Origin of the sequence: Clostridium sp. OS1-26 (assembly GCF_030915445.1) — a bacterium.
Taxonomy (GTDB): domain Bacteria; phylum Bacillota; class Clostridia; order Clostridiales; family Clostridiaceae; genus Clostridium_AM.
The window spans coordinates 1441089-1556431 of the sequence record NZ_CP133264.1; the positions used below are offsets into that span (position 1 = coordinate 1441089).

87 protein-coding genes, 13 tRNA genes, 12 rRNA genes, 1 other RNA gene, 4 pseudogenes and 5 other annotated features (1 of these 122 only partly in view) are annotated in these 115343 nt (G+C 33.5%); of the genes and pseudogenes, 95 read left to right on the plus strand and 22 right to left on the minus strand.

Translation table 11 applies throughout. The annotated features are described in order from the left end of the window. Positions 1 to 472 precede the first annotated feature (472 nt). From RCG18_RS07225 to RCG18_RS07310, 18 genes and pseudogenes are all read left to right on the plus strand, one after another. A 16S ribosomal RNA gene (locus tag RCG18_RS07225) occupies positions 473 to 1981 on the plus strand. A gap of 257 nt (positions 1982 to 2238) precedes the next feature. Further along, positions 2239 to 5133, plus strand: a 23S ribosomal RNA gene (locus RCG18_RS07230). A 202-nt stretch (positions 5134 to 5335) separates the two neighbouring features. Continuing rightward, positions 5336 to 5452, plus strand: a 5S ribosomal RNA gene (rrf, locus tag RCG18_RS07235). The 16S, 23S and 5S rRNA genes sit together here with 2 tRNA genes alongside, the layout of an rRNA operon. A 7-nt stretch (positions 5453 to 5459) precedes the next feature. Then, positions 5460 to 5536, plus strand: a tRNA-Ile gene (locus RCG18_RS07240). 5 nt (positions 5537 to 5541) lie between these two features. Continuing rightward, positions 5542 to 5617 (plus strand) — tRNA-Ala (locus RCG18_RS07245). A 101-nt stretch (positions 5618 to 5718) separates the two neighbouring features. Further along, the gene (locus tag RCG18_RS07250) at positions 5719 to 6213 is read left to right on the plus strand and encodes an HDIG domain-containing metalloprotein (RefSeq protein ID WP_308040665.1); all 495 of its coding nucleotides are present in this window, start codon (positions 5719 to 5721) and stop codon (positions 6211 to 6213) included. Positions 6214 to 6335: 122 nt separating this feature from the next. Beyond that, positions 6336 to 6851 carry a transcription repressor NadR gene (locus RCG18_RS07255; protein WP_308040666.1) on the plus strand — a complete coding sequence of 172 codons (516 nt, stop codon included), beginning with the start codon at positions 6336 to 6338 and terminating at the stop codon, positions 6849 to 6851. A gap of 33 nt (positions 6852 to 6884) precedes the next feature. Beyond that, positions 6885 to 8047 (plus strand): annotated as a pseudogene (locus RCG18_RS07260) (DUF362 domain-containing protein). Between the two features lie 5 nt (positions 8048 to 8052). Beyond that, entirely contained in the window at positions 8053 to 10767 is a 2715-nt protein-coding gene (locus tag RCG18_RS07265; RefSeq protein ID WP_308040667.1) for a UPF0182 family protein, read from the plus strand. A 118-nt stretch (positions 10768 to 10885) separates the two neighbouring features. Further along, positions 10886 to 11674, plus strand: coding sequence for a L,D-transpeptidase (locus RCG18_RS07270; protein ID WP_308040668.1), 789 nt, complete (start codon positions 10886 to 10888; stop codon positions 11672 to 11674). A 33-nt stretch (positions 11675 to 11707) separates the two neighbouring features. Next, the gene (locus RCG18_RS07275; protein ID WP_308040669.1) at positions 11708 to 13099 is read left to right on the plus strand and encodes an FAD-dependent oxidoreductase; all 1392 of its coding nucleotides are present in this window, start codon (positions 11708 to 11710) and stop codon (positions 13097 to 13099) included. Positions 13100 to 13119: 20 nt separating this feature from the next. Continuing rightward, entirely contained in the window at positions 13120 to 13485 is a 366-nt protein-coding gene (locus RCG18_RS07280; protein ID WP_308040670.1) for a DUF1667 domain-containing protein, read from the plus strand. Between the two features lie 84 nt (positions 13486 to 13569). Continuing rightward, positions 13570 to 13761, plus strand: a binding site (T-box leader). A gap of 50 nt (positions 13762 to 13811) precedes the next feature. Continuing rightward, a complete protein-coding gene (gene serS, locus RCG18_RS07285) occupies positions 13812 to 15092 on the plus strand; it encodes a serine--tRNA ligase (protein WP_308040671.1) in 1281 nt (426 codons plus the stop codon). Between the two features lie 71 nt (positions 15093 to 15163). After that, positions 15164 to 15254 (plus strand) — tRNA-Ser (locus tag RCG18_RS07290). Between the two features lie 27 nt (positions 15255 to 15281). Beyond that, positions 15282 to 15372 (plus strand) — tRNA-Ser (locus RCG18_RS07295). A 114-nt stretch (positions 15373 to 15486) separates the two neighbouring features. After that, positions 15487 to 15577 (plus strand) — tRNA-Ser (locus tag RCG18_RS07300). A gap of 27 nt (positions 15578 to 15604) precedes the next feature. Beyond that, positions 15605 to 15695, plus strand: a tRNA-Ser gene (locus tag RCG18_RS07305). Positions 15696 to 15843: 148 nt separating this feature from the next. After that, positions 15844 to 15920 (plus strand) — tRNA-Arg (locus RCG18_RS07310). A 15-nt stretch (positions 15921 to 15935) separates the two neighbouring features. Here the strand turns inward: RCG18_RS07310 and RCG18_RS07315 are convergent. After that, positions 15936 to 16838 carry a phosphatidylserine decarboxylase gene (locus tag RCG18_RS07315; RefSeq protein ID WP_308040672.1) on the minus strand — a complete coding sequence of 301 codons (903 nt, stop codon included), beginning with the start codon at positions 16836 to 16838 and terminating at the stop codon, positions 15936 to 15938. A gap of 210 nt (positions 16839 to 17048) precedes the next feature. Here RCG18_RS07315 and RCG18_RS07320 point away from each other — a divergent pair, with 210 nt between their 5' ends. Next, the gene (locus RCG18_RS07320; RefSeq protein ID WP_308040673.1) at positions 17049 to 17615 is read left to right on the plus strand and encodes a TetR/AcrR family transcriptional regulator; all 567 of its coding nucleotides are present in this window, start codon (positions 17049 to 17051) and stop codon (positions 17613 to 17615) included. Positions 17616 to 17651: 36 nt separating this feature from the next. Here RCG18_RS07320 and RCG18_RS07325 read toward each other — a convergent pair whose 3' ends face one another. Beyond that, positions 17652 to 19250, minus strand: a complete 1599-nt coding sequence (locus tag RCG18_RS07325) for an AarF/ABC1/UbiB kinase family protein (RefSeq protein ID WP_308040674.1) — start codon at positions 19248 to 19250, stop codon at positions 17652 to 17654. A gap of 44 nt (positions 19251 to 19294) precedes the next feature. Next, positions 19295 to 19597: a phasin family protein gene (locus RCG18_RS07330; RefSeq protein WP_308040675.1), complete on the minus strand. Its 303-nt coding sequence runs from the start codon at positions 19595 to 19597 to the stop codon at positions 19295 to 19297. 150 nt (positions 19598 to 19747) lie between these two features. Between RCG18_RS07330 and RCG18_RS07335 the strand changes: the two genes are divergently transcribed. The 10 genes and pseudogenes from RCG18_RS07335 to RCG18_RS07380 all read left to right on the plus strand — a co-directional run bounded on the left by RCG18_RS07335 (position 19748) and on the right by RCG18_RS07380 (position 24558). Next, positions 19748 to 19824, plus strand: a tRNA-Arg gene (locus RCG18_RS07335). Between the two features lie 92 nt (positions 19825 to 19916). Then, complete coding sequence (locus tag RCG18_RS07340; RefSeq protein WP_308040676.1) at positions 19917 to 20357, plus strand: nucleoside deaminase; 441 nt, start codon at positions 19917 to 19919, stop codon at positions 20355 to 20357. Positions 20358 to 20397: 40 nt separating this feature from the next. Continuing rightward, positions 20398 to 20489 (plus strand) — tRNA-Ser (locus RCG18_RS07345). Between the two features lie 136 nt (positions 20490 to 20625). Next, positions 20626 to 20715, plus strand: a tRNA-Ser gene (locus RCG18_RS07350). A gap of 11 nt (positions 20716 to 20726) precedes the next feature. Further along, an RNA gene (ffs, locus tag RCG18_RS07355) (signal recognition particle sRNA large type) lies at positions 20727 to 20992 on the plus strand. Positions 20993 to 21141: 149 nt separating this feature from the next. Continuing rightward, positions 21142 to 22773 (plus strand): DNA polymerase III subunit gamma/tau, encoded by a 1632-nt coding sequence (gene dnaX / locus RCG18_RS07360; RefSeq protein ID WP_308040677.1) that lies wholly within the window; start codon positions 21142 to 21144, stop codon positions 22771 to 22773. 79 nt (positions 22774 to 22852) lie between these two features. After that, positions 22853 to 23194 carry a YbaB/EbfC family nucleoid-associated protein gene (locus RCG18_RS07365; RefSeq protein WP_211145074.1) on the plus strand — a complete coding sequence of 114 codons (342 nt, stop codon included), beginning with the start codon at positions 22853 to 22855 and terminating at the stop codon, positions 23192 to 23194. Between the two features lie 59 nt (positions 23195 to 23253). Beyond that, complete coding sequence (gene recR / locus RCG18_RS07370) at positions 23254 to 23850, plus strand: recombination mediator RecR (protein ID WP_308040678.1); 597 nt, start codon at positions 23254 to 23256, stop codon at positions 23848 to 23850. Between the two features lie 61 nt (positions 23851 to 23911). Continuing rightward, the gene (locus RCG18_RS07375; RefSeq protein ID WP_308040679.1) at positions 23912 to 24184 is read left to right on the plus strand and encodes a YaaL family protein; all 273 of its coding nucleotides are present in this window, start codon (positions 23912 to 23914) and stop codon (positions 24182 to 24184) included. A 114-nt stretch (positions 24185 to 24298) separates the two neighbouring features. After that, positions 24299 to 24558, plus strand: a pseudogene (locus tag RCG18_RS07380) (pro-sigmaK processing inhibitor BofA family protein). 43 nt (positions 24559 to 24601) lie between these two features. Here RCG18_RS07380 and ytaF read toward each other — a convergent pair. After that, on the minus strand, positions 24602 to 25234 hold the full coding sequence (gene ytaF / locus RCG18_RS07385) for a sporulation membrane protein YtaF (protein ID WP_308040680.1): 633 nt from the start codon (positions 25232 to 25234) through the stop codon (positions 24602 to 24604). 253 nt (positions 25235 to 25487) lie between these two features. Between ytaF and sfsA the strand changes: the two genes are divergently transcribed. The 8 genes from sfsA (at position 25488) to RCG18_RS07425 (ending at position 33343) form a co-directional block, all read left to right on the plus strand. Beyond that, the gene (sfsA, locus tag RCG18_RS07390) at positions 25488 to 26180 is read left to right on the plus strand and encodes a DNA/RNA nuclease SfsA (protein ID WP_308041974.1); all 693 of its coding nucleotides are present in this window, start codon (positions 25488 to 25490) and stop codon (positions 26178 to 26180) included. A gap of 104 nt (positions 26181 to 26284) precedes the next feature. Next, the gene (locus RCG18_RS07395; protein ID WP_308040681.1) at positions 26285 to 26848 is read left to right on the plus strand and encodes an NUDIX domain-containing protein; all 564 of its coding nucleotides are present in this window, start codon (positions 26285 to 26287) and stop codon (positions 26846 to 26848) included. 112 nt (positions 26849 to 26960) lie between these two features. Then, positions 26961 to 27647, plus strand: a complete 687-nt coding sequence (locus RCG18_RS07400; RefSeq protein WP_308040682.1) for a hydrolase — start codon at positions 26961 to 26963, stop codon at positions 27645 to 27647. A gap of 308 nt (positions 27648 to 27955) precedes the next feature. Beyond that, positions 27956 to 28738, plus strand: coding sequence for an EFR1 family ferrodoxin (locus RCG18_RS07405; protein WP_308041975.1), 783 nt, complete (start codon positions 27956 to 27958; stop codon positions 28736 to 28738). 328 nt (positions 28739 to 29066) lie between these two features. Further along, entirely contained in the window at positions 29067 to 29252 is a 186-nt protein-coding gene (locus tag RCG18_RS07410) for a hypothetical protein (RefSeq protein WP_308040683.1), read from the plus strand. A 117-nt stretch (positions 29253 to 29369) separates the two neighbouring features. Further along, positions 29370 to 29578, plus strand: a binding site (T-box leader). A gap of 64 nt (positions 29579 to 29642) precedes the next feature. Next, positions 29643 to 29850: a binding site (T-box leader), on the plus strand. Between the two features lie 115 nt (positions 29851 to 29965). Next, the gene (locus RCG18_RS07415) at positions 29966 to 31036 is read left to right on the plus strand and encodes an alanine--glyoxylate aminotransferase family protein (protein WP_308040684.1); all 1071 of its coding nucleotides are present in this window, start codon (positions 29966 to 29968) and stop codon (positions 31034 to 31036) included. Between the two features lie 106 nt (positions 31037 to 31142). Beyond that, positions 31143 to 32078, plus strand: coding sequence for a D-2-hydroxyacid dehydrogenase (locus RCG18_RS07420; RefSeq protein ID WP_308040686.1), 936 nt, complete (start codon positions 31143 to 31145; stop codon positions 32076 to 32078). 17 nt (positions 32079 to 32095) lie between these two features. Next, a complete protein-coding gene (locus tag RCG18_RS07425) occupies positions 32096 to 33343 on the plus strand; it encodes a DUF1015 family protein (protein ID WP_308040688.1) in 1248 nt (415 codons plus the stop codon). 49 nt (positions 33344 to 33392) lie between these two features. Here RCG18_RS07425 and RCG18_RS07430 read toward each other — a convergent pair whose 3' ends face one another. Continuing rightward, positions 33393 to 34562 (minus strand): SAM-dependent methyltransferase, encoded by a 1170-nt coding sequence (locus RCG18_RS07430; RefSeq protein WP_308040689.1) that lies wholly within the window; start codon positions 34560 to 34562, stop codon positions 33393 to 33395. A 146-nt stretch (positions 34563 to 34708) separates the two neighbouring features. On the opposite strand from RCG18_RS07430, the gene RCG18_RS07435 reads away from it, so the two are divergent. From RCG18_RS07435 to RCG18_RS07460, 6 genes are all read left to right on the plus strand, one after another. After that, positions 34709 to 35644: a GNAT family protein gene (locus RCG18_RS07435; protein WP_308040690.1), complete on the plus strand. Its 936-nt coding sequence runs from the start codon at positions 34709 to 34711 to the stop codon at positions 35642 to 35644. Positions 35645 to 36116: 472 nt separating this feature from the next. Further along, positions 36117 to 37625, plus strand: a 16S ribosomal RNA gene (locus RCG18_RS07440). 257 nt (positions 37626 to 37882) lie between these two features. Next, positions 37883 to 40777, plus strand: a 23S ribosomal RNA gene (locus RCG18_RS07445). A gap of 36 nt (positions 40778 to 40813) precedes the next feature. After that, positions 40814 to 40930: ribosomal RNA gene (gene rrf, locus RCG18_RS07450) — 5S ribosomal RNA — on the plus strand. Between the two features lie 6 nt (positions 40931 to 40936). After that, a tRNA-Lys gene (locus RCG18_RS07455) sits at positions 40937 to 41012 on the plus strand. A gap of 286 nt (positions 41013 to 41298) precedes the next feature. Beyond that, positions 41299 to 41736 (plus strand): VanZ family protein, encoded by a 438-nt coding sequence (locus tag RCG18_RS07460; protein WP_308040691.1) that lies wholly within the window; start codon positions 41299 to 41301, stop codon positions 41734 to 41736. 1 nt (position 41737) lies between these two features. On the opposite strand, the gene RCG18_RS07465 is transcribed toward RCG18_RS07460, so the two are convergent. Further along, positions 41738 to 42334: a uracil-DNA glycosylase gene (locus tag RCG18_RS07465; RefSeq protein WP_308040692.1), complete on the minus strand. Its 597-nt coding sequence runs from the start codon at positions 42332 to 42334 to the stop codon at positions 41738 to 41740. Between the two features lie 261 nt (positions 42335 to 42595). Between RCG18_RS07465 and RCG18_RS07470 the strand changes: the two genes are divergently transcribed. After that, positions 42596 to 43729 carry an alanine--glyoxylate aminotransferase family protein gene (locus tag RCG18_RS07470; protein WP_308040694.1) on the plus strand — a complete coding sequence of 378 codons (1134 nt, stop codon included), beginning with the start codon at positions 42596 to 42598 and terminating at the stop codon, positions 43727 to 43729. Between the two features lie 58 nt (positions 43730 to 43787). Here RCG18_RS07470 and RCG18_RS07475 read toward each other — a convergent pair whose 3' ends face one another. Beyond that, positions 43788 to 44114, minus strand: coding sequence for a DUF1904 domain-containing protein (locus tag RCG18_RS07475; protein ID WP_308040696.1), 327 nt, complete (start codon positions 44112 to 44114; stop codon positions 43788 to 43790). A 429-nt stretch (positions 44115 to 44543) separates the two neighbouring features. On the opposite strand from RCG18_RS07475, the gene RCG18_RS07480 reads away from it, so the two are divergent. The 8 genes from RCG18_RS07480 to rrf (RCG18_RS07515) all read left to right on the plus strand — a co-directional run bounded on the left by RCG18_RS07480 (position 44544) and on the right by rrf (RCG18_RS07515) (position 55672). After that, a 16S ribosomal RNA gene (locus tag RCG18_RS07480) occupies positions 44544 to 46052 on the plus strand. 257 nt (positions 46053 to 46309) lie between these two features. Then, a 23S ribosomal RNA gene (locus RCG18_RS07485) occupies positions 46310 to 49204 on the plus strand. A gap of 36 nt (positions 49205 to 49240) precedes the next feature. Beyond that, positions 49241 to 49357: ribosomal RNA gene (gene rrf, locus RCG18_RS07490) — 5S ribosomal RNA — on the plus strand. An 8-nt stretch (positions 49358 to 49365) separates the two neighbouring features. Beyond that, positions 49366 to 49441: transfer RNA gene (locus RCG18_RS07495), tRNA-Phe, on the plus strand. A gap of 205 nt (positions 49442 to 49646) precedes the next feature. Next, positions 49647 to 50396, plus strand: a complete 750-nt coding sequence (locus tag RCG18_RS07500) for a peptidylprolyl isomerase (RefSeq protein WP_308040697.1) — start codon at positions 49647 to 49649, stop codon at positions 50394 to 50396. Positions 50397 to 50859: 463 nt separating this feature from the next. Then, positions 50860 to 52368, plus strand: a 16S ribosomal RNA gene (locus RCG18_RS07505). A gap of 256 nt (positions 52369 to 52624) precedes the next feature. Further along, positions 52625 to 55519: ribosomal RNA gene (locus RCG18_RS07510) — 23S ribosomal RNA — on the plus strand. Positions 55520 to 55555: 36 nt separating this feature from the next. Beyond that, a 5S ribosomal RNA gene (gene rrf / locus RCG18_RS07515) occupies positions 55556 to 55672 on the plus strand. 163 nt (positions 55673 to 55835) lie between these two features. Here rrf (RCG18_RS07515) and RCG18_RS07520 read toward each other — a convergent pair. Beyond that, positions 55836 to 56564 (minus strand): NAD-dependent protein deacylase, encoded by a 729-nt coding sequence (locus tag RCG18_RS07520; protein ID WP_308040698.1) that lies wholly within the window; start codon positions 56562 to 56564, stop codon positions 55836 to 55838. A 151-nt stretch (positions 56565 to 56715) separates the two neighbouring features. Between RCG18_RS07520 and RCG18_RS07525 the strand changes: the two genes are divergently transcribed. Next, positions 56716 to 56790: transfer RNA gene (locus tag RCG18_RS07525), tRNA-Cys, on the plus strand. A 49-nt stretch (positions 56791 to 56839) separates the two neighbouring features. Here RCG18_RS07525 and RCG18_RS07530 read toward each other — a convergent pair. The 3 genes from RCG18_RS07530 to RCG18_RS07540 all read right to left on the minus strand — a co-directional run bounded on the left by RCG18_RS07530 (position 56840) and on the right by RCG18_RS07540 (position 60022). Next, positions 56840 to 57760: an LD-carboxypeptidase gene (locus tag RCG18_RS07530; protein ID WP_308040699.1), complete on the minus strand. Its 921-nt coding sequence runs from the start codon at positions 57758 to 57760 to the stop codon at positions 56840 to 56842. Between the two features lie 18 nt (positions 57761 to 57778). Beyond that, positions 57779 to 58720, minus strand: a complete 942-nt coding sequence (locus tag RCG18_RS07535) for a magnesium transporter CorA family protein (protein WP_308040700.1) — start codon at positions 58718 to 58720, stop codon at positions 57779 to 57781. 114 nt (positions 58721 to 58834) lie between these two features. Further along, positions 58835 to 60022, minus strand: coding sequence for a M20 family peptidase (locus RCG18_RS07540; protein WP_308040701.1), 1188 nt, complete (start codon positions 60020 to 60022; stop codon positions 58835 to 58837). Between the two features lie 220 nt (positions 60023 to 60242). Between RCG18_RS07540 and RCG18_RS07545 the strand changes: the two genes are divergently transcribed. The 14 genes from RCG18_RS07545 (at position 60243) to RCG18_RS07610 (ending at position 72346) form a co-directional block, all read left to right on the plus strand. Beyond that, positions 60243 to 61808 (plus strand): cell wall-binding repeat-containing protein, encoded by a 1566-nt coding sequence (locus RCG18_RS07545; RefSeq protein WP_374119122.1) that lies wholly within the window; start codon positions 60243 to 60245, stop codon positions 61806 to 61808. A 148-nt stretch (positions 61809 to 61956) separates the two neighbouring features. Beyond that, entirely contained in the window at positions 61957 to 62169 is a 213-nt protein-coding gene (locus RCG18_RS07550) for a sigma factor G inhibitor Gin (protein ID WP_308040702.1), read from the plus strand. Then, a complete protein-coding gene (locus RCG18_RS07555; RefSeq protein WP_308040703.1) occupies positions 62148 to 63614 on the plus strand; it encodes an aminotransferase class V-fold PLP-dependent enzyme in 1467 nt (488 codons plus the stop codon). The genes RCG18_RS07550 and RCG18_RS07555 overlap by 22 nt, the downstream gene beginning before the upstream one ends. Before the next feature lie 127 nt (positions 63615 to 63741). Beyond that, on the plus strand, positions 63742 to 64434 hold the full coding sequence (locus RCG18_RS07560; protein ID WP_308040704.1) for a thymidylate kinase: 693 nt from the start codon (positions 63742 to 63744) through the stop codon (positions 64432 to 64434). Between the two features lie 139 nt (positions 64435 to 64573). Continuing rightward, the gene (locus RCG18_RS07565; protein WP_308040705.1) at positions 64574 to 64903 is read left to right on the plus strand and encodes a cyclic-di-AMP receptor; all 330 of its coding nucleotides are present in this window, start codon (positions 64574 to 64576) and stop codon (positions 64901 to 64903) included. 16 nt (positions 64904 to 64919) lie between these two features. Then, complete coding sequence (locus RCG18_RS07570) at positions 64920 to 65864, plus strand: DNA polymerase III subunit delta' (protein WP_308040706.1); 945 nt, start codon at positions 64920 to 64922, stop codon at positions 65862 to 65864. Between the two features lies 1 nt (position 65865). Continuing rightward, positions 65866 to 66780 (plus strand): stage 0 sporulation family protein, encoded by a 915-nt coding sequence (locus RCG18_RS07575; protein ID WP_308040707.1) that lies wholly within the window; start codon positions 65866 to 65868, stop codon positions 66778 to 66780. Positions 66781 to 66791: 11 nt separating this feature from the next. After that, positions 66792 to 66995, plus strand: coding sequence for a heavy-metal-associated domain-containing protein (locus tag RCG18_RS07580; RefSeq protein ID WP_178908079.1), 204 nt, complete (start codon positions 66792 to 66794; stop codon positions 66993 to 66995). Positions 66996 to 67080: 85 nt separating this feature from the next. Then, on the plus strand, positions 67081 to 67251 hold the full coding sequence (locus tag RCG18_RS07585) for a DUF362 domain-containing protein (RefSeq protein WP_178908080.1): 171 nt from the start codon (positions 67081 to 67083) through the stop codon (positions 67249 to 67251). 243 nt (positions 67252 to 67494) lie between these two features. Next, positions 67495 to 68289: a flagellar motor protein gene (locus RCG18_RS07590; protein WP_308040709.1), complete on the plus strand. Its 795-nt coding sequence runs from the start codon at positions 67495 to 67497 to the stop codon at positions 68287 to 68289. Further along, a complete protein-coding gene (locus tag RCG18_RS07595) occupies positions 68286 to 69029 on the plus strand; it encodes a flagellar motor protein MotB (RefSeq protein ID WP_308040710.1) in 744 nt (247 codons plus the stop codon). The genes RCG18_RS07590 and RCG18_RS07595 overlap by 4 nt, the downstream gene beginning before the upstream one ends. A 201-nt stretch (positions 69030 to 69230) precedes the next feature. Then, entirely contained in the window at positions 69231 to 69971 is a 741-nt protein-coding gene (locus tag RCG18_RS07600; RefSeq protein ID WP_308040711.1) for a tRNA1(Val) (adenine(37)-N6)-methyltransferase, read from the plus strand. Between the two features lie 172 nt (positions 69972 to 70143). Next, positions 70144 to 70989, plus strand: coding sequence for a 16S rRNA (cytidine(1402)-2'-O)-methyltransferase (rsmI, locus tag RCG18_RS07605; protein ID WP_308040712.1), 846 nt, complete (start codon positions 70144 to 70146; stop codon positions 70987 to 70989). Between the two features lie 289 nt (positions 70990 to 71278). Continuing rightward, positions 71279 to 72346: an NlpC/P60 family protein gene (locus tag RCG18_RS07610; RefSeq protein ID WP_308040713.1), complete on the plus strand. Its 1068-nt coding sequence runs from the start codon at positions 71279 to 71281 to the stop codon at positions 72344 to 72346. Between the two features lie 431 nt (positions 72347 to 72777). Here RCG18_RS07610 and RCG18_RS07615 read toward each other — a convergent pair whose 3' ends face one another. Beyond that, positions 72778 to 73023: an AbrB/MazE/SpoVT family DNA-binding domain-containing protein gene (locus tag RCG18_RS07615; RefSeq protein WP_211142626.1), complete on the minus strand. Its 246-nt coding sequence runs from the start codon at positions 73021 to 73023 to the stop codon at positions 72778 to 72780. A gap of 438 nt (positions 73024 to 73461) precedes the next feature. On the opposite strand from RCG18_RS07615, the gene RCG18_RS07620 reads away from it, so the two are divergent. The 3 genes from RCG18_RS07620 to fsa all read left to right on the plus strand — a co-directional run bounded on the left by RCG18_RS07620 (position 73462) and on the right by fsa (position 75554). Next, positions 73462 to 74598 (plus strand): HD domain-containing protein, encoded by a 1137-nt coding sequence (locus RCG18_RS07620; protein WP_308040714.1) that lies wholly within the window; start codon positions 73462 to 73464, stop codon positions 74596 to 74598. Beyond that, positions 74595 to 74837 carry a hypothetical protein gene (locus RCG18_RS07625; RefSeq protein WP_308040715.1) on the plus strand — a complete coding sequence of 81 codons (243 nt, stop codon included), beginning with the start codon at positions 74595 to 74597 and terminating at the stop codon, positions 74835 to 74837. The genes RCG18_RS07620 and RCG18_RS07625 overlap by 4 nt, the downstream gene beginning before the upstream one ends. Positions 74838 to 74909: 72 nt before the next feature. Then, positions 74910 to 75554, plus strand: a complete 645-nt coding sequence (gene fsa / locus RCG18_RS07630; protein WP_308040716.1) for a fructose-6-phosphate aldolase — start codon at positions 74910 to 74912, stop codon at positions 75552 to 75554. A 431-nt stretch (positions 75555 to 75985) separates the two neighbouring features. Here the strand turns inward: fsa and RCG18_RS07635 are convergent, their stop codons facing one another. The 3 genes from RCG18_RS07635 to RCG18_RS07645 are packed head-to-tail and all read right to left on the minus strand — an operon-like array spanning position 75986 to position 77877. Next, on the minus strand, positions 75986 to 76639 hold the full coding sequence (locus RCG18_RS07635; protein ID WP_308040717.1) for a DUF1292 domain-containing protein: 654 nt from the start codon (positions 76637 to 76639) through the stop codon (positions 75986 to 75988). An 11-nt stretch (positions 76640 to 76650) separates the two neighbouring features. Next, positions 76651 to 77301 (minus strand): PspA/IM30 family protein, encoded by a 651-nt coding sequence (locus tag RCG18_RS07640; RefSeq protein ID WP_308040718.1) that lies wholly within the window; start codon positions 77299 to 77301, stop codon positions 76651 to 76653. Between the two features lie 18 nt (positions 77302 to 77319). Further along, positions 77320 to 77877, minus strand: a complete 558-nt coding sequence (locus tag RCG18_RS07645; RefSeq protein ID WP_308040719.1) for a hypothetical protein — start codon at positions 77875 to 77877, stop codon at positions 77320 to 77322. Between the two features lie 411 nt (positions 77878 to 78288). On the opposite strand from RCG18_RS07645, the gene RCG18_RS07650 reads away from it, so the two are divergent. The 3 genes from RCG18_RS07650 to RCG18_RS07660 all read left to right on the plus strand — a co-directional run bounded on the left by RCG18_RS07650 (position 78289) and on the right by RCG18_RS07660 (position 81272). Further along, the gene (locus tag RCG18_RS07650) at positions 78289 to 78900 is read left to right on the plus strand and encodes a DUF1836 domain-containing protein (protein WP_374119046.1); all 612 of its coding nucleotides are present in this window, start codon (positions 78289 to 78291) and stop codon (positions 78898 to 78900) included. A 157-nt stretch (positions 78901 to 79057) separates the two neighbouring features. Next, positions 79058 to 80056: an ornithine carbamoyltransferase gene (gene argF / locus RCG18_RS07655; RefSeq protein ID WP_308040720.1), complete on the plus strand. Its 999-nt coding sequence runs from the start codon at positions 79058 to 79060 to the stop codon at positions 80054 to 80056. Between the two features lie 199 nt (positions 80057 to 80255). Next, a complete protein-coding gene (locus RCG18_RS07660; protein ID WP_308040721.1) occupies positions 80256 to 81272 on the plus strand; it encodes an AI-2E family transporter in 1017 nt (338 codons plus the stop codon). A 35-nt stretch (positions 81273 to 81307) separates the two neighbouring features. On the opposite strand, the gene ispF is transcribed toward RCG18_RS07660, so the two are convergent. Next, on the minus strand, positions 81308 to 81781 hold the full coding sequence (gene ispF, locus RCG18_RS07665) for a 2-C-methyl-D-erythritol 2,4-cyclodiphosphate synthase (RefSeq protein ID WP_308040722.1): 474 nt from the start codon (positions 81779 to 81781) through the stop codon (positions 81308 to 81310). A 72-nt stretch (positions 81782 to 81853) separates the two neighbouring features. After that, positions 81854 to 82027: a hypothetical protein gene (locus RCG18_RS07670; protein ID WP_308040723.1), complete on the minus strand. Its 174-nt coding sequence runs from the start codon at positions 82025 to 82027 to the stop codon at positions 81854 to 81856. A 914-nt stretch (positions 82028 to 82941) separates the two neighbouring features. On the opposite strand from RCG18_RS07670, the gene RCG18_RS07675 reads away from it, so the two are divergent. Further along, a complete protein-coding gene (locus RCG18_RS07675; RefSeq protein ID WP_308040724.1) occupies positions 82942 to 83889 on the plus strand; it encodes a polysaccharide deacetylase family protein in 948 nt (315 codons plus the stop codon). Positions 83890 to 83913: 24 nt separating this feature from the next. Here RCG18_RS07675 and rluF read toward each other — a convergent pair whose 3' ends face one another. Further along, positions 83914 to 84633: a 23S rRNA pseudouridine(2604) synthase RluF gene (gene rluF, locus RCG18_RS07680; protein ID WP_308041978.1), complete on the minus strand. Its 720-nt coding sequence runs from the start codon at positions 84631 to 84633 to the stop codon at positions 83914 to 83916. A gap of 309 nt (positions 84634 to 84942) precedes the next feature. On the opposite strand from rluF, the gene RCG18_RS07685 reads away from it, so the two are divergent. Next, on the plus strand, positions 84943 to 86448 hold the full coding sequence (locus tag RCG18_RS07685; RefSeq protein ID WP_308040725.1) for a glucosaminidase domain-containing protein: 1506 nt from the start codon (positions 84943 to 84945) through the stop codon (positions 86446 to 86448). Positions 86449 to 86505: 57 nt separating this feature from the next. Here RCG18_RS07685 and RCG18_RS07690 read toward each other — a convergent pair whose 3' ends face one another. Together RCG18_RS07690 and RCG18_RS07695 are read right to left on the minus strand one after the other, a co-directional pair. Then, positions 86506 to 86694 carry a hypothetical protein gene (locus RCG18_RS07690; RefSeq protein ID WP_178908097.1) on the minus strand — a complete coding sequence of 63 codons (189 nt, stop codon included), beginning with the start codon at positions 86692 to 86694 and terminating at the stop codon, positions 86506 to 86508. A gap of 12 nt (positions 86695 to 86706) precedes the next feature. After that, on the minus strand, positions 86707 to 86949 hold the full coding sequence (locus tag RCG18_RS07695; protein WP_178908098.1) for a metal-binding protein: 243 nt from the start codon (positions 86947 to 86949) through the stop codon (positions 86707 to 86709). Between the two features lie 173 nt (positions 86950 to 87122). Between RCG18_RS07695 and RCG18_RS07700 the strand changes: the two genes are divergently transcribed. From RCG18_RS07700 to RCG18_RS07755, 12 genes and pseudogenes are all read left to right on the plus strand, one after another. Next, positions 87123 to 87698: a nucleoside recognition domain-containing protein gene (locus RCG18_RS07700; RefSeq protein ID WP_308040726.1), complete on the plus strand. Its 576-nt coding sequence runs from the start codon at positions 87123 to 87125 to the stop codon at positions 87696 to 87698. 67 nt (positions 87699 to 87765) lie between these two features. Further along, positions 87766 to 88284 carry a spore maturation protein gene (locus RCG18_RS07705; RefSeq protein ID WP_308040727.1) on the plus strand — a complete coding sequence of 173 codons (519 nt, stop codon included), beginning with the start codon at positions 87766 to 87768 and terminating at the stop codon, positions 88282 to 88284. A gap of 144 nt (positions 88285 to 88428) precedes the next feature. After that, positions 88429 to 88689 (plus strand) — a binding site (T-box leader). Between the two features lie 61 nt (positions 88690 to 88750). Further along, entirely contained in the window at positions 88751 to 90688 is a 1938-nt protein-coding gene (gene metG / locus RCG18_RS07710) for a methionine--tRNA ligase (protein ID WP_308040728.1), read from the plus strand. Positions 90689 to 91050: 362 nt separating this feature from the next. Then, positions 91051 to 91851: a TatD family hydrolase gene (locus RCG18_RS07715; RefSeq protein ID WP_308040729.1), complete on the plus strand. Its 801-nt coding sequence runs from the start codon at positions 91051 to 91053 to the stop codon at positions 91849 to 91851. Positions 91852 to 92150: 299 nt separating this feature from the next. Further along, positions 92151 to 93191, plus strand: coding sequence for a 3D domain-containing protein (locus RCG18_RS07720; protein ID WP_308040730.1), 1041 nt, complete (start codon positions 92151 to 92153; stop codon positions 93189 to 93191). 289 nt (positions 93192 to 93480) lie between these two features. Further along, on the plus strand, positions 93481 to 94023 hold the full coding sequence (gene rnmV / locus RCG18_RS07725) for a ribonuclease M5 (protein ID WP_308040731.1): 543 nt from the start codon (positions 93481 to 93483) through the stop codon (positions 94021 to 94023). Position 94024: 1 nt separating this feature from the next. After that, on the plus strand, positions 94025 to 94861 hold the full coding sequence (gene rsmA, locus RCG18_RS07730) for a 16S rRNA (adenine(1518)-N(6)/adenine(1519)-N(6))-dimethyltransferase RsmA (RefSeq protein WP_308040733.1): 837 nt from the start codon (positions 94025 to 94027) through the stop codon (positions 94859 to 94861). 59 nt (positions 94862 to 94920) lie between these two features. Continuing rightward, entirely contained in the window at positions 94921 to 96255 is a 1335-nt protein-coding gene (locus tag RCG18_RS07735) for a hypothetical protein (protein ID WP_308040734.1), read from the plus strand. Positions 96256 to 96555: 300 nt separating this feature from the next. Continuing rightward, the gene (locus RCG18_RS07740) at positions 96556 to 97143 is read left to right on the plus strand and encodes a hypothetical protein (RefSeq protein WP_308040735.1); all 588 of its coding nucleotides are present in this window, start codon (positions 96556 to 96558) and stop codon (positions 97141 to 97143) included. A 175-nt stretch (positions 97144 to 97318) separates the two neighbouring features. Beyond that, complete coding sequence (locus RCG18_RS07745; RefSeq protein WP_374119047.1) at positions 97319 to 98167, plus strand: hypothetical protein; 849 nt, start codon at positions 97319 to 97321, stop codon at positions 98165 to 98167. A gap of 151 nt (positions 98168 to 98318) precedes the next feature. Then, positions 98319 to 99163 (plus strand): annotated as a pseudogene (locus RCG18_RS07750) (Mrp/NBP35 family ATP-binding protein). A 102-nt stretch (positions 99164 to 99265) separates the two neighbouring features. Then, entirely contained in the window at positions 99266 to 99454 is a 189-nt protein-coding gene (locus RCG18_RS07755; RefSeq protein WP_308040736.1) for a ferredoxin, read from the plus strand. Between the two features lie 115 nt (positions 99455 to 99569). Here RCG18_RS07755 and RCG18_RS07760 read toward each other — a convergent pair whose 3' ends face one another. Further along, a complete protein-coding gene (locus tag RCG18_RS07760) occupies positions 99570 to 99746 on the minus strand; it encodes a hypothetical protein (protein ID WP_308040737.1) in 177 nt (58 codons plus the stop codon). 225 nt (positions 99747 to 99971) lie between these two features. Between RCG18_RS07760 and nrdD the strand changes: the two genes are divergently transcribed. Further along, entirely contained in the window at positions 99972 to 102080 is a 2109-nt protein-coding gene (gene nrdD / locus RCG18_RS07765; RefSeq protein ID WP_308040738.1) for an anaerobic ribonucleoside-triphosphate reductase, read from the plus strand. Between the two features lie 252 nt (positions 102081 to 102332). Further along, the gene (nrdG, locus tag RCG18_RS07770) at positions 102333 to 102851 is read left to right on the plus strand and encodes an anaerobic ribonucleoside-triphosphate reductase activating protein (protein ID WP_308040739.1); all 519 of its coding nucleotides are present in this window, start codon (positions 102333 to 102335) and stop codon (positions 102849 to 102851) included. A gap of 32 nt (positions 102852 to 102883) precedes the next feature. Here nrdG and RCG18_RS07775 read toward each other — a convergent pair whose 3' ends face one another. Continuing rightward, positions 102884 to 103516, minus strand: a complete 633-nt coding sequence (locus RCG18_RS07775) for an MBL fold metallo-hydrolase (protein WP_308041980.1) — start codon at positions 103514 to 103516, stop codon at positions 102884 to 102886. Positions 103517 to 103643: 127 nt separating this feature from the next. On the opposite strand from RCG18_RS07775, the gene RCG18_RS07780 reads away from it, so the two are divergent. The 6 genes and pseudogenes from RCG18_RS07780 to RCG18_RS07805 form a co-directional block, all read left to right on the plus strand. Continuing rightward, positions 103644 to 104969, plus strand: a complete 1326-nt coding sequence (locus RCG18_RS07780; RefSeq protein WP_308040740.1) for a Na+/H+ antiporter NhaC family protein — start codon at positions 103644 to 103646, stop codon at positions 104967 to 104969. 239 nt (positions 104970 to 105208) lie between these two features. Next, on the plus strand, positions 105209 to 106969 hold the full coding sequence (locus RCG18_RS07785) for an N-acetylmuramoyl-L-alanine amidase (protein WP_308040741.1): 1761 nt from the start codon (positions 105209 to 105211) through the stop codon (positions 106967 to 106969). A gap of 91 nt (positions 106970 to 107060) precedes the next feature. Beyond that, positions 107061 to 107290: a binding site (T-box leader), on the plus strand. Between the two features lie 95 nt (positions 107291 to 107385). Continuing rightward, positions 107386 to 110497, plus strand: a pseudogene (gene ileS, locus RCG18_RS07790) (isoleucine--tRNA ligase). Between the two features lie 200 nt (positions 110498 to 110697). Then, positions 110698 to 111696, plus strand: coding sequence for a LacI family DNA-binding transcriptional regulator (locus tag RCG18_RS07795; protein WP_308040742.1), 999 nt, complete (start codon positions 110698 to 110700; stop codon positions 111694 to 111696). A 208-nt stretch (positions 111697 to 111904) separates the two neighbouring features. Then, the gene (locus RCG18_RS07800) at positions 111905 to 112510 is read left to right on the plus strand and encodes a DedA family protein (RefSeq protein WP_308040743.1); all 606 of its coding nucleotides are present in this window, start codon (positions 111905 to 111907) and stop codon (positions 112508 to 112510) included. 178 nt (positions 112511 to 112688) lie between these two features. Beyond that, positions 112689 to 115343, plus strand: the 5' portion of a protein-coding gene (locus RCG18_RS07805; RefSeq protein WP_308040744.1) for an AAA domain-containing protein. 291 nt of this gene lie beyond the right edge of the window; 2655 of the gene's 2946 nt are visible here — the first part of the coding sequence; it begins with the start codon at positions 112689 to 112691; its stop codon lies off the right edge, out of view.

A 115343-nucleotide genomic window follows, 5' to 3' on the forward strand; every position in this document is an offset into this window, starting at 1 on the left:
TAACCTCTTTTTTAAATAATGTTAACAAACTGTACCACGTGTATCAGTATAAAAAATAATGAGAAAAACCTATTTATCATGAAGGGAATTGAAGGTAAATTATATTATATGGTTAGTAGTTGCGTACAACATAATATAATTTTGATAAAATACTTCTTGTCGTCAATTGATGCGACAAAAATTTAGCTTTGATGATTAAAAAATAATATTGACAAAGCTGAATTGCAATGATAAACTATAAAAGTTCAATAAATTTGTCACAAAAGTTTAATGAAAAATAACTTAAAAAAATTGTTGACAAAGTTAAGAAGATGTGATAAACTACAATAGTCGCTGAGAGAGAGCGACATGATCCTTGAAAATTAAACAGAGGTTAAAAATCAAGATGATTTTTATTAAGTAAACTAAACCAGCAATTCTTTTGAACTACTTGTTAGTAGTCAAAAACAACAGTAATGAGCATTCAAACTTTTAAATTGAGAGTTTGATCCTGGCTCAGGACGAACGCTGGCGGCGTGCCTAACACATGCAAGTCGAGCGATGAAACCCTTCGGGGTGGATTAGCGGCGGACGGGTGAGTAACACGTGGGTAACCTGCCTCAAAGAGGGGGATAGCCTCCCGAAAGGGAGATTAATACCGCATAACATTAGTTTTTCGCATGGAGAACTAATTAAAGGAGTAATCCGCTTTGAGATGGACCCGCGGCGCATTAGCTAGTTGGTGAGGTAAAGGCTCACCAAGGCGACGATGCGTAGCCGACCTGAGAGGGTGATCGGCCACATTGGAACTGAGACACGGTCCAGACTCCTACGGGAGGCAGCAGTGGGGAATATTGCACAATGGGCGAAAGCCTGATGCAGCAACGCCGCGTGAGTGATGAAGGCCTTCGGGTTGTAAAGCTCTGTCTTTTGGGACGATAATGACGGTACCAAAGGAGGAAGCCACGGCTAACTACGTGCCAGCAGCCGCGGTAATACGTAGGTGGCGAGCGTTGTCCGGATTTACTGGGCGTAAAGGATGCGTAGGCGGATTTTTAAGTGAGATGTGAAATACCCGGGCTTAACTTGGGTGCTGCATTTCAAACTGGAAGTCTAGAGTGCGGGAGAGGAGAGTGGAATTCCTAGTGTAGCGGTGAAATGCGTAGAGATTAGGAAGAACACCAGTGGCGAAGGCGACTCTCTGGACCGTAACTGACGCTGAGGCATGAAAGCGTGGGTAGCAAACAGGATTAGATACCCTGGTAGTCCACGCCGTAAACGATGAGTACTAGGTGTAGGAGGTATCGACCCCTTCTGTGCCGCAGTTAACACAATAAGTACTCCGCCTGGGAAGTACGATCGCAAGATTAAAACTCAAAGGAATTGACGGGGGCCCGCACAAGCAGCGGAGCATGTGGTTTAATTCGAAGCAACGCGAAGAACCTTACCTAGACTTGACATCTCCTGAATTACTCGTAATGGAGGAAGCCCTTCGGGGCAGGAAGACAGGTGGTGCATGGTTGTCGTCAGCTCGTGTCGTGAGATGTTAGGTTAAGTCCTGCAACGAGCGCAACCCTTATCATTAGTTGCTACCATTAAGTTGAGCACTCTAGTGAGACTGCCCGGGTTAACCGGGAGGAAGGTGGGGATGACGTCAAATCATCATGCCCCTTATGTCTAGGGCTACACACGTGCTACAATGGGTAATACAAAGAGAAGCAATACAGTGATGTGGAGCAAAACTATAAAATTACCCTCAGTTCGGATTGTAGGCTGAAACTCGCCTACATGAAGCTGGAGTTGCTAGTAATCGCGAATCAGCATGTCGCGGTGAATACGTTCCCGGGCCTTGTACACACCGCCCGTCACACCATGAGAGCTGGCAACACCCGAAGTCCGTAGTCTAACCGTAAGGAAGACGCGGCCGAAGGTGGGGTTAGTGATTGGGGTGAAGTCGTAACAAGGTAGCCGTAGGAGAACCTGCGGCTGGATCACCTCCTTTCTAAGGAGTCGACAAGATAGGTAATTCTATCTTGAAGGTTTGAGTTTACACTCTGTTTAATCTTGAGGGATTATTTACCGGTTGATTTCAAATAATCAACATGATAAAATAAATCTTCAATTGTTCTTTGAAAATTGCACAGTGATATATAAATAAAAGTAAAGCTGAAGGTAAAACTACTTATTATATAAGTAAGTAACCTTTGTAGATTTATAACTAAGCAAAGAAAATTGATAGAAACCAATTTTCGGATGAATGGTCAAGCTACAAAGGGCGCATGGTGAATGCCTTGGCACCAGTAGTCGAAGAAGGACGTGATAAGCTGCGATAAGCTTCGGGTAGGCGCAAATAGCCTGTGATCCGAAGATTTCCGAATGGGGCAACCCACACTACTAACGTAGTGTACTATAAACTGAATTCATAGGTTTATAGGGATATACCCGGGGAACTGAAACATCTAAGTACCCGGAGGAAGAGAAAGAAAAATCGATTTCCTAAGTAGCGGCGAGCGAAAGGGAAAGAGCCCAAACCAGGAACTTGTTCCTGGGGTTGCGGACAGATCATAAAAGTTGTGATTTCTTAATTGAAGAGAGCTGGAAGGCTCCGCCGTAGAAGGTAACAGCCCTGTAAGTGAAAAGAATAGCAACGAGATCTGCTCCAGAGTACCACGAGACACGTGAAACCTTGTGGGAAGCAGGGAGGACCACCTCCCAAGGCTAAATACTAACTGGTGACCGATAGTGAAGCAGTACCGTGAGGGAAAGGTGAAAAGAACCCCGGGAGGGGAGTGAAATAGAACCTGAAACCGTGTGTCCACAACCGGTCAAAGCACTTTTACGTGCGATGACGTGCTTTTTGTAGAACGAGCCAGCGAGTTACGATATGTAGCAAGGTTAAGCACTTAAGGTGCGCAGCCGAAGGGAAACCGAGTCTGAATAGGGCAATAAGTTGCATGTCGTAGACCCGAAACCGGGTGACCTATCCATGGACAGGTTGAAGCGGAAGTAAAATTCCGTGGAGGACCGAACCACGTTGGTGTTGAAAAACCATGGGATGAGCTGTGGATAGCGGAGAAATTCCAATCGAACTCGGAGATAGCTGGTTCTCCTCGAAATAGCTTTAGGGCTAGCGTTGAGAATGAGTAATGGAGGTAGAGCACTGAATGGGCTAGGGGCTGACAACAGTTACTGAACCCTATCAAACTCCGAATGCCATATACTTGAATCTCAGCAGTCAGACTACGAATGATAAGATCCGTGGTCAAAAGGGAAACAGCCCAGATCATCAGCTAAGGTCCCAAAGTGTAAGTTAAGTGGAAAAGGATGTGGGATTTCTAAGACAACTAGGATGTTGGCTTAGAAGCAGCCACTCATTCAAAGAGTGCGTAATAGCTCACTAGTCGAGAGATCCTGCGCCGAAGATGTCCGGGGCTAAAACTTACCACCGAAGCTATGGGCTCGAAAGAGCGGTAGAGGAGCTTCCTGTATGGATTGAAGTCGTACCGAAAGGAGCGGTGGACTGTACAGGAGTGAGTATGCTGGCATAAGTAGCGAGAAATAAGTGAGAATCTTATTGGTCGAAAACCTAAGGTTTCCTGAGGAAGGCTCGTCCGCTCAGGGTTAGTCGGGACCTAAGCCGAGGCCGAAAGGCGTAGGTGATGGACAATCGGTTGATATTCCGATACCGCCAACTGACGTTATTACAAATGGGATGACGCAGGAGGATAAGATGTGCACACTATTGGATGTGTGTCTAAGCACTTAGACAGACTAGACAGGCAAATCCGTTTAGTCAATGTTGAGGTGTGATGGGGAGCCATTTCGGGCGAAGTATCTGATTCCACGCTGCCAAGAAAAGTCTCTATGGAGGAAGTTGGTGCCCGTACCGCAAACCGACACAGGTAGGTGAGGAGAGAATCCTAAGACCAGCGGAAGAATTGTTGTCAAGGAACTCGGCAAATTGACCCCGTAAGTTAGCGATAAGGGGTGCCTACGCAAGTAGGTCGCAGAGAATAGGCCCAAGCAACTGTTTAGCAAAAACACAGGTCTCTGCTAAAGCGAAAGCTGATGTATAGGGGCTGACGCCTGCCCGGTGCTGGAAGGTTAAGGGGAACACTTAGCGCAAGCGAAGGTGTGAACTTAAGCCCCAGTAAACGGCGGCCGTAACTATAACGGTCCTAAGGTAGCGAAATTCCTTGTCGGGTAAGTTCCGACCCGCACGAATGGCGTAATGACTTGGGCACTGTCTCGACAACAAATCCGGCGAAATTGTAGTGCAAGTGAAGATGCTTGCTACCCGCGATTGGACGGAAAGACCCCGTAGAGCTTTACTGTAGCTTAGCATTGAGTTTCGGTATTGTCTGTACAGGATAGGTGGGAGACTGAGAAGTAAGGGCGTCAGCTCTTATGGAGTCATCCTTGGGATACCACCCTGACAGTACTGGGATTCTAACCGGCGGCCATGAATCTGGTCACGGGACATTGTTAGGTGGGCAGTTTGACTGGGGCGGTCGCCTCCTAAAAAGTAACGGAGGCGCCCAAAGGTTCCCTCAGAACGGTTGGAAATCGTTCGTAGAGTGCAAAGGCAGAAGGGAGCCTGACTGCGACACATACAAGTGGAGCAGGGACGAAAGTCGGGCTTAGTGATCCGGTGGTTCCTCGTGGGAGGGCCATCGCTCAACGGATAAAAGCTACCTCGGGGATAACAGGCTGATCTCCCCCAAGAGTCCACATCGACGGGGAGGTTTGGCACCTCGATGTCGGCTCGTCGCATCCTGGGGCTGAAGTAGGTCCCAAGGGTTGGGCTGTTCGCCCATTAAAGCGGCACGCGAGCTGGGTTCAGAACGTCGTGAGACAGTTCGGTCCCTATCCGTCGCGGGCGTAGGAAATTTGAGAGGAGCTGTCCTTAGTACGAGAGGACCGGGATGGACTGACCTCTGGTGCACCAGTTGTTCCGCCAGGAGCACAGCTGGGTAGCTATGTCGGGACGGGATAAACGCTGAAAGCATCTAAGCGTGAAGCCCACCTCAAGATTAGATTTCCCATAGCGTAAGCTAGTAAGACCCCTTGAAGAACACAAGGTTGATAGGTCAGAGGTGTAAGCATGGTAACATGTTCAGCTGACTGATACTAATAGGTCGAGGGCTTGACCAAATATAATTCACTGTGCAATTTTCAGAGAACAAATGTGCAAATTACTCAATGTTCCTGAAAAAGTTTGATAAACATAAAAAAAATGTTGACAAACTTAAGCGAATCCAGTATAATATAAAACTGTAGTAGATATGAGACTCACTCGGCAGAGCTGAGGAGTACTGATTCTTTAGCTAAATCAAAGATTTAGAAGAAATCAACATCTGGTGATTATGACGTGAAGGTAACACCCGTTCCCATTCCGAACACGAAGGTTAAGCTTCATAGTGCCGATGGTACTGCAGGGGAGACCCTGTGGAAGAGTAGGTCGTCGCCAGGTCTAATATGGATCTTTAGCTCAGTTGGTTAGAGCAACCGGCTCATAACCGGTTGGTCCGGGGTTCGAGTCCCTGAAGGTCCACCATTTATGGGGGTATAGCTCAGTTGGGAGAGCATCTGCCTTGCACGCAGAGGGTCAAGAGTTCGAATCTCTTTATCTCCACCATAAAAATACCTGTAACAGAAGTTACAGGTATTTTTTTATTTTGCAAAATAAAAAAATATTCTATAATAAGAGTAGGAGTTCAGATTGAGAGGTGTATATCAATGGATTTCTATAGAGTAAAGCAATTTTATTGGTCCATAAGTTCTAAAGTTGAAGAGAAGGATAGAGAATTTATAAACCAATATTTAAATCCAAGTGAATTAAAATTGTTTTATAAATTGTCTAAATCGGAGCAAAAGCACTCTGTTAAAGTTGCATATGATGTAGAATATACTTGTAAACAACAAAATATAGATTCAAATTTACTTATAAAGGCAGCGTTATTGCATGATATAGGAAAAACCATAAAAAAGCTAAGTGTCATAGACAAGTCGATAATAGTTATGGCAGATAATATAACAAAAGGAAGTATAAAAAGGTTATCTAAAATAGAAAAGTTAAATGTTTATTACAATCATGGTAAGTTAGGTTGCGATATATTAGAGAAATATAGTTATGATAAGAACTTACTATACTTGATTGAAAATCATCATAATTTTGAAATAAAAGGTAACAAAGAATTGGATATATTGAGAGAATGTGATGATAAAAATTAAGTAAAATTATATAAAGTTAAATATAATTTTATTTTTATCTGATATAATGGTAATATATAGATATGGTTATATTTAGCAGTTTTTAAATTAAGATAATTTTATATGTTCTAATGGAGGTAAATATGAATTCAAAAGAAAGAAGAAACTATATAGAGGAATTATTAAGAAAAGGTGATAATCCTCAAAAAGGACATATACTAGCAGAAGAGTTAGGGGTGACAAGGCAGGTTATAGTAAAAGACATTGCCATTTTAAGAGCCGAAGGTAAAAAAATTATAGCGACTCCAGAAGGATATTTAATACATAAAGAAGAAAAGAGTGTAGTAAAGAAAGTAATTGCAGTATCACATATAACCGCCAATATTGAAGAGGAATTAAAAATAATAGTTAAATTTGGAGGTATTGTAGAGGATGTTATAGTTGAACATCCTTTATACGGTGAAATAAGAGGGATGATTATGGCTAAAACATTCTATGACATAGAAAATTTCGTGAAAAGAATTAATGAATATAAAGCAGAACCGCTCCTTATTCTAACTGGTGGGGTGCATCTTCATACTATTGCAGCAGAAAATAATGATATAATACAAAATATAATTCAAGAATTAAAAGCTAAAAACTACTTAGTATCTGATTAAATAATTATAATAGTCATAGAATGGAGAAGTGCTATGGAAAAGGTTGTACTATTAAGATGTGAAGAATATAATACTAAACTTATAGAAGAAAAGTTAAGAGAAGGATTTGATTTATTAGGTGGAGATAAATTTTTGAGAGAACTTATACCATACAACAGCAAAGTTTTATTAAAGCCTAATATGTTAGCAATAGAGGAAGCTGGTTCACCAGTAATTACAAATTTTAATGTATTTGAAGCTGTTATCAAAATTATAAAGGACTATTCAAGTAACATATCATTTGGAGATTCGCCTGGATTCGGAGAAGCAAAAAAGCAGCAGAAAAATCAGGACTCTTAAAAGTAGCAGAAAAATACAATGTAAAATTTGAAGATTTTAAGAAATCTACTCATGTAAAGTTTGATGAATCAATATTATGCAAATCATGGACCGTAGCAAAAGCACCTTATGAAGCAGATGTTCTCATAACTCTCCCTAAGCTTAAAACTCATGCTATGGCTTATTTTACGGGAGCTGTAAAAAATCAGTTTGGGTGTATTCCTGGAACATTAAAGGCAACTTGGCATACAAGAATGCCTGAAGCAAATAATTTTTGTAAAATGCTATTAGATCTTAACTCTTTAGTTAACACAAATTTTGCCATACTTGATGGTATTGTAGCTATGGAGGGAAATGGACCCAAGAGTGGAAAACCTAAAAAAATGAATACGATGATCATGGGTAAAAGTGTAACGGCAGTAGACTCAACGGCAGTAAGACTTATAGGTTATGATAATCCATTAGATATACCAGTGCTGAAAGAAGCGTATGATCATAATTGGGGAACAGTACTGCCTAAAGATATACAAGTTTTAGGTGAAGATATTGAAAGTATGAAATCAAAAGATTTTGAACTTTGTAGAAAAGGAGGAAATTTTTACTTTATAAGTCCTGGAGTAACTAATTTTTTAAGGGATCTAATAGCACCAGATCCATCGCTTGTAGCAGAAAAGTGCATAAGTTGTAAAAGGTGCCAAGAGGTTTGTCCTGAAAAACCAAGAGTTATAAAGATGATAAATAGTCAAGGGAAAGTTCAACCCACATGGAATATGAAGGAATGTATTAGATGTTTTTGTTGTCAAGAATTATGTCCTTGTGGAGCAATAGAAACCAAATATTCTATATTAGGAAAAATACTAAAAATGAATAAGAGGTGATTTATATGAGGAAAAGAATAGCCCTAGGTACTACAGTGTTTATTATAATACTATGCTTAATATTTTTAGACAGGATAGTTAATTTTGTAGTAAATTTAGAGTGGTACAAAGAAGTAGGTTACTTATCTGTTTATTTTACTAAACTTATAGCAGTTACAAAATTAATGATTCCTATTTTTGCTATAAGCTTTATTGGAATATGGCTTTATTATAAAAGCTTAAGATTGAGTATTATTAAATATAAGAAAGTTGTTGAAGTAAACAGCCATAAAAATAATATTGAAAAAAAATTATTTATTTCGATTAATTTAATATTTTCTTTGTTTATTTCTTACGCATTTTCAGTAACATACTGGTACAGAATACTTCAATTTAGTAATTCCATTAATTTTAATTTTAAGGATCCTATTTTTAATTTAGATGTATCATTTTATGTTTTTAAACTTCCACTAATACAATCTTTATATAACGCTATTGTATCTTTATTAATTTTTCTAATTTTAATTACGATAGCAACTTATTTCGTTTTAAGTGCAAAGGATAGAATATATTCAGCAAGAGGTATAAGAAGAGGTTTTCCTAAAGTAACTGTTCTAAATAGTGGACTTACAAAATTTGCTGGAAGACAATTAGCTATTGTATCTTCCCTGCTAATGATATTTGTCTCAATAGGGTATCTACTAAAGGCTTTAGGGCTTGTATATAGTACTAGAGGGGTTGCCTATGGAGCAAGTTACACAGATGTTCATATAAGTTTGCTATTTTATAAGATAATCATAGTAGTGTCACTTATTGCAGCTATAATTATGTTTTATAGTATACTTACATCTAAGGCAAAACCAATTATTATATCTATAGCAACAATAATAACCTTAGCAGTGGCTGAACAAGCAATATCAGTAGGAGTACAAAACTTTATTGTTAAATCAAATGAAAAAACATTAGAACAGCCTTATATAAAATATAATATAGATTATACAAGAAAAGCTTTTAATATTGATAAAATAGATTCAAGACCATTTGAAGTAAAGAACACATTAACTAAAGATGATATAATAAATCATAAAGATACAATAGACAATATAAGAATAAATTCGTTTAAACCAGCATTAGAGTTTTATAATGGAGTTCAAATAGTAAGGTATTATTATGGATTCAATGGTATAGATATAGACAGATACAATATCAATGGTAACTTTAGTCAAGTTTTTATAGCACCAAGAGAAGTTAACACTCAATCTATAGAACCAAATACATGGCAAAACAAACACTTAGTATATACTCACGGCTATGGTGTAGTAATGAGTAAAGTAAACTCGGTAACACCAGAAGGACAACCAGACTTTGTTATTAAGGATATACCTCCAGAAAATAAAACAGATATAAAGCTTGATAATCCAAGGATATATTTTGGAGAAAAGACAAATGATTATGCAATTGTTGATACTAAACTAAGCGAATTTGATTATCCAAAAGGTGGAGAAAATCAAACAAACAAATATGAAGGCGCAGCGGGTATAAAGATGAATTTTGTAAATAAAATGCTCTTTGCTGCAAATAAAAAAGATTTAAACTTTCTTTTATCAAGGGATATAACAAGTGAAAGTAAAATACTGATAAATAGAAATATTGTAGATAGAGTTAAGAAAATAGCTCCATTTTTAACTTATGATTCAGACCCTTATATAGTAATAAGTGGTGGCAAGTTATACTGGATAATAGATGCATATACTACTTCTGATAGATATCCTTTTTCACAACCGTATAATGATGTAAATTATATAAGAAACTCTGTTAAGGTTGTAATAAGTGCAGTAGATGGAAGTGTAGATTTTTATCTAGTGGACAAAAATGATCCGATTGCTATGAGCTATTCGAAAATATTTCCTGGGCTATTTAAAGATACATCAAAGTTATCACAAGACTTAAAGCAGCATTTTAAGTACCCAGAAGATTTATTTAAGATTCAATGCAATGTTCTTGGCAAATATCATATGACAGATCCTGGGGTATTCTACAATGGAGAAGATTTATGGGAAGTTTCAAGAAATCAGAAACAGGTAGATGGGGAAAAGGACAGTATGGAAGCTCCATATGTAGTAATGAAATTACCAGGAGAAAAGGAAGAAGAAATGATACTTCTCCAATATTTTAATATGAGAAATAAAGATAATATGGTTGCCTTATTTGGAGCAAGGATGGACAAGGATAACTATGGTAAGATGATACTGTATAAGTTTCCTCCTCAAAAAACTATTTACAGTCCATATTTATTTAAGCAAATGCTAAACCAAGATACTACTATATCAAAAGAGCTGTCACTGTGGAATAAAGCTGGATCTCAAGTACAATTTGGAGATACAATAATAGTTCCTATAAACAATTCACTATTATATGTAGAGCCTATATATTTAAGAGCTAGTGGCAAAAATAGTATTCCTGAGATGAAGAGAGTTGTAGTTTCTTATGGAGATAAAATCATTTTGGCTGAAAATATAGAAAGTGCCCTTCAACAGTTATTTAACTATAAAGATAATAGTCAAACAAATGGTGCCACTGGTCAGACTCAGTATCCTGACAATGGTCTAAAGCTAGATAAAATAAAAAAGGCTAAAGAAATGTATGAAAAGGCTGTAGAGGCGCAAAAGAATGGTGATTGGGCAAAATATGGTGAATACATTAAAATGCTTGGAGAAACAATTAATGAACTGAATAAATAGATGAAAAAGAGAATGGGAATGTTCCTATTCTCTTTTTTAAATATAATTTTGTATATATGTTTAAAGCTTACTTATTTGTAGATAATACCAATATAGCACTATATTGGAGGAAACTACAGTGAAAAAGACAGTGATTTATAGTATTATACTTACTTGTATATTTATATTTGCACCAGCTTTTATGGTACAACTTGATGAAAATACGCAGCAAACAATTAATAATGAGGATGTAAGTAAAGATAACAATGATAAAAAGGTGGATATAAAAGATACCACAAATGATATAAGTATATTTTCTTCAAAAACCTGCTTTAAAAAAACATATTATGTAAACGCAAATAAAATAAATGTATATGAAGATAGCTCAGGCAACGATAAAATAATATTTACATTGCCAAAGGATGATGTAGTAGTAGCTTATAAAGAAAATAACGGATATTTATACTGTGAAGAAAATAATGAAGGTAAAAAGGGATGGATTAAAAAAAATAGCGAAAATTTAAAAGGTGCAATATATAAAAAAACAGAATATACTTTAGATGTAAACTTAACTAATCAAAATATAAATGTTATAAAAAAAGATAAAGTATTAAAAAGAATACAATGCTCTACAGGAATACTGGGAGATCAAGAAACGGAAACACCCCTTGGCATATTTAATATACAATGTAAGGGTGAGTATTTTTATAGTAACAAATATAAAGAAGGAGCAAGATATTATATTAAATTTTTTTCGAATTATTTAATACATTCTATACCAGTCGATAAAAAAGGTAATATAATAGAAGATGAAAAGAAAAAAATAGGATTTCCAGCCTCGCATGGGTGTATAAGAATATCTATACAAGATGCCGAATGGATCTATAATAATATTCCAGAAGGTTCATCGGTAGTTATACACTATTAAATTACTGCAGCTCTTTGAAAGGAAGGTTAATTTATGGATTACGATGTACTTATATTAGGGGGAGGCATTATAGGGTGTGCAGTTGCCTATGAGCTTTCAAAATACAGTTTAAATATAGCACTTATCGAAAAAGATTATGATATAGCAGATGATGTAGCTCTTATAAACTCTGCTGTAGTTTATGATGGATTAGAATGTGAAGATACATTGATGTCTAAGCTAGAACTTATGGGAAATGAACTCGTAGAAGATATAGCTTCGAAGTTTAATGTAACCTTTAAAAAGAGAGGGTCTCTAATTATTGCAGAAGATAAAAAAGGTGAAGCTAAATTAATTAATATGTATGATAGAGCCATAAGTAGGGGAATAAAAAATATACGTTTATTAGATAGTAAGGAAGTATATGAGATGGAACCAAACTTAAATGCTAATGTTAGGAGGGCAATACATTCCGAAAATACAGGAATAATATCTCCTTATGATTTAGCGATTGCCTATGGAGAAATTGCTTTTGATAATGGGGTAAAGTTTAAGTTAGAAGAAGAGGTTCTAGATATACAGAAAATGTCGAAAGGATTTAGGATAGTTACAAATAAAAATAAGTTTACCTGTAATATGGTTCTAAATACCACACCTGTAGAATACTATGGTATAGAAAGTGAAAATAAACTTAATAAAGATAGAAGTTGCTCAAAATATTTATTATTAGAAAAAGATTTTAAAGGTAACTTCAAAAATATAGTTGTAACTTTAAATGAAAGTGAAGATAAAATTTATACATTTCCTACTGTACAAGGAGGAACCATAGTTGCATTAAAGACAAATGAAGCTATTAGTTATAGTGATAGTTTAAAAAGAATATCATCGTTTATGGGAAATATAAATGATGAATATATAAATATATCCTATGAATCTCCATTTTATAATGATACACTAATAATTGATGACAGCCTTATTGATAATGGATATGTTAAAGTCGTGGGTAAACATTATAGCCAAGTTACAATTACTCCTGCTATTGCAAAAATTGTATGTGAAACTATAGTTAATAACTTAAATTGTGTGCTAAAAAAAGATTTTGTAGACAAGAGAAGAGAATTTTATAGATTCAGAGATTTGTCAAATGAAGAAAGAGAAAGCATTATTAAACAAGATAAAAGATATGGTAAAATAGTATGTGTGTGTCAAAAGGTTACAGAAGGTGAGATAGTAGACTCCATAAGAAGACCACTTGGAGCACGTACCGTAGAGGGAATAAAAAGACGAACTGGAGCTGCTTTTGGAACCTGTAAAGGTGCGCAATGCTTGAATAAGGTCGTATCTATCTTGGCTAGAGAAATGGATAAAAGGTTAACTGATATAGTTAAGGATTCTAAAAATTCAAAAATAGTTATAAGTCGAATAAAAGAGTTTGATGAAATGTAGCTAATTGGAGGAATTCTAAATTGATTAAGGAAATTATTTGCAATAAATGTGATAAAAGTTGTATATTGAGCATAAACAAATATGACGAAAGCATAGAAATTTGCGGCAACTTATGTAATGAAGGAATAAAATATGCTAACATGGAAATGAGTAGTAATAAAGATATTTTAACTACTTTAGTAAGAATAAAAGGATCAAAGCTAAATGTTGTTTCAGTGAAAAGTAATAAACCCATAAATAAAAATCTATGGATAGAGTGTTCAAAAGCCTTGAGTAGGCTTTATGTAGGAGCTCCTGTAAAAATTGGAGACATTGTATGTAAAAATATTTTAAATACTGGAGTAGACATAGTGTGTACTAAAAATGTAGAAAGAATAAATGAATAATAGAATATATTTTACACTATTCAGAATAGAGCCAAGATTAAATTGACACAGGATTATATTATATATAATCTAGATAAAAATTAAAATTAACCTATGAAGAGGCTAGTAGCATTACAAAGGGCAAAGAGAGTCAGTAGTTGGTGTGAACTGATACCAGAGTTTTGTGAATCCACCTCGGAGGTACTGCTAGTAACAGTTCGGTGATACCGTTATAATCCTTGAGAGAATCAATTTTTGGTTAACTAGGGTGGCAACGCGGAGTCCTTCGTCCCTTTATGGGATAAGGGGCTTTTTTATTTACAAAAAATATTTAGGAGGAAATTGTAATGCTAGATTTAAAAAGAATAAGAAATAATGTACAAGATATAAAAATGGCTTTAACAAATAGAGGAGAAGATTTTGATGTATCTGTTATTGATGAAGTAGTAAAATTAGATGAAAAAAGGAGACAAATCTTAATTGAAGTAGAAGTTTTAAAAAATAAAAGAAACAAAGACTCTTTAGAAATATCTAAATTAAAGAAATCAGGCCAAAATGCTGACGTTCTTGTAGCTGAAATGAAAGGGCTTTCAGAGAAGATAAAGCAGTATGACGTTAATCTAGCGGAATTAGATCAAAAAATAGAATACATAATGCTTAGAATACCTAACATACCCAATCCTCAAGTTCCAGATGGAGAAACAGATGCAGATAACATAGAGATAAGAAAATGGTCAGATCCTACAAAATTCGATTTTGAACCTAAGGCTCATTGGGATTTAGGAACAAATCTTAATATATTAGAATTTGAAAGAGGAGGAAAGGTTGCAGGTTCAAGATTTACTTTTTATAGAGGGTTAGGGGCTAGACTTGAAAGAGCACTTATATCATATTTTTTAGACTTTCATACTGAAAAACATGGCTATGAAGAGTTATTACCGCCATACATGGTTAATAGAACTAGTATGATTGGAACAGGGCAGCTGCCGAAGTTTGAAGAAGATGCATTTAGAGTTTCGAACAATGATTTTTATTTAATACCAACGGCAGAAGTGCCTGTAACTAATTTCTATAGAGATGAAGTCTTAAAAGGCGAAGATTTGCCAATAAAACATGTAGCTTATAGCGGATGTTTTAGAGCTGAAGCTGGTTCAGCAGGAAGAGATACAAGAGGTCTTATAAGACAGCACCAATTTAATAAGGTTGAGCTTGTTAAATTTGCAAAGCCAGAGAAATCTTATGAGGAGCTTGAAAAATTAACTAATGATGCAGAAGAAGTTCTTCAGGAGTTAAGGATTCCTTATAGAGTAGTTAGAATATGTAAAGGAGATTTAGGGTTTACAGCAGCACTTAAATATGATATAGAAGTTTGGATGCCAAGTTATAATAGATATGTAGAGATATCAAGTTGTAGTAACTTTGAAGATTTCCAAGCAAGGCGTGCTAATATAAAATATAAAGAAACTGAGAAAGGTAAGCTACAATATTTACATACGTTAAATGGTTCAGGAGTTGCTGTTGGAAGAGCTTTATCTGCAATTCTTGAAAATTATCAGCAAGCTGATGGAAGTGTTGTAATTCCAGAAGTTTTAAGACCATATATGGGTGGAAGAGAAGTAATAAAATAACAAAAAAAATTTTAAAAGAACTGTTGACATATACACTTATGGTTGATATAATAATACATGTCAACAGGCGAGGAAAGATGGTCGAGTTGGTTTAAGGCACCGGTCTTGAAAACCGGCGTACGGGTGACCGTACCCAGGGTTCGAATCCCTGTCTTTCCGCCAATTTTTTTTTAACTAAAATTAGGGCATGGAGAAATACTCAAGTGGCCGAAGAGGCGCCCCTGCTAAGGGCGTAGGCTGGGAAACCGGCGCGAGGGTTCAAATCCCTCTTTCTCCGCCATGTAAGCACCTATTATGGTGCTTATCTAATTTAAATAATATAAAATTATATTAGAGTAAAAATATTGTTGACTATTTTAATTAAATATGTTATTATGTTTAATGTTGGATGTATGGAAAGATGGTCGAGTTGGTTTAAGGCACCGGTCTTGAAAACCGGCGTACGGGTGACCGTACCCAGGGTTCGAATCCCTGTCTTTCCGCCAATTTTTTTTTAACTAAAATTAGGGCATGGAGAAATACTCAAGTGGCCGAAGAGGCGCCCCTGCTAAGGGCGTAGGCTGGGAAACCGGTGCGAGGGTTCAAATCCCTCTTTCTCCGCCATGTAAGCACCTGAATCAAGGTGTTTTTTAATTTCTGACATAATGTTTTTTAAACTAAATATACTAATAAATTTTGATTTATCGTATATAATAATTAATATTAATTTGATTTTTTTGAACATTTATGTTAATATAATTATGTTAAATATGCGTCGGTAGCTCAGTTGGATAGAGTAGCTGGCTACGAACCAGTTGGTCGGGGGTTCGAATCCTCTCCGACGCACCATAAAAAAGCTTGTGATTATTCATCACAAGCTTTTATTTTTTCACCTATCTTTTCACCCATTAATACTCTACTTTCATATCCTTTAGAAGATTGCTCAATTATGTCTCTATCAATATTTACTTTATCTTTTTCTAAGAATAGTATTGTTGTTGAACCACCAAACTTAAAATAACCCTTTTCATCACCTTTTCTTATATCTGCTCCAGGTGTATATGTTTGTATAATGGAACCTACACAAGTAGCTCCTACCTCCATATGAAGTATATCTCCAAAGTTTTTAGAATGGAAAATACTCCATTCCCTTTTGTTTCTGCAGAAAAGCTCAGGAATTTGTTCTAAAGCAGTTGGGTTTACAGAATAGTAATCTCCAGTAATTCTTATAGTTTCCTCGCATACACCATCATCTATAAAATGAAATCTATGATAATCAGTAGGACAAAGTCTTAATATTAAAAAAACACCCTCTGAGAACTTTTTAGATATATCAGGATTATTTATAAGTTTATCTAAACTATATGTGAAGCCTTTTACCTGAACCAACTTATTTAAATCAATATTCTCATAAGCTAAAAGTCTTCCATCACCAGGAGAAATTAAAGAGTTAATATCAGCATCTATAGGTCTTGCCCCTTTTTTTAACTTTCTTGTAAAGAAGTCATTAAATGATTCAAACTCATCTGCACTTTTTTCGCTATGAGTCATATTAATATCAAAATCTTTAATAAAAGAATGAACTTTTTTAATACTTCTCTTACTATCACAAAAAGAGCCATATATTTTAGAGAAAAACTTTTTTTTAATTAATAACTCTAAAAATTTCATTCCAATAGGAGATGAATATGTCCATTGAAGATATTTATCTCCTGCCACTTGTTCTATTTCATATTGTTTTGTTTTTCTATTATAATATTTAATCATATACAGACCTCTCTTGTGTTAATATTTATTTTGAGTATAGCATAGAATGCTTATTACAATTATCAGTTATTATTTATCTATTGTCAATTTATAATGAATCAATGCTTAAAAATTCTAAGAACTATTGAGTTATTTCAACAACATAGTATAATGTAAATTGGAATAATTATACTGACCGGTCAATTAATATATAAATCTGGAGTGGTATTGATGAATAAAACAAAAAGAACAATATTTGAATCTGCTATAAAAATATTTTCACAAAACGGTTATAGTGGTGCAACAATGGATTCGATTGCGTCTGATGCAGGAGTAGCAAAGGGAACATTATATTATCATTTTAAAAGCAAGGAAGAAATATTTAACTACATAATAAAAGAAGGAATGAATATAGTAAAGGAAAGAATAGAAAGTACTGCATGCAAGCAGCAGGATGCTCTATCAAAATTAAAAGTTCTATGCAGGATTCAGTTAGAGTTAGTTCATGAGCAGAGAGATTTTTTTATAGTATTAATGAGTCAATTGTGGGGGCAAGAATCTAGACAACTTGAACTAAGAGAGTCTATAAAGAAATATATTGACTATATACAGTCATATATTGTTGAGGCAATAGAAAATAAGATATTAAAATGTTGCGATTCTTCCTATGCGGCATATACACTATTTGGAACTCTTTGTTCTGTAGCAATATATGAACTTATAAATGAAGAAAAAAAGAATTTTGATGATTTGGCTAGTAATATATTAAATAATATACTGAATGGAATACAAGCATAAAATAAAGCATGGGACTAAATTACTTAGTTTCATGCTTTATAATTTTCGAGATTTTATCATAGAGATAATGAGAAGTAGAGTCATAAATGCAGATAGTATGAGTCCTACTACTCCTATTATAGATATATCATATATTTTAGGTCCTGCATTAATCGTTAATATTAAACTAGAACCTATTATCATAGAAGATAGTATAAGTGCAAAAACCAGCCTATTTACCATATTATTTAAAGCACTAACGGTTTTGTTTAAGCTAGTTATCTGTAGTTGAACTTTAAGCCTTCCATTTAGCATAGTATTTATAAGTTCAATAAATCTAGTAGGCATTCGAGACAAATCTTTCGTAAAGTTATATGAATATATTAGTAAATCATCTATATCTATGTTCTCTAATAATGATAATTTACTATTATTTTTTACAAAAGGCACAGCAACATCAAGTATTTGAGTATCAGGGGCTATTTTAGCAACAACACCTTCAATAATTACAAGACTTCTCACAAGGACTATTAAGTCTTTTGGGAGTTTTATATTATTGTTTTTGGCGCAGTTAAATAACTCTTGAAGCAATATAGATACATGAATATTTTTTAAAGATGTATATAGATATCTAGAAAATAAATAGTCTATATCTTCATATAATTTATTTTTATTTACAAATCCTTTCTTTATGCCTATAGACATAATTATAGATATTAGCTTATCTAAATCTTTAAAAACTACAGCAACTATAGCATCATTCAATGAGGCTCTTAATGATTCAGAAAGGTTTCCCATTATTCCAAAGTCAATAAAACAAATCTTACCTTCATTTATTAATAGGTTTCCAGGGTGTGGATCACCATGAAAAAAACCATCGGTAAAAACTTGTTTAAAAAATGATAGTGCTAATTTTTTCCCTAAATCGTTAAGATCATATCCTCCCTCTTTAAGCTTTTCTAAATCATTTATTTTAAAACCATATATTTTTTCCATAGTTAAAACCTTATCACTGGACAACTCATCTATAATATATGGAGTATAACAAAAGGCTATATTGTTATTTAGATTTCTAAATCTTTTTATATTTAAAGCCTCAATTTTAAAATTTAGCTCCTCTTCTGTAGATGATATTAATTCATTTAAAGCCTCTTCTGGATCAATTAAAGCATCAGAAAACTTTGTTTTAGTAAGCTTTATTATTCTATGTAAAATAGATAAATCCATTTTAATTTTTTCCATTATTTCAGGTCTTTGAATTTTTACAATGACTTCTTTTCCGTTCTTAAGTATGGCATTATGAACTTGGGCTATAGATGCAGAAGCCAATGGTTCTTTTTCAAAAGATGAAAAGCAATTCTCAATGTTTTTATTAAAAACACTAAAGAAAACATTATTAATATCTTCGTATTTTTCAGGAGAAGCGTTATCTTGAAGCTTTGAAAGTTCTTGTATATATTCAGGAGGAAGTATATCAGGTCTTGTACTTAATACCTGACCTATTTTTATAAAGGTAGGCCCTAACTCTTCAAAAGCTTTTCTTAAATTTTCGGGAAAATATTGTTTTTTTATTTTACTATCTACTATATGGCCAAAGCCATAGCGAGCTAGTACACTTATTATTTCTCTAAACCTTTGTATTGAGTTATTATGCATAATATGCCTCCATAAATATTAAAGCCCTAACAGCTGTCGGGGCTTTAGCTTTTGGTATTTACTTTTTCCTCTAGCATATCCAATCTTTGTTTTATGTTTTGTAAATCATCTTTAGTTACAAAGTTCATTTGATTTAAAGTAGATACCAAGTCATCCTTAGTTAAAGGCTTTACATCTTCAACTTTATTTTTTATATTTCTCTTTAGCTCTTCTGAAAGTTCTTTCCCCTCATCCATAGTTAGCTTACCTTTTTGAACCATATCGTCAATTAACTTTGATGCCTTTTCATAAGTATATGCTGCAGATCCTAAACCTGCTAAAAATAAATTTTTTAATTCATTCATCATAATAACACCTCTTAATTAGTATATTTTTATTTACAATATAATATACCTATTATTTAAATTAATTAGTTGCTAGTATGCTAATAGATTATAATATAAAAATTTGACATTTATTATAGATTATTATAAAATATTATGGAAACAAGTTAATATGCGCTCGTAGCTCAGTAGGATAGAGCAGCGGTTTCCTAAACCGCGTGCCGGGGGTTCGATTCCTCTCGGGCGCACCAAAATTGAATCCTGTAATTTTAATTACAGGATTCAATTTTTAAATGTGTTTACAATAATTACAAATAATTATAAAATATACTAAGAGGTCTCTATGAATAATAAGTTTATGATTGAAGCTATACTTGAGGCTGAAAAATCCACGCTTTTAAAAGAAGTGCCAGTTGGAGCTGTCATAGTAAAGGATAATAATATAATAGCAAGAGCACATAATTTGAGAGAAACTTTAAATAGTCCATTAGCGCATGCTGAGATTTTAGCTATAGAAAAAGCTTCAGAAGTTATTCAAAATTGGAGACTTAATGGGTGCAGCATGTATGTTACTTTAGAACCCTGTCCTATGTGCGCAGGAGCTATACTTCAATCAAGAATAAGTAATTTATATATAGGCACTTTTGATCCTACAGCTGGTGCTTGCGGTTCTGTAGTAAATGTACTCCAAAATGATGCATTAAACCATTGGACTAATATTCACTGGCTTTATGATGAGAAGTGTAGCAATATATTAATAGAATTCTTTAAATCAAGAAGGTGAGGCATCTTTGACTTGATATTTTATTTTAGATGCCTAATATGGAGAGATGTCCGAGAGGTCGAAGGTGGTTGACTCGAAATCAATTGTACGGGTAATACCGTACCGGGGGTTCGAATCCCCCTCTCTCCGCCATACAATTAAGCCAATAATTACTTGCTAATAATTTTTACAAAGGTGTTGAATTATTTTAATATTAATAGTATAATAATCCTTGTTCCAATAAAACATGATAAATATAATTAAATATTGTTTCATGAGTAAATTTTGTGGAGAGATGTCCGAGTGGTTGAAGGAGCACGCCTGGAAAGCGTGTGTAGGGGAAACCCTACCAGGGGTTCGAATCCCCTTCTCTCCGCCAATAGAACTTTGTCGTGCTAGATGGGGAGTCAGCGGTGCCCTGTAACCTGCAATCCGCTACAGCAGGGTTGAATTCCTCGCTTAGACTATAAAATGTGGGGTCTGGCCTATAAAAGTGGCGTTGAGAACTGGGTCCCACGCAACGGAAACTCATGAATTCCGTCAGGTCCGGAAGGAAGCAGCGGTAAGTGATCATTTTCGTGTGCCGTGGATAAACCTGGTTTGAGCTAACTGTATGGGTAACGCTCATATTTTATTAGACGAAGCGAGGTGCACGACTTTAATATAATTTGCTTATAAAAGATACCTAAAAGGGTGTCTTTTTTATTATATTTAGATTTATTTTATGAAAAAATTAAATGTTAACTATAAATTCTATATAAGGTATAATATATAGTGGTTAAACAAGTTAAAGAAGGTGATTTAAGTGTCTTACACTGCATTATATAGAGAATGGAGACCTAGAGTCTTTGAAGATGTAGTCGGTCAGAACCACATAACTGTAACACTTAAGAATCAAATAAAAAATAACAGAATTGCACATGCTTATCTTTTTTCTGGTACAAGAGGAACAGGTAAAACATCTACTGCAAAAATATTTTCAAAGGCAGTAAATTGTCTTGACTTGAAAGATGGAGAGCCTTGTAATGAATGTGAAATGTGCAAAAAAATAAGCATGGGACTTTCTATTGACGTAATAGAAATGGACGCTGCTTCAAAAAGAAATTTAGAAGACATAAAGGATGTTATAGAAAATGTAAAATATCCTCCTCAAGAAGGAAAATATAAAGTATATATAATGGATGAAGTTCACATGCTTACCCCACAAGCGGTAAACGCATTCTTAAAAACACTTGAGGAACCACCTTCAAATGTAATATTTATTCTTGCTACTACAGATCCTCAGAAGCTTCCTGTTACTATTCTTTCTAGATGTCAAAAGTTTGATTTTAGAAGAATAAAGGGATTAGACATGTTTGAGAGGCTTAGAAAAATAGCTAAGGAACAAGGAGTATTTGCAGATGATAAAAGCTTGAACTTAATATCTAGAATGTGCGATGGAGCAATGAGAGACGCATTAAGTATATTAGATCAGGCTATATCTATGGGTGGTGGGAAAATAGACTATGATGGCGTTATAAGTATGCTTGGTTTAGTTACGAATGAAAACTTAATAAGGCTTACAAATGAGGTTATAGAGAAAAACGTAGAGGGGGCCATGAGGATAGTAGATGATATAGTCCTCAGTGGAAAGGATATTTACAATTTTATAAAAGATATGATAACTCATATGAGAAACCTTTTAATGGTAAAGGTAAGTAAAAATCCAGAAGATATATTAGATATGTCTGAAGAAAATATAGAACTTCTAAAAGAGCAGGCGCAAAAAATAAGAATAGAAGAAATAATGAGAGACATTAGAATATTACAGGATGCAGAAGATCAATCAAAATGGACGAAACAAAGTAGAATATATTTAGAACTTGCAGTAATAAAAATGTGTAAGATAGAGTATGATACTTCGAAAGAAGTAATACTTTCAAGATTAAACAGGTTAGAAGAAGCCTTAAAAGAAGGTGAACTAAAAGTAACCTGTGAAAGAATAGTTCCTAATACAACTAATGTAGTAAAAAAAGAAAATAGGACTAAGGTAGAAGAAAATAAATCAAAAGAAAATATAAGACCTGTAATGGACGACAATATATATTCAAAGCTTACATTAGATATAGTAAAAAAGAGCTGGAGAGATATATTAGAATCTTTTAAATCAAAAAGTTATAGGGTTATACATGCAGCTCTATTTACAGGAGAAGTAATTAAATGTGAAAACGGAATGATAACAATAAGATACGATAAAGATTATGCTTTTAATAAGCAAAGATTAGAAAAAGAAGAAAATAGGAGAATAGTTGAAGAAATATTTTCGGAAGCTCTAAAAGAGAGAGTGAGGCTCCAATATTATATAGATGGAGATGAAACTAGAGGTAAGTCGAATTCTCCTGAGCAGCTATTAAGAGATGCTTTTGGAGAAGATTTGATTGAAATAGTTGATGAATAATAACAAAAAAGTATTGATTTAAATTTATAAAAATATGGTATAATTATAACTGAATTAATTAAGTCGAGGAGGAATTAGCATGGCTAAAGGTGGATTCCCTAACTTTGGTGGGGGAAATATGAATAATATAATGAAACAAGCACAAAAATTTCAAAAGCAGATGGAAGATATGCAAAACGAACTTGAGAATAAAGAATTCTCAGCTACAGTTGGCGGTGGAGCAGTAACTGCAGTTGTAACTGGTAAAAAACAAATAGTGGATATAAAGATAAAACCAGAAGTCGTAGATCCAGATGATGTAGAAATGCTTCAAGATTTAATTTTAACTGCATGTAATGAAGCTCTAAAAATAGCTGAAGAAGAAACATCTGCAGAGATGAAAAAGTTAACAGGTGGACTAAATATTCCAGGAATGTTTTAAAACACAGTAATAATTGCCCCATCTATTGAAGATGGGGTTTTAAAATTGAGGTGATAATTATGGATTTCTATCCAATTGCAATAGAAAAGCTGATTGAGGAATTTGCTAAGCTTCCAGGCATAGGATATAAAACAGCTCAAAGACTTACTCTTCATGTACTGAATCTGCCAGGTGAAGAGGTTAGAGAGTTTGCTGAAGCATTAGTTAAAGCTAGAGGAACAATAAAATATTGCTCTGTATGCGGTAATTTCACAGATAAGGATCCTTGTGCAGTATGCTCTAATCCTAATAGAGATAAGAGTTTGATATGTGTTGTTGAGCAACCTAAAGATATAATATCCATGGAAAAAGTTAAAGAGTTTAATGGGGTTTATCATGTTCTTCATGGGAATATATCCCCTATGGCAGGTAGGGGTCCTGAAGACATAAAGCTAAAAGAACTTATAAGAAGAATAAATGGAGAAGTAAGAGAGGTAATAGTAGCTACAAATCCTAATATAGAAGGAGAAGCTACTGCTATGTATATATCAAAAATATTAAAACCTTTAGGTGCTAAAGTGACAAGAATAGCTCATGGAATACCTGTTGGTGGAGATTTAGAGTATGCAGATGAGGTTACACTTTCAAAAGCATTAGAAGGTAGAGTAGAGATATAACGTATACTAATTCTATTTTATGTCAATTATTATAGACATGATGTAAAATAGGAGGTTCTTTATGGACAAAAGTATTATTGCTAGCTTAATAACTAAAAAATCAAGATATACGGCAGAACAAAAAAAATTATTAAATGCAATAGAGAAGGCAAGAGAAGATTTAAAGGTAGCTAGAGAATATTTTAATGCCGTTAATGATCCAAGGCTTGTAGATTATGCGATATATAGAGAAGAAGCTGCAAAGGCAAGATATATGTTTTTACTTAACGAAGCTAAAAAAAATGAGCTAAAAGTTGAATGTTCAAACGTCATTGAAGATTTAAATGTAGGTTAAAATGAAAAAGGTGAAAAGCAAATAACTTTAAGTTTTTACTTTTCATCTTTTTTATTAATACTTTTGCTTTAGTAGAATATAAATTTAGTAACAAGAAAATTAGGGGGGATATCTTTGGAATTTGAATACATAGGTTACTTTTTAATTTCTATAATTGGTTTATATATATTAGTTAAAATTTTTGCTTGGCCTCTAAAGGTTTTATTGAAATTAATAGCTAATGGATTGATTGGAATTTTGCTATTAATTGCAGTTAATTTTATTGGGCATTATTTTAATTTTTACATAGGAATTAATGCAATAACAGCTCTCATAGCTGGTTTTTTGGAATACCAGGAGTAATATTTTTAGTTATATTTAAGTTGTTCTTGTAGTGAATTTAGGCTAAATTGATAAATATATTGGTTTAGCCTTAAGTTAAATGAACATCTCGTATAAGCCAAGAAGTATTATTATTATACCAGAAATTAGATTTGCTTTACTTTCTAGCACCTTAGGTATATACTTCTTACCAAGAATGTATCCTAAAGGTATAGCAGTTAAACTAAATACAAATGTAAAAATAGAAGTTAAGAGTATGCTTAATCCTGTAATACTAGCCCCTATGCCCAGACCCATGTTGTTTAGAGCTAGTACAAACCCTAAGATTACTGCTTCTTTCAAATCGATATTGCCTGAATTATTCATATCTGCTTTCTCAGGACTTGTCAGGAGCTCTTCACACTGAACTCTATAGCATTCTAATTTATTTTGCTTCTTGTATTCATCTTTTTGAACTTTATCATTTTTTTTCAAGGAATTAAGTATAAACCATAATCCTAATAGGATAAGGATGGAACTTCCTATAAGGTTTGCATTATGCCCAGCAATAAATTTACTAATAAAACTACCTAGTGCCATTGATAAAAATGTTCCTGCACAAGATATGAAGGCTACTAAGAGATTACTTAATATAGATATTTTGAGTTTTCTGATACCGTAGGCAACTCCAACGATAAGATTATCAAGGCTAGCAGACACAACAAATAATATTACTGATAGAATATGCATATAATATCTCCTATTCAAAAGCGGTTCAAGTATATACTATTCACTATGCAAAAAATAGGTTACAAATTTGTAGCTAATTGGCCAAGGTAAAACAATAGAAATAATAAATATTTTAGTTTAAAATAATAATCATTTATGTTTAAATAAGTATATAATTAATCCACAATGTTGATAAAAAATGACTAAAACAACGATAAATATGTGGATAAATTGTGTGAATATGTGTATAAATTTAAAAAATGGAGATGATATATTGATTATCCACAAAAATGTTATAACAGCTAAATTTATATATAGACCAAATCGTTTTCAAGCTTATGTAGATATAGAGGGAGTAGAAACTATAGTTCATGTTCCTAATACAGGTAGATGTAGAGAGATACTTATACCTGGTTGCACTGTAGCTTTAAGAGAAGAAGATAATCCATCAAGAAAAACTAAATATGATTTAATTGGTGGGTACAAGGGAAAAAGGTTTATAAGCATAGATTCCCATATACCTAATAAAGTTGTAGATGAAGCATTAAAAAATAAAAAGATAAGTTTACTAAGTGGTTACAGCAAAATAGAAAAAGAAAAAACTTTTGGAAATAGCAGATTTGATTTTAAATTAACGGATTATAATAAAAATGAATGTTATTTAGAAGTTAAGGGAGTAACTCTAGAAGATAGAGGGAAAACTATGTTTCCAGATGCTCCTACAGAAAGAGGAACTAAACATTTATTAGAACTTATAGATGTTAAAAACACTGGTAGAGAAGCAGCTGTATTATTTTTAATTCAGATGGAAGGAGTAGAATATTTTACTCCTCATGATGAAATGGATAAAGCTTTTGGGGAAGCATTAAGATTAGCTCAGAGCAATGGAGTACATATACTTGCTTATGATTGCTTTGTAGGAGAAAAGCATATTACAATTAAAGATCCAATAGAAGTGAGGTTATAAAATTCTATTAAGTTGAATGTAATTGCAAGAATACCTTATAATGTACTTATATAGTTAATCTTAGTACAAGGAGGTGAAACTACTCAAATCAGAGTGGTGGTTTTATGAAATTTAAATATTGTCCAGTTTGTGGTCAAAAGTTAATAGAGAAGCATAGCTGGGATGAGGGCGGGGTTCCCTATTGTCCAGTAGATGACATTATGTATTTCGATACTCCTAAGCCATGTATAATAGTAGCTGTAATAAAAGAAGATAAAATATTGCTTCTTAAGCAAAGTTATATATTCAAAGATTCAAAAGTTCTCTTATCCGGTTATGTGACCAATGGTGAAACTGTTGAGAGTACAGTTCATAGAGAGGTATTAGAAGAAGCAGGAATTAAAGTAAAAGATATAAAATATTTAGGTAGTGAGTATTTGGAATCTAAGGAAATATTAATGCTTACATTTATGGCAATGTATGATGGAGGAACTATAAAAAAGTCATCTGAAGTAGAATGGGTGGATTGGAGTAATATTGAAGATGCTCTTTGTGAAATGAATGAGGATAAAATAGGAAAAAGAATAGTTAGGAAGGTTTTAAAGGAATTAGGGTATACTGGAAATAGGGCTTATAGATGTGAAGAAGATAATTGTAATAATGGCAATTGTAGCTTGAAGAGGTACTAGTCTTAAGTAGATAAAAACAAAAAAATGGATATTAAAGTAAAAATATGTTATTATAATATAACAAAATTTAAGTTGAAGTAGTGGGTTATATTGTTATAGAGGAGGAAAATGTATGGTCAAACATGTACCAGAGATACAGGGTATATTAAGAAGACATATGATTCAAGTTCCAAATGTTATACGAGAAGCAAGTGGCATTAGAATATTTGGGAAGAGGCTTAAATCTTTTGTGTTTAGTACTGATGTAGCGGTTATAAAAAATACAAATGCAGATGCTGTTATTGCAGTTTATCCATTTACACCTCAACCACTTATAACACAGGCTATTATGCTGTCTGCAGATATTCCGGTATTTTGTGGAGTTGGTGGAGGAATTACCACTGGAAAAAGGGTTGTAAATTTAGCCTTAGATGCGGAGTTTAAGGGAGCTATGGGAGTAGTAGTAAATAGTCCGACACCTAATGATGTTATAATACAAATGAGGGACACTATTGACATACCTATAGTCGTTTCGGTTGTATCAGAATATGAAAACATTAAGGAAAGAATAGAAGCAGGGGCTACTATAATAAATGTATCAGGTGCTAAAAGAACTTCTCATATAGTTAAAAAAATAAGAGAAATGTACCCCGAGTTTCCTATAATGGCCACAGGAGGGCCTAACGAAGAAACTATAAGGGCTACAATAGAAGCAGGGGCAAACGCTATAACCTTTACACCACCAACAGCATCAGAAATATTAAGCGAAATAATGATTGCATATAGAGAGAAGTATGCCCAAGAATATTATAACGAATAAATTTTTTTATTATTATGCATAATACAAGATAGTGTATTATGCATTTTTATATTATAATTTTATTTATAAGTTTATAATGAAAAAGCTATCACTTTGTTATGTAACGTCTTAATCCTATAGTTCAAAAGCCTTAAAATTCAGGTAATAGATAATAAATTATTTATTTAGGTACATAAAAGAAGGGATTGTTCAATCTAACATAGAAAATATATAATGTTATAAGCTTAAATCTAAAAGTGAAATTTTCAACATTGGCTTGTAGGGCCGAAGTTCATATAGATGAATAAATAATGGGAGATGGGATTTTGATGAAAGGTGTTTTATATTATTTTAGTGGCACCGGAAACACAAAATGGGTAGCTGATAGGTTTAAAGAGAATTTTAAATCCTATGGTATAGATATAAAATTAGTAAATATAGAATCAGAAGAATCAATTAATATAAAGTGCTATGATTTTATAGTAGTAGGTTCCGTAGTACATTCTAATATGGAACCTAAAATAGTAAGTGATTTTTTGAAAAAATTGCCTAATACTAAGAAAAAAATGAAAACTATTATATATTCAACTCAAGGAGGCAAGTCGTCAGTAGCGGTTTTATCCATGGCAAAAAAAATATCACAAAAAGGATATGATATAGTTATCCAATCTGCCATAAGGATGCCTAATAACTGTTATTTTATTTCTGGTAAAAAAACTACTAAAAAAGAAGAAAATGAAATTTTGAAGAATGCGTCAGAAAAGGTTAAAGAATTAATTAAAATTTTTATAGACAATAAAAGATTAAAAGAAAACAATTCAATTTTTAAGATGGGAATAGGAAAGATTTCTAGTAAGCTTTTCAAGAATTCATTACCTAAACTATCTAAAAATTTGACAGCAATAGAGGAATGTAAAAAATGTGGTTTATGCCTTAGAAATTGTCCTAAGAATAACATAACATTTGAAGATGGTCATGCTGTTTTTCATAGTAAATGCATGCTATGTTTGCGATGCATGAACATATGCCCTATAAATGGCATAAGATATAAAAATAAGAAGATAGAGCAAGTGCAAAGAGATAGAATTAATGTTTTAAATTTAAACAAGTAATATTTATACTAGAGAGGAAGAAAAGTTGTGATTTTAAATAATAATTGTAAAGTGTGTCCTGAGTTTTCTAATAGCTGTGATGGAAAGGTAGAAAATTGCATGTGTAAGTCGTGCCCTAGAAGTCTTGGAAAATGCATTATTACAAGATATTGTACAGAAACAGAATCAGTTTTAGACTAGTAGGTGAGAAACATATTTTTTTGCTATTTTAGAATTATATTTTTATTTGCGGTAATAATACCTACATAAGCAAATAAAATATTGAACATTTAGCTTTAAGACATTTGAAATTAAGATTGTAATAAGACTACTATCTAGGAGTGGTTATATGATTTCAATTCAGGAAAAAATGTTGGTAGCAGAAAATTGTGCAGAATATAAGCCTAAGGCCTATACTTTTAATGCAAGTAGAAGTGCTATTTCACAAGGATGTAATACATGTATAAATTATATAAATGATAAATGTAATAAAGAGCTATTTGAACAAATTGAAGAAAAAATAAGGATAAACTAAGAAAGCAATGCTAAGAGAATAGTATATATTTTTTTAGATTATTATAAAAATTTTCAAAAAGCTATTGACATATACATTTTATCAATTTATAATAAAAAACAAGTTAAAAATAATATATTTTATCTGATGAAGAGAATAGTAACATGAGCAAAGGTTAAGAGAGTCAGTGGTTGGTGAAAACTGATACCTAGGTCTTTTGTGAATCCACCTCCGAAGATATTACGATGAGTAATACGGAAAAAACCGTTATTTATAATGAGAGGACTATATGTATATTTATCATGTATAGTCAATGAGGGTGGCAACGCGAGTCAATCGTCCCTATGTGGATGACTGACTCTTTTATTTTGTAAAAATTTATAGCGCTATAATTATTTATATTAAAATTTAATAGTTCCGATGAAAAGAATAGTAACATGAGAAAAGGTTAAGAGAGTCAGTGGTTGGTGAAAACTGATACCTATATCTTTTGTGAATCCGCCTTTGAGGATATTGCGATGAGTAATACGGAAAAAAACCGTTATTTGTAATGAGAGGACTATGTATATATATTATATGTAGTCAATGAGGGTGGCAACGCGAGTCAATCGTCCCTATGTGGATGACTGACTCTTTTATTTTTTATAAATCCACTTTATTAAGGTATAACTGTATAGTGATATGATTTTACAGTGAAAAAATAAGATGCACAAAAATTTCAGGGGGTACTAAATATGCATAAAAAATTATTTATTCCAGGACCAATAGAGGTTAAAGAAGATGTTTTAGCAAAAATGGCTATGCCAATGATAGGCCATAGAAGCAAAGAGGCATCAGATCTTCAAAGAAGAATTAGTGAAAAACTCAGAAAAATATTTTATACAAAAGAAGAGATACTTTTATCAACTACATCTGGAAGTGGTCTTATGGAAGGGGCAATAAGATCTTGTACAGTTAAAAGAGCTGCAGTATTTTCTATTGGGGCATTTGGTAAGAGATGGTATGAAATGGGGATAAACAATAATGTGCCAGCAGATTTATTTGAGGTTGAGTGGGGCAAAGCTGTAGATCCTAATGAAGTAGATAAAGTTTTAGCTACAGGTAAATATGATTTGATTTGTATAACTCACAATGAAACATCTACAGGAGTTATGAACCCAGTAGAAGAAATTGGGAAAGTAATAAGAAAATATCCAGAGGTTGTATGGTGTTTAGATACAGTAAGTTCTATGGCAGGAACAAAAGTAGAAGTAGATAAACTTGGAGTAGATATATGTATAACTTCAAGTCAAAAGGCACTTGCACTTCCTCCAGGAATGGCAGCATGTTCTTTTTCACAAAAGGCTATAGAAAGAGCTAAAAATGTTAAATTTAGAGGATATTATTTAGACTTATTAGCACTTTATGAATATATTCAGAAAAAAGATTATCAATATCCGTCAACTCCTTCTCTTTCACACATGTTTGCAATGGACTATCAGTTAGACAAAATATTAGAAGAAGGATTAGATAATAGATACAAAAGGCATATAGAAATGGCCGAGTATGTAAGAGCATGGGGAAAAGAACACTTTGAATTGTTTGCAGATGAAAGATATTTATCAAATACTCTTACAAATATTAAAAACACTAGAGGAATAAGTGTTTCAGAATTAAATAAGGAATTAGGAAAAAGAGGTTTCCAAATTTCAAATGGATACGGTAAGTTAAAAGAGAAGACATTTAGAATAGCTCATATGGGTGAATGTACTTTAGATGAGATAAAAGAATTATTAGTAAATATAGATGAAATATTAAATTTTTAAAAAGTATCTAATTGGGGCAAATACCATACATCATTTAATTGGGGCAAATGTTGTATAGTATTAAACAAAATTAAGGTTCATAGAAATAAAAAGGAGGCTATTAATTATGATAAAGATATTAGTTTGTGATGGAATGGAAAAGGAAGCAATAAAAAAGCTTATAGATGATGGTTTTGAGGTAGTCGACAAACATTACGAAGAGGAAGAACTTAAAGAAAATATTAGGGATTTTGATGTTATGATAGTAAGATCAGCTACAAAGGTTAGAAAGCCAATAATTGATGCAGCTAAAGGTGGAAAGCTTAAGCTTGTAATTCGTGGAGGAGTAGGGGTAGATAATATTGATGTAGATTATGCAAGAAAAAATGGAATAGAAGTTAAAAATACACCTAATGCTAGCAGCGCTTCAGTAGCAGAGCTTACTATAGGCCACTTATTTGCACTCACAAGATATATACACTTGGCAAATGTAACAATGAGAGATGGGAAGTGGGAGAAGAAGAAATATGAAGGTATAGAACTCCTTGGGAAAACTTTAGGGCTTATTGGATTTGGTAGGATAGCAAGAGAGGTTGCTACAAGAGCAGAAGCTTTAGGAATGAGGGTAATATATACTGACAAGTTGGGAAAGGTAAGAGGCTATGAGAGATTTGAGTTTTGTACAATAGAAAAACTTTTAAAAAAGGCTGATTTTGTGTCACTTCATGTCCCTTTTAATAAAGAAGAAGGCGCTATTATAGGAAAAGATCAGTTTGCTATTATGAAAGATGGTGCTTATGTAATAAATTGTGCAAGAGGTGGGGTAATTGATGAGGAAGCATTAATAGAGGCTTTAAACTCAGGTAAAATTAATGGTGCAGGTCTTGATGTATTTGAAAATGAACCTAAACCTAATCTTGAATTAGTAAATCACCCTAAAGTATGTGTTACACCACATATAGGTGGTTCTACTGAAGAAGCACAGGAAAGAATAGGTGAAGAAATAGTAGAAACAATAGAAGAATTTTTTCAATATAACAATAAATTTGCTGTTAATGCTTAGGAAAGAGGGGGATGGATGTGGCTGTCTTAAAATCATTTGCGGCAGTAAGGCCTAGAAAAGATATAGCTTATAAGGTTGCAGCATTACCTTATGATGTCTTAAATAGTGAAGAAGCAAGAGAAATTGTCGGAGATAATGAATATTCTTTTTTACATGTAGATAAGGCAGAAATAGATTTAGATAGAAATACAAATATATATGATAACATTGTATACGAGAAAGCAAGAAACAATTTATATGAAATGATTAACAAAGGTGTCTTAATAAAAGATAATAAAAAATGTTTATATATTTATAGATTGATAATGGATGGAATAGAACAAACAGGAATAGTTGGATGTACTTCGATAGATGACTATTTAAATAATGAGATAAAAAAGCATGAGCATACTAGAGAAGAGAAAGAACAGGATAGAATAAACCATGTCGATATTTGCGATGCAAATACAGGACCAATTTTCTTAACTTATAAGTATAATAATGAAATTAATGGTATAATAAAATCATGGACTGAGAAAGAAGCTATATATGATTTTTTAGCAGAAGATAATATAAGACATATGGTATGGATTATAGATGACGAGCATATTATATGTAATATATGCAGTATATTTAAAAATATAGGTAGCGTATATATAGCAGATGGGCATCACAGATCAGCTTCAGCCGTAAAAGTTGGTTTGAAAAGGAGAAAGGAAAATCCTAATTATACAGGAGAGGAAGAATTTAATTTTTTCCTATCAGTACTTTTCCCACATTCAGACCTAAGAATTATGGATTATAACAGGATTGTCAAGGACTTGAATGGGCTTTCTACCGAGGGATATATGTTTAGAGTTTCGGAAAAATTTAATGTAAATATATATGAAGGAGATAAACCATATAAGCCTTCTTGTAAGCATACTTACGGTATGTATTTAGACGGAAAATGGTATGAACTTACTGCAAAAGAGGGGACTTATGATCCTTGTAATCTTGTTGATAGATTAGATGTATCTATTCTTCAGAACAACCTATTAGACCCAATTTTGGGGATTGAAGACCCAAGAACGGACAATAGAGTGGATTTTGTAGGTGGCATAAGAGGGCTTAAAGAACTCGAATTGAGGATAGATAATCAAAAAAATGGGGTAGCCTTCTCTATGTATCCAACTGATATAGAGGACTTAATGCTTATAGCGGATGCTGGAGAAGTGATGCCTCCAAAATCTACCTGGTTTGAACCAAAATTAAGAAGTGGATTATTTATTCACACATTAAGATAAAAATGAAGATTTAACTAGAGACATTTATTCTAGTTAAATCTTTCTTTAGTTATTCCCATTCATTTATGTAGCTATATAATGCAGGAAACACATTTAAGCTAGACATAAGATTAAAATACTCAGACATTGCGTCTTCATTTTCCTCTTTTATTTTAACAGCTCTTATCATAAGGTTTTTTGGAGTTTCTAAAGGAGATATATATTCTACAACAGAAACATCGTAACCTTTTGCTTCAAGTAACAATGATCTCATTCCGTCAGTTAAAATGTCAGCCATTCTAGCCTTAAATACACCATGTTTTAATATAGTTTTAAAAGGTTCATATGAATACTGACTTAGTAATTCTCTGTGACAGCAAGGTACTGCAACAATAGCATCAGAACTTAATTTTATTCCAAGTGCTAGGGCCATATCTGTAGCTGTATCGCAAGCATGAAGAGACATAACAACATTTATTTTGTTTTTTGGAATATAGTTTTTAATATCTACTGCATGAAATTCCATATTTCTATAGCCTAAATTCTCAGCAATTTTTTGCGAAGTCTCTATAACACTTTCCTTATAGTCAAGTCCTATAAAATGACATCTAATTTTTTTTACTTCTCTCAAATAGTAGTTTAATACAAAGCTTAAATATGACTTACCACAGCCGCAATCCAATATATTTAAAGTTTGATTTTTAGGAAGTTTATTTAACATTTCATCGAAAAGTTCAACATAGTGATCTATCTGATTATATTTTCGTATCTTGTCATTTTTAATTTTACCTTCTTTACTCATAATGCCTATTTCTTTTAATAATTTATCGGCCTTACCTACCTTTATAAGGTAGTTTCTATTTAATAATGTAGAAGTTTCATTAGTGTTGTGATTATCATTTTCTTCTTCTTTAATATCTATATTTTTCATTTTTACATTTTTGTTATCTGCTTCAATTAGTATATCAGTACCTCTTTCACTATAAGTTAAAGTTATGCTATCATAATTTACTGCATCACTACATAATTTATCTACTAACTCATCTATGGATAGAGAATCTGTTTTCCCATTAAAGTTAAACTTTATTTTACCAGAATCGTATGTACCAATACCTTTAAAATTCTTTAGACCAGCCTTATAAATAACTGTAATGTCTTTAAAAATATCTAAATTTTCTTCAAATCTATTCTTCAAACCTATAAGAAATAGGTTTAGTTTAGTTATACTTTGTTTATTCATTTATAACACACCCTTATATTATATTTAAAATCATATAAATAATATAAACATATACTTTTATATTATCAATATTTTTTATGCTATAATGTTACAGAGGTTAAGTTTTTATTAAAAATTTTATAATTCTATTAACGGGAGAGATTAGAATGTTAAAAGAACATCATGTAACTATAAGCTTGGCAAATGGTAGTAAGAGTGAATATATAGTTAGAGATAATGCAGGAATTACTATAGGAAGGGTTTTCATTATCGAGTTATCAAAAGAAAATAGGTATTGCAGTTTTAGAATTAAGTTTTATAAAGATGGGGAATTGGGATATGAGCTGTTAAAAGAAGCTCTAAATCTATTTTTGATTTCTCTGTTTAAAAATATGGATATTAATAAAATTAGTGTAGTTGCAGATGAAGAGATAGATATTATGGCTTTTACTGATCTTGGTTTCAAGCTCGAAGGTATAATCTCTAGTAGTATAATTTTTAATAAAGTATTTAAGGATGAATTAATATTTGGATTAAATATTGATAGTTTTAGAGATGAAAAAAGATATAAGGAAATAGAGATAAGCGGAATAAATGTAGAACTTGCAGTTTTAACTCCTGATGACGCTGAAGATGTTTTAAACTACTATCTTAAAAATAAGTTATATCTTGCTCCTTTTGAACCTGATAGAGATGAGAGCTTTTATACCTTAACGGGACAAAGAAGAATACTTGTAGAGGGATATAAGCAATTTTTAAATGGAGATAGTGTTAACTTTGGAATATATAAAAATAAGAAGCTAATTGGGAAAATACAAATATCTAATATAGTGATGGGAGTATTTAAAAGTGCTTTTGTCGGATATTCTATAGACGAAAATGAACAAGGTAAGGGATATATGAAAGAAGCTTTAAGTCTCACAATAAAATATGCATTTGAAGATATTGGGTTACATAGAATAGAAGCATCAACACTCGTGGAGAACATAAAATCCCAAAGAGTCCTAAAGTCCTGTGGTTTTAAAGAGGTTGGCATGAATGAGAAGTACTTATTTGTTAATGGTAAATGGAGAGATCATATAACATTTTATAAAACTAAATAGGCAAATAAATAATGAATAGAGCGTGTGATTACATGCTCTATTTATATATTTAGTTGTATATGTTTATAAAGATCAAATACTCAATTTATTAGCAATGTTCAGTATATGAAAACAAACGACTCCAGGTGTATCAATATGTAAAAAAGCTAAGAATATTAAGCAAAAGTTAATAATTTTAAAATAAACTTCAAAAATAGAAGGTATAGCACATATTGAATGCATATAATGTGATAGAATAACACATGTCGCTTGAAGAAACGACAAAGCTTAACAAAAACAATTTAAAAAAAGTTGTTGACAAGGTTAAGCGGATGTGATAAACTACAATAGTTGCTGCGAGAGAGCAACATGATCCTTGAAAATTAAACAGAGGTTAAAAATCAAGATGATTTTTATTAAGTAAACTAAACCAGCAATTCTTTTGAACTACTTGTTAGTAGTCAAAAACAACAGTAATGAGCATTCAAACTTTTAAATTGAGAGTTTGATCCTGGCTCAGGACGAACGCTGGCGGCGTGCCTAACACATGCAAGTCGAGCGATGAAACCCTCCGGGGTGGATTAGCGGCGGACGGGTGAGTAACACGTGGGTAACCTGCCTCAAAGAGGGGGATAGCCTCCCGAAAGGGAGATTAATACCGCATAACATTAGTTTTTCGCATGGAGAACTAATTAAAGGAGTAATCCGCTTTGAGATGGACCCGCGGCGCATTAGCTAGTTGGTGAGGTAAAGGCTCACCAAGGCGACGATGCGTAGCCGACCTGAGAGGGTGATCGGCCACATTGGAACTGAGACACGGTCCAGACTCCTACGGGAGGCAGCAGTGGGGAATATTGCACAATGGGCGAAAGCCTGATGCAGCAACGCCGCGTGAGTGATGAAGGCCTTCGGGTTGTAAAGCTCTGTCTTTTGGGACGATAATGACGGTACCAAAGGAGGAAGCCACGGCTAACTACGTGCCAGCAGCCGCGGTAATACGTAGGTGGCGAGCGTTGTCCGGATTTACTGGGCGTAAAGGATGCGTAGGCGGATTTTTAAGTGAGATGTGAAATACCCGGGCTTAACTTGGGTGCTGCATTTCAAACTGGAAGTCTAGAGTGCGGGAGAGGAGAGTGGAATTCCTAGTGTAGCGGTGAAATGCGTAGAGATTAGGAAGAACACCAGTGGCGAAGGCGACTCTCTGGACCGTAACTGACGCTGAGGCATGAAAGCGTGGGTAGCAAACAGGATTAGATACCCTGGTAGTCCACGCCGTAAACGATGAGTACTAGGTGTAGGAGGTATCGACCCCTTCTGTGCCGCAGTTAACACAATAAGTACTCCGCCTGGGAAGTACGATCGCAAGATTAAAACTCAAAGGAATTGACGGGGGCCCGCACAAGCAGCGGAGCATGTGGTTTAATTCGAAGCAACGCGAAGAACCTTACCTAGACTTGACATCTCCTGAATTACTCGTAATGGAGGAAGCCCTTCGGGGCAGGAAGACAGGTGGTGCATGGTTGTCGTCAGCTCGTGTCGTGAGATGTTAGGTTAAGTCCTGCAACGAGCGCAACCCTTATCATTAGTTGCTACCATTAAGTTGAGCACTCTAGTGAGACTGCCCGGGTTAACCGGGAGGAAGGTGGGGATGACGTCAAATCATCATGCCCCTTATGTCTAGGGCTACACACGTGCTACAATGGGTAATACAAAGAGAAGCAATACAGTGATGTGGAGCAAAACTATAAAATTACCCTCAGTTCGGATTGTAGGCTGAAACTCGCCTACATGAAGCTGGAGTTGCTAGTAATCGCGAATCAGCATGTCGCGGTGAATACGTTCCCGGGCCTTGTACACACCGCCCGTCACACCATGAGAGCTGGCAACACCCGAAGTCCGTAGTCTAACCGTAAGGAAGACGCGGCCGAAGGTGGGGTTAGTGATTGGGGTGAAGTCGTAACAAGGTAGCCGTAGGAGAACCTGCGGCTGGATCACCTCCTTTCTAAGGAGTCGACAAGATAGGTAATTCTATCTTGAAGGTTTGAGTTTACACTCTGTTTAATCTTGAGGGATTATTTACCGGTTGATTTCAAATAATCAACATGATAAAATAAATCTTCAATTGTTCTTTGAAAATTGCACAGTGATATATAAATAAAAGTAAAGCTGAAGGTAAAACTACTTATTATATAAGTAAGTAACCTTTGTAGATTTATAACTAAGCAAAGAAAATTGATAGAAACCAATTTTCGGATGAATGGTCAAGCTACAAAGGGCGCATGGTGAATGCCTTGGCACCAGTAGTCGAAGAAGGACGTGATAAGCTGCGATAAGCTTCGGGTAGGCGCAAATAGCCTGTGATCCGAAGATTTCCGAATGGGGCAACCCACACTACTAACGTAGTGTACTATAAACTGAATTCATAGGTTTATAGGGATATACCCGGGGAACTGAAACATCTAAGTACCCGGAGGAAGAGAAAGAAAAATCGATTTCCTAAGTAGCGGCGAGCGAAAGGGAAAGAGCCCAAACCAGGAACTTGTTCCTGGGGTTGCGGACAGATCATAAAAGTTGTGATTTCTTAATTGAAGAGAGCTGGAAGGCTCCGCCGTAGAAGGTAACAGCCCTGTAAGTGAAAAGAATAGCAACGAGATCTGCTCCAGAGTACCACGAGACACGTGAAACCTTGTGGGAAGCAGGGAGGACCACCTCCCAAGGCTAAATACTAACTGGTGACCGATAGTGAAGCAGTACCGTGAGGGAAAGGTGAAAAGAACCCCGGGAGGGGAGTGAAATAGAACCTGAAACCGTGTGTCCACAACCGGTCAAAGCACTTTTACGTGCGATGACGTGCTTTTTGTAGAACGAGCCAGCGAGTTACGATATGTAGCAAGGTTAAGCACTTAAGGTGCGCAGCCGAAGGGAAACCGAGTCTGAATAGGGCAATAAGTTGCATGTCGTAGACCCGAAACCGGGTGACCTATCCATGGACAGGTTGAAGCGGAAGTAAAATTCCGTGGAGGACCGAACCACGTTGGTGTTGAAAAACCATGGGATGAGCTGTGGATAGCGGAGAAATTCCAATCGAACTCGGAGATAGCTGGTTCTCCTCGAAATAGCTTTAGGGCTAGCGTTGAGAATGAGTAATGGAGGTAGAGCACTGAATGGGCTAGGGGCTGACAACAGTTACTGAACCCTATCAAACTCCGAATGCCATATACTTGAATCTCAGCAGTCAGACTACGAATGATAAGATCCGTGGTCAAAAGGGAAACAGCCCAGATCATCAGCTAAGGTCCCAAAGTGTAAGTTAAGTGGAAAAGGATGTGGGATTTCTAAGACAACTAGGATGTTGGCTTAGAAGCAGCCACTCATTCAAAGAGTGCGTAATAGCTCACTAGTCGAGAGATCCTGCGCCGAAGATGTCCGGGGCTAAAACTTACCACCGAAGCTATGGGCTCGAAAGAGCGGTAGAGGAGCTTCCTGTATGGATTGAAGTCGTACCGAAAGGAGCGGTGGACTGTACAGGAGTGAGTATGCTGGCATAAGTAGCGAGAAATAAGTGAGAATCTTATTGGTCGAAAACCTAAGGTTTCCTGAGGAAGGCTCGTCCGCTCAGGGTTAGTCGGGACCTAAGCCGAGGCCGAAAGGCGTAGGTGATGGACAATCGGTTGATATTCCGATACCGCCAACTGACGTTATTACAAATGGGATGACGCAGGAGGATAAGATGTGCACACTATTGGATGTGTGTCTAAGCACTTAGACAGACTAGACAGGCAAATCCGTTTAGTCAATGTTGAGGTGTGATGGGGAGCCCTTTCGGGCGAAGTATCTGATTCCACGCTGCCAAGAAAAGTCTCTATGGAGGAAGTTGGTGCCCGTACCGCAAACCGACACAGGTAGGTGAGGAGAGAATCCTAAGACCAGCGGAAGAATTGTTGTCAAGGAACTCGGCAAATTGACCCCGTAAGTTAGCGATAAGGGGTGCCTACGCAAGTAGGTCGCAGAGAATAGGCCCAAGCAACTGTTTAGCAAAAACACAGGTCTCTGCTAAAGCGAAAGCTGATGTATAGGGGCTGACGCCTGCCCGGTGCTGGAAGGTTAAGGGGAACACTTAGCGCAAGCGAAGGTGTGAACTTAAGCCCCAGTAAACGGCGGCCGTAACTATAACGGTCCTAAGGTAGCGAAATTCCTTGTCGGGTAAGTTCCGACCCGCACGAATGGCGTAATGACTTGGGCACTGTCTCGACAACAAATCCGGCGAAATTGTAGTGCAAGTGAAGATGCTTGCTACCCGCGATTGGACGGAAAGACCCCGTAGAGCTTTACTGTAGCTTAGCATTGAGTTTCGGTATTGTCTGTACAGGATAGGTGGGAGACTGAGAAGTAAGGGCGTCAGCTCTTATGGAGTCATCCTTGGGATACCACCCTGACAGTACTGGGATTCTAACCGGCGGCCATGAATCTGGTCACGGGACATTGTTAGGTGGGCAGTTTGACTGGGGCGGTCGCCTCCTAAAAAGTAACGGAGGCGCCCAAAGGTTCCCTCAGAACGGTTGGAAATCGTTCGTAGAGTGCAAAGGCAGAAGGGAGCCTGACTGCGACACATACAAGTGGAGCAGGGACGAAAGTCGGGCTTAGTGATCCGGTGGTTCCTCGTGGGAGGGCCATCGCTCAACGGATAAAAGCTACCTCGGGGATAACAGGCTGATCTCCCCCAAGAGTCCACATCGACGGGGAGGTTTGGCACCTCGATGTCGGCTCGTCGCATCCTGGGGCTGAAGTAGGTCCCAAGGGTTGGGCTGTTCGCCCATTAAAGCGGCACGCGAGCTGGGTTCAGAACGTCGTGAGACAGTTCGGTCCCTATCCGTCGCGGGCGTAGGAAATTTGAGAGGAGCTGTCCTTAGTACGAGAGGACCGGGATGGACTGACCTCTGGTGCACCAGTTGTTCCGCCAGGAGCACAGCTGGGTAGCTATGTCGGGACGGGATAAACGCTGAAAGCATCTAAGCGTGAAGCCCACCTCAAGATTAGATTTCCCATAGCGTAAGCTAGTAAGACCCCTTGAAGAACACAAGGTTGATAGGTCAGAGGTGTAAGCATGGTAACATGTTCAGCTGACTGATACTAATAGGTCGAGGGCTTGACCAAATGTAATTCACTGTGCAATTTTCAGAGAACAAATAATCTGGTGATTATGACGTGAAGGTAACACCCGTTCCCATTCCGAACACGAAGGTTAAGCTTCATAGTGCCGATGGTACTGCACGGGAGACTGTGTGGAAGAGTAGGTCGTCGCCAGGTAAATATGGTTTACTAGCTCAGTCGGTAGAGCACATGACTTTTAATCATGGTGTCCGGGGTTCGATTCCCCGGTAAGCCACCAAGAAGCATCTTATAAGATGCTTCTTTTTTATTTCGTTAAGTAAAATATGTGGAGAATGTCATACTATGACTACTTTTAATATAGAGAATATATATGAGGCAAGTAGTTAGTAGTGTAAAGAATATTATGATGATCTATCCATAAAATAGATATCGCTGAGATTTGAAGCTAAATCTCTGATTAATCTGTTTTTTATTTAAATTTATAAGGTTATATATTATACTTATAAAGTAAGTTTTTAAATACGATATATAACTTTATAAATTAACATAGAAAGGTATTAAAAATGAGTAAAAAAACAAAATGGATTTTAGTTATTACATGGATGGTTATAATATTTTGGTTTTCTAATCAACCAGCAGTTATATCAGATGAGAAAAGCAAATTTGTAATACATGTATTTAAGGTATTGGGATTCAATCTGGATAGTATTTTAGGTGATTTAGCCAATTTTATAGTACGAAAAGTTGGGCACTTTACTGAGTACTTAATTTTATATGTATTACTTTTTAATGCATTATTAGAAGATTTTAATTTTAAAAAGTCGCTAATGGTCTCACTTTTTATTGTATTTGTATATGCATGCTCTGATGAAATACATCAAATTTTTATTCCAGGTAGGACTGCGCGTATAAGGGATGTAATTATAGATACATGTGGCGGCAGCTTTGCAATGTTGGTAATATATCTAAAACAAAAAAGTCTGTTAAAAAAGAAGCCCTAAATTATATATTTTTTAGGGCTTCTTTTAAGCTATTCCAGTCTTGTTCATAGGTAGCATGAAACTCATCACTTCTATTATAGGTTAAAGAGGAAGGATGATACATAGGAAAAATGTGACTTTTAATATCTTCGTTGAAATATAGTTTCCCATGGCACTCACCAATAGATTTAAAATTTGTAAGTCTTTTTAGTGGAACATTTCCAAGAGTTATAATAATTTTAGGATTTACAAATTTTATTTCTTCATCTAAAACCTCGCGAAAAAGATTCACTTCTAAAGTTTTTGGTGGTCTATTACTAATAGTTACTCTACCACTAGGATTTTCTTTTAATTTTATTGGTCTAAAGAAACAAGTGTTTGTTATGCGGATTTTCTCCCTAGACAAACCTATAGAGTTTAAATATCTTTCAAAATTTTTTCCAGCCATGCCTACAAAAGGTTTTTTTTCTTCAACTTCATTTTTACCAGGGGCTTCACCTACAAATAGTATGTCACATGGTATTGGTCCATCACCAGTTATATATCCACCTGTCTTATCGCTAGTATAATTATCAGTGATAATTATAATTTTTGATTCTAGTTCTTTTTGTATGTCCATTCTAACTCTCCTTATAATCTGATTTATTGTATTTATCATAAATTTAATACTTATCAGCTTAGATATAATTATTTTTTTCTAAAAATCATTTTATATACTTTGCTATATATGAAGAGTTAATAAGTGAAACTTTAGTATATTTAGTTAAAGGTTATGTAATTATATTATATATGGTTTAATTGTATTGATACACTTTGGTATATCTAATAAGAATGATATAATTCATTTAAAATATTCTTATATTTAGTGGGAGTGGTACAAATGAAAATTCCGTATATAATGACACCTGGTCCAACTCAGATAAGGGAAAATGTAAGATTAGCAAGAAGTATAGAAACTACAAACCCAGATTTGGATCTACAATTTTATGATTTTTATAAAGAAACTTGTGAAAAAATAGGTCAATTTTTAAAAACTAAAAACGAGGTAAGGATCTTAAGTGGAGAGGGAATACTAGGCTTGGAGGCAGCGTGTGCATCTTTAACAGAAGAAGGAGATAGAGTCTTAGTAATAGATAATGGTATATTTGGAGAGGGATTTGCTGATTTCGTAAAAATGTATGGGGGAGAGCCAATACTTTTTAGTGGAGATAGGCAGAGAGAAATTGATATTAATGAGCTTCAAAAATTTTTAGATAAGGATAGCAATTTTAAGTATGCAACTGTGGTTCATTGTGATACACCTTCTGGAGTATTAAATAATATAGCAAAGATATGTCCTATATTAAAAGAGAAGGGTATTCTTACTGTTGTCGATAGTGTTGCAGCTATGGGTGGAGAAGAAGTAGATGTAGACAAATGGCAAATAGATATAATATTAGGTGGTTCACAGAAGTGTGTTTCAGCTCCTCCTGGTCTTACATTTTTAAGTATAAGTGAGGATGCTTTTAATGCTATGAAAAATAGGAAAAAACCTATAGCTTCCTTCTATTGTAATTTATTAGTATGGGAAAATTATTATGAAAACAAATGGTTTCCATATACGCAACCTATAAGTGATATTATGGGACTGAGTAAAGCCATGGATAATTTGATAGAGGACAAAGAAATTATAATAAGACATGCTCAAATAGCTCAAGCTACTAGAAAAGCAGTTTTAGAAGCTGGGTTAAGCTTATATATAAAGCAAGGATATTCAAATACTGTTACAGTTATAGAAATACCTGAAGATATAAATGATGCTGAACTAAGAAATTATATGTTGGAAAAGTATAATGTACTAATTGCTGGTTCTTTTGGATACCTAGGTGGCAAAGTAATAAGAATAGGACATATGGGAGAAAACGCAAGAATTGATAAAGTTAGTTATACTTTGTTTGCGTTGCAGAAATCATTAGAACACCTTGGATTTAACTGTAGATGCGACATATCTTCCTGTTTTTTAAGTGAGTTATAAAATAAAAGGAAAAAAAGTTGTTACTGGAACTACCGGTAACAACTTTTTAATTTCATGATTAGAAATGTTGGCCATTTTCGTAATAGGAATTTTCTTTTAGTACAGTAAAGAAAATATCTACACTTTCATAACCACACTGATGAACAAAATTATTTATAGTTTCAGCAACTTTATCTTGTACTTCTTGCCCTCTATCAAACCATACGACTTCAATAAAAGGATAACCTTCACATGTCTCTCCATCTCTTATGAATGTTGATGGTATACACTCAATTGTAAAATAACTTCTAGGACATCCTATAATCTTTTCTAGCTCATCAATCATATTAGTACTTATACTACATATTTTTGATACTTCTACTCCTCTTACTTTTATCTGTGGCATTAAAATCACCTCCTGTAACATTTTAACTTATAAACGATAAAAATTAAATATAATTATTATTAAATATGTCAACATTTCCTGGTGTATCAATATGAGAATAACAAAGAAAAGTATATAAAATAAGAAGAAAAATAGGCATAACTGAATTAAATAAGATAAATAAAGAATATTGCAGTTACATAATGTGATAGAATAACACATGTCGCTTGAAGAAACGACAAAGCTTAACAAAAACAATTTAAAAAAAGTTGTTGACAAGGTTAAGCGGATGTGATAAACTACAATAGTTGCTGCGAGAGAGCAACATGATCCTTGAAAATTAAACAGAGGTTAAAAATCAAGATGATTTTTATTAAGTAAACTAAACCAGCAATTCTTTTGAACTACTTGTTAGTAGTCAAAAACAACAGTAATGAGCATTCAAACTTTTAAATTGAGAGTTTGATCCTGGCTCAGGACGAACGCTGGCGGCGTGCCTAACACATGCAAGTCGAGCGATGAAACCCTTCGGGGTGGATTAGCGGCGGACGGGTGAGTAACACGTGGGTAACCTGCCTCAAAGAGGGGGATAGCCTCCCGAAAGGGAGATTAATACCGCATAACATTAGTTTTTCGCATGGAGAACTAATTAAAGGAGTAATCCGCTTTGAGATGGACCCGCGGCGCATTAGCTAGTTGGTGAGGTAAAGGCTCACCAAGGCGACGATGCGTAGCCGACCTGAGAGGGTGATCGGCCACATTGGAACTGAGACACGGTCCAGACTCCTACGGGAGGCAGCAGTGGGGAATATTGCACAATGGGCGAAAGCCTGATGCAGCAACGCCGCGTGAGTGATGAAGGCCTTCGGGTTGTAAAGCTCTGTCTTTTGGGACGATAATGACGGTACCAAAGGAGGAAGCCACGGCTAACTACGTGCCAGCAGCCGCGGTAATACGTAGGTGGCGAGCGTTGTCCGGATTTACTGGGCGTAAAGGATGCGTAGGCGGATTTTTAAGTGAGATGTGAAATACCCGGGCTTAACTTGGGTGCTGCATTTCAAACTGGAAGTCTAGAGTGCGGGAGAGGAGAGTGGAATTCCTAGTGTAGCGGTGAAATGCGTAGAGATTAGGAAGAACACCAGTGGCGAAGGCGACTCTCTGGACCGTAACTGACGCTGAGGCATGAAAGCGTGGGTAGCAAACAGGATTAGATACCCTGGTAGTCCACGCCGTAAACGATGAGTACTAGGTGTAGGAGGTATCGACCCCTTCTGTGCCGCAGTTAACACAATAAGTACTCCGCCTGGGAAGTACGATCGCAAGATTAAAACTCAAAGGAATTGACGGGGGCCCGCACAAGCAGCGGAGCATGTGGTTTAATTCGAAGCAACGCGAAGAACCTTACCTAGACTTGACATCTCCTGAATTACTCGTAATGGAGGAAGCCCTTCGGGGCAGGAAGACAGGTGGTGCATGGTTGTCGTCAGCTCGTGTCGTGAGATGTTAGGTTAAGTCCTGCAACGAGCGCAACCCTTATCATTAGTTGCTACCATTAAGTTGAGCACTCTAGTGAGACTGCCCGGGTTAACCGGGAGGAAGGTGGGGATGACGTCAAATCATCATGCCCCTTATGTCTAGGGCTACACACGTGCTACAATGGGTAATACAAAGAGAAGCAATACAGTGATGTGGAGCAAAACTATAAAATTACCCTCAGTTCGGATTGTAGGCTGAAACTCGCCTACATGAAGCTGGAGTTGCTAGTAATCGCGAATCAGCATGTCGCGGTGAATACGTTCCCGGGCCTTGTACACACCGCCCGTCACACCATGAGAGCTGGCAACACCCGAAGTCCGTAGTCTAACCGTAAGGAAGACGCGGCCGAAGGTGGGGTTAGTGATTGGGGTGAAGTCGTAACAAGGTAGCCGTAGGAGAACCTGCGGCTGGATCACCTCCTTTCTAAGGAGTCGACAAGATAGGTAATTCTATCTTGAAGGTTTGAGTTTACACTCTGTTTAATCTTGAGGGATTATTTACCGGTTGATTTCAAATAATCAACATGATAAAATAAATCTTCAATTGTTCTTTGAAAATTGCACAGTGATATATAAATAAAAGTAAAGCTGAAGGTAAAACTACTTATTATATAAGTAAGTAACCTTTGTAGATTTATAACTAAGCAAAGAAAATTGATAGAAACCAATTTTCGGATGAATGGTCAAGCTACAAAGGGCGCATGGTGAATGCCTTGGCACCAGTAGTCGAAGAAGGACGTGATAAGCTGCGATAAGCTTCGGGTAGGCGCAAATAGCCTGTGATCCGAAGATTTCCGAATGGGGCAACCCACACTACTAACGTAGTGTACTATAAACTGAATTCATAGGTTTATAGGGATATACCCGGGGAACTGAAACATCTAAGTACCCGGAGGAAGAGAAAGAAAAATCGATTTCCTAAGTAGCGGCGAGCGAAAGGGAAAGAGCCCAAACCAGGAACTTGTTCCTGGGGTTGCGGACAGATCATAAAAGTTGTGATTTCTTAATTGAAGAGAGCTGGAAGGCTCCGCCGTAGAAGGTAACAGCCCTGTAAGTGAAAAGAATAGCAACGAGATCTGCTCCAGAGTACCACGAGACACGTGAAACCTTGTGGGAAGCAGGGAGGACCACCTCCCAAGGCTAAATACTAACTGGTGACCGATAGTGAAGCAGTACCGTGAGGGAAAGGTGAAAAGAACCCCGGGAGGGGAGTGAAATAGAACCTGAAACCGTGTGTCCACAACCGGTCAAAGCACTTTTACGTGCGATGACGTGCTTTTTGTAGAACGAGCCAGCGAGTTACGATATGTAGCAAGGTTAAGCACTTAAGGTGCGCAGCCGAAGGGAAACCGAGTCTGAATAGGGCAATAAGTTGCATGTCGTAGACCCGAAACCGGGTGACCTATCCATGGACAGGTTGAAGCGGAAGTAAAATTCCGTGGAGGACCGAACCACGTTGGTGTTGAAAAACCATGGGATGAGCTGTGGATAGCGGAGAAATTCCAATCGAACTCGGAGATAGCTGGTTCTCCTCGAAATAGCTTTAGGGCTAGCGTTGAGAATGAGTAATGGAGGTAGAGCACTGAATGGGCTAGGGGCTGACAACAGTTACTGAACCCTATCAAACTCCGAATGCCATATACTTGAATCTCAGCAGTCAGACTACGAATGATAAGATCCGTGGTCAAAAGGGAAACAGCCCAGATCATCAGCTAAGGTCCCAAAGTGTAAGTTAAGTGGAAAAGGATGTGGGATTTCTAAGACAACTAGGATGTTGGCTTAGAAGCAGCCACTCATTCAAAGAGTGCGTAATAGCTCACTAGTCGAGAGATCCTGCGCCGAAGATGTCCGGGGCTAAAACTTACCACCGAAGCTATGGGCTCGAAAGAGCGGTAGAGGAGCTTCCTGTATGGATTGAAGTCGTACCGAAAGGAGCGGTGGACTGTACAGGAGTGAGTATGCTGGCATAAGTAGCGAGAAATAAGTGAGAATCTTATTGGTCGAAAACCTAAGGTTTCCTGAGGAAGGCTCGTCCGCTCAGGGTTAGTCGGGACCTAAGCCGAGGCCGAAAGGCGTAGGTGATGGACAATCGGTTGATATTCCGATACCGCCAACTGACGTTATTACAAATGGGATGACGCAGGAGGATAAGATGTGCACACTATTGGATGTGTGTCTAAGCACTTAGACAGACTAGACAGGCAAATCCGTTTAGTCAATGTTGAGGTGTGATGGGGAGCCCTTTCGGGCGAAGTATCTGATTCCACGCTGCCAAGAAAAGTCTCTATGGAGGAAGTTGGTGCCCGTACCGCAAACCGACACAGGTAGGTGAGGAGAGAATCCTAAGACCAGCGGAAGAATTGTTGTCAAGGAACTCGGCAAATTGACCCCGTAAGTTAGCGATAAGGGGTGCCTACGCAAGTAGGTCGCAGAGAATAGGCCCAAGCAACTGTTTAGCAAAAACACAGGTCTCTGCTAAAGCGAAAGCTGATGTATAGGGGCTGACGCCTGCCCGGTGCTGGAAGGTTAAGGGGAACACTTAGCGCAAGCGAAGGTGTGAACTTAAGCCCCAGTAAACGGCGGCCGTAACTATAACGGTCCTAAGGTAGCGAAATTCCTTGTCGGGTAAGTTCCGACCCGCACGAATGGCGTAATGACTTGGGCACTGTCTCGACAACAAATCCGGCGAAATTGTAGTGCAAGTGAAGATGCTTGCTACCCGCGATTGGACGGAAAGACCCCGTAGAGCTTTACTGTAGCTTAGCATTGAGTTTCGGTATTGTCTGTACAGGATAGGTGGGAGACTGAGAAGTAAGGGCGTCAGCTCTTATGGAGTCATCCTTGGGATACCACCCTGACAGTACTGGGATTCTAACCGGCGGCCATGAATCTGGTCACGGGACATTGTTAGGTGGGCAGTTTGACTGGGGCGGTCGCCTCCTAAAAAGTAACGGAGGCGCCCAAAGGTTCCCTCAGAACGGTTGGAAATCGTTCGTAGAGTGCAAAGGCAGAAGGGAGCCTGACTGCGACACATACAAGTGGAGCAGGGACGAAAGTCGGGCTTAGTGATCCGGTGGTTCCTCGTGGGAGGGCCATCGCTCAACGGATAAAAGCTACCTCGGGGATAACAGGCTGATCTCCCCCAAGAGTCCACATCGACGGGGAGGTTTGGCACCTCGATGTCGGCTCGTCGCATCCTGGGGCTGAAGTAGGTCCCAAGGGTTGGGCTGTTCGCCCATTAAAGCGGCACGCGAGCTGGGTTCAGAACGTCGTGAGACAGTTCGGTCCCTATCCGTCGCGGGCGTAGGAAATTTGAGAGGAGCTGTCCTTAGTACGAGAGGACCGGGATGGACTGACCTCTGGTGCACCAGTTGTTCCGCCAGGAGCACAGCTGGGTAGCTATGTCGGGACGGGATAAACGCTGAAAGCATCTAAGCGTGAAGCCCACCTCAAGATTAGATTTCCCATAGCGTAAGCTAGTAAGACCCCTTGAAGAACACAAGGTTGATAGGTCAGAGGTGTAAGCATGGTAACATGTTCAGCTGACTGATACTAATAGGTCGAGGGCTTGACCAAATATAATTCACTGTGCAATTTTCAGAGAACAAATAATCTGGTGATTATGACGTGAAGGTAACACCCGTTCCCATTCCGAACACGAAGGTTAAGCTTCATAGTGCCGATGGTACTGCACGGGAGACTGTGTGGAAGAGTAGGTCGTCGCCAGGTAATAATTTGGCTAGATAGCTCAGTCGGTAGAGCAGAGGACTGAAAATCCTCGTGTCCCTGGTTCGATTCCTGGTCTGGCCACCAAAACCCTAGTTTTTAAAACTAGGGTTTTTTTATATTAAATTACTCTATTATCTAGGTGCGCTCGTAAGAGCTTTAGTAATGTGTACATAAAAAAGACCTACTTTTATAGTAAAAAACAATTATTTTGTATACAATTATAGAAAAATAATCAAAGTTATGTCATAATTGATAATGTTAAATAAATTACAAATTAAGGAGAAAAATTATGGAAAATAAAGTATTGGCAGTTGTAAATGGTGCAAATATAACAGAAGGGGATTTACAAGCTGCTATAATGAGATTCCCTAGAGAAAGACAAGGATACCTAAATACAGAGAATGGGAAAAAACAGTTACTAGAAGAGATGATATCTTTTGAATTAATTTATAACTATGCAAAAGATTCTAGTATGGAAAATGAAAAAGAATATATTGATTTATTAGAAAGAGCTAAAAAGGAAATACTAACTCAGACTGCAATATCAAAGGTAATGGCACAGGTAACTGTTACTGATCAAGAGGTAAAAGATTATTATAATGCTAATCAACAAATGTTTGTTGAGCCAGAAATGGTAAGTGCTAAGCATATACTAGTTGAAACAAAAGAAAAAGCAGAAGAAATAATAAGTGAAATAAATGCTGGATTATCATTTGAAGACGCTGCTCAAAAATATTCATCATGCCCATCAAAAGCTCAGGGAGGGGATCTTGGAAGATTTTCAAGAGGTCAAATGGTTCCAGAATTTGAGGAATCAGCATTTAACCTTGAAATAGGAGTAGTAAGCGAGCCTGTAAAAACTCAATTTGGTTATCACCTAATAAAGGTAGAAGAAAAAATTGAAAGTGAAGCTAAACAATTTGACGAAGTAGAAAGTGTGATAAAGAATACTTTATTACAACAAAGACAAACATTCAAATACTCACAACTTAATGGCGAGTTAAGAGAAAAGTATACTGTAGAAATAGTAAACGAATAATGTAAAACCTGTATGGCCTTATGGTTATACAGGTTTTTAATATAAATATTTAATTTGAGCGTTTGGCTTATTAGCAGTATTCATAGGGTACATCTTTTCTACTATCATATATACATCTATGATTGAACCAAGTATTAAAATTGTATATCTATATGATTTGTTTTTATAGAAATTATTTATAAAAAGGTATTGACGAATGTAGAGTTTGTGTGTTATTATAACAAAGCTGACCGAAACGAAAGTTTGTAAGATATTTTAAATATCTTAAAGCAACTTTAAAAAAGTTGTTGACAAGGTTAAGCAGCTGTGATAAACTACAATAGTCGCTGAGAGAGCGGCATGATCCTTGAAAATTAAACAGAGGTTAAAAATCAAGATGATTTTTATTAAGTAAACTAAACCAGCAATTCTTTTGAACTACTTGTTAGTAGTCAAAAACAACAGTAATGAGCATTCAAACTTTTAAATTGAGAGTTTGATCCTGGCTCAGGACGAACGCTGGCGGCGTGCCTAACACATGCAAGTCGAGCGATGAAGCCCTTCGGGGTGGATTAGCGGCGGACGGGTGAGTAACACGTGGGTAACCTGCCTCAAAGAGGGGGATAGCCTCCCGAAAGGGAGATTAATACCGCATAACATTAGTTTTTCGCATGGAGAACTAATTAAAGGAGTAATCCGCTTTGAGATGGACCCGCGGCGCATTAGCTAGTTGGTGAGGTAAAGGCTCACCAAGGCGACGATGCGTAGCCGACCTGAGAGGGTGATCGGCCACATTGGAACTGAGACACGGTCCAGACTCCTACGGGAGGCAGCAGTGGGGAATATTGCACAATGGGCGAAAGCCTGATGCAGCAACGCCGCGTGAGTGATGAAGGCCTTCGGGTTGTAAAGCTCTGTCTTTTGGGACGATAATGACGGTACCAAAGGAGGAAGCCACGGCTAACTACGTGCCAGCAGCCGCGGTAATACGTAGGTGGCGAGCGTTGTCCGGATTTACTGGGCGTAAAGGATGCGTAGGCGGATTTTTAAGTGAGATGTGAAATACCCGGGCTTAACTTGGGTGCTGCATTTCAAACTGGAAGTCTAGAGTGCGGGAGAGGAGAGTGGAATTCCTAGTGTAGCGGTGAAATGCGTAGAGATTAGGAAGAACACCAGTGGCGAAGGCGACTCTCTGGACCGTAACTGACGCTGAGGCATGAAAGCGTGGGTAGCAAACAGGATTAGATACCCTGGTAGTCCACGCCGTAAACGATGAGTACTAGGTGTAGGAGGTATCGACCCCTTCTGTGCCGCAGTTAACACAATAAGTACTCCGCCTGGGAAGTACGATCGCAAGATTAAAACTCAAAGGAATTGACGGGGGCCCGCACAAGCAGCGGAGCATGTGGTTTAATTCGAAGCAACGCGAAGAACCTTACCTAGACTTGACATCTCCTGAATTACTCGTAATGGAGGAAGCCCTTCGGGGCAGGAAGACAGGTGGTGCATGGTTGTCGTCAGCTCGTGTCGTGAGATGTTAGGTTAAGTCCTGCAACGAGCGCAACCCTTATCATTAGTTGCTACCATTAAGTTGAGCACTCTAGTGAGACTGCCCGGGTTAACCGGGAGGAAGGTGGGGATGACGTCAAATCATCATGCCCCTTATGTCTAGGGCTACACACGTGCTACAATGGGTAATACAAAGAGAAGCAATACAGTGATGTGGAGCAAAACTATAAAATTACCCTCAGTTCGGATTGTAGGCTGAAACTCGCCTACATGAAGCTGGAGTTGCTAGTAATCGCGAATCAGCATGTCGCGGTGAATACGTTCCCGGGCCTTGTACACACCGCCCGTCACACCATGAGAGCTGGCAACACCCGAAGTCCGTAGTCTAACCGTAAGGAAGACGCGGCCGAAGGTGGGGTTAGTGATTGGGGTGAAGTCGTAACAAGGTAGCCGTAGGAGAACCTGCGGCTGGATCACCTCCTTTCTAAGGAGTCGACAAGATAGGTAATTCTATCTTGAAGGTTTGAGTTTACACTCTGTTTAATCTTGAGGGATTATTTACCAGTTGATTTTAAATAATCAACATGATAAAATGAATCTCCAATTGTTCTTTGAAAATTGCACAGTGATATTAAATAAAAGTAAAGCTGAAGGTAAAACTACTTATTATATAAGTAAGTAACCTTTGTAGATTTATAACTAAGCAAAGAAAATTGATAGAAACCAATTTTCGGATGAATGGTCAAGCTACAAAGGGCGCATGGTGAATGCCTTGGCACCAGTAGTCGAAGAAGGACGTGATAAGCTGCGATAAGCTTCGGGTAGGCGCAAATAGCCTGTGATCCGAAGATTTCCGAATGGGGCAACCCACACTACTAACGTAGTGTACTATAAACTGAATTCATAGGTTTATAGGGATATACCCGGGGAACTGAAACATCTAAGTACCCGGAGGAAGAGAAAGAAAAATCGATTTCCTAAGTAGCGGCGAGCGAAAGGGAAAGAGCCCAAACCAGGAACTTGTTCCTGGGGTTGCGGACAGATCATAAAAGTTGTGATTTCTTAATTGAAGAGAGCTGGAAGGCTCCGCCGTAGAAGGTAACAGCCCTGTAAGTGAAAAGAATAGCAACGAGATCTGCTCCAGAGTACCACGAGACACGTGAAACCTTGTGGGAAGCAGGGAGGACCACCTCCCAAGGCTAAATACTAACTGGTGACCGATAGTGAAGCAGTACCGTGAGGGAAAGGTGAAAAGAACCCCGGGAGGGGAGTGAAATAGAACCTGAAACCGTGTGTCCACAACCGGTCAAAGCACTTTTACGTGCGATGACGTGCTTTTTGTAGAACGAGCCAGCGAGTTACGATATGTAGCAAGGTTAAGCACTTAAGGTGCGCAGCCGAAGGGAAACCGAGTCTGAATAGGGCAATAAGTTGCATGTCGTAGACCCGAAACCGGGTGACCTATCCATGGACAGGTTGAAGCGGAAGTAAAATTCCGTGGAGGACCGAACCACGTTGGTGTTGAAAAACCATGGGATGAGCTGTGGATAGCGGAGAAATTCCAATCGAACTCGGAGATAGCTGGTTCTCCTCGAAATAGCTTTAGGGCTAGCGTTGAGAATGAGTAATGGAGGTAGAGCACTGAATGGGCTAGGGGCTGACAACAGTTACTGAACCCTATCAAACTCCGAATGCCATATACTTGAATCTCAGCAGTCAGACTACGAATGATAAGATCCGTGGTCAAAAGGGAAACAGCCCAGATCATCAGCTAAGGTCCCAAAGTGTAAGTTAAGTGGAAAAGGATGTGGGATTTCTAAGACAACTAGGATGTTGGCTTAGAAGCAGCCACTCATTCAAAGAGTGCGTAATAGCTCACTAGTCGAGAGATCCTGCGCCGAAGATGTCCGGGGCTAAAACTTACCACCGAAGCTATGGGCTCGAAAGAGCGGTAGAGGAGCTTCCTGTATGGATTGAAGTCGTACCGAAAGGAGCGGTGGACTGTACAGGAGTGAGTATGCTGGCATAAGTAGCGAGAAATAAGTGAGAATCTTATTGGTCGAAAACCTAAGGTTTCCTGAGGAAGGCTCGTCCGCTCAGGGTTAGTCGGGACCTAAGCCGAGGCCGAAAGGCGTAGGTGATGGACAATCGGTTGATATTCCGATACCGCCAACTGACGTTATTACAAATGGGATGACGCAGGAGGATAAGATGTGCACACTATTGGATGTGTGTCTAAGCACTTAGACAGACTAGACAGGCAAATCCGTTTAGTCAATGTTGAGGTGTGATGGGGAGCCCTTTCGGGCGAAGTATCTGATTCCACGCTGCCAAGAAAAGTCTCTATGGAGGAAGTTGGTGCCCGTACCGCAAACCGACACAGGTAGGTGAGGAGAGAATCCTAAGACCAGCGGAAGAATTGTTGTCAAGGAACTCGGCAAATTGACCCCGTAAGTTAGCGATAAGGGGTGCCTACGCAAGTAGGTCGCAGAGAATAGGCCCAAGCAACTGTTTAGCAAAAACACAGGTCTCTGCTAAAGCGAAAGCTGATGTATAGGGGCTGACGCCTGCCCGGTGCTGGAAGGTTAAGGGGAACACTTAGCGCAAGCGAAGGTGTGAACTTAAGCCCCAGTAAACGGCGGCCGTAACTATAACGGTCCTAAGGTAGCGAAATTCCTTGTCGGGTAAGTTCCGACCCGCACGAATGGCGTAATGACTTGGGCACTGTCTCGACAACAAATCCGGCGAAATTGTAGTGCAAGTGAAGATGCTTGCTACCCGCGATTGGACGGAAAGACCCCGTAGAGCTTTACTGTAGCTTAGCATTGAGTTTCGGTATTGTCTGTACAGGATAGGTGGGAGACTGAGAAGTAAGGGCGTCAGCTCTTATGGAGTCATCCTTGGGATACCACCCTGACAGTACTGGGATTCTAACCGGCGGCCATGAATCTGGTCACGGGACATTGTTAGGTGGGCAGTTTGACTGGGGCGGTCGCCTCCTAAAAAGTAACGGAGGCGCCCAAAGGTTCCCTCAGAACGGTTGGAAATCGTTCGTAGAGTGCAAAGGCAGAAGGGAGCCTGACTGCGACACATACAAGTGGAGCAGGGACGAAAGTCGGGCTTAGTGATCCGGTGGTTCCTCGTGGGAGGGCCATCGCTCAACGGATAAAAGCTACCTCGGGGATAACAGGCTGATCTCCCCCAAGAGTCCACATCGACGGGGAGGTTTGGCACCTCGATGTCGGCTCGTCGCATCCTGGGGCTGAAGTAGGTCCCAAGGGTTGGGCTGTTCGCCCATTAAAGCGGCACGCGAGCTGGGTTCAGAACGTCGTGAGACAGTTCGGTCCCTATCCGTCGCGGGCGTAGGAAATTTGAGAGGAGCTGTCCTTAGTACGAGAGGACCGGGATGGACTGACCTCTGGTGCACCAGTTGTTCCGCCAGGAGCACAGCTGGGTAGCTATGTCGGGACGGGATAAACGCTGAAAGCATCTAAGCGTGAAGCCCACCTCAAGATTAGATTTCCCATAGCGTAAGCTAGTAAGACCCCTTGAAGAACACAAGGTTGATAGGTCAGAGGTGTAAGCATGGTAACATGTTCAGCTGACTGATACTAATAGGTCGAGGGCTTGACCAAATATAATTCACTGTGCAATTTTCAGAGAACAAATAATCTGGTGATTATGACGTGAAGGTAACACCCGTTCCCATTCCGAACACGAAGGTTAAGCTTCATAGTGCCAATGGTACTGCAGGGGAGACCCTGTGGAAGAGTAGGTCGTCGCCAGGTAAATAAATAGAAAAACACTAAGCAAATGCTTAGTGTTTTTTTATTTATACTATGTGTAATATTTGTGGGGCTACCTGTAATGGTAAGTGAATTCTACATAGGAAGAAAAACTAGAAAAAATGTAATAGGTGCATTAAAAGAGTTAAAGCCTATAATTATATTTTTATAATGTTAAACTACCTAAAACTTTACCTATGCTATCATTGATAACTATATCAGCCCTATTATCATATGAAGTTGATGATTTATTTACTAAAACTAATTTATTGCCTCTGAAATAATCTATTAATCCTGCTGCTGGATATACTACCAAGGAAGTTCCACCTACTATAAGTAAATCTGATTGTTTTATGTGATTAACTGATGCATTTATAGTAGCCATGTCTAAATTCTCTTCATAGAGAACTACATCAGGTTTTACTATTCCATTACAAGCATCACATTTTGGAATTGTAGTTTGGCTATTAATTATGTATTCTAAATCAAAAAATTTACCACATTTCATGCAATAATTTCTGTGAATAGAGCCATGCAGTTCAAGAACGTTTTTGGAGCCTGCCATCTGATGGAGCCCATCAATATTTTGAGTTATTACAGCCTTTAGCTTTCCTGTATGTTCTAGCTTTGCTAGAGTATAGTGAGCAGCATTAGGTTTAGCATATTTATATATCATTTTCTTTCTGTAAAAATCAAAAAAATCTTCTGTATGAGACATAAAAAATGTATGGCTTAGCATTACTTCAGGTGGATAAGAGGAATTATTTTTTGTCTTATAAAGACCTGCTTCTGATCTGAAATCTGGTATTGAAGACTCTGTAGATACTCCAGCACCACCAAAGAATATAATATAATTGCTAGAATTTATTACAGATTGTAATTCATTATTTGACATAATATCACCTCTATTAATTATTATAGCATTACAATATTTTCAATTAAAGTAATAGTAGTGTAATGCTATAATAAAATACATAATAAATTCTATTGACAAGTAATTATTAAAATGATATTATATAAGAGCGTTAAAAAAACAAATGATTTATGGCGCCATAGCCAAGTGGTAAGGCAGAGGTCTGCAAAACCTTTATTCCCCAGTTCAAATCTGGGTGGCGCCTCCAAAAACACCTCATAGTTATTATGAGGTGTTTTTATATTTGCCCTTATAATTTAGGATACTACTGGTTCTAAAACTTCAATTACTCCTTCTATACAATTCATTCGAATTTTTGACCCAATAGGTAATGTAAGTTTAGGATAAGAATGTCCTGATTGAATATTTGCTATTGTCGGTTTACCTAAACTTAAAATCCTATCTGTTATTACTTGATCTAAAGTTAAGCTTCTTTCATAGTGAGGTAGTTCGCAATCAGTAAATTGCCCAAGAACAATACCAGAGCACTCATCAAGTTTTCCGCATAAAAGAAGCTGAGTTAACAATCTATCAATTTTATAGGGTTCCTCTCCGACTTCTTCAATAAATATAATTTTATCCTTAGTATCAACCTCAAAGGGAGTACCAATTGTGCTGCACAGTAAGGACAAATTACCGCCTACTAGTTCTCCAGATACCGATGCTTTGGAAGAAAAACATCTAGTAGGTATACTACTTGGATTTTTAATAATATAAGGTTTATAACCATTCATAAATGTATTTAGAAAGCTCTCTAGTGTATACTTATCTGATAAACTTGAATTACACATTGGTGAGTGAAAGGTAATTAATCCACACTTCTGATATATAATATTTAGAAAAGTAGTTATATCGCTAAAACCTGCGAAAATTTTGGGGTTTTGCTGTATAACACTAAAGTCTATGCTAGGGAGAATACGCATAGTACCATATCCTCCCCTTACACATAGAATCATATCAACATTGTCATCACGAAACATATTCATAAGATCTTCAGCTCTGTCATTGTCACTTCCTGCTAGATATCCTAGTCTTTTATAGATATGTTTTCCTTCCTTAATGTTGAATCCTAGGCTTTCTATATATTTTATACTTTTCTTTATTCTATCAGGATTCTCAGCTCCTGCAGGTGATACAAGGCCTATAGTATCCCCATATTTTAGTCGTTTTGCAATCATATGATCACATCCTTATACTTAAAATAATCCTTTTTTACGTAAAATAATTATTGGGATTATACATGCTAGAGCAGCTATTCCATAGGCTAGCCAAAATCCCATTGGATTATTGCTAAAAGGTATTCCATTTACATTCATTCCAAAAGAACTAAAAACTATATTAGGTATAGCCATAACAATAGTTAAAGATGCAAGTAGCTTCATAACTATATTTAGGTTGTTAGATATTACAGATGCAAAGGCATCCATTGTGCCACTCAAAATATTACTGTAGATATTGGCCATTTCTATTGCCTGCTTATTTTCAATAATTACATCTTCAAGTATATCTTGATCCTCAGGATATTTTTGCAGTAATTCAAGTTTCAGCATCTTTTCTAGAGTGATTTCATTGGCTTTTAACGATGTAGAGAAATAAACAAGAGACTTTTCGAGCGATAGAAGTTGAATAAGTTCTTTATTTTTCATTGATTTATGCAATTTCTGCTCTATCATAACACTCTTTTTATCTATTTGTCTAAGATATAATAAGTAGTAGCTAGCTATTCTATAAAGTATTTGAAGTATGAAGCGTGATCGTTTAAAGCTAAAAAATGATTTTACTTTTCCATCTATAAAGTCAGTCAGAATTTTACTGTTTTTTAAGCAAACTGTTATTATTGTTGATTCTGTATGAATAATTGATAAAGGATAGGAATCGTAGGTTAATGAGTTATCCTCCATTTCGGTGAAAGGTATATCTACTATTACTAATAGATTATTATCCTCTATATCGATACGAGAAGTTTCTTCTTCATCCAGAGCTGCTTTAAGATAATCTAGAGAAACTCCTGTTTTTTTCGATATTAAAAGTAAATCCTCATCTGAAGGAGCTACTATATTAATCCAGCAACCTGACTCTATAGTATCAATTGCTTGTAAAGTACCTGTTTCATCTAAAGTTTTATAAATTGATATCATATGTTCCTCCTGTATAAGATATAAGTTAACTATAATTATATTATAGCCTATGGATGTTATTTGTGTATATTAAGTAATTAATTTATTTTAATTACAGATTAGGTTAAGGAACATTCAAATAAAAAAAGAAACTAGCTGTCTAGTTTCTTTTTTTCTCTCATAAAATTCTGTTTTTATTTGCTCAAGTAAAGAGCTATTCTCTATAAGGTCTAAACCAGTTAATGCAAGAGCGTGAGCAGTTTTTACAACTCTATCTTGAGCAAAATAAGATGTAGTAGCTAAAGCAAATTCAGGTGATGAATATTGTAAATTTTTATCTTCAGTAATAGATATATATGGATGTATGCAAGGCACTATATGGCTTACCGTACCTAAGCTAAGACCAGAATTAGTGTCTTTAGGAGGGGAAATGTTTATTATGCCGCACTCCTTGAGGTTATGAGAAAATATTCTAGACAAAATGCTATTTGGAATAAGTTCATCATAAGGAAGTTCGTATAAGCAGATTTCAGAGTCAATTTCCATTAAATTGCCAGTTGTTTTAACTAATTCTCTTATTTTCTTTTCTAGCTTACAAGCAGTCTCCATTTTAGAAGACCTTATATAAAACTTTGATTCTGTATCAGAAGGAAGAAGATATGGAGAATCTCCACCTTTTAGAATTACTCCATCTATCGTAGAACTATCTTTAAAACCCTTTGCTAATAAATTTAATGTATTAAAAGTAAAAAGACAGGCATCTAATGCAGAATAGCTTCCTGATCTTCTATAAGTAAATCCTTGCTTACTTTTATAACTAATTTTTATTGGTACAATAGCCATTGAAGAACCACTTTCAGCAGTTATTACATCGGGATGAGCCATAAGAACTATGTCTATATCATTAAAAACTCCTTGTTTTGCCATAGTAACTTTAGAGCTACTTAAAAATTCTCCGGGACATCCGATAACTATAATACTACCTTTGTCTTTTGGTAGTGATTTAGATAGGGATATAGCAGCACCTAGGGACATTGCAGATATTAAGTTATGTCCAACAATATGTCCAGAAGTGTTTACTGCATCGTACTCGCATATATAGCAAATCTTAGGATGACCTGTGCCATGCTGAGCATAAAAAGCTGTTTCAATGTCTAAATAGTGCTCTGTAACATCAAAATTGTTAATCTTTAATATATTTGTTATATAATCATGAGCTTTATACTCATGAAAGCTCTCTTCAGGGTTTTCGTAAAGATACCTTGATAAGTTTAGTATATCTTCTTTTATAGTACTTAGGTTAGTTAATATTTCATGTTTCATAAAATATACCTCCATGAGATTTTTAAGCTAATAAAAGTAAATAAAATTAAGTATTGCAAAATTGGTAAAAAATGTTTAAAATTAATATGTATCTAAAATTGTGAATAATTTGGTGCGAGTATACATATACTATATGTTTAAGCGATAGGAGGAGATTATTATAAGTTTCAAGTTAGCACTAAAAAGTAAGATTGAAATCCTACTCTTACTTATATTTATTATTAGCACTACATCTAGGGTTTATGCACAAGGAAACTACCAAAGATATGGTGGTAGTGACAGATATGATACGTCCATGAAAATTTCACAAGGATTTAATTCAAATTCAGGTTATGCGATTCTAGCATCAGGCGAAAATTTTCCAGACGCACTTTGTGCCTGTCCTCTTTCTAAGAAGTATGATGCACCAATAATACTTACTACGGAAAAAAAGCTGGATGCAAAGGCGGCTGAGCAATTAAAAAGTTATAATGTTTCTAAGGTGTTTATAATAGGTAAATCTATCTCCAAAGATGTAGAAGACAGTATAAAAAATATGGGCATAAGCTATGAGCGTATAGGTGGTATAGATAGATATGAAACCGCAATGTTAGTTGCTAATTATGTAGGAATAAAAGACCGAGTGGTAGTGGTTTCGGGAGAGAATTATCCAGATGCTTTATCTGTAGCCCCTATTGCTGCAATTATGGACATGCCTATTATACTTGTAAGTAAAGACTCTGTGTCTGATTCAGTAAAGAATGGATTAGCAGATAAAAATGTTGTTAATACATATGTTATTGGCTCTGAGGGAGTTATAAATGAAAATGTAAAATCTGAATTTAAAAATGCAGAAAGAATATCAGGAACTGATAGATATGATACAAACTCTGCTATTATAAATAGATTTAAAGATGTACTAGATATGAGTAATGTTTATCTAGCATCAGCTCTTAATTTCCCAGATTCACTTTCAGGGTCTGCATTAGCACAAAAAACTAAATCTCCATTAGTTTTGGTTAGCGAAAATATAAATGAAAAGCAACAAAATGATGTTAAGCAAATCTTATCATCAGCAAAAAATGTTTATATATTTGGAGGTGAAGGAGCAGTTTCTCTAAAGGCTTTATATTTAGTGGGCCTTGAGAAGAAACCGCCTGAGCCACCTAAGCCAGAAGTACCTAAGGGACCTCAACCGCCTGAGTGGACAAGTTCCTTTACTGTAATAAATGCTGGAGAAACTACAAGTGTTAACATAAGGAAGTACCCGAACTCTTCCTCTGAAGTGGTTGGTTCAACTTACGGCAGTCTTCCAGAAGTAAAAATTTTAGATAGTAAAGATGGATACTATTACGTAGAAGTATTAGACTATGGTACTTTAAATTATGTTAAAGGGTATGTACCAGCGTCGATGGTTAAAACCGTAACACCATCTGGTCCTTATAATATACTTGTTGATAAAAGCAAGCAGAGAGTTGATATATTTAATGGACAAACGTTAGTAAAAGAATTTGTATGTTCTACTGGCTTAGATGACACTCCTACGCCATCGGGTAGATTCTTAATAGGTGATAAGGGGCCATTGTTTTATCCATCAGATAGCGTTGTATGTTATTTTTGGACAAGAATAGATAACAATTTTCTTTTTCATAGTGCCTTATATGATACAAATGGATATGTTATACAATCTGAATATGATAAGCTAGGGGATAAGGCATCCCACGGATGTATTAGACTTCCTTACTATGATGCAAAATGGATTCAAGATAATATACCTCGAGGCACATTAGTTACAATAAAAGATTAGTAAATTAAACCCAGTATAATAAAGCAATATTATACTGGGTTTAATTTATTTATGTGGACAAAATAAGTTTCGGAATGTAGTTGAATATTATATACTATATGAGGCAATAATTTAGTATACCAAATAGTTTGTACAAGGAGGATATTAAATGAAAAAGCAAAGTTGTATTATATGTGGTAATCCTCTTAATAATGGTATAATGATATATGGAAGAGGGATCTGTAAATGTTGCGAAGAAAGATTGATAAACTTAGATGATACTACAGATTTTTATAATTATTATATGGAACGTATAAGAAAAGCTATAGTACAAGATATTATAAGAGGAGAGGAAATAAGTTGTCGAAGTTACCGATTTTAGAAGGCGTTTTAAAGTATGTAAAAGAAAATAATATACCGTTCTGTATGCCAGGACATAAAGGCGGTAAGGGTTTTGATGATACTAGCATAGGCAGAGAATTCATTCAAAATCTCATGAAATTTGATATAACCGAAGTTGAAGGAGTAGATAATCTTCATAATGCTGAAGGAATAATAAAAGACGCAAGCAATCTCCTTAGTAAATTTTACGGAAGTAAAAAGTCTTACTTTTTGGTTAATGGAAGTACTTCAGGTAATATGGCGATGATATTTAGTAGCTTTAATGAAGGAGATAAAGTTATTATTGAAAGAAACTGTCATAGGTCTATATTTAATGCTATAATAATGAGAAAGCTTAAACCAGTATATGTAAAGAATATCATAAGTGAGAGATTAAATGCTCCTATTGTTATAGACTTGGAGCATTTTTTGAAGATTTTAGAAGATAATGAGGATGCTAAAGGTATAGTAGTTACATATCCAAATTATTATGGAATTTGCAGCAATTTAGAATTTATAATAGATAAGGCTAAGAAACATGGAATGAAGGTATTAGTAGATTCTGCACACGGAGCTCACTTTGGAGTAAATGACAATTTGCCAAAGAGCGCTATAAGATTAGGGGCGGATATGGTTGTTACTAGTACACACAAGACACTAGCAAGTTTAACACAGACTGCTTATTTGCATGTAAATAATGGACAAGATATTGAAAAAGTTGATTTTTATGTTAGTGCATTTTTAAGTACAAGTCCATCTTACTTATTTTTATGTTCTATGGATTATGCTAGATTTTATTTGGAAAATTATGGTGAAATCAAGTATGAAAAACTTTTAAATATAGCAAGTTATTATAGAGATAAAATAAATGAAATTAAAGGTATTCATATAATTGGCATAGAAGATATAATAAACTTGAATGCGGAAATAGAAAAGTATAGAAATGAAAATAATGATTTAAATTATGTTTGGAGTTTAGATGCAACAAGATATGTAATAAATTTAGATAAAGAATATGATGGTAACTTACTTTTAAGTTATCTAAGAAGATTTGGAATACAGGCTGAAATGAGCGACATGTCTAATGTAGTTTTAATTTTTTCACCATTCAGTGAAGAGGAAGAGTTTAAAAGATTATATGAGATTTTGAAAAAGTGCAATTTAAATGATTTTAAGAAAAAAGATATAAGTCTAGTGCAGTATGATATACCTAAAGCACAAATTATGCCCTACGAAGTTATTGATAAAGAAAAAGAATTTGTTAAATTAGAGGATTGCTTAGGTAGAACAAGTGCAGAAAACATAGTGCCCTACCCACCAGGAATACCTATTTTAGCAATGGGAGAGTTAATTGATAAAGGAAGCTTAGACATTGTTAAATACTACAAAAATAACGGAACTGATATTTTAGGAATACAAAACGATGAAATAAAAGTAATAAAATAAAATTAATTTAATAACAAATGAAATTTTTATGGAGGTTAAAGTCCTAAATGGACTTTAACGGGTAACTTGTGAGCGGAAGCGAAGATCTTAAGTTACCCAGTGTTCCGATTAAAAGGAGGAAAATAAGATGGACTTAACAAAAGGAAAGGTAATTGTAATAGAAGGCTGTGATGGCAGTGGTAAGGCTACACAAACACAAAAGTTATATGAAAGACTATTAAATGAAGGATATAGAGTAAAAAAGGTGGAATATCCAAATTATGAAAGTGAATCTTCAGCTTTAGTTAAAATGTATTTGAATGGATGTTTTGGTAAAAATCCAGAAGATGTTAATCCATATGTAGCATCTACGTTTTATGCAGTAGATAGATTTGCTTCTTATAAAACAGATTGGAAGGAATTTTACCTAAGTGGAGGAATTGTAATAGCAGATAGGTATACAACTGCGAATATGATTCATCAAGCATCTAAAATTCATGACTTAGAAGAAAAAAATAAGTTTTTAGATTGGGTATGGGAGTTTGAATTTAAAATTTTTGGGCTTCCTGTTCCAGATTGTGTTGTATTTTTAGATATGCCTCCTGAGTGCAGCAGAGAATTAATGACTGAAAGAGTAAGTAAAATGACAGGAGATATAAATAAGGATATACATGAAAAAGATTATAAGTATTTAATCCATTCTTATAATACTTCTTGTGAAATATCTGAAAAGTATGATTGGTTAAAAATAAATTGTGTAGATAATGGTAAAATAAAGTCTATAGATAGAATCCATGATGAACTATATGAAAGTTTAAAGAAAAAAGTATTGAATATGTAAAATTGGAAATGTAAACAAATTGGAACTATAAATAAATGAAATAATTTATGATAAAATTAAATTGAATAAATATTAAAAATAGTAGCATATTTTAGTTAGGTTTTATATAATAGGGTAAACTGATAGGGAGATGAGTTATATGAAGTTAGTTATAGCAATTGTACAAGATGAAGATTCAGGAAAATTAATAGATGTTTTAACTGAAGCAGGTTTTAGAGTAACAAAACTTGCTACTACAGGTGGTTTTTTAAAGGCAGGCAATACTACATTAATTATTGGAGTAGAGGAAGAGCTTGTAAACAACGTATTATCTCAGGTTGAAGATGTATGTAAAAGAAGAGAGCAAATTGTAACTGCACCTACGCCGGTAACAGGGTCTACAGGTCTGTATGTTCCATATCCTGTGGAAGTAGAGGTTGGAGGAGCGACTGTTTTTGTAGTAGATGTAGATAAATTTGTGAAAATTTAATTGGAGGGATTTGCAATTGAGTATTAATGCGATAATAGGGCATGATAGTGTAAAAATACAAGCAGCAAGTTCTATAGAAAAAGGAAGGTTTTCTCATGCCCATATTATTGTAGGTGAAGAGGGAATCGGAAAAAGTATTATAGCAAAAGAAATAGCCATAAAGCTTTTAGGTAAAGAAAAGAATAAGCAGTATGTGGATATATCAGAGTTCAAGTTGCAAAAAGATAAAAAGTCTATAGGAATAGATGAAATAAAAAATATAATTGAAGAAACTAATAAAAGACCTTATGAAGGAGACAAAAAAGTAATTCTTTTATATAGTGCAGACAAGATGACAGAAGCTGCTCAAAATGCATTTTTAAAAACTATAGAAGAGCCTCCTAAGGGTATTTTTATAATTCTATTGTGTGAAAAACTAGAGAAGATATTGGATACAATAAAATCTAGATGCCAGATATATAAGCTTAATAGATTAAATGAAGAAGAAATGTTATTATTTTTAAAAAATAGATTTCCAGATATATCAGAAGATGAGATAAAGACTATTAATGCATTTAGTGATGGAATTCCCGGTAGAGCAGAAAGATTTATGGAGGACGCATCACTGAAAGAAATTAGAAATAACACAGCAAATATATTAAAAGGTATTTGTAAAAATAAGATTGAAGACTCTTTAGTTCATGAAGATTTTCTTCTTAAATATAAAGGAGAATGGCAAGAAGTTCTTACTTGGTTTCTTTCGTACATAAGAGACATATTGGTATATAAGGAAACAGGTAATAACGAGTTAATAATAAATATAGACAAAATAGATGAAATAAAAGATATGGCGGAAATGTTTTCATTTAACAAATTAAATGGTATTATTAATATTATAAAAGACACCAGAAAAAAACTAGAAAGAAACGTAAATCCTGTCCTAGTTTTCGATTCTATGTTGGTGAAAATGCAGGAGGTATAGTATGGTAACAGTAGTGGGTGTAAGATTTAAGAAAGCTGGTAAAATATATTATTTTTCACCAGATGAATTGGATGTAAAGAAGAATAACTATGTAATAGTGGAAACTGCTAGAGGAGTAGAATTTGGAGAGTGTGTGATAGCACCTAAGCAAATTGGAGAAGATGAAATTGTATCTCCTCTTAAAAGTGTTATAAGAATAGCTACGCAAGAAGATATAGATAGACATTCAGAAAATAAACAAAAAGAGGAAGAAGCTTTTAATGTATGCTTAGAAAAGATTCAACAGCATGATTTAAAGATGAAGCTTATAGATGTAGAATATACCTTTGATAATAATAAGGTTATATTTTATTTTACAGCAGATGGTAGAGTGGATTTTAGAGAATTGGTAAAGGATCTAGCTGCCATATTCAGAACTAGAATTGAGTTAAGACAAATTGGAGTAAGAGATGAGGCTAAGATGATTGGTGGATTAGGCCCATGCGGAAGGACCATGTGTTGCTCTACATTCTTAGGGGACTTTGCTCCAGTTTCCATAAAAATGGCTAAAGAACAAAATTTATCTTTAAATCCAACTAAGATTTCAGGAATATGTGGTAGACTTATGTGTTGTTTAAACTATGAACAAGAAACCTACGAACATATAAGAATAAAGCTACCTAAAGTAGATTCAGTTGTAGATACTCCTTATGGAAAAGGAACTGTAGTTTCAAATTCTGTAGTAAAAGAAAGTGTAAAGGTTAAAATTAAACCGCAAGATGGAGACGAAACAATAAAGGAAATACCGATAGATGAAATAGAACTAATTTCAGGAAGTTTTGAAGGAAGTATAAATGAAGATGAAATTAAGATTGACGTTGAAGCTGAAGGTGTTGAAGATGCGGCCATAATTAAAGAACTATTTAAGGAGGACTAAGGAGGTTTATTATGAAATCTGTTTTGAAAATCTGCAACATGCATACAGTAGAAGATGTTAATAAGATAAGAAGAGCCATTTCTAATAATGAAGGTGTTGTTGCTTGTCAAATAAATAGAGAAAAGGGAGAAGTAAGCGTTGTATACGACGATTATTTTGTAAATAATGAATCATTAATCCAATCACTTGAAGATTTAGGATATGCAGTATTATAGGAAAATTAGCTTTAAAAATTAATAAAAACGTGGTAAAATAAAAAATAGATGTTAATCATCTAAATTTATAAGGAGGTGTTTACATATGGCATACAAAATATTAGACACTTGCGTAAGCTGTGGAGCATGTGCTTCAGAATGTCCAGTTAACGCTATAAGTCAAGGAGATACTCAATTTGATATAGATGCAGCTGCTTGCATCGATTGCGGAAACTGTGCAAATGTTTGCCCAGTAGGAGCTCCAGTTCAAGAGTAATTTAATGTAAAAAGACTACCGGAAGGTAGTCTTTTTATTTATATTTTATTAGATAGATTACATTATTAATATGCTTAATAGCCAATATTATAATAAATATTGAATAAAAATAACTTTTAACATTAGTATAAACATTTATTATATTTAGTAAAGATTAACTTAATATAAACGAATATCTATTGTGTGAGTATAAATATTTTTTAGTGTAGTTTATACGAAAATATTATTATATGGAGGATAAATATGGATATTTCTGTTATTGTCTTTATTATAGTTGGCTTTGGATCTATTGTAGCAGGATTTTTAATAGAGAAGGGTGTATTAAGTGCTCTTTTTTTACTGGCACCAGCGATAATAGTATTTGGTGGAACTGCAGGTGCGGTTGGACTTACATTTCCTATGGAAATTTTAAAAAGATTACCTAAGATAATAAAAATAGCTATAAATCCTAAAAAGATCGATTTACCAGGATTAGTAGCTTATTTTAAAGATGTGTCATATAAAACTAGAAAAAATGGATTATTAAGTCTTGAAGGAGAAATATCTAATGACCCTAATTTAGATCCTTTTATTAAAAAAGGGCTTCAGTTGGTAGTGGATGGTGTAGATCCTCAAGCAGTTAGAAGTATTTTGGAATTGGAGTTAGAATCAACATCTGAAAGACATAGAAAAGGAGCTGCTATTTTTGAACAAGCTGGTGGATTTTCTCCTACATTAGGTATTATAGGTACCGTAATGGGACTAGTTCACATTTTAGCTGACTTATCGGACCCAAATTCTTTAGGACCTAAAATTGCCTCTGGATTTCTAGCGACATTGTACGGTCTTTCATCTGCAAACCTTTTATTTTTACCACTAGCTACTAGGTTAAAATCATTGGATGAAAAAGAATTTGGAGAAAAATCTCTTATTATTGAAGGCATATTATACATACAAGAAGGTATAAACCCTAATACCATAGCTGAAAAATTAAAGGGATTCCTAAGTAAAGAGGAAGTTGCTAAATTTGAAGGAATGGATGGTAAAGCTGAGATATGAAGAAAAGAAAGCATGAAGAGCATCCGAATCATGAGCGATGGTTGCTTAGTTATTCTGATTTCATGACTTTACTTATGATACTTTTCGTTGTACTGTTTGCTATGAGTAATGTTGACAAGTCAAAATTTAAACAATTATCAGATTCACTTAGAGTATCTATGGGTGGAGGAAAAACTATAATTGCTAAAGAAGATGGTGTACCAATAACTGTTGATACTAAGCCAATCGAAAATGATTTAACTGAAAAAGCTGAACAAGCAAAAATGGAAGATCTGAAAAGACAGGTGGACAAGTATCTTGAGAAGAATGGAATGAAAGCGGATGTTAGTACCCAAGTTGATGAGAGAGGGCTTGTTGTAAGTTTAAATGATACTTTATTTTTTGACACTGGTAGAGCTGAAGTAAAGCCAGAATCGCAAAAGAAACTTATTGAAATAGGAAAAATACTGAATCAACTTAATAACTATATGAGAGTAGAGGGGCATACAGACAATGTTCCTATAAAAAATGATCAGTTTTCGTCAAACTGGCAGTTATCATGTGCTAGAGCCTCTAATGTTACAGAATTATTGATTAATAGCGCCAACATCCCCCCACAGAAGCTTTCGGCAGTAGGATATGGGGAATATAGACCTATAGCAGATAACTCAACAGAAGATGGGAAGGCTAAGAATAGAAGAGTAAATATAATCATTGTAAGCAGTAAATTTGATAAAATAGAAAGTAATAAATCTAAATAATTATTAAGATACTTTATAAATATTTCAACATAAATTTATAGTTATTTCCGGGAAATAAGAGCCTTAAGGTAGTCAAAGCCTTAAGGCTTTATTATATTGATTTGACAACTTTATATATATAAATCATAATTATATAAGCAGATTTAATACTTAATTATAGATTTCCTATATGCATTTTTAATAAAAGTGAGGATGAGGATTATGAATGAAGAATGGTTAAAAGATGACGAAACATTAGATGATCTGCAGTTAAAAGGGATTTGTGTCATACAGAAAAAAGATGCATTTAGATTTGGTGTAGATGCAGTATTGGTTGCAAACTTTGCTAAAGTGAAAAAAGGTGCTAGGGTCATAGACTTATGCAGTGGTACAGGGATAATACCTTTTATACTAGCAGGAAAAACAGATGCTGCTAATATTACGGGAATAGAAATACAGGAACCAATGGTAGATATGGCTAAAAGGTCTGTTGAATTTAATAAGTTGAAACATAGATTAGAATTCATAAATAAAGATCTTAAGGATATTGAGTTTTTAAAGAAGTTACCTAAAGTTGATGTAGTAACTGTAAATCCACCATACAAACTTAAAAATTCAGGTATTATAAACATGAATGATGAAAATGCTATTGCAAGACATGAAATATGCTGTACTCTAGAGGATGTGATTAAGGCAGCTAAAGGAGTCTTAAAGGATAATGGAAGAATATACATGATACATAGACCAGATAGGCTAGCGGATATTATTTGCACTATGAGGCAATATAAAATTGAGCCTAAACTTATAAGAATGATTCAGCCTAATTTTAGAAAGGCTCCTAATATGGTGCTAGTTGAAGGACAAAATAATGGAGGAACCTTCTTAAAATGGGAAGCGCCACTATGTATATACAATATAGAAGGTGGATATACTGAGGAAATCGATAAAATATATGGTAGATAAAATTTGGAGGTTAAAGTTATAAATGGACTTTAACGGGTAATTTTGCTAGGTAAAAGTTCTAAATGAACTTTTAAGGGCAACTTGTGAGCGGAAGCGAAAATCTTAAGTTACCCAGTGGCCGAAGGGAAACAAGCAAGACTACCCAGTGTTCCGACTAAAAGGAGGATTAACTATGAGTTTCGGGAAACTATATTTAGTGCCAACACCTATAGGAAACTTAAAAGACATAACATTAAGAGCATTAGAGGTATTAGAAAATGTTGATTTAGTAGCCGCAGAAGATACAAGACAAAGTCTTAAATTACTAAATCATTTCAATATAAAAAAGACATTAATAAGCTATCATAAACACAATGAACAAGGTAAAAGTATAGATTTAATAGAAAAGATTAAGAATGGAAAAAGCGTAGCCCTAATAAGTGATGCAGGAACTCCAGGAATATCAGATCCAGGGAGTATTATAGTGCTAAAATGTATTGAGGAAAATATAGATTTTGAGGTTTTACCTGGAGCTACAGCAATAACTACAGCATTAGTATATTCTGGATTAGATACTAGTAAGTTTATATTTAGAGGCTTTTTACCTAGGGAGAACAAAGATAAGAGAATTATTATAGAAGAATTAAAAGATAGAAAGGAAACACTAGTTTTTTATGAGTCACCACATAGAATTAGGGAAACTTTAGAGTTCTTCAGAGATAATTTAGGTAATCGAAGAATTTCTATTTGTAGAGAGCTTACTAAACTACACGAACAAATATTAAGGGTTAGTTTAGATGAAGCCATAGGGTACTATTCAGAAAAAGATATAAAAGGTGAGTTTGTACTTATAGTTGAAGGAAAACGAGAGGAAGAAATATTAGAGGAAGAAAAGGCAAAATGGGAAGCGCTATCTATTGAAGATCATATTAAAAATTATATTTCTGAAGGATTAAGTAAAAAAGAAGCTATTAAAAAAGTGGCTAAGGATAGAAAGTTATCAAAGTCGGAGGTTTATAAATATTCTATTGATTTGTAGATGATTGGTATCAATTGTTGTTATGAGCTTATAATAAGTAAAAATATGGAAAAACAATGTGTATATATGAATAAATTTTTGAAATTTATTGATAAACTTACGTCTTAAACATATAAATTTTAATATTTTGAAAAAAATAGTGTGATAACGTTGAGATTTTATGTATTTTAGTGCTATAATATAAATACTTGACATATACATAAAGATTTAAACAAAAAAATACATAAGAATTAGCATTTAAATTTAACAAGAATATACAAAAGTTATTCGGCATTGGGAGGTTTGGAGATTGAATAGAAGAATGTTATCTGCTGTTATAGCTTTAACAGTAGCACTAGTAACTAGTAGAAATGTTTTAGCAGCACCGACGGGCTCATCTAATTCATTAAAGCAAATCAAGGATCAGAGACAAGATTTAGAGACCAAGGTAGAAAAACTAGATGAACAAATTGGACAAGTTATAAAGCAAATAGATGATAATAAAAAAGGAGTAGAGAAAACAAATAAGGAGATAAAGGATACTCAAACTCAGCTAGAAAAGTCTCAACAAAATATAAAAGGACAACAGGACTTATTTGGGAAAAGAGTAAGAGCAATGTACATAAATGGAGTAAATAGTTACCTTGATGTTATATTACAAGCTGATAATCTAGGTGATTTTATTACGAGAGTAGATACTGTAAAAAAAATAGTAGGTTTTGACCAAAAAATAATAAAAGATTTAAAAGATGAAAATAATGCTATAGCTCAGAAAAAGCAAACATTAGACGATAAAAATAAAAAGCTTTTAGCATTAAAAGCTGATAATGAAAAGAAATTATCCAAGTTTAACAGTGATAAGGATTCACAAACTAAATTAATAAAAGATTTAGAAGCTAAAGAAAAAATATTAGCAGTACAAGATACTGCTACTGCAAGAGTAGTTGCATCTGCAGCAAACCAAGTTCAAAAAGTTAGATCAGAGGCTCCAAGACTTTCAAGAGGAAGCGGAACAACTTCTGCGCCTATGTCATCAAGTTCAGTTGTTGCATATGCATCAAATTTCTTGGGAACTCCTTATCAATGGGGAGGTAATGGACCAAGTACTTTCGACTGCTCAGGATTCACTAGTTATGTTTATAGCCACTTTGGAGTGGGATTACCAAGAGTTGCATCAGATCAGCAGGGAGCAGGTACTGCTGTGTCTAGAGATCAACTTCAGCCAGGAGATTTAGTTTTCTTTGGATCACCTGCACACCACGTTGGAATATATGTAGGTAATGGAGGCTATATTCATGCGCCAAAAACTGGAGATGTAGTTAAGATTTCTTCATTAGATGATAGATCTGATTTTACTGGAGGAACAAGAGTTAAATAAAAAAAAAGAGGCTTACAGATTTGCATTTGTAAGCCTTTTCTTATATTTAAAGAAAAACAACATAATTGATTTAATATTATTTTTGTATAGGAAATAGATTTTTATTATAAACAGGATTCTTGGCTTCAGGTGGAGGTTAAATGCCTAAATGGAATTTAACGGGCAGAGACTTGCCCAGTGGTCGTAGACAAACTCCATCTGAAGCTTATTAACAGGCTTCTTAGTGTCTTTAGCACTTAGAAGGCGTTATCCTTTAGGGGAAGCCGTTATCGAGAGTCGTAGAGCTACTTATCCCCAACTTTAAGAAAAGCAGAGAACCCAAATCTTTGATTTGGTGTGAATCGCTTTCACAGAGTGCGTTAGGGTGTTAGTGGCACTAGACATCGGATAAAGAATAAAAAACCCACATAAATTATGTGGGTTAATAAGGACTACTTGTCCCCTTTTAATTCGTTCATGCAGTTTTTACATATATTTTTTCCTTTGTAATTTACAACGTCTCTTGCATCTCCACAGAAAATACATGCTGGTTCGTATTTCTTAAGTATTATTTGTTCGCCATCCACATATATTTCTAAAGCATCTTTTTCCGCGATATCTAGAGTTCTTCTTAACTCTATTGGAATAACTATTCTACCTAACTCGTCTACTCTTCTTACAACACCTGTTGATTTCATTTAAATTTCCTCCTCTAATCCCATAATTCGACATATGTTTAATTAAATAATAGCAAATATTACATTTAAAGTCAACATCATTTTGAAAATTGTTTTACAAATTTCTTATTAAATTCCATCTATAGTTAATATACTCCCAAAATATACAAATGTCAATATATTTTTATTGCAAAATACATTTTTTTACTGTATCATTAAATATAGACAAATCAAGGACTTGTTAAAAAATAACATGAAATTATATGCTAAATTTCTCATAATTAAGCAACACATGAATTTTATAAATAAAATAGTAATTATATGGATAAATAGAAAACAATGTCGAAATTATGCTAACATAAGGTTAAAGTTGTAAAATATGAGATTGTTATATGGTTAAATGTGTATTTATCATGTGGAATTATAAGCACTTCAAATAATATATAGTGGGTGAAATATATGAGGAGTTCAAATGAATTTATAAATCAGTTTAAATGTATACTAAAAAGTTTGGGCGGAGATGCTTATCTAGTAGGAGGTTATGTTAGGGACAAATTAATAAGTTCTAGAATTGAACCTAACGACATTGATATAATATATAGCGGCGATATGTCAAAACTCATTAATGAGTTTAATAACCTAGGTTATAAGTTTTTTTCTATAAAAGAGGATATAGGAATATATAGATGTATAATTGAAAATTTAACAATAGATATAGCCGCAATAAAAGGAAAATCAATTGAAGAAGATTTAGCTAAAAGAGATTTTACTATAAATGCAATATGCATAAAGCTTCTAGAAAATAAAATAATAGATCCCTTTAAAGGAAGAAATTCTATTAAATCTAGAATAATTCAAAATGTAAGTGACAAAGGCTTAGAAGATGATCCAGTTAGAATATTAAGAGGAATAAGATTTTATATAACTTACGGCATGCATTTTAGTTTTGACACAGAAAATAATCTAGTTAAGATAGCACCTAGCTTAAAAAGTTGTGTAAAAGAAAGAGTATTTAATGAATTTATGAAAATAATAGAGAGTGACAAAGAGGGGAAAGCTTTTGAGTTTCTAGATAGCTACAATATATTAAGAAATATGTTTCCATATGTAGATGAATTAAAGACTATTGGAAAATGTAAGTATCATATGGAAGATGCATTTACACATATGAATTTGACCTATGGAGTATTTAAAGATCTACTAAACAAAAGAATAACTATTAACAACTTAGATTTAAGTGTATTTGAAAAGAAGATAGGGAACTTTAAATTAAAAGAGTATGTGGCTTTTGCATGTTTTATGCATGATATAGGCAAGTTCAAATGCTACAAGAAAGCAGATGAAAAGATTAGCTTTTATGGTCATGATATAGAAGGGGCTAAGATTATTAAGTCGGTTTGTGAAGATATGAATTTTCCCAAAGAGGCATCAGAACTTATTGAGAAGCTTGTGGAAGGTCATATGCATCCCCTTGGGTTATTTAATTCTGATGTCAAAGAAGTTAAAAAATCATCTTATAAATTCTTTAACAAGTATGAGAAGTTTTCAGTACAATTGCTTGTACTTTCTTTTGTGATAATTATGCTACTAGTATGATTTTTGATCCTAAAAATGAAAAAAAGAGATATAAAGAATTTATAGAAAATATGCTAAGTGAATATAAAAGATATGTAGAAATTAAAAAACATAGACTTGTATCAGGAAACGAAATAATAAGCATTACTGGAAAACAGGGGCCTGACATAGGTTCTTTACTTGATAATATTGATATGCTTAGATATTTAGGGAAAATAAATAGTAGAGAAGATGTTATTAAATATTTAGGTGGAAAATAAAATTTTAGATTATAGTTTAGTATGTTATAATATTAAAATCAAATAAAATTAATAGTACTGGGGGAATACTGGATGAAAATATTTATTGATACTGCTAATGTTGAGGAAATAAAAAGAGTAGCGGAGTGGGGCATACTTGATGGAGTTACTACTAATCCTTCACTAATTGCAAAAGAAGGCAGAGATTTAAAAGAAGTAATTGAAGAAATATGCTCAATTGTTGATGGACCAATAAGTGCAGAGGTTATGAGCTTAGAATCAAAAAAAATGGTGGAAGAAGCTAGAGAGCTTGTTAAGCTTCATAAAAACGTTGTAATAAAAATACCTATGTGTGAAGAAGGCCTTAAGGCAGTAGCTATATTAGCTAAAGAGGGCATAAAAACAAATGTTACTTTAATATTCTCTGCACAACAAGCTTTGCTTGCAGCAAAAGCAGGTGCCAGCTTTGTAAGTCCGTTTTTAGGAAGATTAGATGATATAGGAAATGAAGGAATTACAATTATTAGTGATATAGCTGATATATTCGATATATATGGAATTGAAACAGAAATAATATCAGCAAGTGTAAGACATCCAATACATGTTTTAGAATGTGCAAAGGCTGGTTCAGACATTGCTACAATACCATATAAAATATTAGTTCAAATGCTAAAACATCCTTTAACTGATATAGGAATAGAGAAGTTTATAGAGGATTACAATAAGTCCCAAAAATAGTATATAAACATTAAAAACCTGATGACATAAAACATCAGGTTTTTTGATAATGATCTATATAATATGACAGTTAGCAAATATAGTTTTATGTATAAAATGAAATAAATTTTTGAAAAAAGTAGTATATGAGAGAATTGTGCAAGATAAAAATAAGTACTTCTGTCAAAAAATACTTAGATTATTAACACAATAAATTATCCACACTGTGAATAAAGATATAGAAAGGGTATTAAAACTCAATAATATCAATATATACAAGTTATCCACAAAATGTGTTGATAAAAATGATAAAATTGTGGACAAATTATAATATATTACTAAGAATCCACAGATTGAAAAGATTGATTGTTCATAAGTCATTTTTTTGAATGATAAATATTGTTGAAAAAGAGTTCTGATTTCACAGAACTCCTTCAAGTTATTATATTAATCTATTCTTCTATGCTTTGGAAGGTTGAAACAATAAAATCGAATTCTTCAGGATTACTTATTTCACCATAGCTATCCTCAGAAATTCCAGGGTAGTAGTATAAAATAAACTTTTCTTTAGTAATTATATTTTCAATTATTATATACTTTGTATCGAGTTCTACATCTTGAAGTATACCAAGCACCATATATCTATCATTGCCACCCGTTCTATTATTGGTTAAGTCCAATATAAAGTTTTCAGGTTTAGAAACATTGATTTTTTTATGATCACAAAAAACTGTACAGGAGTTATCACGGCAAGCTAAGCAGCTATCAAACTTACAATCAGCAGTACAGTTTAGACATTTACACTTACTACACTTTTCTAACTGATTTAAGGATTCGGAGTTATCTTTTTTGTAATCATTCAATAAGTCAACGTATTTGTCGTTTCCGAATCTGCTGAAGAAACCACCTTTGCTAATTTCTGATTCAGTTGCTTGTAATAGTTCAATATATTTTTTTAATATAGATGCTTTTGCAACATACTTTCTATTCTTTAAAGTAGATTCTTCTAAGAAAGGAGATACATTATCTATAGCATAATTTATATCCACATAAAGTTTTCCGTATTTATCTTTTTCACTTTTTAAAAATTCATCGGCTTTACTCATATACTATCCCCTTAACTTTGTTTATATTTTTTTAGTTCTTCATCAAGGCTTGTTTCATTTAGCTTTTCAAATTCTTTCTCTAAAGAGTTATCTTCTCTTAAATCTTCAAGACCTTCAGCCATAGATTCTTTCTTTTGGATTTTTCTTTCTATATCATCTAAGTTTATTTTATTGCTTCCAGTATCTACGTTTGCTAAAATTTCATTTACTTTTTTGCTAGCCTCAGCATTGTTAAATCTTGCAGCAGCCTCATCCCTATATGCTCTTGTTTTTTCTATTTCATCTTGAAGATCCTTCAATTTTGATTTTATAGCTTCAGCTTTTTTCTGAGCATCCTCATAACTAGTTTTTAATGAGCTATAGGATTTATCTGCCTCAAGTTTTTTAGCCAAAGCTTTTTTAGCTAACTCTTCATTGCCTTTACTTAAAGCAAGTTTGACTTTTTCATCAAATTCTTCAGAACTTCTTTTAGCTTCTACCATCTTCTTCTCAATTTCATGAACATTACCTAAAATTTGAGCAGAAGAAAGCTTAGCTGTATTTAAACTTTCTTCCATATCTCTTATTTTTTGATCTAATAGTTCAATAGGATTTTCCACCTCGTCTAAGGCATTGTTAACCTTTGCTCTAAAAATATTTGATAGTCTGTTAAACATTCCCATAAAAAATATCCTCCTCGATTATTTTCTTCTATATTTCTTTATCAATTTAATTATAATAATAATAATTATAATTATAATTATAAGCTTAAATATGCTTGATATAAAGCTTCCTGAGCTATATCCATAACCTGCACCGGGGCCATAGTAACTGTGACTGCTTCCCCATGGAATAGGTATAGGAATAGGCAAAAATGACCGCTTAGTTCCACTGTCATAGCTTTTAGATGACGAATTTTGTGTATTATTCGGCTGAGATTTATAGCTATCATTTGATTTTGAACTGCCAGATGAAGATTTAGGAGTATTTGAAAAATCACCTGACTTAAAATCGCCACCAGAAGATTTAGTTGTGCCAGTGGAAGATTTAGGCGTACTGGTAGAAGACTTAGGAGAAGAAAAACTTCCCGATTTAAAACTACCACCAGAACTGCGGCTGCCTCCCCCAGATTTAGCATATACAATCATGTTACTTGTACTTGTAAAGTTTCCAAGGAGAGGGCTAAATATGTCTACAGATATAAATAAAAATACAAGCAATAGGCAGATAAAGAATCGTTTTTTATTTATTTTGTTCACCCCCCAAAAATAATGCTACTTTTTACTATATGTTAGCATATTATTAGATATTATTGTTTATAATTAATATTAAATTTTTATATAATTAATATTTAATCTCTATGAAGTAAGATATAATAGTATTATAAGGTATATAATACTATATTACAATATGATGTAAAACTTATTTTAGATGATATTAAACTATTTGAGTGAAGTAAAAAAACAAATCGCTAGATATCTTTATATATCTAAATATTTCTTTATAATCCATAGTAGTAATTTTATAATATTTAACTTGTAAAGGGGTTATATATACCTTATAATGTTAGTATAATCTAGATTTAGAAGGTGAGTTAAATCAGAAATAAATTTTAGGCGAAAGTTATATAAGGTTTTCATGGTGTAGTAAATTAAAAGTTAAGTATTGTATTGGAGGGTGTAAAATTGGAAGAGAGTAAATTTGGAATAGAGTATATAAATAAGATGGCTAAAGAAATATCGAAGACTACCATAGTACCATTTGAAGATTTGCCAAGGTATGATTTATTTCTGTCACAGGTCATTGATTACTTAAATGATAAATTTGAAGGTGAAAAATATACAAATAATATAGTTCAAAATTATATAAAGAATGAGGTTATATCTAAGCCAGAGGATGGCAAGAAAAGGGGATATACTAAATTACATTTAGCTCAGCTTGTGCTCTTGAGTTATATGAGGCCTATACTAACAACAGAGGAAATAAAAAAGGTATTTAGTTTGGCATTTAATGAAATAAATAACGGAGATGATGATATTATATCATGGGAAAAGGCATATAAAGTTTTCTCCGATATTCAGAAGGATAGCTTTGAAGAATTCTTATCAAAACAATATTTTGATGAGGAAAGATTTAAAGAAACAACAAAAGATATCAATTTAACCCCAAAAGAAGAAGAGAGAATAAAAGTTTTCTTTGTAGTGATGACTTTAATATGTCAGGCAAGTGCGGTAAAAAAATTAGTACAAAATATAGTAGAATCATATAAAAGTGAAGAATAGCTTAATTATAGAAATACTAATATAGTCAATATTGATTATATTAGTATTTTTTTATAAATAAACTCTGGCATTTTAAAAAAATATAATATATAATATATGTATATTTATACATAAAAGAGAATAAATATAACTATATTTATATATTGAGGTGGTTAAAATGTTTAATTTAAAAAATAGAAGCTTTTTAACTTTAATGGATTTTTCGCAGAAAGAAATATATTATTTTTTGTATCTTGCACAAGAACTTAAAAGAAATAAATATACAGGAAATGAAAATCAGAGACTTAAAGGAAAAAATATAGCACTAATATTTGAAAAGGACTCAACTAGAACAAGATGTGCATTTGAAATAGCTGCAGCTGATCAAGGGGCACATACAACATATTTAGGGCCAAGCGGAAGTCAGATGGGTAAAAAGGAATCAATTGAAGATACTGCAAGGGTTCTAGGTAGAATGTATGATGGAATAGAATATAGAGGATATAGTCAGGCTACAGTAGAAACATTAGCTAAGTATTCTAGTGTACCAGTGTGGAATGGACTAACTGATGAAGATCATCCTACTCAAGTATTAGCAGATTTCCTAACTATAATGGAGAATTTTAATAAGCCATTAAATAAAATAAAGTTTGCTTATGTTGGAGATGGGAGAAATAATATGGCCAATGCTTTAATGATTGGTGCAGTGAAAATGGGCATGGACTTTAGAATAGTATCACCTAGGGAGCTATTTCCAAATGAGAATTTAGTAGACAAGTGTAAAGAAGAGACCAAGAAAACGGAAGCAAGTATAACAATTACAGAGGATATAGATGAAGGTGTACACGATGCAGATGTTATTTATACTGACGTATGGGTATCAATGGGAGAATCTGAAGAAGTATGGGAAAATAGAATAAAAGTGCTATTACCCTATCAGGTAAATATGGATATGATAAGAAAAACACATAATGAAAATATGAAATTCTTTCATTGCTTGCCTGCATTTCATAATACTAGCACAGAGGTAGGAAAAGCAATATTTGATAAGTATGGAATTGAAGCAATGGAAGTTACGGAAGATGTATTTGAAAGTAAGTATTCTGTGGTATTTGATGAAGCTGAAAATAGATTACACACAATAAAAGCGATTATGTTAGCTACCTTAGGAGATTAGGCATCTTTGACTTGTTATTTTCTTTCAGATGCCTTAAGTTAGAAAGTATTGTAATCTAAAAATTTAAATGACCAAATTTACAAAAATATATTAGGTTCCAAGCAATATTGTTGACGTATGTTATTATTAAAAGTAAAATTAAATATTGAAAGACTTAGAATTTAATGCTCATATTTATGCAATTCGGAGATGATTACTTATGGAATTTGTTAGGAATCTGTGGAAAAAGGAAATAACCAGAAAAGTATTTGCTTTTATTTTAATCATATTTATTGTTTATTTTCTAAGAAAGGCAATAGATGTATTTTTACTAACATTTTTATTTACTTATTTAATTTATAATATTCAAGAATTTTTAATTAATAATTTAAAGTCATTTATAAAAATTAATCAGTTATTTATGATTATTGTAGTGTATAGTATGATTTTAACATTACTAGGTTATTTTATATATAAGTTTGTTCCTATAATAATTAGTCAGAGCATAAGTATTATTAATGAAGTTAACGATGTTAACTTTAAAACTAATATAAGTAAAATAGAAAAATATTTATTTCCTGTAATAGGTAAAGTTGATATAGAAGGATATATAAAAAATGAGGCAAATTCCATATTTCAATTTATTGCTGATATAGGAAAGTGGGGAATAAATATACTGATATCTTTGATTCTTAGCATATTTTTTATGCTTGAAAAATCAAAAGTAGAAAGTTTTTTGAAAAAGTTTGAAAATAGTAGGATATCAAGTGTAAGTAATTATTTGAAAATGTTTGGTATTAATTTTTTAAACTCATTTGGAAAAGTCGTACAAGTTCAAATACTTATTGCAGTCACAAATACAGTTCTGTCGATAACTGCACTAAGTATAATGGGTTTTCCACAGCTAATAGCTCTGGCATTTATGATATTTACGTTTAGTTTGATACCCGTTGCAGGTACTATAGTGTCATTAGTTCCTCTTTCGATAATTGCATATAACATAGGAGGAATTGTTAAGGTAATATATGTGCTTGCAGTTATTGCTTTACTTTACTTACTTGAAAGTTATATATTAAATCCTCAATTTATGTCTGTAAAAACGCATATTCCTGTATTTATTGTATTTGTAATACTTATTATATCAGAACACTTTATGGGAATATGGGGCATATTAATTGGAATACCTTTATTTATGTTTATATTAGATTTATTGGATGTAAATTTAAATAAAAGCTAGCAGTATAAAGTCCCTTTAAATTCAAAGGGACTTTTTTAAATTCTGCTAAGCAAGCATATACTTTGAGATGATATTCCTTCCTCTCTCCCAGAAAAACCAAGCCCTTCTTCTGTAGTTGCCTTTATGCTTATATTGTCTATGCTAATCCTTAGTATTTTAGAAACATTTTCCCTCATCTCAGCTATATACGGGGCTAATTTCGGCCGTTGAGCAATAATAGTTGAATCTATATTTTCGATTTTATATCCTTTATCCTTAATAAGGTCTGCTACTTTTTCTAATAGAAGCAAGCTTGAAACATTTTTATAGGACTCATCTGTATCAGGGAAATGCTTTCCTATGTCTCCTAAAGCTAATGCGCCAAGCAAACTATCCATAATGGCATGTAAAAGAACATCAGCATCGGAATGGCCTAGCAAGCCTTTTGTATGAGGAATACTAACACCTCCAAGGATAAGATGCCTATCGCTAACTAGTCTATGTACATCGTAACCTATACCAACTCTCATAATAAAGTCCTCCAATTTTTTTATTTATATTTTATAATAACATAAATAAAAAAAGGTGCAAATATTTAGCACCTAAGATATATCTTTATTATAATATATTATTTTTTTATCGTCGTTAGGATCAGAAGGTTTATTCGGAGAGCTAAATAACTTTTTAAATAAATTTTTCAGGAAGGAAGTAAACGTTTCGTTTTTATTTTTCTTTGCATTTTTAGCGAAATCAACGTGGATAACTTTATCTCTCATAAACATCCCTACCTTTCATACAATATTGTTATATTTAAATAATATCATAAGTAAAATAAAAAGTTAAGAAAATTCCAAAAAATAAAATAAGATTTTAAAAATAAATCAATTTGTATTTACTATTTTAAGCTTAATCAATAAATTTTATGTAGCACAATTGAAAAATCTGCTATATTAAATGGTTTTAATAGAGGATGGGGGGAATAACTCCCCCCTAACATAATTATAAGAGAAAAAAGGTACAGCTCTAAGTATAAAGATGGCTCATGCAAACTTAGGACTGCAAGTGATTCATACTAATAATATATGATGTTAATAGCAAATCTGTTAAAGTCAATTATGATCATTAAAATTTAAAGTATGAATTAGTAAAACGATAAGCGGCAAAATGTGACTATTTTGACAAAGTAATTGTGCATAAATCTAATAGATGAGAAGATAGAATAAAATCCATGTTATCCACATATTGTCCACATTTTTGTGGATAATGTGGACAAACTTTATGTGCTATTGATTAATTTTCATAAAACATTAATTTATATTTAATGTTTTTTATGATTTATAGTAAATTTCACAACTTATAAACAAGCTTTCTGTGGATAATGTGAATAAACTGTAATTACTATAAGAGAATTGCAAAAAAATAGTGAATATTCTAAAATAAAAAATGAAATGATAAATTTGTAGTAAAATGCGATAAAACATGAATAATACATATTGTTATCGATACAGGATTATGCAATAGAAATATATTTGTCAATAATTGATATTACCTAAAACTAACAAGTTATTCACATGTGTTATGTTAATAATGTGGATAACATTATTTTAAATATATTTTTATTACGAATAATAGAGTTTATATTATAATTAATATAGAATTCTACTTATATTATTAAGAAAGCGGTGATGAAATGAATAAAAATTACAAAAAGACTGTATTAATGGTATGTATTGTGATAATGATTGGTTTAGTTGGTTATAAGTTATTTAATGATAGAAAAGTTAAAAGTGAAAATCAACAAACTAGTGGCCAAAATACTAATGTAAATAAAAAAAGTAATCAAGAAGAAAAGAATAAAGAACAAACTAACTCTAATAAAGATAAAAGTACTGAAGTAAAAAAAGAAAGAGAGTTTAAAGAAGGGAAACTTAAATACAATGATAGCTCAGTTCCAGTACTAATGTATCATTCTATAGATTATGAAAAAGGAAATGAGCTGAGGGTTCCAAAAGAAAAATTTAAGGAACAGATGCAATATTTGAAGGATAATGGTTATACAACTCTAACCTTTAATGAATTATACAGTTTTTTAGTTAACAACAAGCCTATACCTGAAAGGTCTGTGGTCATAACTTTTGATGATGGATACGAAGATAACTATTCAAATGCTTATCCAATTTTGAAGGAGTTTGGTTTTAATGCAACTGTATTTGTAATAACTAATGCTATAGATAACGAGAAACCATTTTTAACTTCTGCACAATTAAAGGAAATGGAGCAAAATGGTATAGATATAGAGAGTCACACATTAGCTCATGATGAATTAAATAAATTGCCATATGATAAACAGGTAGAAACTCTTAAGGGAGCTAAAGAATTTATCGAAAAAAAATTAAATAAAAAGGTAAAATACATAGCATATCCTTTTGGTAAGTGGAATGATGATACCATAAAAGCATTAAAAGAAACTGGATATACTATGGCATTTACTACAATAGGAGGGTGGTCAGATAAGAGTCAAGGAATATATACATTGCGTAGAGTATATGTAAGTGCAAACTATGACATGAACGAGTTTAAAAGACGTCTAACAAATCCTAAATACAATGTTAGTCATAATAAATCAAATAATAATTGAAGAGGAAAAACATTAAGAGGCTTTTTATGATGAAGCCTCTTCTGTTTTTACAGATTGAGAAGTTAGTTTATTTATGATACTAAGTTCCTCTTCCGTTAGATATCGCCACTTACCTACAGGAATATCCTTCAGTTTCACATTCATTATTCTTATTCTTTTTAGTTTGAGAACATTATAGCCAAAAGCTTCGCACATCCTCCTAATTTGCCTATTTAAACCCTGAGTTAAAATTATTCTAAATACATGAGAACTTTCCTTTGTTACTTTGCAAGGATTAGTGATTGTGTTTAATATCTTTACTCCAGAGGACATCCCTTTTAGAAATTCATTGTTTATAGGTTTATCAACAGTAACTATATATTCTTTTTCATGGTTATTACCAGCTCTTAATATTTTATTTACTATATCTCCATCATTAGTTAGAAAAATTAATCCTTCTGAATCTTTATCTAAGCGGCCGATTGGAAATATTCGTTTAGGATAATTTATAAAGTCTACTATATTGCCTTTTATTTTGCTTTCTGTTGTACAAGTTATACCTACTGGCTTATTAAGAGCAATATATATACGTTTATCTTTTTTATTTAATAGTTTTCCATCGATTTGGATCTCATCCTGAGAAGTTACCTTATCACCTATACTAGCTAAATTTCCGTTTATAGTAACTCTTTTCTTTTCTATCAGTTTATCAGCTTCTCTTCTAGAGCATATTCCCTTTTCGCTTATAAACTTATTTATTCTCATAGAACCACTAAGTTCTTCATGTTTAATTATATTTTTGTCCAATTAAATAAAATCTCCCTTCTGTTTTTAATTATTTCTACGATAAATAAGTGTGGTTAATATTTCTAGTTGATTTTACTTTATCTATATTATATCTAAATTTTAATATGTTATCTATAAATTAGAAAGTTTAATGAATTGGTTCAAAACTCTAAAGTTTTATTAAGTAACCTATTTTGGTATAATAAGTTGGTATAAAATAATGTTGGAAAAAAGCTTAAAATTTCTTATAATAGTATAGTAAGGATATATAATTTGGGGGGGATAAATTTGAATAAGAACATAAGAGCATTTATTTTTACACTGGCTCTTACTTTAGGCATTATTCAGTTTAAAGCATTAGCAGCAGAATCTTTTGTGGACAACACTTCTAAGACTAATATAGCTGTAAATAAAGAGTGGGTTGTAAAGTTTAATAATCCTTTAAAGCCAGATACTGTTAATAATAAAAACATTATAGTTACAGATAAAAGTGGTAAATCGATTCCGGCATATATAGCTCCAGGAAGTAGTCCAGACTTAGTGGTTGTAAGCCCTACAGTTTCAGGGTATGATCCAGGTGAAACATATAATTTAACAATTAGTACCGATGTTCAATCTACTGCAGGAAAGAAATTAAAAAACCTTGTAAAGTTGCAATTTACTACAGCGAACAAATATGTAGATTGTACAAGCTATGAAAACTTGCCACAAATAACAGCAGTAAAATTTGAATATACTCCACTTTTACCAAGTCAAAAGCAGGGATTTTTTATAACTGCTAAAAATTCAGATCAAGCTCAATATAGAATTTTTATACATAGTTATGCAGATAATAAGGAAGTTTATAGTGAATTAACTAACGGTTATACTACGTTGACAGATGGTAAAATAACAGCATTAAAATCTCTTAAAGCTAGTAGTGACGGTCAAAAATATGAGGTCATTATATACACTAAGAGACAAAATGTACAAGGTTCTCATAAGGATGCAAATACCGATTATGATAATTATTACGTAGACTATTTTAGATGTGTTAATAGTGTAAATACTGAAAATGTATCATATACTAAATATGATGTTAGTCTTAACCAAATGGTTGATACTCAAACAAATTCAACTACTAAGCCTGTATTTGTTGAAACAAATAAATTTAACAATGAAGCAAGTAAAAATCAAATTAAATATTATTTAGATCCAAACAACTTTTTAGATGATTACGGTAAATATCAATTTTTGAAATTAAATTATACTGAGGGTATTACTGCTGATGATTTAAACAATATTTTAAAAGGAAAAGGAATATTAGAAGGAAAAGGACAAGTATTTTTAGATGCAGCTAAAAGTAATAATATAAATGTTGCTTATTTAGTCTCACATGCTTTACTTGAGAGCGGAAATGGAACATCGGTTTTGGCTAACGGTGGAGCTAAAGATAGCGATGGTAAATATACTTATGGTGTTCCTGTATATAATTTTTTTGGAATAGGTGCTGTTGACTCAGATCCTATTGGTGGTGGAACTAAAACAGCTTATGATAACAAGTGGCTTACTCCAGAGGATGGAATTAATGGTGGAGCAAACTGGATAGCTTCTAAATATATAAATAATCCTAATGTTAAACAAGATACTATATACAAAATGAGATGGAATCCAGAAAAACCGGCAGAACATCAATATGCTACAGATATATCTTGGTCATTTAAACAAGTACCTAATATTATTAATGGTGTAAAGCTTGTTCTTGATCAGGTACAAAATGCCGTATTAAATTTTGATATACCCCAGTTTAAGTGATATAAATAATAAAAGGTTAAATTTCTTCGGAAATTTAACCTTTTATTATTTATAATCCTAATCAAGGATTCCTTCATCTTTTAATATTTGTTCAAGCTCTTGAATTTTAGTTGTAAGAAAAACAAATTTTTCTTTTATATCGTCTTTAGAAAGATCTTCTTTAACAAGAGTTTTTTCCATAGACTCAATAGTTACTAAGGCTTCGTCAATATCTTTTTGAGCTAACTTTAAGTTGTTTTCTTTCATTCTGATTCTCCTTTAGTTCAGTATATTTTTAGCTTTTTTTAAACTATCCTCATCCACAAAAGGTGCACAAAATTCAAAGGTTTTTTCATAGCCGCAATTTGAACATATACAATCGCAGACATCATAAGGAACGCCATCTACTATATCTATTTTTAAATCTTCAGCTACATATTCGCCACCACATATTTCACATGGGGTATCATTTATAACTGAGAATTCACTTTCTATATACTTCATAATATCTCTGATGGTCATATACAACCTCCAATAAAAAAATAATATCCAAATTAAATGGTAGCACTGTTGAGGTGTATTTTCAACATAAAAAATTCATATTAGTTTAAAATCCCTCAAATTTTGTATGTAATACTGATAGGTATTTTTCATATACATTAACTAGCGGAAAAATTTATAAGGAGAGAAACTAAGTGATTAATGTTGTATGGTTTTTCATTTTAGGCTTTGGTATATTATTTGGAATTTTTACTGGTAGGGGTGCTGAAGTATCAAAAGCTATAGTTACCTCAACAGATTCAACGGTTAAGCTTGTTATAGGGTTAGCAGGTATTATGTGTTTATGGTGCGGAATTATGAAGATTGCAGAAAAGAGTGGGATTACTGATAAGCTTGCTAAAGTTCTTAGACCAATATTAAAAATATTGTTCAAAAGTGCAGCTAAAGATGAAAAAGCTATGGGTGCAATAGTAATGAATTTAACAGCTAATATGATGGGACTCTCTAATGCGGCCACCCCCTTTGGCATAAAGGCTATGCAAGAGTTAAAGAGGCTTAGCAATGACAATGACAAAGCTAGTGATGATATGGCACTATTTTTGGTTTTGAATGCAGCTAGCATACAACTCTTTCCTACTACTGTTATATCTATACGAGCAGCTGTAGGTTCTAAAAATCCAGCAGAAACTGTAATTCCAGCTATAATTACAACTGGAATAGTAGCTATATGTGCAGTTATACTGTGCAAAATATTAGAAAAACATTTTTAACTTTGGAAAACAATTTAGGACAAGCAGTATTGAGTTGCTTATTAATGTACTGTAAGGGGAGAAGTTTATGGATTATATAATAAAAGCAATAATTCCTATTATAGTAGTTTCGATTACTACATATGGGATGATAAAAAAGGTGAAAGTATATGAATGTTTTGTAGAAGGGGCAAAAGAAGGACTTACAATATGTGTTAGAATTTTCCCATATTTATTAGCTATGCTTGTAGCAGTTGGAGTCTTTAGAGAATCAAAAGCTTTAGATTATTTTATTTATATAGTTAAGCCTGTCGTTAAGTTTATAGGATTACCGCCAGAAGTAGTACCTCTCGTATTAGTTAAGCCTTTATCGGGCAGTGGTGCAATGGGAATATTTGCTGAAATACTAAATAATTTTGGTGCAGATAGTTACATAGGAAGAGTAGCATCAATAATTATAGGATCGACAGAAACAATATTTTACACACTTACAGTATATTTTGGTGCTGTTGGAATTAAAAAAATAAGACATACACTCTGGGTAGCAGTTATGGCAGACATGATATGTGTAATATTAGCTGTAACACTCGCAAGATTGATGTTTTAGAAGAGAGCCAATGTTATTTATAAATTATAATAACATAAGCGTATTTTATTGGAATAAAAAATATAATTTTGGGTATTATTATTTTAGAGTAAAAAAATTCAATAAACATATTGACACTATGAAATATATGACATATTATAATGTTAAAATGCTATGAAGGAAAGAGTAATAAATGAAAATGTCTTAAAGAGAGTCGGGTTAGGTGAAAGCCGATGACAGTGTAGTTTATGAACATGGCTCCTGAGCATGTTATCTGAAAAATAGTAGGGTAATACGGAAGCAGCCGTTATACTGCAAGGTAATAAAAAGCTTTAGAATTTTAAAATAAAGTTTGAGTTACTTGCTGAGGTCTTTACTGAGAAGTAAAGATGAAATAGAGTGGTAAAGCGGAATCACGCCTCTATATGAAGAACTTCTTCATATAGAGGCTTTTTTAATATGAAAGATATAAAGGGAGGAAAAACAAATGGATAAAAAGACATATTATATTACTACACCTATATATTATCCGTCAGCAAAACTTCATATAGGTAACACTTATACGACAGTTGCAGCAGATGCACTAGCAAGATTTAAAAGACTTACAGGATATGATGTAATGTTTTTGACTGGAACAGATGAACATGGTCAGAAAATTCAAAGGCTAGCAGAAGCTAAAGGAATTACTCCAATAGCTTATGTAGACGAAATTGTAGCGGGTATTAAAGACTTATGGAAAATGATGAATGTAAGTTATGATAAGTTTATAAGAACTACAGATGATTATCATATAAAAACAGTTCAAGATATATTTAAAAGATTATATGATCAAGGAGATATATATAAGGATTCTTACGAGGGATGGTATTGTACGCCTTGTGAGTCTTTCTGGACAGAAACACAATTGATAAATGGTAATTGCCCTGATTGTGGAAGACCTGTTGAAAAGGCAAAGGAGGAAGCTTACTTCTTTAAAATGTCTAAATATGCAGATAGACTTATTGAATATATAGAAAATCATCCTGAGTTTATTCAACCAGAATCAAGAAAAAATGAAATGTTAAATAATTTCTTAAAGCCTGGTCTTCAAGATCTTTGTGTTTCAAGGACTTCATTTGACTGGGGAATACCTGTAACATTTGATGAAAAGCATGTTATATATGTTTGGATAGATGCATTAGCAAATTATATAACAGCATTAGGATATGGAAATGAAAATGATGACCTATATAATAAGTATTGGCCAGCAGATGTGCATTTAGTTGGTAAAGATATATTGAGATTCCATACAATTTACTGGCCAATAATGTTGATGGCTCTTGATATTCCTCTTCCGAAGCAAGTATTTGGGCATGGATGGCTTTTAGTTGACGGAGGGAAAATGTCAAAATCAAAGGGAAATGTTGTAGATCCTGTAGTTTTAGTAAATCATTTTGGAGCAGATGCTGTAAGATATTATCTTTTAAGAGAAATACCTTTTGGAGCAGACGGATTATTTAATAATGAAATATTTATAAAGAAAATAAACTCTGATTTAGCAAATGATTTAGGTAACTTATTATCAAGAACCTGCGCGATGATAGAAAAGTATTTTGATGGAACAATCCCAGCTCCAACAGCAAAAGAGTCGATAGATGATGAACTTATCAATCTTGCATTAGAAGCACCTAAGAAAGTAGAAGAAAGCATAGATAATTTGAGAATTCCAGAGGCACTAGATATTATATGGGAGCTTATAGGAAGAGCTAATAAATATATTGATGAAACAACTCCATGGATACTTGCAAAAGAAGAAAGCAAAAAAGAAAGACTTGGAACTGTATTATATAATCTAGCAGAAGCGATAAGATTTGCATCAGTGTGTATATCAGCATTTTTACCAGAAACTAGTGAAAAGATAAACAGACAATTAAATGCAGATGTTACTACTTGGAACAGTCTGGCTTCTTTCGATGGAACACAAGCAGGAAGCAAGGTCAACAAAGGAGAATTATTATTCCCAAGAATAGATGTAGAAGAAAAAATAGCTGAATTAAATAAGCTTAAAGAAGAACAAATGGCAGCAGTTAAAAAAGTTGAAATTCAACCAATCAAGGATGAAATAACCATAGAGGATTTCGAAAAGGTTGATTTAAGAGTAGTAAAGGTTATAGAGTGTGAACCTGTAAAAGGCGCTAAGAAATTGCTTAAACTAAAGGTAGATTTAGGTGGAGAAGAAAGACAGGTAGTTTCTGGGATAGCTAAGTATTACAAACCAGAGGATCTAATTGGAAAATATGTTGTACTTGTAGCGAATTTAAAGTCTGTAACACTCAGAGGTGAATTATCACAGGGAATGATTCTAGCAGCATCCACAGATGATGATAGTGAATTATTTACGGTGAGTATTCCAGGTGAACTTCCAACAGGAAGCATAGTTAGATAATATTTAATGTGTTTAAAGTCTCATCTTTACTTTATAGTGGAGATGAGACTTTGTGTTTTTAAAGGTATATAATATGCTATAAAAACGTAAATTTTAAATAATAAGTACAAAAGTTGTAAAAAGTAAGTTTGTGTTATAAAATACTTATAAAATAGCCTTAACTATAAAGTTTAATATTACCTATTTTTCGTTTTTTTATCAATGGGCAAGTTCTATATTAAAATTAAAAATATTAGAGAATATTAAAGCTTTATAAAGAAATTAGCTAAATAAATAAAAAAAATAAAGTTGACTATATGCCTTATTGTAATAAAATGGTAATATATTCAACGATTACTAAATGAGTTGAATGGAGAATTACAATGGAAGAAATAACAATATTAGATAAGAAAATAAATATATTTGATGCACATGCTCATTATGATGATGAGCAATTTGATGAAGATAGGGAGTTGATTATTGAGGAACTAAGAAAAAATAGTGTAATTGGAGTACTAAATTGTGGTGCATCCTTAAAAGGCAGTGTAGATTCAGTTGCTCTTGCTGATAAGTATGACTTTTTTTATGCAGCAGTAGGAATACACCCAGAATATGCAGATAAATTAGATGGAGCTGTTATAGATAAGTTAAAAGAGTTAGCTAAAAATGATAAAGTTAAAGCTATAGGTGAAATAGGACTTGATTATTATTACGATGAAAATCCAGAAAGAGAAATACAAAAAAAGGCATTCATAAGGCAAATGGAGCTTGCAAAAGAGCTTAATCTACCTGTAATTATACATGATAGAGATGCACACGAAGATACATTAAATATAATAAAGCAGTTTCCAGAGGTTACAGGAGAAATACATTGCTTTTCGGGAAGTTTAGAGTTTGCAAGAGAATGCTTAAAGTTAGGATATTATATAGGCATTACTGGTGTTGTGACTTTTAAAAATGCTAAAAAGATAATTGAGGTTGTAAAAGAAATACCTTTAGATAAAATTTTAGTGGAAACAGATTGTCCGTATATGGCTCCAGTTCCCTATAGGGGCAAAAGAAATAAATCAGACTATATTAAATATATAATAGAAAAAATAGCTGAGATCAAGGGCATAGAGGCTGACGAAGTAAGTAAATCAACTATTTCCAATATTAAGTACTTGCTAAATATAAAAAAATAGTGTAAAATGGGTATGCGATTTTTAAACTTTAATTATGTTTCCATATTTAGGTGATTAAATGTCTTTTTAAGGCATATAATTATAATAAATTTTATAAATTCCACTATAATAAATTTTATAAGTTCCACCTAAAAATAAACGTAGACTGTTTTTGAAAACAGCAATCATAATTTTTTATTTTCTTAAGATTTATGCACAACGTTGCATTATGAACAGTCTAAAAAGCATGAACGATATTTAGAAAAATAAAGTATGTATTTGTGGCAGTATTGTCGTTCTTGCCTGAAGGAGGTATTGTAATGGTGGAAAAGCTAAAAGATTATTTTAAAAAACATTTGTCAAGTGGTTCTAAGGCTATTTCAGCAGTGATGCTAGTTTTAGCTATTTTAACAGTAGTGATTTGCAGCATGAGAAAAACAATTATAGTTTCAATAGACGGAAAAGAACAGAAAATTACTACATTAAGTAGTACTTATAAGAGTGCATTAAGTAATAACAACATAACTGTAGGACCAAAGGACAAGGCGATCCCAAGTTTAGACAGTAAAGTTGAAAATGGCGCTAAACTTTCTGTTAGGAAGGCATTAAACGTTCAAGTGAATGTTAATGGAACACAATTAACTGTACAATCTGCAGAAGATAGTGTTGAAAAAATGCTAGAAAAAGAAGGTATAGGACTTAAAGAGTTTGACAAGGTAAGTCCATCAAAGGATACAGCGCTTAAAGACGGATTAAAAGTAGATGTGGTAAGAGTTTCGGTAAAAGAAGTAAAAGAAGTAAAGTCAATAGATTATGCAACAGTTGTTAAAAAAGATGAAGATATGGATCAAGGAGCTAAAAAGACCTTACAGGAAGGACAACCAGGAGAAAAAGAAACAGTTTCAAAAATAGTTTATGAAAATGGTAAAGAAATTTCAAGAAAAGTAGTAAGTGAAACTATTAAAAAGCAACCTGTGCAGAAAGTTGTAGCTATGGGCACATTGAGTGTGTATACTCCCTCGCGTGGAGGACAAATTATTTACAAAGATTCCATTAGAATGAGAGCTACGGCTTATACTTCAAGTTATGCAGATACAGGAAAAGGACCTGGTAGTGAAGGATTTGGTATAACAGCGACTGGAACTGTGGCTAAAAGAAATAGCAATAGTTACAGTTCAGTAGCAGTTGACCCGAGGGTTATCCCACTTGGTACTAAACTCTATGTCGAAGGATATGGATACGCAGTTGCAGAAGATACTGGTGGTGCTATAAAGGGTAATCGCATAGATGTATATTTTAATTCAAGTTCAGAAGCAGACAACTGGGGTGTAAAATGGGTCAATGTTTATGTGATAAAATAGGAGCATATGCTCCTATTTTTTTCTGTCGTATCTTTGACTTATTATTTTTTTAAGATACCTTATTAAAGTTATGTTATTATAATATTATGAGAATAATTATATTATAAATGTTTTATTTTTTATGGAGGTTAAAGTCCTAAATGGACTTTAACGGGTAATTTTGCTAGGTAAAAGTTCTAAATGAACTTTTACGGGTAACTTGTGAGCGGAAGCAAAAATCTTAAGTTACCCGGTAGCCGAAGGGAAACAAGCAAAACTACCCAGTGTTCCGACTAAAAGGAGGAAAACTATGATTAAAGAAGTCATTGTAGTTGAAGGAAGAGATGATATTACTGCAGTTAAAAAAGCTGTAGATGCTGAAGTTATAGCTGTTGGTGGATTCGGAATAAACAAAAAAGTAATTGATAGAATAAAAGAAGCTCAAAAAAGACAGGGAGTAATAATTCTTACTGATCCTGATTTTGCTGGAGAAAAAATAAGAAGAATAATATCTAAGAGAGTACAAGGAATTAAACATGCATATATCTCTCAGAAAGATGGTATAAAAGATGGAGACATCGGTGTAGAGAATGCAGAACCAGATACCATAATTAGAGCGTTAGAGTGTGCTAAATGTGAGAATAAGGAGAAGAGAGAGGAATTTAATGTTGAAGATATGATTTTCTTTGGTCTTACAGGGAACAATAATTCAAAGAAAAGAAGAGATATCCTCGGAAAAGAGTTAGGTATAGGATATTGTAATACAGCTCAATTTTTAATGCGCCTTAATAACTATGGGATTACTAGAGAAGAGTTTATAGAAGCTATAAATAAAATAGGTAAGGAGAAATAGTATGGAGAACTTATCCACTAAAGATATAGTAAAAAAATATGAATTTAAATTTTCAAAAAGTCTAGGACAAAATTTTTTAATAGATAATTCTGTTTTAGAAGATATAGTATACGGTGCCGAAGTTAATAAAGACGATTTGGTAATAGAAATTGGACCAGGCGTTGGTACTTTAACTAAAGAGTTATTAACAAAAGCTAAAAAGGTTTGTGCCATAGAATTAGATTCAGACTTGATACCTATTTTAAATGAGGAGCTTAAAGAATTTAATAACTTTCAACTTATACATAAGGATGCACTAAAAGTAGATTTTAATGAAATTATAGGTGAAGAAAATAGCGTTAAGGTTGTAGCTAATTTACCCTATTATGTAACTACGCCTATAATCTCAAGACTTTTAAATGAACATTATAAATTTAAGTCATTAACTATAATGATACAAAAAGAAGTTGGAGAGCGAATTGCGGCAAAGCCTAACACAAAAGAATATGGAGCTCTTTCAATTCTCGTACAATATTATTGTGATGTAGATATAGTTAGAAGAGTAAGTCCAGCTTCATTTATACCTAGGCCAAAAGTGGATTCTATAGTTTTAAAGCTAAATAAGCTAGATTCTCCTAGAGCGGAAGTTAAAGATAGAGATTTATTTTTTAAGGTTGTAAGACATTGTTTCAACATGAGAAGAAAAACTATGTGGAATGCTTTAAAAGGTTTAAAGTTATCTAGTGAAACAATGGAAACAGCCTTTAATAATGCAAATATAGACCCAAAGAGAAGAGGAGAAACATTATCTATAGCTGAATTTGCTAAATTAGCAGATTCTATACATGACTTATTATAATCTTTTTTACAACTTTTGTACTATTTGTTCACTTTTTGCATGTTGCTTCATATATTATAATGAATAAAATATATGGAGGTACACGGAGTTGGTACAAAAAGAGCTATAGTAGGTATTTCATAATATTACAGGAAGATGAAAAAGGATACTCTATATCATCTGATAAAGTAGTTTCAGGATATGCCAAGTTAGAAGTAAAAAACGAAAAGTGTAAAATATCTTATTATGTGCAAAATCTCAAAAAAGAATTAGCGCCTTATTATATGATGTTAATATGTAATAAAAAAGAAGTAAAAAAAATAATTAAAATTGGAGAAATGAACATAGATGACTACGGTAGAGCAGATATTAGTTACGATTATCCTATAGATAATGTGGGTGGTAGTGGCATATCCGTTGACAAGGTATCAGGAGCAGCTATAGTTAAATTATTAGACAATAATATACTAGGTGTTATGAGTGGCTTTGCAAGTACTGAAATACCAGATTGGAAATTATTTGCTGTGATTGAAGATAAGACTAGAGAATCTCAAGAAGACATAGTGGAAGAACCAAGAAGTATATTTGATAAGTATGAAGAGAGTATAGAAGCAGCAAAATTAAGTGAGAATAAAGAAAATGTTATTGAAGATGAAGAAATCACAAGACAAGATGAAAGTGAAGAAGTTGAATGCGTGGTATTAGAAGAGAATGCTGAGCAGCTTAGAGAAAATAAAAATGATCAAGTTGAGGAGCTTACTCGTGAAGAAGAAAGACAACAAGATGTTGAAGCTGAGGAGCTTACTCGTGAAGAAGAAAGGCAACAAGATGTTGAAGTTGAAGAGCTTGCTCGTGAAGAAGAAAGACAACAAGATATTGAAGAAGAGAACATAAAATTGGAAAATGAAGATGTACAAGTAGCAAATAGAGAAGATTCAAGTGAAGAACTTTTAAGAGAAAGTAAAGATGAAGCCTATGATTACCCAAGAGGATCAACAGGAGACTTTTTTAGAAGCTTAACTGATGGATTCGAAGAAATTACAGATATGGCTTCAGATATAAAAAGATCTAAGTGGTATAGAGTTTCAGTAGATCAAGTGGAAGAGATGTACGATACATCAAACTATAATAGATATACCATAGTATATTACCCTATGATAAGTTACTATCCTTATTTTAGGAAGCATGGACATTATGCAGTAGGTTATAAGTGTGATAAACAAGGAAAAGTAAAATATTTGGTTTATGGAATACCAGGATTAAGGGGCAGAGAATATCAACCTTATGGTGGCAAGACTGGATTTGTTACTTGGGTACCTGCAAAATCAGCATATGGTGATCGTAGCGACTTTGGGTACTGGCTTATGTTTTATGATTTTAGAACCTCAACTATCGTTGTGCCAGTAAAAAAGTAAAACGTGATTTATTATTGTAGCACCAAAAATATCTAATATTTTTGGTGCTGTTTTCATATAATTAACTAAATCAGATTGGTAAGGCATATTCAGAAAAATAACTGGTCAGTATGCTAGTCTATTTTGCGTCATACTGCGTCTGCAGAACCCTTAGATAGTCCTGACTATCTGCGGAACCGGCCTCTTTGTCTGACACAAAATATCCGTCGCATCTTTGACTTGTTATTTTCTTTCAGATGCCTAATTTAAGAACATAGGAGGTGAAAATGAAGCCTATATTTTATTTAAGGTGGTACTCATATGAAACTTATAATAATAAATAGAAAAAGATTAGGGGTCACGGTAATCATAATAGGCCTTATGTTTGTTTTATTAGGACTTGAAAAAAATTTTGATGCAGGACTTAAGTTTACTGCTCTTATACAAAACAATATAAGTTCACTGCAAAAATATGAAGCTTTAGACAAGAAGTTGAGCTATAAACTTCCAGCCGAATGGGTTACGGAACAAAGAAACTTTTCAGGAGGGGAAATAATATATCATAATGATTTTGTAGCAAAGGATTCTAAAATTCATGGTTTTGTAGAGGTTTGGAATCTGAATAAGGATTTAAGAACATTTTTAGAAGAAAGTAAAAAAATATCTAGCGAGCAAAATTTGTATAAGGATTATAGTATGAACCCTATAATTATAAATAATAGAGATGGTTATTTAGTCTCTTATACTATAGTTACTCCCTCAAATGAAAGTGTTAAAGGATATGAATATTTTTTGAGAAATAAGGATAAATTTTTTAGATTTTCCTTTTTCGTAAGAGAAAATAACTTTAAGGAAAATATGCCAACTATTTTTAAAACTATAGTTCAAACATTAAATTACAAAGAGTAATAAGTAAAAATAAACTCTCTTGTGACATATATTACAAGAGAGTTTTTTTATATTAAATATGTTATAATGTATAAAGCACATTCAAAAAAATAACTAGCCAGTAGCTGGCCTATTTTCTTTCAGGTGCCTAAGGCAAAATTTTAAGTAAGTATTGAAGTCTAGGAGGTAATATTAGTTGACAAAAAGAATTAATAACTCATTAAATATAAAAAAATTCTTCTTAATTATTTTTATTATAACTTGTGTATTCTCTACTGGCTGTTCAAGTCTAGATAATATAAAAATTAAGTCTGGGCTTAAAAATACTGATTTTGAATATATAAAGCAGGGAAAAATACAGAAAATTGTAATACAAAGTACTAGAGATCAAGGATTTAGATTTATAGTTACTGATCAAAAGGCAATAGGAGAGCTATATGACATATTATCGACTGCAAAAACTGCCACACAAAAATCTTCTCTTGAACCAGATTATGTCTTTGAGATGGTGGAAGGAAACAACAAAGTACATAAGTTTAATTATGTAGCGGGGCTTGATAAGTCAGATTCCGGAAATCTTTATAGTAATGATAAAATTTATGTTGTTTCTAAAAGAATTGACAATGATATAATAAAAAGTTTTTGGACAATAAGGAAACCAAAGGACTTTAAAGAGGTGTATTATGGTTCACTAATAGATACCTTAAGTGAGTATTTAAAAGATAAGGACAAAAATAAGAGTGTAGGAGTAAGTCTAAAAGATGATGTAGATGCAGCAAAGTTTATATTGTCTACAGACTTGGAAGACTTCAAAGGAGAATTAAAAGATAAATTTAATAATACAAGTGTTGCAGATAAGGGTAAAGAAAATTATGATGTTTGGGTAACAGTAAAGACTCAAGGATATAAATCAACCTTATATAAAGCGACAGTGGTGATTTGGGATAAAGCTGAAAAAAGCGAAAAGAAGTACTATATTTATGACCAATATGAAACTAATAGATGGAATGTAAAGATATCAGCAGAAAAACCTCCAAAGTTCTAAAGTACTATAGAATTTAATTCTATAGTATTTTTTTTATGCTTAAATGGAAAAAATAATAATGGAAGTGGTATAATTGTATTGAAATTGAATAATGTGGAAGAAACAATGTTTGTATAACACTTTTAGCGAGACGTATAAAGGAGGAATTGAAATGGGAAATTGTAATAGCTGCCCAAGTAAAGGAAACTGCAATAGTGATGGTGGATGCTCAGGATTAATACCTAGATATGGAAAGATAAAACACATAATTGGTATCATAAGTGGAAAAGGTGGGGTTGGAAAATCTACAGTTACAGGGATATTAGCAGTTCAATTGAGAAAATTAGGATATACAGTAGGCGTATTAGATGGAGATATAACTGGCCCATCAATACCAAGATTTTTGGAATAAATGATAAGAGATCAGATATTTCTCAAGTTGGAGATGGTGATGAAGTAAAATTTGCTCCGGTAGAGACTCCTATGGGAATTAAAGTTATGTCTTTAAATCTATTAACAGAGGAAGAAGAAGCTCCAGTTATATGGAGAGGTCCAGTAATTACCGGAGTTTTAAAACAAATGTACAGTGATACCGAGTGGGGAGAACTAGATTATCTTCTCATAGATATGCCTCCAGGAACCGGTGATATAGCCTTAACTATAATGCAAGAGGTTCCGTTAGAGGGAATGGTGATAGTTTCAACTCCACAAGAGATGGTATCTATGATAGTTAAAAAAGTGGTTATAATGGCGAAAAAAATGAATGTAAATATTATAGGCGCAGTAGAGAATATGTCCTATGTTGCATGTGGCAAGTGTGGCGAGAAAATTAGAGTCTTTAGTAAAAAAACAGCAGAAGAGCAAGCTGAATATTTAGGATTACCGCTTCTTGCTGAAATGCCAATAAATCTTGATCTTGTAGAAAGCATGGAAAATGGAAATGTTGAAGATTATGTAAGCAAGTCTGAAGAATATGAAGTCTTATTAGATAATTTTAAAAGTAAAATAGGTATTTAGTTTTACTTAGGTAATCTTTTTATTTTAGCATAAATAGAAGTATTTTGGAAAAGAATATTAATTGTATAAGTTATAATTAAATAATGCATAGGAGGAATACAAATGAAAGCAGTAGTTGATAAGGATACTTGTATAGGATGTGGCCTATGTCCATCTATATGTCCTGATGTTTATCAAATGGATGATGACGGAAAAGCAGTTGCAATATCTGAGGATGTTCCACAAGGAGTTGAAGATAGCGCACAAGAAGGAGCAGATAGCTGCCCAGTTAGTGCTATATCAGTAGAATAAAATAAAAAACTAAGAGAGCATTAAGGCTTTCTTAGTTTTTTATTTTGGGCATCTTTACAAAGATAGCTAATCAGTATTTTAACTTATTTTAAGTCATACTGTGTTGACAGAACCCTTAGAAGAAATCTACCAATTTATCATTTGTCATTCTTGTTGGTCTAGGTTCAATATTTATAGTATCTCCCACTTTAGAACCAGGAGGAAGATGAGAAACTCCAATATCCATGGTAGTGCCATCTTGAAGACTTATAAAAGCATCTGTAACGCTCATATCAAGTATTTTGCCAATCATTTAGTATCACCTCTACCATAGTTTAACTATTTTATATACCAATTATTCGTTAATATTAAATATCAAGTCATATACTATAATAAAAAATAAAAGAATACGAAGGTAAGTTAAAGTAAACAGTGATAATATACTCTTAACATTAATTTAAAAATTGATTAAAAAATTTTCTCATAGTATAATAGCAAAGTATTTAGCACAATATATGGTAGGTTGGAGGTATGTAGTATGCTACATGTTGTGAAGAGAGATGGTAGAAAAGTAGAATTTGACTCTATTAAAATAACCAATGCTATTAAAGGCGCCACTGAAGAGATAGGATATGATCTAAAGGAAAGTGAGTTTATAGAACTAACTCAAAAAGTAATTAAAAAAATAGAAGGAATTAACGTAGAGCAACTTAATGTTGAACAAGTACAAAACATAGTTGAAAATACCCTTTTGGAAAATAACTATAGAGAAATAGGAGTTACATATTCAAATTATAGAAGAGAAAGAACTAAAATAAGAGAAATAAAATCAGATTTAATGAAAGCAATAGAAAAAATAGGTGTAGAAACAGATAGAGATAATGCTAATGTTGGAAACAACTTTAGTTCAAAGCTACTAAGAATAGCAAGTGAATCAAATAAATGGCATAACTTAACTGCTATGCCTAAATATTTAGCTAAAGCTCATGAAAATGGAGATATATATTATCACGATTTAGATAGTTACAATTTAACTACAAATTGTTTACATATACCTACCAGAGAAATACTTGAAAGAGGATTTAATACAGGATACGGTACTATAAGAAGACCAAGGAGAATAGAGTCAGCTGCAGAACTTTCATGTATTTTATTGCAATCAACTCAAAATGATATGTTTGGAGGACAATCACATCCGGATTTTGACAATGATATGGGAGTGTTTGTTAACCCAACTAGGAAGGAAATAATAAAAGAATTAACGGAATTAGGTATTGAAGATGAAAAGATAAAAGAAATTACAGAGAAGAAGCTCAGAAGATGTATAGAACAGTCTATGCAGGGAATTGTGTATAACTTAAACACAATGCATAGTCGTGCCGGAAGTCAGGTACCATTTTCATCCATAAATCTTGGTATACCAGATTCAAAAGATGCAGCACTAATATGTGAAATATTTTTACTTGAGTATGAAAAAGGATTAGGTAATGGAGAACAACCTATATTCCCAAATATAATATTTAGAGTTAAAAAGGGAGTTAATAAAGAAGTTGGAGATCCATATTATTATTTATTTGAATTAGCTTGTAGAGTAGCAGCTAAGAGAATGAATCCAACATTTATGAATTTAGATGCTGATTTTAATAAGGTTTATTATGACAAAGGTGTAGTACCTGCTACAATGGGATGTAGAACTTATATATGTTCTAATGTAAATGGTGAGCCGGGAACAAAAGGAAGAGGAAATATAGCTCCAACGACTATAAACTTACCTAGGATTGGCATTTTGGCGAAGAAAGATATAAATAAATTTTTTAAGCTTTTAGATAGCAAGTTAGAATTAGCTAAAGAATCATTAATGCACAGATATGATGTATTAAAAAGATTAAGAGTAAAAGATTTGCCATTTGTAGCTGGACAAGGTCTTATGAAAGGGTCAGAGAATTTAAAGCCTGATGACTCAATAGAGCCAATTTTACTACAAGGAACTTGGGTTATAGGATTCATAGGATTAGCGGAGACTTTGACAGCATTGACAGGAAAGCACCACGGTGAAGACGAACAATCTAGAGAACTTGGGCTTAAGATAGTTTCTCATATAAGACAGTATACAGATAGATTAGTTGAAGAGACTCACTTAAACTGGAGTTGTTATGCAACGCCAGCAGAAGGATTGAGCGGTAGATTTATTGTTCAAGATAAAAAAGTATTTGGTGAATTGCCAGGAGTAACTGATAAGGATTATTATACAAATTCATATCATGTACCTGTAGGGCATGCTATATCAATAAAAGATAAGATAGGTATAGAAGCACCATATCATAAGTTGTGTAATGCTGGACATATAAGTTATATAGAGTTAGATGACTACCCATCAGCAGAAACGATTATGGATATACTAAATTATGCATATAACAATACAAATATTAATTATATAGGTATTAACTTTCATATAAGATATTGCAGAGACTGCGGAACATATCTTCATGGAGAAGAAAAGTGTCCTAACTGTGAAAGTAACAATATACAAGGAGTATCAAGAGTAACAGGATATCTTTCACTAGATGAACGATTTGGTTCAGGGAAAGTAGCAGAGAGATCAGATAGAATATCTCAGGGAACTAGTAAACATGTATATACAATTTAAAAATTAGCATAATTATATATTTTAAAAGGCAGAGTAAATTCTCTGTCTTTTAAAGCTTAGGCATCTTCAAAAAAATAACTAGTCAGTATGCTAGTCTATTTTGCGTCATACTTCGTCGGCAGAACCCTTAGATAGGATTCGCTATCTGCGGAACCTGGCCTCCTTATCTGACACAAAATATCCGTCACATCTTTGACTTGTTATTTTCTTTCAGATGCCTTAACAGAAATTATATATAGGAGGTAATTGTTCATGAGAACTAATTTAGTAAGATTGGCTGGGATAGCATATGAAAGCTTAGTTAATGGACCAGGATTAAGAAGAGTGTTTTTTGCCCAAGGTTGCAAGCATAATTGCAAAGGGTGCTTTAATCCAAGTACTCATAATTTTGAAGGTGGAGAACTTAAAAGCATAGATGAAATTGTAGATGATATTAAAAACAACACTATGATAAAGGGAATTACTTTTTCAGGAGGGGATCCTTTTGAGCAGGCAGAAGAATTTAGTATGATTGCCAAAAAGGTAAAAAATCTAGGACTTAATGTATGGTGTTACACAGGATACACTTTTGAATATATTTTAGAGTCTATGAACAATGACAATGGTTGGAATAAACTTCTAAATAATATAGATGTTCTAGTTGATGGAAAGTTTGATGAGGACAAAAAAGATTCTAAGTTAAAGTTTAGAGGTTCAAGTAATCAACGAATCATTGATGTAAAGAGAAGCATTAGTCTAAAGAAAGTTGTAATTTTAAATATGACAAATTAGGGAGCAGCCAGTTTAAACTAGCTGCTTTAATGCTATTTATAATTAAGTATCTTAACTTGTTGTTCTCCTTCTAAGGGACCTTTTATAGATAGCTTATTGCTGCCTACCTTCTCACCATTTTTCATATAGGTTAAAAAGTTTTCCAAGCCATCTAATTGAAAAGAAAGCATAGGAGTATTGTAATGCATAGGAATAATTAGGGAACTATTTATACTATGAGCTAGTTTGGATGCTTCTTTTCCATCGATAGTGTAGTTTCCTCCTATAGGTATGAGTAATATATCTACCTTTCCTAGACTTTTTATTTCCTCAGGAGATAATATATATCCTAAGTCTCCTAAGTGGCAGATTCTATAACCATCCATTTCTACAATAAAAATCATATTTTCTCCACGTTTAGCGCCCTGCATTTTGTCATGGTAAGACGGAATTCCTGCTACAGGTATGTCACAGAGATAGAAAAAACCTGCTTTGTCCGCAATATGACTAAATTTTACTTTTTCAGTGTAACTATGATCAAAATGATAATGGCTTATTGTAACTATATCTACTTCATCTTCAAAAACAGGATATCCCACACTTTCATCAAAGGGATCCATCAAAACTTTTCGTCCCTTTGAATCCTCTAGCAAAAAAGATGAATGTCCAAGCCAAGTTATTTCCATAAAAGCACCTCTTTCATTATTATTCATTTAATATTATATCCTTATTAGAATATATTAAAATATACAACTGTTGTTATTTAACTATAGAAAAATTTTTGTTATTATTTTTTATAAGGTGGTGTGCATAATGGATATTTTAATTTCTTTTATAGTTTGTTTTTTTATGTTAATTGCAAGTGTATATAGGGGAATATTTGTAGGCTATCCTCTTACAGTAGGTTTAATAATATTTATATTTTGTGCTTTAAAAAGGGGATACAAACTAAAGGAAACTATTCAAATGGCTTATAAGGGTGGTAAAAAATCAGTTACGATACTACAAATTTTTATTTTGATAGGAGCGATTACTGCTATTTGGATGGCATCAGGAACCGTATCGGCTATTGTATTCTATGGAGTAGAATTTTTAAATCCGCATCTATTTATTCTATCGGCATTTTTTATAAGTTGTATTGTATCTTTTCTCATAGGAACTTCCTTTGGAACGGTAGGAACCGTCGGAATAGCACTTATGGTTATAGCAAGAGGTGGTGGAGAGAATATCGGAGCTGCTGCCGGTGCAATAATTGCGGGAGCTTATTTTGGTGATAGATGTTCGCCTATGTCTTCAAGTGCTAATTTAGTAGCATTCTTAACAGATACAGATATATATGACAATATAAAAAATATGATTAAGACTAGTATAGTACCTTTTATTTTATCCATAATCTTATATACTATAGTTTCTATGAAATTTCCTGTAAGTACAGGAGGAAGCGGAATAAACAATGAAATAATTAAGGTGTTTAATATTAATATCTTTGTTCTTTTACCTGCCTTTATAATTTTTATTTTATCTTTACTTAAGATAAATGTTAAGGTCTCAATGTTTTTTAGCATAATATGTGCAGTATTTTTAAGTATGTTTATTCAGCATAATAGCTTTATTGAAAATATAAAGTATATTATTTGGGGATATAGTATAAATCAAAATAGTAACTTAAGTCACATAATTAAAGGTGGCGGAATTATTTCTATGCTTAAAACGTCTCTAGTTGTTTTTATTTCCTCTGCATTTTCAGGAATATTTGAAGGAACAGGTATGTTAAGTAAAATTGAGAACTTTACTAAAAAATCCAAGTCCAGATTTGATTTGTTTAAGAATACAGCCATAACCAGTGTATTTACATCTATTTTTGGATGTAGCCAAGCATTGTCAGTTATTTTAACTCATATGCTTAATAGCAAAGCTTATGAGAATAAAAGATTAGGGAAAAGTTATATGGCTGTGGATTTAGAGAATTCGGCTATAGTAGTATCAGCAATTATTCCATGGAATATAGCTCTACTATTACCTATGGTAAATTTAAATGCTGATAATAGCTGCATTCCATATTTATTCTACTTATACCTACTACCTCTAACTAATCTAGTAATCATAAAAATTAAAAATAAAGTTCTTGATCAAGCTTAGTTGTTGTAAAATTTTATTTAAACTACCTATATGTCTTATATGGTAAAAAAATCAAATAAAATTTAATTTAATATGAAAGTATATTTGATTTTTTGTATAAAATTTGGTTAATTTATATTATAATAGTATTTAGTGAATATCATATAAGGGTATTCAAATATATGGTAAATCATGATGATTTTCAGTAAATGTGGGGTGGTCACTTGAAAAGTAAAAGGAGATATGCTGTTTTCATCTCAATGTTAGTGCTTATATTTAGCTTTTTGATAAAAGCAAATGTTGTACATGCTGATGGTGCTTATGACGATAAAGGAACTAAAGGCAATATAGAACTAGATAAGTCATGGACAATAAGATTTAATCAAAAACTAGATAAAAATACAATTGATAGTTCTCTTATAGTAGTAACGGATGAAAGTGGACAGCAGATACCAGTTGATTTGAAACTGGGAAGTGATGAGACTTCCATCATAGTATCACCTAAGGGCCAGTATACCTATGGTAAAAACTATGATTTGGTTATTAAAGATGGTATAAAGGGCATAAATAAAAGTAATTTAGCAAAACCAGCTAAAATGAAATTTTCGACTAAGAGTAGTACGGTAAATAATAATCAAAAGATCACTGTTTGCATTGATGCAGGACATGGTGGAAATGATTCAGGAAATGTAAGCGTGTCAGGAATAAAAGAAAAGGATGTAGACTTATCCGTAGCTCTAAAAGTAGGAAAGATTCTTCAGGATAATGGTATAAATGTAATATATACAAGACAAAGTGATAGCGTTACATGGAGCAAAGATAATGACTTAAAATCTCGTCTTGATATAGCTAACAATGCTAAAGCAGATTTTTTTGTAAGTATACAATGTAATACATTTCCTAGCAACCCATCAATAAATGGAGTAGAAACATATTATACCGATTCTGATGCTATAGGGCAGAAATTGGCTCAATCTATTCAAGATGGATTGGTGAAGAATACTGGGCTTACCAATAGAGGAATAAAAGTTGGACTTGCACAACATGAGATATTAAGAGGAACTTCAGGGAATGCAGTAATGGTGAAGTTAGGGTTTATGAGCAATCAACAAGAAGGAGATTTGCTTGGAACATCAGATTTTCAAAATAAAAGTGCATCAGCCATAGCTGATGGAATAATTAAATCTCTTGCTTTAAAGAATCAAGACAACCTGAAAATAAGCTCAATAGCAGATACTCCTGTTAGTGTAGCTGTTGGAAGTAATTATACGCTTCCATTGGCTGTAACTGCTACTATGAGCGATGGGAGCACTAAAAAAGTTAATGTAATATGGGATTCAAAAGATATAGATACATCCAATGAGGGTACATTTACATATAAAGGTACCGTAGCTGGATACAGCGGGAGCGTAAGTCTCATATTGACTGTTTTCTCAAAACCAGATACATCAAATAATAAAGTAGTATGTATAGACGCTGGACATGGAATTGGTAAAGATACAGGAGCTGTTGGAGCTACAGGCATTCATGAAGATGATGTTACACTAAAGGTAGCTTTGAAATTAGGAAAGATATTAGAACAAAAAGGGGTTACAGTAGTCTACACTAGAACTGAGGATGAACGCGCATCATCATCACTAAGCGTTACAGAAAGTCTACAAAGACGTTGTGATACATCAAATAATGCCAATGCAAAGTATCTAGTTTCTATACATAATAATTCTTTTGATGATGAGGCCGTAAATGGAACAGAGACACTTTATTACACTGGAAATAGTGAAGGTGAGAAATTAGCTAATGCTATTCAAACAAACTTGGTTAACGACCTAGGATCCCGCAGCAGAGGTCTTAAGGATGGAAGCTGGCTTTATATTGCAAAACATTCTGATGCTACTACAGTTCTAACAGAATTAGGCTTCTTAAGTAATCCTCAAGAAGAAAGTAAGTTAAATAGTGACGATTATCAAAATAAATGTGCAGATGCTATTGCTAAAGGAATATTGCAGTGTTTGGGATTATAAAAAATTAAAAATTTATTAAAAATAAATTGACAATAAAAAAGCATTATACTATAATAAGAAGAAATTATACAAAGAATTTAGTTAAAATATGTCAAAAATGTTGAACAGGAAAAGTATTTAAATCTATGTTACTTACAGAGAGTGGATAATGGTGAGAGTCCACAGGAAAGATTTAAAGAAAATCACCTGGGAGTTAAGTAGCTGAATAAGATTAAATCTTTAGTAAGTTTCTTCGTAGTTCTGCGTTAAAGAATAGAGTATGCTTGTGCTTGAATTATTGTTACCCATAGGTGGTATAGCGAATTTAACTTCGTCCTATTTTGGATGAAGTTTTTTTATTTATAAAATGATTGCTTTCAGTATAAAACTAGAAAATTAGTTAAAAATTACAATATGAATAGAAAGGGGCTTAGATTATGTACAAAAAAATTGATAACTCCAGAAGTTTCGTGAAGATGGAAAAAGATGTAATGAAACTATGGGAAGAAAAGGATGTAATAAAGAAAAGCTTTGATTCAAATAAGGATGGAGAATATTTTACTTTCTATGATGGACCACCTACAGCAAACGGAAAACCACATGTAGGACATATTCTTACAAGGGTTATGAAAGATATAATTCCAAGATATAAAGTTATGAAAGGATATAAAGTTTTAAGAAAAGCTGGATGGGATACACATGGATTACCAGTTGAATTAGAAATAGAAAAGAAACTTGGTATTTCAGGAAAACCTCAAATAGAGGAATATGGCGTGGAAAAATTCGTTAAAGAATGTAAAGAAAGCGTATTTACTTATGTAAGCAAATGGGAAGAAATGACAAAACAGATAGGTTTTTGGGTTGACATGGAAAATCCATATGTAACATATCATGATAATTATATTGAGTCAGTATGGTGGGCTTTAAAACAAATGTGGGATAAAGACTTACTATACAAAGGACATAAGGTAATTCCTTATTGTTCAAGATGTGGAACTGCTTTATCATCACATGAAGTTGCTCAAGGATATAAAGATGTTAAAGAAGCTACAGCTTTTGTTAAATTTAAAGTTAAAGGTGAAGAAAATAAGTATATACTAGCGTGGACAACAACACCTTGGACATTACCTTCAAATATGGCTTTAACTATAAATAAGGCTTACACTTATGTTGAAGTTTTAAATAATGGAGAAACTTACATTGTTGCAAAGGATTTAGCTCCAAATGTTATAGAAGGGGATTACGAAATAGTAAAAGAGTTCAAAGGCGAAGAATTATTAGGAACGGAATACGAGCAATTATTCAAGTTCGAAACTCCAAAAGAAAAAGCTTTCTATGTAATTCATGGTGATTTTGTAACTTTATCAGATGGTACAGGAATAGTTCACACTGCACCAGCTTATGGTGAAGATGACAACCTAGTATGTAAAAAGCATAATATACCATTAATAAATCTTGTTGATGCAGAAGGTAAATTTGTAGAGTCAGTAGAGCCTTGGGCTGGAATGTTTGTTAAAAAAGCGGATCCTAAGATTCTAGAATATATGAAAGAAAACAATATACTTTATAAATCAGAGAAAGTTACTCACTCATATCCACATTGTTGGAGATGTAATACTCCACTTCTGTACTATCCAAAGGATAGCTGGTTTGTAAGAATGACATCATTAAGAGATAAACTCCTTGAAAATAATAATAAAATTAATTGGTATCCAGATAACATAAGAACAGGAAGATTTGGTAAGTTCTTAGAAAATGTTATCGATTGGGGTATTTCAAGAGATAGATACTGGGGTACACCGCTTCCAATTTGGGAATGTGAATGTGGTCACAGAGAATGTATAGGAAGTAAAGAAGAGTTAAAAGAAAAATCTGTTGGTAATGTTGAAAATGTAGAACTTCATAAGCCATTTATAGATAATGTTAAGCTAAAATGTCCACATTGCGGAAAAGAAATGACTAGAACTGCAGAAGTTATAGATTGCTGGTTTGACTCAGGTTCAATGCCTTTTGCACAACACCACTATCCATTTGAAAATAAAGAAGTATTTGAAAAGAACTTCCCAGGTCAATTTATATCAGAAGCAGTTGACCAAACAAGAGGTTGGTTCTATACATTACTTGCTGTATCAACGGCTATATTTGATACAAATCCATTTGAAAACTGTATTGTATTAGGACACGTTTTAGATAAAAATGGATTAAAGATGTCAAAATCAAAAGGAAATGTTGTCGATCCATTTGAAGTTTTAGAAGCTCAAGGAGCAGATGCTACAAGATGGCATTTCTATACTGCAAGTGCACCTTGGTTACCAACAAGATTCTCAGTTGATGATGTTGCTGAAACTCAAAGAAAGTTCTTAGGAACATTCTGGAATGTATACTCATTTTACGTACTATATGCTGAATTAGACAACTTTAACCCACTAGATTATAAAGAGTTCCAAAGTGAACATGTCATGGATAAGTGGATTATGTCTAGATTAAATTCATTAATAAATGAAACAGAAAACTATCTAGATGAATATAAAATAACAGAAGCTTCTAAAAACATGGCGGAGTTTGTAGATGAATTATCTAACTGGTATGTAAGAAGAAATAGATCTAGATTCTGGAGCGAGGAGTTAACAGACGATAAGATAGGTGCATATGTAACTTTATATAGAGTGCTAAATACTTTATGCTTAATAGCAGCTCCATTTGTACCGTTTATGACAGAAGAAATTTATCAGAATCTAGTTGTAGGATTAGATCCATCAGCTCCAGAAAGTCTTCATTTATGCAGTTGGCCACAATATAATGAAGTTTTAGTTAATAAAGAATTAGAAGAAGATATGGAAGATGCTTATAGAATAGTTAAACTAGGAAGAAGTGCAAGAAACTCAGCTAATATAAAGAACAGGCAGCCACTTTCAGGAAATGCTTGTGAGCACTAAATCACTTCCAGAATATTATGGAGACATAATAATGGAAGAGCTTAATATAAAAGAAGTTAAGTTTGGAGCAGATCTTTCAAAGTATGTTAACTTCGACATAAAACCTAACTTACCGGTAATAGGTAAAATGTATGGTAAATTAATACCTGCTATAAGAAAAGAAATTTCAGCAATGAATCAAATGGATTTAGCTCAAAGAATACTAGCTGGAGAAATTGTTTATATAACAATAGGTGAAGAAGATATAGCCTTAACAAGCGAAAGTTTACTAGTAACAATGCAAGGTTTAGAAGGATTTGCATTTGCTGGTGAAGGTGAAGTTGGTGTAGTATTAGATACACATATTACAGAAGAATTAAAAGAAGAAGGAAATCTTAGAGAAATACTAAGCAAAGTTCAAAACATGAGAAAAGAAAGTGGATTTGAAGTTGCTGATAAGATTAACCTTTATGTTTCAGGAAATGAAATGCTTGAAAATGTAATTAAGAAATTTGAAGACGCAGTGAAAAAAGAAACTCTTACTGTAGATGTTATATACAATGCTGAGAGAGAATATAACAATTCAAAGATAAACGGAGAAGACTTTAATATAGCAGTAGAAGTGGTTAAATAATAATCCTAAAATGTGTATAAGATAATAGTATCTTATACACATTTTTAATATAAGTCATCTTAAAAATAGTAAGTTAGTATCTTAAGTGCATCTGATTTGCGATTTTTAGGTGATTAAGTTACAATTAACACAAACTAACTTGTAATAAAAACGTTTTATAAGTATAATATTTAAAAGAAAATATATCGGGAGTTGATAAAATGGCAGCATCAATTAAGGATGTAGCAAAAGAAGCAGGCGTATCAATCGCTACAGTCTCAAGAGTACTAAATGATGTAGATGTGGTAAATGAAGAAACTAAAAAAAAGGTTTTAGAAGCTATAAATAAGTTAGGGTATAGACCCAATATAGTAGCTAGGAGTCTAAAGACTCAGAGAACAAGAACAATAGGTATAATAATACCAGATATATCAAGTCAGTTTTACCCTGAAATAGTGAGAGGGGCAGAAGATGTAGCTAATATATATAACTATAATATAATGCTATGTAATACAGATTTAGATCCAGAAAAAGAAATAGAGTATCTAAGAGTAATGAAGGAAAAGATGGTAGACGGAGTTCTATATATGAGTACTTCCCTTGAACCGAATATTTTAGAACTTATAAATCAACTACAACTTTCAATGGTTTTAGTTGAAACTACAAGTAGAGAAGGGGATATTCCAAGCGTAACTATTGATAATGAAAAAGCCGCCTTTGATGGAGTAGATTATCTAATTAGAAAGGGCAACAAAAGGATAGCCTATATAGGAACTCATGAAGATGCAGAGCATGCTAGTGCCTTAAGGTATATAGGATACAAGAAAGCTTTAGAGCAAAATAATATTGAGTTAAATGAGAATATTGTATATTTTGGAGGATTAAAAGCACAAGATGGATATGAAGGTATGAATAACATCCTTCAAAGCCAGAGTTTAGACGCTGTATTTTGTGCTAGTGATGAAATTGCAATGGGCGCAATAAATGCGTTGAGAGATAAGGATGTAAAAGTTCCTGAAGAAGTAGATGTTATAGGTTTTGATAATATTTACTCAGCTTCTGTTTTCTATCCAAAACTTACAACTATAGCTCAACCTATGTATGATATGGGTTCAGTAGGTATGAGAATGCTTATAAAAATCATAAATAAGCAAGAGTTAGAACTTAAAAATTATGTTTTAAATCATGAATTAGTAGAAAGAAACTCATGTAAAAAATAACAAAATATTTTATTTGAGAAGTATAATTTAACCGTAAGGTTATTTGTGAAAATAATCTTACGGTTAATAATTGAGTAAAGTTATAACTAATTTAGAAAGTTATTGGTGTTTAATATAGATTTTAATATGTTAAAGTTAGGCACATTAAAACAAATGACAAGCCAGTAGGGTAGTATATTTTCATGTGCCTTAAGAAGGGAAGTTATATATGATAGAAAGTTTAATAAATGTAGTTATTTTAGTTCTTGATAAGTTAGGGTATTGGGGAACATTTTGGGGAATGGCATTAGAAAGTGCATGTATTCCAATACCAAGCGAAGCCATCCTTCCTTTTGGAGGTTATCTAAGTTATACTGGAAGGCTAAATTTATTCTGGATGATAATGATGGGAACTTTAGGAGGGACTGTAGGATCAATTGGAGCATACTACTTGGGGAAATATGGTGGAAGACCATTAGTTGAAAAATATGCAGATAAATTAAGGATATCTAAATCTAAAATAGAGAAAAGTGATGAATATTTCAACAAATATGGTGAAAAAATTGTTTTTTATTCTAGATTATTACCTATAATAAGAACTTTTATATCTTTACCAGCAGGTATAAGTAAGATGGACTTTAAGAAGTTTACTATATACACATTTTTAGGGTCCCTAATATGGAGTATAGTTCTTGGATATGCTGGATATAAAATGGGAGAGAATTGGGTTGCCATACGTCCATGGTTCCACGTTGCAGACATAGTTGTAGCAATTGGTATAGTTGGATACATAATATATATAGGTGTAGGAAAATTTAAAAATGCTACTGAATAAAAAGAGCTTAATGAACTTTTATAGTTCATTGAGCTCTTTTTTTAGAAATAAGTCTAAAAAAGCTGTCAGTTAGGTTTGAAATATGTTTAACGAAAATTTTGAATAACATTGCTATAAATGGTATAATTTTACAAAGAGATAAATATGCTTATAGGTTAATATTACGGGAGGGAAAATAATGAACTACAAAGACAAAGTAATACAGTTATTTTCTTATCTATTAAATGTAAAAAATTTAAATGAGAAAATAATAAGGAATGTTTGGGACTATGAAAAGATATACTGGGAAGAAGATCTTTGCAAAACTGTTGGATGTAGCATAAATAAAAGTAATGACAAAGACTGGTGGCTTGAAATAAGTAAAAAGTGTAAAAGTATATATGAACAATTTTTTAAACTTTTTCTTGAGTTTCAGAAAAAAGGAGAAAGTGTAGAGATTGTGTGGGGACATGGACTCATAGCTTGGAATTTTAACGATGAGAAAATAATACATCCTGTTCTAACAACAAGAATGAAACTAGATTTTAATGCTAACAGCAATATCTTTAGTTTGATTCCAGATAATAAAACAATTATGGAAGCTAATATATTCGATGGAATAGATATACCTAATTCATACAGTATACTTGATATAGAAAGAAAGTTAAAAGATGTAAATTTTGACCCGCGAAATATGAATGAAATAGAAGGTATATTGACAGAAATAGCATCATACTTAAGTCCTAATGGAAGATTTGAAAAGCTAAGGGTTCCAATAGATAAGGTAGCGTTTACAAGTGATCCTGTAATTTATAATATACCTATAATTATGATTAGAAAAAACAATATGAGATTATGGCAACTGGAACTTAATAATATTATAAAAGAGGTGAATGATGGACAACCAATACCTGAAACTATTAAATCATTAGTCAACGATGAGAAAATAGAACAAAGCAAAGAAGATTTAACGGAGTGGAGTGAAGTGCATAAAGATGTTCTATTTCCATTACCATCTAATTCAGAACAAAGAGAGGTAGTGAAAAGAATATGTGAAAATTATGGTGTAGTAGTACAAGGCCCTCCAGGAACAGGAAAAAGTCATACAATAGCAAATCTAATATGCCATTTATTAGCTCATGGAAAGAGAGTGCTCGTAACTAGCCAAACAGATAGAGCGTTAAAGGTTCTAGCAGATAAGATACCTGAACAGGTTCAGCCTTTATGCATGAGTGTTTTAGGGAATGATATTGCTTCATTAAAAAAGCTCAATGAATCAGTAAAAAAAATATCTGATAATCTTTCTGTAAATCCTAAAAATTTATATGAAGAAATCCAAGACTTAAAGTTAGACTTAGACAAATGTAAAAAAAATCAAAAGCTTCTGTATGACCAGTTTAAAGAAATTCAACGTATAGAAAATGAAGTTATAAATTATAACAATGAAAAATATAAGATTGTAGATATTGCAGCTTGGGTTAAAAGAAACAAAGAAAAATGCTCTTGGATAGAAGATAAAGTTAGCTTTGAAAAAAAAATGCCTATATCAGAAGTAGAGTTTGAAAGACTAACTTTTTTATTAAGCAGAATTAGTAAAGATGAAAAAAATAACTTTGATACATTAAAGGCCATGGTAGATAAGCTACCTAAAAGTAAAGAAATATGTCAAAAAATAATTAGGTTTAAAGAATTAAGTAACGAATATAAGAATTGTATAAAATATGTAAAGGATTGGCGTATACCTGATAAAGGCAGATGTAACTATGATAAATTATTACAGTTGTTAACACAATGTAAAAAATCAATGTGCGAGCTAGAAAATAGCATATTTAGCAATATATTTGAAAAATATTATGAAAGCAAAATAGTGCATGATTCTATGATTGATTTATGGCATAAATCCAATGAGTATATGCTAGTTTTGGGAAAGATAAGAAATGAACTAAGAAATCATAGTGTGGAATTACCTGATAAGGTTGATATAGATAAACTTAATAAAGATTTCGATATTATATATGAAAATATAAATTCAAAGAAAAAGATAAGTAAGCTTTTTAGAATTATCCATCCCGAATTTAATTATATAATTAATGAATGTATAGTAGATTACCAACCGCTAGAGACCTTAGATCAAGCTTTTATATTAAAACTGTATATTCAAGAAAGACTTATAGTTAGAGATCTAACAACACTTTGGAATAATACGATTAAGGAATATGAAAGTGAAATATCAGAAGTCCATAAGAATAATCTTCAAATGATTAAAATAGAACAGCATATAAAACATTTGAATAGCATTGTTCAGTGGGATAAAAATTATAAAAAAGAAGTAATATCAGCATTAGGGAAAATTTCTATATCAATAAATATAGATTGGTATAAAAAAGAAACTTATAACTACTTAATCGAAGCTGTTGAATGTATAAAGAAAATAGATGAGTATAATAATCTAAAAGCATATATTGATGTTTTGAAAAAGCTTATTTTGACTACAGGAAAGTTAGAGCAATTATACGATGCTGTTGAAGAGATGAATTTAGCTAAGATTAATGATGGGTTAAAGGAAATCGAAAATTTTAAAATTATAAAAAGTAAGTTTATAGAGCTTGATAATCTTATAGGGAAATTAAAAGAAGTCTGTCCGAATACAGCCCAAAAGATACTTAATCAGTGGGGAAATGCTGGAACACTCTTTAAAAATTGGTCTAGCGCATGGAAATGGGCGGAGTGGAGTTCTTTATTAAAAGATATTCATAAATTAAATATAGATTCTATTGAAGAAGCTATATCTGAGGAAAAAAGAAGAGAAAGAATGTTGATAAAAGAACTAGTAGCAAAAAGAACTTGGTATAAT

What these genes read in the sequence shown, in the direction of transcription:
- RCG18_RS07250 (WP_308040665.1), top strand. Translation starts at nt 5,719, where the DNA reads ATGGATTTCTATAGAGTAAAGCAATTTTATTGGTCCATAAGTTCTAAA.
- RCG18_RS07255 (WP_308040666.1), top strand. Translation starts at nt 6,336, where the DNA reads ATGAATTCAAAAGAAAGAAGAAACTATATAGAGGAATTATTAAGAAAA.
- RCG18_RS07265 (WP_308040667.1), top strand. Translation starts at nt 8,053, where the DNA reads ATGAGGAAAAGAATAGCCCTAGGTACTACAGTGTTTATTATAATACTA.
- RCG18_RS07275 (WP_308040669.1), top strand. Translation starts at nt 11,708, where the DNA reads ATGGATTACGATGTACTTATATTAGGGGGAGGCATTATAGGGTGTGCA.
- serS (WP_308040671.1), top strand. Translation starts at nt 13,812, where the DNA reads ATGCTAGATTTAAAAAGAATAAGAAATAATGTACAAGATATAAAAATG.
- RCG18_RS07315 (WP_308040672.1), bottom strand. Translation starts at nt 16,838, where the DNA reads ATGATTAAATATTATAATAGAAAAACAAAACAATATGAAATAGAACAA.
- RCG18_RS07320 (WP_308040673.1), top strand. Translation starts at nt 17,049, where the DNA reads ATGAATAAAACAAAAAGAACAATATTTGAATCTGCTATAAAAATATTT.
- RCG18_RS07325 (WP_308040674.1), bottom strand. Translation starts at nt 19,250, where the DNA reads ATGCATAATAACTCAATACAAAGGTTTAGAGAAATAATAAGTGTACTA.
- RCG18_RS07330 (WP_308040675.1), bottom strand. Translation starts at nt 19,597, where the DNA reads ATGATGAATGAATTAAAAAATTTATTTTTAGCAGGTTTAGGATCTGCA.
- RCG18_RS07340 (WP_308040676.1), top strand. Translation starts at nt 19,917, where the DNA reads ATGAATAATAAGTTTATGATTGAAGCTATACTTGAGGCTGAAAAATCC.
- RCG18_RS07365 (WP_211145074.1), top strand. Translation starts at nt 22,853, where the DNA reads ATGGCTAAAGGTGGATTCCCTAACTTTGGTGGGGGAAATATGAATAAT.
- recR (WP_308040678.1), top strand. Translation starts at nt 23,254, where the DNA reads ATGGATTTCTATCCAATTGCAATAGAAAAGCTGATTGAGGAATTTGCT.
- RCG18_RS07375 (WP_308040679.1), top strand. Translation starts at nt 23,912, where the DNA reads ATGGACAAAAGTATTATTGCTAGCTTAATAACTAAAAAATCAAGATAT.
- ytaF (WP_308040680.1), bottom strand. Translation starts at nt 25,234, where the DNA reads ATGCATATTCTATCAGTAATATTATTTGTTGTGTCTGCTAGCCTTGAT.
- RCG18_RS07395 (WP_308040681.1), top strand. Translation starts at nt 26,285, where the DNA reads ATGAAATTTAAATATTGTCCAGTTTGTGGTCAAAAGTTAATAGAGAAG.
- RCG18_RS07400 (WP_308040682.1), top strand. Translation starts at nt 26,961, where the DNA reads ATGGTCAAACATGTACCAGAGATACAGGGTATATTAAGAAGACATATG.
- RCG18_RS07405 (WP_308041975.1), top strand. Translation starts at nt 27,956, where the DNA reads ATGAAAGGTGTTTTATATTATTTTAGTGGCACCGGAAACACAAAATGG.
- RCG18_RS07410 (WP_308040683.1), top strand. Translation starts at nt 29,067, where the DNA reads ATGATTTCAATTCAGGAAAAAATGTTGGTAGCAGAAAATTGTGCAGAA.
- RCG18_RS07415 (WP_308040684.1), top strand. Translation starts at nt 29,966, where the DNA reads ATGCATAAAAAATTATTTATTCCAGGACCAATAGAGGTTAAAGAAGAT.
- RCG18_RS07420 (WP_308040686.1), top strand. Translation starts at nt 31,143, where the DNA reads ATGATAAAGATATTAGTTTGTGATGGAATGGAAAAGGAAGCAATAAAA.
- RCG18_RS07430 (WP_308040689.1), bottom strand. Translation starts at nt 34,562, where the DNA reads ATGAATAAACAAAGTATAACTAAACTAAACCTATTTCTTATAGGTTTG.
- RCG18_RS07435 (WP_308040690.1), top strand. Translation starts at nt 34,709, where the DNA reads ATGTTAAAAGAACATCATGTAACTATAAGCTTGGCAAATGGTAGTAAG.
- RCG18_RS07460 (WP_308040691.1), top strand. Translation starts at nt 41,299, where the DNA reads ATGAGTAAAAAAACAAAATGGATTTTAGTTATTACATGGATGGTTATA.
- RCG18_RS07465 (WP_308040692.1), bottom strand. Translation starts at nt 42,334, where the DNA reads ATGGACATACAAAAAGAACTAGAATCAAAAATTATAATTATCACTGAT.
- RCG18_RS07470 (WP_308040694.1), top strand. Translation starts at nt 42,596, where the DNA reads ATGAAAATTCCGTATATAATGACACCTGGTCCAACTCAGATAAGGGAA.
- RCG18_RS07475 (WP_308040696.1), bottom strand. Translation starts at nt 44,114, where the DNA reads ATGCCACAGATAAAAGTAAGAGGAGTAGAAGTATCAAAAATATGTAGT.
- RCG18_RS07500 (WP_308040697.1), top strand. Translation starts at nt 49,647, where the DNA reads ATGGAAAATAAAGTATTGGCAGTTGTAAATGGTGCAAATATAACAGAA.
- RCG18_RS07520 (WP_308040698.1), bottom strand. Translation starts at nt 56,564, where the DNA reads ATGTCAAATAATGAATTACAATCTGTAATAAATTCTAGCAATTATATT.
- RCG18_RS07530 (WP_308040699.1), bottom strand. Translation starts at nt 57,760, where the DNA reads ATGATTGCAAAACGACTAAAATATGGGGATACTATAGGCCTTGTATCA.
- RCG18_RS07535 (WP_308040700.1), bottom strand. Translation starts at nt 58,720, where the DNA reads ATGATATCAATTTATAAAACTTTAGATGAAACAGGTACTTTACAAGCA.
- RCG18_RS07540 (WP_308040701.1), bottom strand. Translation starts at nt 60,022, where the DNA reads ATGAAACATGAAATATTAACTAACCTAAGTACTATAAAAGAAGATATA.
- RCG18_RS07550 (WP_308040702.1), top strand. Translation starts at nt 61,957, where the DNA reads ATGAAAAAGCAAAGTTGTATTATATGTGGTAATCCTCTTAATAATGGT.
- RCG18_RS07560 (WP_308040704.1), top strand. Translation starts at nt 63,742, where the DNA reads ATGGACTTAACAAAAGGAAAGGTAATTGTAATAGAAGGCTGTGATGGC.
- RCG18_RS07565 (WP_308040705.1), top strand. Translation starts at nt 64,574, where the DNA reads ATGAAGTTAGTTATAGCAATTGTACAAGATGAAGATTCAGGAAAATTA.
- RCG18_RS07575 (WP_308040707.1), top strand. Translation starts at nt 65,866, where the DNA reads ATGGTAACAGTAGTGGGTGTAAGATTTAAGAAAGCTGGTAAAATATAT.
- RCG18_RS07580 (WP_178908079.1), top strand. Translation starts at nt 66,792, where the DNA reads ATGAAATCTGTTTTGAAAATCTGCAACATGCATACAGTAGAAGATGTT.
- RCG18_RS07585 (WP_178908080.1), top strand. Translation starts at nt 67,081, where the DNA reads ATGGCATACAAAATATTAGACACTTGCGTAAGCTGTGGAGCATGTGCT.
- RCG18_RS07590 (WP_308040709.1), top strand. Translation starts at nt 67,495, where the DNA reads ATGGATATTTCTGTTATTGTCTTTATTATAGTTGGCTTTGGATCTATT.
- RCG18_RS07595 (WP_308040710.1), top strand. Translation starts at nt 68,286, where the DNA reads ATGAAGAAAAGAAAGCATGAAGAGCATCCGAATCATGAGCGATGGTTG.
- RCG18_RS07600 (WP_308040711.1), top strand. Translation starts at nt 69,231, where the DNA reads ATGAATGAAGAATGGTTAAAAGATGACGAAACATTAGATGATCTGCAG.
- rsmI (WP_308040712.1), top strand. Translation starts at nt 70,144, where the DNA reads ATGAGTTTCGGGAAACTATATTTAGTGCCAACACCTATAGGAAACTTA.
- RCG18_RS07615 (WP_211142626.1), bottom strand. Translation starts at nt 73,023, where the DNA reads ATGAAATCAACAGGTGTTGTAAGAAGAGTAGACGAGTTAGGTAGAATA.
- RCG18_RS07620 (WP_308040714.1), top strand. Translation starts at nt 73,462, where the DNA reads ATGAGGAGTTCAAATGAATTTATAAATCAGTTTAAATGTATACTAAAA.
- RCG18_RS07625 (WP_308040715.1), top strand. Translation starts at nt 74,595, where the DNA reads ATGATTTTTGATCCTAAAAATGAAAAAAAGAGATATAAAGAATTTATA.
- fsa (WP_308040716.1), top strand. Translation starts at nt 74,910, where the DNA reads ATGAAAATATTTATTGATACTGCTAATGTTGAGGAAATAAAAAGAGTA.
- RCG18_RS07635 (WP_308040717.1), bottom strand. Translation starts at nt 76,639, where the DNA reads ATGAGTAAAGCCGATGAATTTTTAAAAAGTGAAAAAGATAAATACGGA.
- RCG18_RS07640 (WP_308040718.1), bottom strand. Translation starts at nt 77,301, where the DNA reads ATGGGAATGTTTAACAGACTATCAAATATTTTTAGAGCAAAGGTTAAC.
- argF (WP_308040720.1), top strand. Translation starts at nt 79,058, where the DNA reads ATGTTTAATTTAAAAAATAGAAGCTTTTTAACTTTAATGGATTTTTCG.
- RCG18_RS07660 (WP_308040721.1), top strand. Translation starts at nt 80,256, where the DNA reads ATGGAATTTGTTAGGAATCTGTGGAAAAAGGAAATAACCAGAAAAGTA.
- ispF (WP_308040722.1), bottom strand. Translation starts at nt 81,781, where the DNA reads ATGAGAGTTGGTATAGGTTACGATGTACATAGACTAGTTAGCGATAGG.
- RCG18_RS07670 (WP_308040723.1), bottom strand. Translation starts at nt 82,027, where the DNA reads ATGAGAGATAAAGTTATCCACGTTGATTTCGCTAAAAATGCAAAGAAA.
- RCG18_RS07675 (WP_308040724.1), top strand. Translation starts at nt 82,942, where the DNA reads ATGAATAAAAATTACAAAAAGACTGTATTAATGGTATGTATTGTGATA.
- rluF (WP_308041978.1), bottom strand. Translation starts at nt 84,633, where the DNA reads ATGAGAATAAATAAGTTTATAAGCGAAAAGGGAATATGCTCTAGAAGA.
- RCG18_RS07690 (WP_178908097.1), bottom strand. Translation starts at nt 86,694, where the DNA reads ATGAAAGAAAACAACTTAAAGTTAGCTCAAAAAGATATTGACGAAGCC.
- RCG18_RS07695 (WP_178908098.1), bottom strand. Translation starts at nt 86,949, where the DNA reads ATGACCATCAGAGATATTATGAAGTATATAGAAAGTGAATTCTCAGTT.
- RCG18_RS07705 (WP_308040727.1), top strand. Translation starts at nt 87,766, where the DNA reads ATGGATTATATAATAAAAGCAATAATTCCTATTATAGTAGTTTCGATT.
- metG (WP_308040728.1), top strand. Translation starts at nt 88,751, where the DNA reads ATGGATAAAAAGACATATTATATTACTACACCTATATATTATCCGTCA.
- RCG18_RS07715 (WP_308040729.1), top strand. Translation starts at nt 91,051, where the DNA reads ATGGAAGAAATAACAATATTAGATAAGAAAATAAATATATTTGATGCA.
- RCG18_RS07720 (WP_308040730.1), top strand. Translation starts at nt 92,151, where the DNA reads ATGGTGGAAAAGCTAAAAGATTATTTTAAAAAACATTTGTCAAGTGGT.
- rnmV (WP_308040731.1), top strand. Translation starts at nt 93,481, where the DNA reads ATGATTAAAGAAGTCATTGTAGTTGAAGGAAGAGATGATATTACTGCA.
- rsmA (WP_308040733.1), top strand. Translation starts at nt 94,025, where the DNA reads ATGGAGAACTTATCCACTAAAGATATAGTAAAAAAATATGAATTTAAA.
- RCG18_RS07735 (WP_308040734.1), top strand. Translation starts at nt 94,921, where the DNA reads ATGAATAAAATATATGGAGGTACACGGAGTTGGTACAAAAAGAGCTAT.
- RCG18_RS07740 (WP_308040735.1), top strand. Translation starts at nt 96,556, where the DNA reads ATGAAACTTATAATAATAAATAGAAAAAGATTAGGGGTCACGGTAATC.
- RCG18_RS07755 (WP_308040736.1), top strand. Translation starts at nt 99,266, where the DNA reads ATGAAAGCAGTAGTTGATAAGGATACTTGTATAGGATGTGGCCTATGT.
- RCG18_RS07760 (WP_308040737.1), bottom strand. Translation starts at nt 99,746, where the DNA reads ATGATTGGCAAAATACTTGATATGAGCGTTACAGATGCTTTTATAAGT.
- nrdD (WP_308040738.1), top strand. Translation starts at nt 99,972, where the DNA reads ATGCTACATGTTGTGAAGAGAGATGGTAGAAAAGTAGAATTTGACTCT.
- nrdG (WP_308040739.1), top strand. Translation starts at nt 102,333, where the DNA reads ATGAGAACTAATTTAGTAAGATTGGCTGGGATAGCATATGAAAGCTTA.
- RCG18_RS07775 (WP_308041980.1), bottom strand. Translation starts at nt 103,516, where the DNA reads ATGGAAATAACTTGGCTTGGACATTCATCTTTTTTGCTAGAGGATTCA.
- RCG18_RS07780 (WP_308040740.1), top strand. Translation starts at nt 103,644, where the DNA reads ATGGATATTTTAATTTCTTTTATAGTTTGTTTTTTTATGTTAATTGCA.
- RCG18_RS07785 (WP_308040741.1), top strand. Translation starts at nt 105,209, where the DNA reads ATGTTAGTGCTTATATTTAGCTTTTTGATAAAAGCAAATGTTGTACAT.
- RCG18_RS07795 (WP_308040742.1), top strand. Translation starts at nt 110,698, where the DNA reads ATGGCAGCATCAATTAAGGATGTAGCAAAAGAAGCAGGCGTATCAATC.
- RCG18_RS07800 (WP_308040743.1), top strand. Translation starts at nt 111,905, where the DNA reads ATGATAGAAAGTTTAATAAATGTAGTTATTTTAGTTCTTGATAAGTTA.